Origin of the sequence: Agarivorans aestuarii (genome assembly GCF_019670125.1) — a bacterium.
Lineage (GTDB): Bacteria > Pseudomonadota > Gammaproteobacteria > Enterobacterales > Celerinatantimonadaceae > Agarivorans > Agarivorans aestuarii.
In genome coordinates, this window is the sequence record NZ_AP023033.1 from 2,819,657 (window position 1) to 2,934,999 (window position 115,343).

A 115,343-nucleotide genomic window follows, 5' to 3' on the forward strand; every position below is an offset into this window, starting at 1 on the left:
TCCCCACCCCCAATCAGATCTATGCTTCACAGTGGCAGCATTTCGTCGGCTTTGTAACTAAAAAACATGAGCGCTCAGATCTGGGCGAAGAAGTCGAAGATTGGTTGATGATGCAGTAGTTGTGACCAAACAACAGCCAAGTAAGACTGATCTGGACAAGATTTGACTGAAGAAGAAAAGCTTGAGCTAGTTAGTTCTCGTTTTGAAAATATAGATTAACACGATTGATGAACAGTGACGAACTGTAGTAACCCATACTCGATCTTACACATCCGCTGGTTAGTCACGACTAGAGCGTACAGTCAACCTGCTGGTATCGTAACTCACAATTGGACAATGATTTACTGATTTTCGGTAAATGCTTCCGTAAAAAATATCTTCATAACTTAATCGAAAGGCATACGACGGCGTTAAAGTCTCAAACAGCCCGCAACCAAGGTGTGGCTTTAGACCATCATAACCAACTAAACACAATCAAGTTAAACCGACTTCCAACATGGAACTACAACCGTCCATATGCAAACCCACCTTTAGGTAGAGGTAAAACAGTTCTCTTAGTAGACGACATTTGTACTAAAGGCTGGTCACTGGACGCTGCTCGTAAGTACATCGAGAAGACCAACGCTAAAACAATAATGGTTACTTGGCTTAAAACTATTAATACAAACTACTGTCCGATTGGTGATTTAGGTAACTTCGACCCCTACGAAGCAAACCAATTTGCTAACGTTCCAATGGCGCAAGAGTACAATTACCATAAGTACTTAGTGGATCACAACGCCTCAGAGGAGCTGGGTGAACAGTTGGAGCAATACTTAAACTGGGACTGGCCTCAATAACTTACAGATACAAAGAAAGAGAGGTTTCAAAACCTCTCTATTTTTTTAGATAAATATACAGTCCAGCTTGTCGGTAAATCACAACCGGTTATGGTCTTAGCGAATCAGGTAGTTGTTAACAACATATGGCCCTCCTTCTTAATCATAAATTCAATCAAATATGAATTGACACATGGCCATATATGATTATTATTGCAATTAGCCTAAGCCTTAGAGGTAATCATATGTCACGTAATATCCAATTCTCAGATGAAATATTCTCTCGCCTTGAGAAACTTGCCGTAGGCTTTGATACTCCGGAAGCTGTCATTGTTCGCCTGTTAGACCAAGTAGAGGGTAAGCCTGAATCAAAACCTTCACTTAGCTTTTATCCTGAAGATGAAGTTGAGTTCAAACAACAATTGTTAGATACCAAGGAAGCTGAGGTTGTAATCTATAAAGTTGATGGTTCTCGAGAGGTTAATCATTGGAAAGCAAGCCGCCTTTCGGACTCATCTAATTTGAGAGGTAATCTGTGGTCTGGTCCACTTAGAAACTGGAAAGATAAGGGGATCCAGAAAGTTGACCTATCTATCCTACCAAAGGGGTTGAATATACCGGATGATGAGACAGCAACAACCAAGGCTTTAGCTATGGAATTTCAACTTACCTATGATGAAATGGATTCTTTAACCTACGAAGTTGAAAGTAACTCAAGTGATGATGACTTGATTTATAACTACATTATTCAATTTGATGACAGTAATGACCAATCAATCCTAGCCAAGATTGATGGGCTGTCTGAACACCTGTGGATTGACGTAGATACATCTGTTCTAGACTAAAACAATCAAATACCAAAACGCTCTCAACCGATATCCGAGAGCATTTTAGTTTAACTGTCTAAAGCAAAATGGATTTGAGAACCTAGAAGGTGTCTAGGATTCTCAGGCCTTACCATTCAGACGAACAAACTGGCCCACTCCCGCGAAGCGGGCCAATCTCAAAAAGAAACCAACTAACCAGCCAATTCATCCTTGTTGATAGAAGTCGCTTTAACTTTAACTTCAGAGCGACTTGAGCCCGGCTCTTGATACAAACCGACATCCGGAATATCTAAGCTCTCTTCTTTCTTTGCCAGTTCAATCTTCCGCTCTAGCATTTCAATCATTTCATCTTGCGGAGAGGATTCAGGAAACTTCCCGTTTTTCGCTTTGTATGCAGTGCGATAAGTACGCTTCATAACACGAACATCTTTTAGCTGATACTCAAGCTGTTCAGCTTTTGTTTTTTTCATTAGTATCTCAGTGATTTCAATATTCGCTTTCTCAATCAGCTTTTCATAGTGTCTTATTTTTTGAGATTTAGTCATCCCTGGGCGACCTGACCCATCATGTTCTTTGCCGAACTCGCTTTCATCTTCTGCTTCAATTTTTTGAATAGTTGTTACTTGTCGACGAATGTATTTTTTCAAGCGCTCGATTTCATCAGCTTTCTTACGCCCTGCTTTGTCTTTAACTTTATAGCCGATGATGTCGCTTTCGTGCCAAGGCTCCACACTCTCTTTAGCTTCAACCTCGCGATATACTTCAAGTGATGTTTTGTATTTATCCAACGCTCTGCGTTGAAGGGTTGCCAGCTTTACAGGTGGCCTACCCATCCGTTTTTCTGACTCAGCAAACTGCAATTCTTTATCTCGCTGAAGCTGTTCGAACTCTTCAGTTAGCGTTTCTTGATAAAGCTTGTGATCACGCGAAGCACGACTTCTCGCTTTGTCGATTTCAGATGTTTTCTTTCTGCCGCGTGTTTCAACTTTCTCAGTCATGCTGCTCTCCAACTTTTTAATTCGACGCCGAGCATACTATTTTTATTCGCAAATATAAATATAGCAACCAACCAACAAATATCCAAAAACAGTCTAAAAAAACCAACCAATCAGCATCCAAAACCTAGAAGCCAAACCTTAAATTAAAAACGACTCCACCCCACTAAAAAAAAGCCTTTGCGAGCATAACTCACACCAGTGTGAGGGAAACTCACATGAATGGGTCTGTTTTAATTGACAAGCAATCTAATTGCCATTATTAAACGAAAAAGTATTGGTAGACAATTATTGTAACTTGGTATAATAAAACTATATTAAGAAATTCACTCTCTGTGAAAGCGAATGCAAAAGAGATGGTTTCAAAAATTTTAGGAGTATGTTCATAGCCAGCTATCTTTTTAGTACCTACTTTCTCCTTCACTCCGTGATTCAAATGTGTACTAAAAAATTGGATGCTCAAAGCTGAAGCTTCTGCGCAATGAACGATAAAAGGAAGTCCCAAAACAATACAACACAATAACTAGAAAGCGATATAGAGAGGTATCTATCATGAACGCTTCAAATACAAAACTCGGCGCACCAACTAAAGCTGACGAAGACAAACACAGCAGCTACATTAAGCTCTACTTAACAGCTGTTCAGAAAGACTGGATTAAACAGCAACAAAAAGCTGCCGGTGTTAAAAGCACTTCACGCTTTCTCTTTAAGCTACTCGCAGAAGCAAGCTTAAAGCGCCAAATCAGCTTCGCTGTAAACAAGCAAATTAACACCGACCTACAACTTCAACTTTCAAAGCTCGGCAACAATGTAAACCAAGCAATCGCATTTCTGCACTCAACGGGTGACACGCAATACATCGAGCAAACAAAGCGCGAACTAGAACTTGTGATGATGACTTTACAGCAAGTCTCAGCTGAAGTCAGAACGCATGCTGACAAGCAGCCAGCGCCTGAATTCCCACACTAAATTGAGCACAAACCTGGGGCTCTCAGAGTCCCAAAAAACCAATAACTAAAACTATAAATGGTGAACACTATGTCTGTATTCAAAGCAACAATAAGAAGATCTAAAGCCGAGCCAACTCTCGTTTACATGTATCGCGGTGACAAGCACGAACACGAGATAAACCTAATCCGTCACATCGGCGGCAACATCTTCTCGCCAGATCCAATCATTCGCGACGATATCACCGGCCTGCCGCTGGAAGTCGACTTAGAAATGATGATTAAAGAGTTTGAGTTTCATGCAGATCTGCATGATGGTAAAGGTGAGAAACTATACAAGCACTACATTGTCTCTCTCGCACCTGGCGAGACTCTTGAAGATCACGAATGGCTTGAGCACATCCAGCAAGACCTCATGCCATCCCTAGACTACGACGAATCAACCAAGTATGTGATCTGTAGACACAGTGATCGCGATAATGAGCACTGTCACATATTTGCTTGTTTAGTGAAAGGCGACGGCTCTCTTGTTAAAACAAACAACGATGTTTTCAAGGGCTTAGAATCTATGCGCAGACTAGAGAAGAAATACGGCCTGCGTGAACTTGAATCACCAGAAAACAACTGGGGTCACCATTACTCAAAAGCAAAGATGAAAGGCGCAAATAGCGACAGAGAGCTTGCTATAAAGCGCGATGATGCTGCAATCATCCGAGCTCGCTTTAAAGCCATCGAAAGCCAGAACGGTGGCAAGCTGCCAGGCACTATGACGAAGATGGTTTTCGCGCTAGCTCGTCGCGGTGTTGATGTTAAGTGCAGACAAGACGACAACGGCAATATTATTGGCATCTCATACTCAGCAGATGGCGGGTCTTTCATCAGTGGTTCTAAAGTAAAAGCAACAAGACTCAGCTTCAAAAACCTTCAGCTCAAAGAGCGCGTAAGCTACGTCCCGGAACTTGACAACACAGCCCTTCTGGGCGAGTGGAAAGACGCTAAAGAGTTCACTATTCAGCTTCAAATTACAGCTAGTCAATTCAAGCGAATCAAGGCAAAACGCCCGCCGAACCGCGCATACAAAATCAAGAATCGAGATTGGAACAGGTACTACGTTGATCTTAGCTTCTGTCGCTCAAATTACGAAAGAGACTTGGCACTACTCTTCGCTGAAATCGTCAAGCTCTTCGATGTACTATTTGGGTCTTTAAGCGACGCAGACTTTAACTTCATGATGAGACTTGAGCATCAGCGACAGTGGGAAGCATACAAAGCTGAGCTTGCTGAAATCTATGAACCGGCACAAGAAAAAGTCTATGACGCTGAAGAGTGCTTTGGCCTTACTATCGAACTCGATGAAGACACAGAATGGCGATACGAATCTCAAGATACGACTTTCGATTCCAAATTTACCGCCTGTTTCTAAAAGACAATAATAATGAAAAAGACCATAAACTTTAAAGAACACAGCACCGAAGCAGCATCTTTTGTTGCATTTACAGCGTACTTACAGCGCGATTCTAAAATGGCAGCAAAAGTTTCTACATTAAGGATGCTTAAAACTGTTTGTCGAATAAACTTTGTTGACTACAAAAAAATCGAAAATAACGAATACGAGTTTTTCTCAGACTGGATTGAGCGATATGGTTTATACGTACATCATCTCTACGAAGAGATCATTGCTATTCGTGATATAACTGTGTCACTTCATCAACCCAAAGAGCGTTTCCTAGCTCAAGCTGAGCGGATATTTTCGGCCGTGCTCAATCATGCTGGACGAGACAACTTCGACGACAACATAGGTAATCTAGATCTAGCACTTGCTAGACTGCATTACGAAGTTCTCAAAACAGCTGAAAACGAAGAACTAGAATTTCTCGATAAACCAGTTATTGACTCGTCAAATAGAGAAATTAACTTGTGTGATTCGTTAGCCTAAAGAAAGTCAACGCCCCAGTGTTATAGGTGGAACGACGGGTTTAGGCTAAGATGCTTTTGTATTGGCTAACCTTGGCTGTGAAGTCATTATGCTGGAGCGCTCCTCCTAGGTTGCCGCCTTAATGGCTGATGGACTACGGCGGGCTAAAACCGATGCCGATATTGGCCAATGGGCTGGCCAACGTATGCGCCTAATTTATGCCAACAATATTGACATTCTCGCACAACAGAACTTGCAAGCAGATTTAGTCTACCTAGACCCAATGTATCCGCATCGTAAAAAATAGGCTCAATTAAAAAATAGAAATGCGGGGTTTTCTGTTATTGGTTGGAGCCTACTTAGATGCTGACTTGCTTTTAGAACAAGGTTTAAAGGTTGCCCAAAACAAGTAGTGGTTACAAGACCCTGTTATGCAGAGCCGTTAGCGGAGAAAGTCGCCTACATCATTTAAATACTAAAACCCACCGCTTCGATATTTATTCACTAATTTAGTCGCTCAAGTAAGTGATAAAGCCACTTGAACAATTGTTTTAGGCCTTGTAATTACTCAAATTTTGGCGCCTATTTGTCGAGGGTTTTGGGCCGATGATTATTGGAAGTCATTAGATATTCGTGATAAAGGACGGTAGCTTGTAACACCATTATGGCTGAAAGCGCCATTTCTTTGATCCAGATCGCGGTTGGCTTTAGTTTAAGTGAGTTCGATCTGGTTTCTTATGATTGACTGGAAAAATGCTTGCATCAAGAAAACGCTATCATTACTCTAACTTCATCGTTCCAAGGATTGGCACGATATCGAAAGAAATAAAATCTGACCTTTGTTGACCGACAGAAAAATAGGAGATGCCATTGCTTCTCCTTTTTTTTCGCTCGAAATTTATGGGAAGGAATTTTATACCATTCAAAGTTCGAGGGATACGCCCTTGTAAATCCAATGAGCGGAATAATTCATTACTCTAAAGTTGGATTCAGAGCTAAAAGCTTGCAGATTAACAAGACCTAAGTTTTCGTCATATTTTCTATTTCAAAGGTAACAGTCTTTTTATTCAAGCAGCAATAATTCATGGCTACACCTAAGCCATTACAGCCTTTGAACATTGCACCAAATGATCAAATGTATCATCTTTAATCTTAGACTGATCCGCATGATAATTAATCATATCTAGAACCCAGCGAATATCTATGCTTGGAATACTCGATAAGTTCGAAACAAAATGTTCTAAAACATTAACGAAGTACAAATTAACACCTTGCTGACTCCACAATTGGGTTAACTCTGCCCAACTACTCCCCCTTAGTGATCCTCTTGGCCCTACAGCAAAGACAAGAGACTTACTTCCTGACATAACTGCTTTATTAATTGCGTGCTGAACATCTTCTGGTGTGAATTCTTTGTCTTTAACTTCGATAGTGTGGATTAGCATTCCATTTTCATATACATCGACATCAGACACTTCTTTAGATGACGAACCAGCTTGGTTCACTTTATGAACCTTGACATCAAAGCTTCTTGATTGAGCAAGCCCCATGACATTATATGTAGCACCAACGAGAAGAGCGCACGTTTCACCTTCAAAAGACTGACTTAACAATCCATCAGCAAAGCGAATTAATGAAGTTTGTTGTAATGAAGAATCAGTAGAGATTAGATAATCAGATAAGTTTCGAGATTTGCGTTGAAGTATGTAGTAAACGCAATCTTTTAAACACTGATAGGCATGTTCTGAAGAAGTAAGACTACTCAATACACCGATGGTAGTTTCTAGTAAGCGAGCGTCATTACCTCTTCTTACTGCGTTTAAAGTTGAAAGCTCTGGATAACGCGCAGGCTTATTCAAAAAAGGCTCATTTGACTCACCTAGCCTTCCTCCGAGCAACTCTCGCTCTATAGGTACTAAAACACCATGACAAATCGAGCGTGCATCATAAGCGCCTTGAAGACTTGAACCAGCTTGTAGAGTTATTGCATTACAACTCTCGTTGGTTGCCTTTGCAATTAACCCTGTTGTTAATATATAACGATACGTAAGATGTGTCCCAAGAATTACATCTTCAATTTGCTTAGATTGGAGGCTATTTGGTGTCCAACTATTTTGGTTTACATCAGTAATTGCTGACCTGAGAAGCTTATTTGCTTGACTTGCATTGACGGTGACACTCATTGATTTTCTTCCATGTTTGGTTGACGAAGTCACTGTCTTTACCAGAGATAACCTCAAGAAAGTCTAAGTATTCAATGATGTCTAATCTTCGCTCCAATCTTTCAATCTTTGAAATGTCAGGTTGTGTAAACCCCAACTTTTGAGCAAGCTCTAGCTGTGAAAGGCCCTTTTCTTTGCGAGCTTGTACTAAAAGATCAATAATTCTGCGGTATCTGGAATCATGAATGGTAGATGTTCTATGAGGCTGCATATCGTAAGTATCGATAGTGATTGAAAAAATGTAATAGGCGTCAATTCAATGCCAAACAATCAAATATTCCAAAATCGAATATTTGATTGTTTAGATAAAGAAATATCATTCCAATTCAAGGTAAATAAAGCCGTGGCTTTATGATTAGGGAGGTGGTCTTTCAAAGTGCTGAATTCAGATCTAATTCTAAAAAAGCAACCACTAAATGCTTCAACCTTTCATTGTGTTGAACTCGGTAAACTTTTAAAATCAGCTTTAACTCATAAATATCAACTCGCCTTTCGGCTGTCTCTATCTTTGATATTTCGGACTGAGTCATTCCAAGCTGTTGTGCAACTTCAAGTTGAGATAACCCCAGCCGCTTGCGTTCCTCACATAAGCACTGTATAAAAGAACAGTAATCTTGACTGTAAATGGTCTTAGTTCTACTCATAGTTTAGACACTATGCTATCATTTACAGAATATTCGAAAATCTAATATTTTGGAGTGACCGTGCCAACTGCAATTTCAATGTTTGCAGGTGCAGGAGGAATGGATGTTGGTGTTGTTAACGCAGGCTTTACTGTTATCGCAGCATCCGAACTAGACCCACATGCATCAAATACATATCGTCATAATCATCCTGACACCACCTTAATTGAAGGTGATATTAATGATGAAAAAAACTTCGAAAAGTTAGTAGCTTACGAAGATATCGATCTTGTTGTAGGCGGTCCTCCATGCCAAGGTTTTTCTGTTGCAGGAAAGATGGACAAAGATGATCCTCGCTCACAACTGGTGTTTTCATATTGCTCTGTTGTTGAACGAGTAAAGCCAAAGGCTTTTATCATGGAGAATGTTAAAGCTCTAGGTTCGTTAGCTAAATTTGAAGACGTTCGCGAAGAAATATTTAAGCGAATGAATAAGGCTGGCTACAACGTTACCATGAACATACTAAATGCGAAGGAATTCGGAGTGCCTCAATCTCGAGAGCGTGTGTTTTTCATAGGTACTAAAATCGAATTTCCCGCAGTCGAAATGGCAGCTTTTAATAAGTATAGAGCAGATGCAATTTCACTTAGAGAGGCAATCATACATTTAGGTCGCGCTGGCACGACAACAAACCCCAATTTAACAAAAGCAAAGATTACATTGGCCGCTAATCCTATTCTAAGAAAATCTCCGTATGCAGGAATGCTATTTAATGGTCAGGGCAGACCACTAAACCCTGATGCTTGGTCAAGTACACTTCCAGCTAGCATGGGGGGAAACAGAACACCAATTATTGATGAAGATCACTTGTACGATGGCAAGGAATCTTGGGTTGAAGAACATCATCACAATCTAATAGCTGGCAATCTTGATCCTGAATATAAGCAAGCACCACCTCGATTAAGGCGATTAACTATTGATGAAGCTGCAATTTTGCAAACGTTCCCCGAAAACTATAGTTTTTTAGGCCCCCAGTCTAAAGTATTTAGTCAAATTGGTAACGCTGTACCATGTAAACTTGCTGAGGTCGTAGCTCGAGTAGTTCTCGATAGCATTGATAAGTGCACCACCACCAATGAGTGCTCTAAGCTTGAAAATTTAGAATTAGATCTAACCATCTAAATAATATATTCAATCAAGCTGCTCCAATGGACATTAACTAGATGTACTAAGTCCAAAAGCACCTGACGGTGCTTTTTACGAGTATTTTTATATGTAACTTCAACAACCGACTGTAGTTGTAAAGTGCATTGATTGGCACCAAGGAGCACCGACAGGATTAAAGCATTCGCCGAGACGTTTATTTAAGGGTTTCATTAATCCCCTCCCCTCTAAAAAGCAGGGGCAATTGCGCCCCAGTTGTCAACAAATTCGAATAATCAACCTTGATACATCTGGATTCCTCGAACGATTTCCTTGGCAATAATAGTAACAATCGCTTTCGCCTTTTTTTGCTTTTCAGCCATAAATCTATTGCAGTTTGAATAGGTCAGAGGCACGATAGGTTCGTCTTCCAGCGATGTTGCCTCACCAATATTCCGTAATTTAGAGCACCCACTGATACCGACGAGCCTTGTTTAGTCAGCTATTCAGCTTCAAACCCACAAACTAATCGCTAACTTTTCTATCGTTGTTTCTCAGCACTCTCAACCATTTCATCATACTTTTGAGCAAGCCTTGCAGCTCTGTATGCAACTAAATCTTTCTGCTTTACCCCCAGCCCCAAATTTTATAATATACGGCAAAGTATATTTTATCTTAACAAGATTACACTTTGATATCTGATGTTCTTTGACTTCGATTTTTGATTTTCACCTCGCTTCGCGAGAAGTCTATCCAGTTTTTTTTCGTAGGTTTAGGATATGAGTACAAGTCTTGAATTTACCTTATATATAAGAAACACTCTTGTACTCATGCACTCAACTTCAGAAGAGCAAAGCACGCTGGCTATTCTACTGGCGAAGCCAGGCCAATCACAAAAAGAAGCTAAGAAAACAATTCTCTAACCCTGTCTATATACAAAAACAGCCAGCACAACCCACTGACAATAAAAAATTTTCCAATATAAGGAAATAATTTAAACATAACAAATCAGACACTTAACCATAAAATATTAGACACTGATAATATTTAATATATGGCAAAGTATTAACAAGAAGGCCTGATGTTGTTAAAATAAATACATAAGAAATTGAGAGTCGAAGTGACTCATGCGCATCGACCAAATTAGCGTATATCTCAATAACTAAACCAAACTAGGTAGAGCACAATGTCGAACCACCTACAGCTCTCTCGCGTAGCTAAAATCGCGACTTCAAAATCCAGAATTCAAGAAACTAAACATCTTCATATAGAGATCTCAAACGCATATGAAAGTGGCTTGAAAGCATCTCAGATCGAAATTCACACTAATAAAGCAAACGCATTCGAAGATGCTAAGTTAGCGCTACAGAAGAAAGTGAAGCTGTTCATTGATAGAGAAAACCAAAAGCTCAGCGCAAAGAAAAACAGCTTCGATAAAGCGCTATACCTCTACACCCTAGCGATGACGTCTGAGCAAGAAAAAGAAGCGATAGAGAAGATTAAATTCGCATCGCTGCTGCAAGTTCCACGTCGCATGAGCGCTGAAATGCTTGCTGATGAAATACGCAAAGTGCTTTCTGAAGATAAAGCTAAAGCAATGATCAAGGTATGCTCTCTGTTCATCGAGCACATGAAGAACAAAGTACGCAAATTTCACTCAATCGATGAAAATGACCCCGACATAACTGTTATCGAGCAAGATTACTCAGATCTGGGCGACATCTGCGAAAACAACAACAGAAACGAGCTACACCTAATCACTGGCCCTACTGGCTCAGGCAAAACCGTAAACACGCTTCTTCCAACTTTTGAAGGCGCTTGCTACGACGATAAAATGCCACTCTTCATTAATGGTTCAAGAGCTCTAGCTGCCGCAATGCTTAACCCTGACGACCCGCGCTACTATAAATGGGCTCACATTGAGGCAACAAAAGGCGTACTGGGCGTAGTCTATAAAATGATGCTTGATGAAGCATACGGAGACCATCGAAAAAACAGCAATGTTCTCATCATTGATGAAATCGAAGATGTGCTAGACCTTTGCACACAAACAATTGCCGGTGATGGCTCTCTAGATGCATTGAAGCTTCTTAACGAGCGTCTGGATGCTCAGATTCACAAAACCCCTCTAGTAGTGGTTTCTGACGCAATGATGAGTCAAAACACCTTCGAGCGACTAAAGATAATCGCCAAGGCATCGGGCAAGAAAATCTTCGTTCACAGACCAAAAGTGAAGCCAAAAAACACGAATGTTACTGTGATGACTGAAGCTCAATGCACCAGCAAAATCAACGAAGCATCAAAGAAATTACAGAACGTATTTGTTTACAACGATGGCTCTCAAGACGGCAAAGAGTCTAAGTTCAATGCTAGATATAATTCTCTGAAAGCAGATAACAAAGTTCAAGTAAACGCAGCATTCATGCACTCTATTCGAGCTCATGAGCTAAGCAACCCTGCCTCTTTCGCTGATAAGCACCAGGTTATTTTCGCGTCACCGACAGCCAAGTGCGGGCTTTCAATTCCTAATCAAAGCTACAAAACATCTGCAATCTATGGCTACGGCACAAGTGCTCCAAATGACCTTCTTCAAGCGGCTCACAGAGCTCGCTGCACTGAAGAAGTATTTCTTGCTTTGAACATCAAAGGCAACTACTGCTCAGCAAATGAAGATAGAGTCCTAATTGACATGATTCTGAAAGATCAAAAAGAGGACTTATCTAAAGCATCGTTCAACGAAATGATGAAAGACGAGACTTTGAAGATGATTGCTGAGCGCATTGCATTTAAAAACGAAGCGCGTAAGTACTTCGAGTTCACAACTATCACAATGTTCGAGCAAAATGGCTACAAGATCGAATACTTGAACGAGGATAGAATAAGCAAGAACAGTCATCAAAAACAAGGTTCCAAGGCCAATGAAGAAGGCGCTGTAATCGAGAAAGAAGAGCGCTACGCAGGCATTATCAATGCTGAGTTAATTGCTGAAGAGGTTGCTATGCAGCGCAGAGCTGACGGCGATATAAACACTCAACAACGCAAATTCGAGCTTGAGAACTACGATCTTCGCAAGTTCTACAATACTGAAAAAGTGGACACTCTTCTGCTTGATTTCGACTATTCAGGCCGAGGTCGCAAACAAGTGCGTAACCACATGATGAGCAGAGGCCACGTTTACGGAACTTCACTCAAAGATCAGTTCAACGCACTTACGGTTAAGACATTCTTCGAAATGGTTAGCACTAGAGACGACTTCAAATTCACTTCAGAAGACCAAGGCGCAAAAATCAAGGCTTGGGTAGAAGCTGGAACTCTTAAAACTGGCGAGCACACAGAGCTTGTTAAAGATTACTTCTTCCGTGTTTTTCCAAACGCTAGATTTGGCAACTCAACTCTGACAACGCTAAAAGACATTTTGGATACAGAGTTCGGCATGACGCTAAAATCATGCAAAGACCAAGCATATAAGCTTGATGCAAAAGGGAATAAAATCGAAAATAAAAGCGGCAAGGGATATCAGCGCTACTGTCACAGAGCATTCACTGCAACAATGCACGAAGTAATAGAATTCTTCTTAGCGGCTCATGCTGGAGAGCTAACAGTGCTTAGTTTTACAGAGCGCACTCAGAAAGACGCATGCGAAGTCATAGAAGTAACTCAAACGAGCAAGACTTCAGATGAAGAGCTCAAAGAGGCAAAGGCAAAATCAGACTCTATTGAGAAAGCCATTCAAAATCTTGTCGCATAAATTGAGCACAAAAAAAGAGCACTCGACCAAAAGTGCTCTTTTTCACAAACCAAAGGTTCAATGTCAGAAGTCTTTCAACTTCTAATTACATTATAGCACTACAGCAGATTATTGCACCATTTTTCCGCAACAATAAGCACTCATTATTGCGATTTTTGCAATCAAATTCAGTAGTCAATAATTACGATTAAGACTAAAAGCTGAAGTTTTTGTTGGTTCATATTAATGCCCCGCTTCAGTAAAAATCCCGAATCTCGCATACGGTAAAATGAAACATAACTTCAACAAGAAATGCAGATCATCACGAACATGATTCACGTACTCAGAGCTAAAGCTGAAATAACAAATCTGGAAACTGTAAGCTCCATCTTCCTGAACTTGGTCGTAATACTGCTCTGGGCCGCACATTTCGAACCATTCTAAAAATTCGACTAGCAGCTCGAATTGCAGATGGCACATGAGCAAACCGACTGTCATTACAATAAGCATGCAACCTCCTTTGCGTTAGATCGGCCCATTAGGGCCGAAGACACACGTTCTAAAGATTTTGTAGCTGGGTTGAGTAGTCCAGGCGATAGTCGCTTAGCTCATAACCGCAATCATAAGTACATGATACTGGCGTCAGGGCGTTGAGTGATTCAACAAATGATTTATGACCAAAGGTGTAACCGTGTGGATGCTCGCTATTGTTGCGAATATCAAACAAGAAGCCAATACCTTCATTTTGTCCAAATTTACCCAAGAACCAGTTGTACGCTTGTCCATAATCAGCGTACTCATTTGGGTTTGCGAAGCCGTACACTGTGCCAGATTCAGGGAAACCAATTACATCCAGTGTTTGGCGACCATGACCTTTATCGCTAGTTACCGTCATTCCCGATAGCTTCACCGCTTGACCTTCGCTGTACCAACGCTCTAAGGCAATATCTCCGTCAAGAGGCGCAGTAATCGTGATCTGAAGATGGTGAATAACTTCATGCGTACCGATAGTCAAGTCATCCGAACGCTGTGTCGCTGATTTTGCAGCCACTTCAAAGCCTGTCTTTGTACCCATGCCCCACTCAGAATTTGAGCGACTTGAGCTAAGGCAAACAACCACCTTCTCGATTGAGTCAAAAACATCGGCAGGTGTTGCATCAGTGTAAGCGCCATTTGTATCAAACTCAGCCTTTAAATCTGCATATAGATCAGCCTGCTCTTGATGAGTCATTCTTTGAAGCTCAACTTCGAATAGGCGGATAGCCCACGCTCCGCCAGGCAGTTCATTGCCAACGATGTAAGTGCTAATATCTCGCCAATCAGATACTGGCTGCGCATCATAAAGACCAGATCGCGTTGCACCATCAAAATAACGATCTAGAACCTCATCGTCATATAGATCGATGCTTAGTTCTGGATCTCCGGTGTACTCATTCGCATAATCAATTCCAGTAAGCATTGTGGTAATTCGGCCTGCTATTTCGGTAGATACGCCTGGCTTAAGAGACAAGTACTGCTCATAAGATAGACCCACTGCTGCAAGTGCTCGATCAAGAGAACGCTCACCCAAGGTCGCCCCCCAACGATAATCATCATCAGACATGCCGCCTTCACCAACAACGATTACGCGATCTGACTCAAAGTAGCGACCATCAGAATTCTGTGCACATTCCCAACCCAAATCAGTCTGATTTGGATAAAGCAAGTGATTAAAGTTAGTGGCATTGGCATCTTTAAATGAGCCCGCCACATAACTATCTGACGAGATACTAGTATTCCCTAGACCGCCGCCACCGCCGCTACTATCGCCATCGCCACCTTCACCGCCGCAAGCAGTAAGTAGAACTGAAGACATAACTATCCCTACGCTGATAATCAAGTTGCGCATATTTACTCCTAATTGTGTATTAGATTGGTGTCAAAATGGTAGCGATTTACTGTCGTCAAATCGCATTTCAAACTCTTGAACTGTTTGTAAAATTCTTGGCGCTTTGCGCCATAAAATTTGCTTGCTCATATGCTCCCATCGCGGATTCGGCGCATACTGCTGTGACTTAATTAGCCCAGACATGCAAGCAAGGGTATCAGTATCGCCACCCACAAATTGGCAAGCACGGATAGCTGTTTCAACGTTGTGAGACTGAAACAGAGCAATAAAGATTGCTAAAGGTACAGTGGTCACAGCGCTAGCATCAGAAGTCACAGCTTCGCTTCGCATCTTTGCTAGATTATGCGAGTGAGTCTGATCAACGTAGTAGTTCCACTTCTGATACAGTTCTTCGCAAATCTCTTGCGCTGATATACGTTTGCGCATCGCCCACGTTGCCCAAGCCACTGCCTGAGCCCCGTCTATCGCTTCTTGATGACTGTGCGTAGCCTCTGCCGATTTTTTCGCGAGCCTGAGCACTTCGTCTTCGTTCTCAAGATAACCAAGTACTCCAGCACGAGCAGCAGGGCCGTTTGTGTAGCTACTATCTGATGGTTTTCCTGTTCTTATCCAGTGCGAAAAGCTTGGCCCATACTTGCAATCACTGAACTCGTTAGCATAGTGCTGATAGTACGTTGCGAAATCGTCTCTATCATCAAGCATTGCATGAGCTGTTGCAGCAAGAAGCACACTGTCATCTGTCGGATGGGCTTTCGCGCAAAACATCTTTGCTTCGCTCAAGTTGTACGTTCGCAGCTGAGCTACCTCGAGAAGTGAGCCAGCAATGTCACCAATAATTCCACCTATCAATAGTTACTCCTACTTGTAAGACTCGCAGCTTTCAGCTGTCACCGTTACTCTAAACTCAATACCTGAAAAATCTCGAACCGGTAGACCTTGCATGCTTGTCAGTCGCTTATTTCTGTACATTTGCACATGCCAGAACAGCACGAAGCTGTAATAAGGAATGCAACCAACTTGGAACACATCAAGATCATAATGCGGCTTTCGAAAGTAGATTTCGTCGCTCAGCATGTCGCGTATGTCACTCTCTTTATAAAGAGACTGATTTCTCAGATAGTTGCATACTTTGAGTCGCACCCTTGCTCCGCAAAGCTGTTCCATCGGCTCGCTATCCCTGTCCCGAAATAGCGAGTAAACAACTGCTCGATTGACATCTCTAAGTGTCTCAGTGATCAGCAATCTGGTTTCTGACTCAGTTAGATTTCGCACATCTAACTCAAGTCGCTCTGCTGCTTGCTCAAGAAACATATCAACCTCCCAATTTGTCGAACTCTTCTAGATCATCCAAATCGATATTATCTAAGTCATCCCAGTCTAAAGTTGACTCAACGACCGAAGCAGGCAAACCATCAGGCGGCAAATTCGGCAACTGATTATCAGTCGATTGTAAAAGCGTATCGATAATGCCGAATTCGTCGTCTTCTTCTTGAGTACAGATGTAAACGATGAACGTATCGAGCTCTGCGCTCAGCTTCGTTTGATAAGCGCACATGTAGAACTGTACTGACTTTCTATCGCTCACTTGCACTTTGAAGAAGCTTCTCAAGTCGCTAGCAATTGGGGCGTAAGGAAGCACTTTCAGAAACTTGTCTACATCCACTGCATTATGATTTTTGATGAATTTATCGACTGCTGGCGACAGCTGGATTACGAGCGCTTCCATTCGCTCTAAGGTATCCCGCATGCCCGCCTGAGTCGTAGCGACTTCAATTAGTCGCTCGTACTTTTTGCGATCAAATGCGGGTTTAGTCATTCAGTTTTCCTTCAAGCAGTTCATCAATCTTGCCGCCGCTCAGGCTTACGCGCTTGTCGGGATTGTCGATAAAGACAGTTACTTGAAACTTGTTTTCTGCATGCGAGCTGACGCAGAACATCAGTTTGATGTCGTTGTGCTCAAAAGTTTGTAGCGGATGAGTTCGAGTGTATTCAATCGCGTGAATAGAGCTGTGTAGCTCTTTGATTTGAATTGTTTCTTCATCGATGAGCTTCTGCACTTCAGACGAGTACAGGTAGTTCACATGCTCCATATCTTCAGAGAACTGACGAGTAGACTCGATGCAAAGAAGAGTTGAGAAGTCGTTATAGCGTTTTAGTTGTGCTGTATTTAGCATAGTTCAAAGCACCTTTATTTAGGTTGAGTAAAGCTCTACGCAAGACGCGCATGTTGAGCAGTTTTTTTTGGTTTTGAACTATTAAAAAGAAGTGCGACTTAAAGTGTCGTCTAAATAAAAACTGTCTTCAGACAGGGTAAAGCTAGTTGTTTCTCCTGCTTAGTTAGCTACAAAAATTGCGTAATCAACAATGAGTAACGCTGCGACAAATAAAGCAATGTATCTGAAAGACATAAATCTAAACATTTAAATGTACCTCTCGCCGACGGGTTAGCACTTTATCATAATTATTAGTTGACGTCAAGTTTATTTTGTGAGTGACCTGCTGCACAGAATAGAAGCCAGCTGTTATCTGGTTGTATTATATACAGATTCCATTCTAGACATTGGCGATTGTCTGGCAATGGTATACAATGTGCGCCTGCATTTAGGTCCCCTTAGTTTAATGGATAAAACAAGAACCTCCTAAGTTTTAGATGCAAGTTCGATTCTTGCAGGGGACGCCACTCTTCGTATACCAAATACCCTCGTTTGCCCAGAATTAGCGTCTGTTAATATTTTCAGTCAACAAATTGCGCTATGAAAAAAGATATGGAAAATTCAAATACTCACAAATAATTGTATTAAAAGAATTATTTTTATTAATGCACACTAATAACGATACCCTCCTAAGTCTTAGACACAGGTTCGAATCCTGTAGGGGACGCCAGTATCTGCGTAACAAAGTATGCTCTAACCCTCATTTATGTGCATCACACCTTACTGCGCCATAATTGATTTACAGCACACTTGGCTTATTTCTATTGATATAGCTACGCAGCCTCCTTCGCACACTCACTTTCCGCAGCTTTGCGGGCGGCGATAGCCTCTTCCCGCTTCTTAAAACACCCTAAATGCTTGCGTTTCCCTTCGACAATTATATGAGCCATCCATAGTGCATCTCGTTTGTGAAAACTTACACCCTTCATGTTCTTACCTCGTCAATCTACATTATGCGTGCCTTGAAAGTGAAACTAGCTCACTAAGTTGATTACAGCGTTTTATAAGCCATTAGTAACGGGCAAATACTTAGTAGCCACACACTTGTTAGCAATGCATTTCACTTATTTGACGCTAAAGTCACCCACAGAAAATGAGCTAAAGCTGTTACCGTAGTTCCTTCACTGTTGGCTGCTAGTTACAATTTTCTTTTGGACACAAAAAAGCCGCCCTGGGGCGACTTCCTATCTAGATATTTTCATCAGACTATCCTTCTGACAACACAGATATTACCACGCAGCCCTTTGCTCAACTATGTATAGTTCATATACGCTAGGTGAATCGCATAATGCAATGATATCAAACACCTAGCGGGAATCGTTACAGCCAACCGCCTCTCTACTCACCCGCTGATTATTACAGTGCCCACCTTTTTACTTCTAGAAAACAAAATTTTACTCCCGTCACTCGTCAACATTTGGCGTAGCTAGAAACAAAAAAGCCTCGAACAAGTCGAGACTTTTGCACTAGCACTTAGGTACTAAATAGCGCCTGCTCCTGGCATTGCCTTACACACATAAATGCTTTCTTTTAACCCTGTAAGCGCTTGATATTTCTTCTCCACAGCTTGGCATACATCATCCACAAGCGCCGGTGACATAAGCGCGACAATACAGCCACCAAAACCGCCACCAGTCATCCTAACGCCACCTTCCGCACCAATGACTTGTTTTACGATATCTACCAGCCCATCAACTTCTGGAACGGTAATTTCAAAATCATCACGCATAGAGGCATGAGATTGCTCCATAAGTACACTCAGCTTGGCCATATCATTAGCTTTTAGTGCTTCTGCGGCTGCTAAAGTACGAGCGTTTTCGGTTATCACATGACGAGCGCGTTTAGCCACAATAGGGTCGAGACTGGCCGATTTTTCTGCAAATACCAACTCGCTAACATCTCGTAAAGATTCAAAGCCTAAACCTTTGGCCGCCGCTTCACATTGTTCGCGGCGAGTATTGTATTCACTGTCTACCAGACCACGTTTTTTGTTGCTGTTAATAATAACAACCGCCATTTCTTCTGGCATTGCCACAGCTTTAGTATCTAGAGAGCGACAATCGATTAGCAAGGCATGGTTTTCTTCGCCTTCAGCAGATATTAGCTGGTCCATGATGCCGCAATTACACCCTACAAAGTTGTTTTCAGCTTCTTGGCCTATCAGCGCCAGTTGCTGCTGCGATACATCTAAGTTATATAAGGTTTTAAACGTTTGGCCGATCACAACTTCTAAAGCTGCGGAAGAGCTTAAACCGGCGCCTTGGGGCACGTTTCCGCTAACGGCGATATCGGCGCCAGCAAAGCTAAAACCTTGTTCAAGCAATACTGAAATAACCCCTCGAATGTAGTTAACCCACATCAGATCTTGGTCAAATTCCAAAGGCTGGCTTATATCAAACTGGTTAACTTGATTGCCGTAATCTACTGATACCACCCGCACAATACTGTCTGTACGTGGAGACGCAGCCACTACTGCTTGGTAATCAATAGCACAAGGTAAAACAAAGCCATCGTTGTAGTCGGTGTGTTCACCAATTAGGTTAACTCGACCAGGTGCTTGAATCAGTTTTTCTGGCGCCTGACCGGTCATTTCAGTAAAGGCACTCGAAACCTTATCAATTAGTTGTTGTTGGCGATTAGTCATTAACGGCTCCTTTACTGATTTTGTTCTTTATAATGTACGTCGCTTAAGTTACGTAGCTTTTCGGCTGCTTGTTCGGCAGTTAAGTCACGTTGGCTTTCGGCTAACATTTCATAGCCCACCATAAACTTCCGTACACTGGCACTGCGTAATAGCGGTGGGTAAAACAGTGCATGTAACTGCCAATGCTCTATAGAGGTATCCCCCTCTTTAAAGAATGGTGCATAGTGCCAGCCCATTGAATACGGGAATGAGCACTTAAATAAATTGTCGTAACGGCTAGTTAGCTTTTTGATGGCTAATGACAAATCATCGCGCTGTTCATCACTTAGCTCGCTCATACGGCGAATATGCGCTTTTGGCAATAACATGGTTTCGAACGGCCAAGCGGCCCAATAGGGAACCACCGCTAACCAGTGTTCGGTTTCAACCACGGTGCGCACACCGTCGGCTTGCTCCTTGGTCGCATAATCAACCAGTAAGTTGCTGCCATATTGCTGGTAGTAATCACGTAAGTGTTTATCCTTACGTTCTATCTCATTAGGCAAAAAGCTATTGGCCCATATTTGGCCATGCGGGTGTGGCTGAGAGCAGCCCATAGTTTCACCCTTATTTTCGAAAGCCTGAACCCATAGGTAGTCTTGCCCCAGTTCTTCAATCTGCTCATTCCACGTATCAATCACACCACGAATAGCTGGTATCGAAAGCTCTGGCAGGGTTTTACTGTGATCAGGTGAGAAGCAAATCACTCGGCTCAGCCCGCGTGCTTCCATGCTAGTAAACAAAGGATCGGCAGATTTTGGCACATCTGGCGAGTCGGTCATTAGCGCTGCAAAATCATTCCCAAATACATAGGTGCCCTGGTAATCTGGATTAACATCGCCAGAAATTCGGGTATTACCAGCACACAAAAAACAGCCTTCGTCGTAGCGAGGAAGCTCGGCGGTAGACGGCGTTTCGTCTTGGCCACTCCAAGGTCGCTTAGCACGATGCGGAGATACCAAAATCCACTGCCCGGTTAAAGGGTTGTAGCGGCGATGCGGATGCTCTGTTGGGTCAAATTTAGTGTCTAACATGAGATTTTCTTACTCCATCAAAAGCACCCATTGGGTGCTCCTTATTTCTAAACAATTACTGTTCGTAGCCCTTGGGATTATTTGACTGCCAGTTCCAGGTATCGGCGGTCATATCATCAATGCTACGCGTGGCTTTCCAGCCTAAAACTTTTTCTGCCTTATCGGTTGCAGCCCAGCACTCTGCAATATCACCATTGCGACGAGGACAAATTTGGTAAGCGATCTCTTTACCACTGGCTTGGCTAAAGGCTTTTACCATTTCCAGAACCGAGCTACCCTTGCCAGTGCCTAAGTTGAAAATATGTAGCCCTGCTTGTTCGCCAATTTTGGTTAAGGCAGCAACATGTCCATCGGCGAGATCCATCACGTGAATGTAATCGCGCACGCCAGTGCCATCAGGGGTAGGATAATCATCACCAAATACCGATAAGCTATCTCTACGCCCAACCGCAACTTGAGCAATAAATGGCATTAGGTTATTAGGAATACCTTGAGGATCTTCGCCCATTAAGCCGCTAGGGTGAGCGCCTACAGGGTTAAAGTAGCGCAGTAAGGTAACGCTTAAGTCTGGTGCGGCTAATTGAATATCGCGATAGCACTCTTCAACCATAAATTTACTGCGGCCATAAGGATTAGTTACATCACCGGTTGGGGTGTTTTCATCAATCGGCATAACACTCGGCTCGCCATACACCGTTGCCGAAGAGCTAAACACTATGCTCTTTACACCTGCTTTTCGCATCACATCGATAAGTACTAAGGAGCCATTAACGTTGTTGTCGTAGTATTCATAGGGTTTCTCAACCGACTCACCCACCGCTTTTAATCCCGCGAAGTGAATCACTGAATCAATCTGATGCTCGCTAAAAATCTTTTCTAGCACTGCACGGTCTCTAACATCCCCCTCGTAAAAGGCGGGCTGCTGCTTGCTTAAGGTTTCGATGCGCGACAATACTTCGCGCTTACTGTTGCACAGGTTGTCTAAAATAATGGGCGTTAAACCAGCATTAATCAGTTGTACACAGGTATGGCTGCCAATGTAGCCCATACCGCCTGTAACCAAGACCTTATTCATTACCTTCTCCAAAATCTGTGCAATTAAAGATGCACCCAGTTCTCTTACAAACTGCTTTCACAGCCTCGAATAAGTATATTGAAGCACGAAAGGGTAAACGTTTCCACTTTTAAATATAAAGTAATTGAGCTATTAGCTATTTTTGCGGATCCGCTCAATTTTTAAAATCGTTTAGCGCTACTGTAAACTCCAACTATCATGGCCTTAAGCAACTAGAGGCAACTACTCACCAAGCCATGTAATAACTACCATTCATGGTTACTAATGAAATAATAAAACTGACCCTCCAAATGCAGACATTCCATTTTAGGGGGAAAACTTTCCCTAAACCATTTCCATTCACCAAATGAGACAACGTTTACCCAACAATAAGGCTAGCAGTAAATCCCATAAGGGGATCATGTTTCCTTGAGATATTCGAACAAACGGATGTTTTTGTACATAATTCGGACATATCCAGAGTTAACCCTGCATTTATTTGCTAAGCACCAGCATTTAGCTGCCAATTACCAAAGAATATTTCAAAACTGTTTAGCTTACACTTGTACGCTAAAATAAAACTCCCTAAAATAGCCGCCTTATTTTGGCTATTCGCCCTCATCCTCATAAAGGTAGAAACATGCAGCACATCGTTAACATGCTAAGCCAACAAGCTCAGCAGCAGTTAGATCAGGTGGCGCTAAAAATTTGGCGCAATCAAGCATGGCAGTGTTTTACATGGAAGGATTTTTCTCAGCAATGGACGCTAGTAGCAAAAGGCTTAATTAGTCTTGGTCATACCGAGCAACAAGCCGTAGCTATAATGTCTCCCAACATGCCAGAGTGGACTATTGCAGATCTAGGCATACTAGCTGCACGGGGCTGTGTGGTGCCTATCTACCCCACTAATACGCTAGAGCAGAGCCAATACATTATAGAAGACGCTAACTGCCAGATCTTATTCGTAGGGCAAGAAGAACAAATTCACATTGGTTTAGAACTTCTAAATGCAGGGCGAATAAACACACTAATATGTTTTGAAGATAGCCAGCACACAGAGCTTGAGAACGTACTCAGTTGGCAGCAGCTGCTGGAGCTGGGTGAGCAACAAGATAAGCTAATACTTGAGCAGCGCAGTGAGCGCATAACAATGAGCGATCTCGCAACCCTAATTTACACCTCTGGCACTACCGGTGAACCCAAAGGTGTAATGCTTGATCACGCTAACTTTGCAGCAGCTTTTGCCATGCATGACCAGCGTTTAGATGTAAGGCCTGAGGATGTATCACTAAGCTTCTTACCGCTAAGCCATGTTTTTGAGCGAGCATGGACCTATTACATCTTGTACCGCGGCGCGAGCAATATCTATTTGGAAGACCCAGCACAAATTCAAGAAGCATTGCCACGCAGCCAAGCGACTTTAATGTGCAGCGTTCCACGCCTGTATGAAAAAATCCACGCCGCTATCTTGCAAAAAGTAGCCGCTGCGCCAAAAACCAAGCAAGTATTGTTTAACTGGGCTTTGAATATCGCTCAGCAACGTTTGTCATTTAAACAAGCAAACAAAGCGCCAAATGCACTGTTTAATTTGCGCTTTGCCTTAGCCAACAAACTAGTGCTCAAAAAACTACGGGCAATATTTGGTCCGGCCCGTTTGTTGCCCTGCTCAGGCGCTCGACTAGCCGATGACATCAACAGTTTTTTCCAAAGCTTAGACATCCCTATTAATTATGGATACGGCATGACCGAGTCTACTGCGACCGTCTCTTGCTACAGTGAGAAGCAAAAGACCATTGGCAGTATTGGGCAACCTTTAGAGGCCTTACAAATTAAAATCTCAGAACAAGGAGAGATTTTAATTAAAGGTGACACGGTGATGCGCGGTTACTTTAACAAACCAAAAGCCACTGCAGAAACCATTGTTGATGGCTGGTTACATACTGGTGATGCAGGAAAGTTAGATACAGAAGGTAACTTGGTATTAACCGAGCGAATTAAGGAGCTAATGAAAACCTCCGGCGGTAAGTATATTGCACCGCAACGTGTCGAAGGCGCCTTGATTAGAGAGCCCTTATTTGAACAGGTGGCAATTATTGCCGATGCGCGCCACTTTGTGTCTGCGCTTATTGTGCCGGCATTTGAAGCCTTAGAAATGCATGCAAAACAACTCGGAATAAAATGGCAGCATCGTAACGAACTGCTAGAAAATGCCGAAATAAAAAGCCTTATTCAGGCTAGGCTTAAGCAAGTTCAAACCAACTTAGCCAGATTTGAGCAGGTAAAACAATTTACCCTATTGCCACGTGAATTTTGCATGAAGCAAGGTGAGCTTACTCCAACGTTAAAACTTCGACGAGCCGTGATTGAAAGCCGCTTTGCCGAGCAGATTAGCGCGATGTACGCAGAGCCAAAAACAGCTTAAACAATAAATGAAAAAGGCGCTTTAAGCGCCTTTTTTATTGCTGACTAATCTTCCCAATTAGCCCGCATACTTTCGATAGTCTCTTGGCTTACCCCATGAATATTGGGATAAACTGCGCTACATACTCGCACCTCTAGCTTTGCTTGGTACTTATCAGCCAGCTCTCTGTAGACCTGCATTTCCCATTGCTTAACAAAGGTATTGGCTACCACTACATTGCTACCTTTAGCTAGGTGGTATTCGGTTTGTTGCTGGCACCATTGATGTGCCAGCCCAATATCTTCGGCGCAATAATTATATGTGCCTTGTTTATCAACAAAGTACATATCAGCTTCTAGATGAACAGCATCTAAAGTGGCGGCTAAGGTAGACTTGCCGCTACCGGGCAAACCTCGAATCAGAGTTAGCCTTAACGGCTGCTTATTCAACTACGAAACAGCCTTAAGTAATGGTGTCTCTTGCTCTTGGCAATACGCTAATGGCGCTTGTTTTAATAATGCGATCACCGCTTGCTCGTCCATCGCTTCGCACGCTTGGTTTAGCTCATCAAACAAAGCCATCAACTCTGCCCAAGGCATAAAGCTCTCATTGGCTGTAAGAATACGAGGGTGATCGGTTGGTCGCTCATCATCGCCCACCAGCAACTCTTCATACAGCTTCTCGCCAGGGCGCAATCCAGTATATTTAAGCTCAATATCACCATCAGGATTGGCTTCATCCCTTACTTCCAACCCAGAAAGATGAACCATGCGTTTAGCAAGCTCAGCAATTTTCACTGGTTCGCCCATGTCCAAAACAAACACTTCTCCGCCCGTAGCCATAGACCCAGCTTGAATCACTAACTGAGCGGCTTCCGGAATGGTCATAAAATAACGAATAATATCGGGATGGGTAATGGTTAAATCTTCGCCTTTACGAATTTGCTCTTTAAACAGGGGGATTACTGAGCCAGAAGACCCCAGAACATTACCAAAGCGAACCATGCTAATAGTGGTCTCGGATTGGTGATCGGCCAAGCTTTGCATCACTAATTCGGCTAAGCGTTTCGTAGCGCCCATTACATTGGTCGGTCGCACCGCTTTGTCCGTTGAAACCAATACAAAGGTGCTTACCTTGGCTTTAATTGCCGCCTGAGCAATATTGTATGAGCCAAACACATTATTACATACGCCCTCAACAACATTTTGTTCCACCAATGGCACATGCTTGTAGGCCGCGGCATGGTATACCGTGTCTACCTTATTTGCTTTCATCATCGCGCTTAAGCGCGGTAAATGCTGAACCGAGATCATTAAGGGGACTAGTTCAACATTAAGCGCTAACGCTTCACAGCGTTTAATAAGTTCACGTTCAATTTCATACAAAGCAACCTCAGAGCGCTCAACCAACAACAAACGCTTAGGCCTAAACTGAACAATTTGGCGACAAAGCTCAGAGCCAATAGAACCACCAGCACCACTTACCAATACAGTTTTATGGCGAATAGAGCTGTCCATTAAGTGGCTATCAGGGCTGACAGCTTCACGTCCTAATAAATCTTCAATATCCACTTCTTTAATTTGGTCAACCTTAGCTTCTCCGGTCACCAAGTCGTTTAAGCGAGGTACGGTGAGCACCTCAATATTCAAATCAGCTAGAGAGCTAAGAATCTCAGAGCGGCGTTTTTTACCGGCGTTGGGGATCGCCAATAATACTTTGTCCACATGAAAACGACGGATTAGCATAGGAAGTTGCTGAGGAGGATAAACGGTTAAACCGTGAATCAGTGAATGCCGCAATTCCTTTTTATCATCAATAAATGCGAGCGCTTGAAAATCATCCCCTTGGCCAATGGCTTGCAGTAGCTGGCGACCACTATCACCAGCACCAAAAATAATCACATTTTGTTTAGTGCTATTTTCTAACCAAACAAACAAGTAACGAACCGCAAAACGCACACCACCACACATAATCACGCCAAAGGCTAAATAGATAAATGGTGCAGTTCTTGGGATAACCGCTTGAAAATAAAATGAGGTAACAATCATTAAAAGGGTGGCAAGGGCAAAACTAAACAAGATTGCTTGTAGGTTTTTTTCGTTAATATATCGTAGCACCGCCCGGTAAAGACCAAAGTACCAAAAGCCTGCCAAGGTTGTAAAAATCACCGAGCCAAAGGTTATCCAGGTTGGCGTATCAGAAAAATAATGATGGCTTTCAAAGCGCACCCACAGTGCGCCCCAAAAAGCTAAGCTTAAAAAGACTATGTCGAGCGAAAAAATAAGCGCAACTTTTTGTCGGCGACTTGGCCGCTCGAATAAACTCATCAAATTAAATTGCGGTAACATCTAAATTCCTTTTTAGACAAATATCGTCAAACAAGCATTTCTGCGGACATGCGGCTTAAACAATCCTGAACAAGCTCGCAAACATGCTGCATGTCTTGGGTGGTGATTGTTGGGTGCACCATAAACATAATGGCACTGTCACTTAAGTGCTTGGCATTAGCTAATGGCAGCTTCGGTCGAACATCTAAACCATCGAAGGCCTTTTCCAAGTAAACTTCACCGCAACTGCCTTGCATACAAGGTACACCTGCAGCATTTAAACTGTCGATAATTTGGTCGCGACTTATGCTGTTTTGGCCTTTATCAACAAAGGCATAAAACTTATAAAAAGCATGTTGAATATGCTCGGGTACTTGAGGAACAGTAATAAAAGGGAATAGCGCTAAACAACTAGCCAGTTGCTGAGCATTGGCTTGTCGCTGTTGCTGCCATTCAGTCATGCGAGTTAGCTGAATTCGGCCAATAGCTGCTTGCATCTCAGTCATCCGCCAATTGCTACCAATACTCTCGTGTAACCAACGAAATCCTGGCGGGTGCGCTTTATTAAACACGGTATCGTAAGACTTACCATGGTCTTTATACGACCACATTTTTTCCCACAAAGCCTTATCATTGGTGGTCACCATGCCACCCTCACCACCAGTGGTCATAATCTTGTCTTGGCAAAATGACCAAGCAGCGACATCGCCCAATCCACCTACTGGCTTACCACGATAAAGGGCGCCATGAGCTTGGGCGCAGTCTTCAATCACAAACAGCTTATGTTGTTGGGCTAGCTGATTAATCGCATCCATATCGCAAGGCCAACCAGCGAGGTGCACACAAATAATCGCTTTGGTTTTATTGCTAAAAACGGCTTGAATAGTTCCTGGGGTGATATTTTGGCTAGAGAGATCAACATCGGCAAAAACAGGTTTAGCACCAACATTAACGATAGCGCTGGCCGAAGCAATAAAAGTGCGCGAGGTAACCACAACTTCATCACCAGCGGCAATGCCTAAGGCCCGGAGAGCTAACTCTAACGCTAAGGTGCCATTTGCAACAGCAACTGCAAAATTGGTTTCTGCCCAAGCAGCAAATTCTTTCTCAAAGGTTTTGCCTTGGGTACCGGTCCAGTAGTTAACTTTATTTGATAGCAGTACATCACTTACAGCTTGAGCTTCCTGCTCTGTAAAGCTTGGCCAAGAAGGTAAATCTCGCATTTTTACTTTTTTTAGTCCTTTAAAACACCTTCCTTATATTGCTGTAAAACTACTCAATCTACAACTTTAGTAGTGTGAATTAAGGTGTTTTAGCTGGGTTACCGAACACTTTTTCAGCAGACTTCACATCTTTTACCACTACCGCCCCAGCCCCTACCAACACTCGCTCCTTAATGACAATTCCCTGAATAACACAACAGCCAATTCCTAACATACTTTCGTCTCCTACACTCACCTCTCCGGCTAGGTGAACACCTGGGCAAACATGCACACAATCACCTAACTGAGCATCGTGATCAACTGAGCTATTATGATTTATAATATTACCGATACCTAAACTAGCCCCTACACTTATTGTTGAGTTAGCCATTACTACACTCCCCTCACCAAGTCGCGCCGAGGCACACACATGGGCTTTAGGGTGAATCAGTATCGGTAGTTTGAGGCCTAACTGCAGAAGCTGCTGTAAACGGCTAAAGCGTGTCGAATTATTGCCAATAGCAACGTGCACATCGTAATCGGTATTAGTGGTGAAAAAATTGAGCATCTCAGTCCAACCGCCAATCACTTGGCAACCTTCGGTTTCGCCAAGCTCTTGCCAGCGCTCATCAAACAAACAAATAGTTTGATAACCTAGCTGCTTAGCTAGCTCCACAACAACTTTGGCGTGTCCTCCGGCACCATAAATAGCTAATTTCATGATCCACTGTTCCCAGTAAATTTGCTCATGGTTGCCTCGCCCTCTGCACTCACACCGTCTTTCACAAACACCTTTTTCACGGTAAGTATCAGTATTTTGATATCCAAGATAAGCGAGCGATTATTAACGTACCAAACGTCCAGCTCAAATTTCTCCTGCCAGCTTAATGCGTTACGACCATTAATTTGCGCCCAACCGGTTATCCCAGGTTTAACATCATGCCGCTTTGCTTGCTCAACCGAGTACAGGGGTAAATACTCCATAAGCAATGGGCGTGGCCCCACAAAACTCATTTCACCTTTTACAATATTCCACAATTCTGGCAGTTCATCAGCGCTACTTGCTCGAAGTGCACGGCCAAATGAGCCTAGTCGTTCTGCGTCGGAGAGTAAGTTACCTTGAGCATCTTTATCATCGCGCATGCTGCGAAACTTAATCATATTAAACGCTTTACCGTGTAAACCAGGGCGCAGCTGAGTGAAAAAAATGGGTTTACCAAGCTTTGAGGCTACCTGCCAGCAGAGTAATAAAAATAAAGGAGACAATAACACCAACAAAATTGCCGCAGTGATCCGTTCAAAAAAGTAAAACACCTTGTCCTTAAACAACTAACTCTCTCCATCCATGTATTGCAAGATTTGTTGATTAACCAAACGAACGTCGTAACGCTGCTCTGCTAGCTGACGGCTTTCAGCGGCTTGTTGAGTAAGCAGCTCAGGTTGCTCAAAATAACGTTTTAGAGCCTCAACTAATGAATCGACACTTTGCGGCTGCACGAGATAACCATTCACCCCATCCGTCACGGTTTCTCTGCAGCCTGGCGCATCGGTGGTAACAATTGCTCGGCCGCAACTCATTGCTTCCAAAACCGTTCGAGGCGTCCCCTCACGGTAAGATGGCAGAACATAAACATGGCATTGAGCAATTAAGCCTGCCACATCCTCTATTCGACCGTGATACTTAACAGTACCTTCTTCAACCCAAGTATCTAAATCTGCTTGAGCAATCGCGCTTGGGTTATCATCAATCCAACCAGCCAAATGAAAAACACATTGGTAACCTTGCTGTTTAAGCTTTTGGGCAGCAGCGGCGTACTCTTCAACACCTTTATCTTTAAGCAGCCGAGCAATCAACAAAAAGTGTATTTGGGGATGTTGGCTATCTATTACTGGTAATTTTAGCAACGGGAAACGCGCTAAATTAATCCCAGAGCCGTTAATTAGCTTGGTTTTTTTATCTGGAACTAAGCCTTTATCAACAAACAGTTTGCGATCATCGGGGTTTTGAAAAAACACCCCGTTTGAGCAGGCTAAGCCTGATTTATACATAAGATTAACTAGGATATGCAGCACTTTTTGTTTAGTTGTATTCTGCTGAGTAAATACGTAACCCAAACCGGTAATCATCGAGTAAACACTTTTTACACCAGCCAATCGCGCGGAAAGCGCTCCATAGATGACCGGCTTTATGGTATAAGCAAGCGTTTGCTGAGGTTGTAGGCTTCGAATTAAACGATAAAGTGACCACACACTGGCAGCATCTTTTAGTGGATTTAAACCAGTACGTTGTAAGGCATAAACATGCGGTGTAATGCCCAATTCAAGCAGGGCTTTTTTCTGCTCTAGAGAAAAGTCAGGCGCTGCAATATGCACTTCTTTACCCTGCTGCCGCATCGCTTTAAGCAAATCACCACGAAAGCTTAAAATGGAATCAGCAAAGCTGGCGATGACCAGAACTCGCTTCACCCTTGTATCCCCGCCTGCTGGTAAACCTTCAAATAGCGCTGACTAATATCGCCTATCGAAAACTCTGCTAATACTCTACCCTGATTATCATTGGCAATAGTTTGTCGCACAGTTTGGTGAACATTAATCATCCTCTCAATCGCGGTTTGTAAGTCTTTAGGGCTCTGAGGAGCTACTACCCACTCTGGTTTGCTCAATATATACGCCGCATCACCTACGTCAGTAGTGATGCATGGCAGCGCATAGCTCATGGCTTCTACCAATACATTAGGAAAGCCTTCTGTTTTGGACGGCAAGACAAAAACATCGATACCTTGATAGAAACTTTCCATATCACTTACTTCATCAAGCAACATGCATTGTTCTTTAGGAAATTCATAGCGTTTAAGCAATGCCATTAGCTCTACGTTTTGAGTATTAACATCGCGGCCCGCGATCTTTAAACAGAGCGCAGAATTAGCCTTACAAATAGGCGCAAGTGCAGCAATTAAATTCGCATAGTCTTTGGCGGGATGCCAACGCCCCGCCGCGCCAATAACGCGAGCAAATTGACGCTGTTCTCTTAATAAGACAATCTGTTCGAACTGATAGCCATTAGCAATAAAATGCATCTTATCTGCAGGGTAGCCATAGGCAATATGCTGCTTAACACTCCGCTGGCTACAGCAGATTATCTGCTGTGTTTTATGGGCTACTAACTTCCCTAACCACAGCGCTAGACGCGTACTCATCTTTTCATCTTGGTATTTATCAAGCGAGTGATGAACCCCCATAAACAAGGGGAGTTTGCTGGCAAAGAGCAATTTATATAAGCCAGCTATCGCATTAGCGTGATACATCCAGCTTTGAATTAGAGATACATCGCGTTGTTTAACCAAACGGCGTAGCTTAAACACAGCCAGCAACATACTCACCGGCCCTTTAGCATTTAAGCTAATAAACTCCACCTCACTATCAGGCTTAATTAGCGAACGATTTTTTGGCGAGGCCTGCATCAACGCGATTATGACATGTTTGTGTTGCGGCTGATTATTAACTAAATTCGCTAACATCTTTTCCGCGCCACCAGTAAGTGCAAAATTGGTGATGAAATGAAATATTGTCACAGTATACTCTCAAAAAATGGCACAAAACCTTGTGTATCGATTAACTGGCTCTGACTATTGCTTGGCGGGTTAAGGATAAGCTTAGCGAGTGCTTTCGGATCTCCAACAGGGAAATAGTTCTGCTCAGGCAACAACTCGCTTGCCCCTCCTGGGCAGTCACTGGATATACAAGGCGCGCCTAAAAACTGGGCCTGAACCAAGGCATTAGGCATACCCTCAACCAATGAACTTAATACAAATGACTGACAATGCTTCATATAGCAAAATGGATTGCTTGCGAATCCTGTTAGCGATACGACTTCGCTTAACTCTAAGTCTTGAACCAAAGCCGTAAGCTTTTCGCGCAAAAGGCCTTCTCCCAATATAATTAAGCGAGTGACTTGCTGCTTTTGGCACAGGGCAATGGCCTTAATTAAAGTCTCATAATCTTTTTCGGGTACTAAGCGCCCCACCGCTAAAACAAAAGGCTGTTCATCTGTCACCCATGGGTGCTCACAAGGTGCTAGGGCTTGCTCATTCACCATGTCTTTATCTAGTGGGTTGGCCAATACTTGAATTGTCCTATCCAAGTCAAAGTAATTGCTAACATCTGCGGCTACATACTTAGCTGGAGCAACCAGGTAGTCAGCTCGCCGATAAGCATACTTAGCACTCTTTTTTACCCAAGTACGTTTTAATAATGACGATATGCCTAGTAGGTTGATAGAAGGGCAAGACGCTTCTCTGGCAACCAATTTACATGGAAGCCCGCTCAAGCGAATCGCCAATAGCATAGAAAAAGCCAAGTGGCTCTGAGAGCAAAACACTACTTTAGGTTTTATTCTTTTAAGCTGTTTAACTAGCTTAGGAATAGCTTTTAAAGACGATGACTGCTCCACAATGCTGCAAGTTAGGCTATCGTCGAGCTCTTGCCTAAAAGGGCCTTGTCCATTTAGTGAAAGAAATTCAACAGACCAATTTGATACCAATAAATTTGCTAAAGTCACCGCCAAGCGCTCCGCCCCCCCCTGGTGAAAGCTAGAGCTAAATATAAGAATATCGCACCCACTAACTGGTGACTTTAAAAGCGGAGTCATTGTTGTTCATTCCTTTGGTATTGGTGCATAGCGGCAGCAACCATAACTGCTATAAACATTAACCAACTACGGCTATACCAAACGTTCGAAGTAGAAAAAACCACACCTATATGCACTAACATCAAACAGCACCAAAGGCTTAGAGGAAAAATTCGAGTAAGATTAGCAATACTGAATAACACAAGCAGTAAACCCAAGGCTGCTAATAAACCCGCTTCAGCACCAATATTAAGTAAGGTATTGTGAGCATTCACTTCGCGTTGCGCATTGCCCTCTCGACCGATTCCTAAAGGGTTAGTCGCAATTATCTCGAGATACTCAAACACCACATCTAAACGCGAGGAGTCTTTACTGACCAGTTCTTGTTGACTAGAAAGAGATAAGCGATCTAGTGCTCTTGAGTTTATGCTGTCACCTAGGTTTGCTTGAAAGGTAACTATTACAAATAACACTCCAGATATAACAAAGCCTAATTTGGCTCGAAATGAGATCATTGAATAGAACCCCAAAATAACTAGGGTATATAGCAATAGGCCACTTCGAGAAGCAGTGGCCAGCACGGTCAATAAGGTAAACAAAACAGCGGCGGACTCTTGCCAAGTAAAGCCACTGCGACTATTTCGACATAATAGTACTCCAGCTAATGAAAACACCAAGGCTCTAGCGCCATCATTGGCATCCCCAGCAAATCCAGCTGCGCGATAATCCAAATTAGAAAACATCCCTGGATTAACGACATCTCCCCATATTGACGCGCAAACAAGCGTTAACGACAACCAACATGCACGCTGTACCGTTGCCAAAGAAACAGTACTAAACCAATTGAATAACACCATCAACCAGATTAGATGAAACCAAGGGAAGGCCGCATTAGACAAATTTACCGGTGGGCTAGCGATAAATGACAAACCATAGCAAGAGTTCACTAACAACATACTAAGTAACAGCCATTGCGTTTTGGGAAACACTTGGAAGCGTTTATCAAATAAAGCAAAAAGAACCGATACCCCTAGCATGCCAAGCAATGCCACGTATGAAAAACCGGGAATTAAGCGAGTTAAATACAAATCGAGCGCAGACAAGTGCATGGCAAACACAAGCATTGATAGCCAATTGAGAGCTTGCCTAAAGCTCACTTTGTTATCCCCTTAAATAACAGGCTTTCCCATTTACCGTAAATAATATCCGGGTGATACCGTTTGTTAGCTAAGTAAGCGGCTTGCTCTCCCCAAGCCTGTAACTCATTGTCAGGCATCTCAAATACTCGCATCAGCGCTTCACTTAACGCTTTCACATCCTTAAGAGGGACTAATAAACCCGTAGCTTCATGCTCAATAATATCTTCTGGGCCAAATAAGGTTTTATAACTTACCACCGGCAAGCCCATTGCCTGCGCCTCAAGCAGCGCCACTGGGAAACCCTCTCTGTAAGAGCTCATAACAAATACGCTAGCTTGTTGCAGCTTCTCTTTAACTTTATTGGTTGGCCCTTGCATGGTAACGCTAGACTCTAAACCTAACGTGACAATCAATTCAGATAACTGCTGTTGGTTCTCACCCGAACCGTATATATCAAAAGGCCAACGCTTTTCTTCAGGAATAAGCGCAAGTGCTTGCAAGGTATCTTGTAAACCTTTTTCCGGTGTTAAGCGACCAATAAACACCAGCTTTTTGGTATTTTCTTGTGCTGTAGCTTGAACGCCTGAAGTAGCAATTGCAGTACTGTTGCCAATAACTTGGTAACCTTGTGGCCGCCAATCTACTAAAGCTTTTTTAATAGTGTTCGTTTGCAACACCACCTCGTCAAAGCGGGCATAACAATAGCGAGTTAGCCTTTGCCACATCCGGCCATGCCTTTCAATTAAAGGATTACTCACTTCACCGCAATAAACTTCTACTGCAGTCCCTTTAGTTGCCAATAAAGCTAAACACGCCAAACGGTGGGTGAATACCATTAACCGCTCTACGCCATGGGATAATACATACCGCCTAATAGCCTTCATCGTAAGTAAATTCTCAATCAAACCAGCACCTTTGAAGTGAAAGCGTTGCTGATAACGTAGTTTGTGAATAGCTAACTTAGGGCTTACTTCAAAAACAGGAGAACCAGTAAATAAAGTAGCTAGCGCGACATCATGATTATTATCGGCAAATTGAGAGGCCAGTTCACAAGCAATTCTTTCCGCCCCACCCTGAGCTAAGCCAGGAACCAAAATAGTGAATTTAGCCAAAGCGTCCTGTCCTCACTTTACGAATAGAAGAGGGTAGCAATACGTCTCGCAGTAACAAGGTCAATAAGATAACTGACACCAAATAAATGATTGATGTGGTTAAGGCAATGCCACTAAGCCCAAACCAACGACTCATTAAGTAATCCAGCATAATGTTTAGAAAAAATGCCGTAAGATTGATTAACAACATCATTCTCGCCTTGCCTAAGCTCACAACACATCGAGATAACACCATTCCAAGCAAATACAAAGGCACCAAAAAGGTATAAAGCTGAGCAACATTCACCAGCTCAGTAGACGTTATAATATCTACTTCGCTACCTTGAAACATATACGGAATAATAAGAGGAAGGATGATATACATCGCAACAGCCACACCAATACCTAAACCAGCAGCCATCAGAGTAGCTTTAGTGAGCCTCGCTTTAAGCAAGTCTTTATCTTCGATCCATTCAGCCATGTGTGGGATCAACATACTGCCTATGCTCATTGCTAATACACTTTGAGCAACGGCAACGAATTTATAGGCGTTACCCAATACACTCACTTTCCCCTCACCAAGCTGGCTAGCAAACCCCAAATCAATCAAGGGTAATGTTGCGAGTAAGCTCGAACTTAACACCAACCAAAAAAATTCTTTAAACAATGGTTTAGTGCTGAATTTGGCCGTTGTAGAGTAGCCTTCACCCGCAAGTCTACTCAAACGCCGATGCTTATAGGCTAAGATCGAGAAATGCACTAGATAGGCAATTAAGAGGGCTGAGGCAATGTAGGAAATAGTGAGAGTTTTACCTGCTAGCATAACAACAATAACTACTGCTAGGCCTAAACCCGGCATGATCAGTTGAGACGCCCCCAAAAAAGCTAATTGTTTTTTAGCGGTAAGCGATGCGATTAAAGGTGCCTGCATTAAACCGACCGCGACAACCCCCACAAAGCAAAAGTAAACCAAAGGCTCAACTTGAGAAGGCTCATAAATAAACCGAGGTAAAATATACACAGACAGAAAAGCAAACAGTATGCTTAGTGTTAGCGAAAACAGGGAAAACTGACGGTAAAAACGTTTAAAATTAAATTGATGACGCTTTAGAAAAGAAGCCAGTAAACTATTTAATGCTCCGGTTATAATACTGATAACAAACATCGCGACAGCAAATAATAATAAATAGCTATCTAATTGGGCATTAAAACCAACTTCTCGGGCAAACAAAATGTCCCGTATAAAAGCCAAAGCTTTACCAAACACCGACAACATCGATAAAAGTAAGCCCGTTAGCAATAACCTCTTAAACACGTAACTCTTCCATTACAGCAGCACTAACCTATATAGTTAGCCTAACTAAAATCCTTTTAGTTAATAGCGCCTTAGTACATCAATACTGCTACACTAACACTGATTGTTTTCGCGCCCAAAGCAAAAAGTGGTTAAATACAGGTTAAAGCCTCAAGTCGTGAAGCGACTACCAAAACGATGTTTTAACACCTGAGCTAGGCATTAAAACCAGCATTCAGACTACAAAGCTCTGCAACAACCAAAACGCGCCGTTTTGGTGTTAAGTCTATACACATTCAATAATCAAGGAAGATTAATGACTAAATTCTTCACCCTCTCAACTCAATTCAAACAAACTATTATTGCTAGCATGATTTGTATCGGCTCCCTTAACCTGAGCGGCTGCGCAAACACAGCAGAAGGCGCCGGAACAGGCGCTTTGGCAGGCGCTGCTGGCGGTTTAGTCTCAGGCTTAATTTGGGGCGGCGATCCTTTGGAATCGGCCGCGAGAGGCGCAGCGGTAGGTGCAGCATCAGGCGCTGCAGTAGGGGCAGTGCAAGATGCTAAACAAAGCTCTTCGGAGGAAGCACCACAACAAGCTAGTGAAAACAGCTCCAATCAACTACCAAGTAAAGAACAGCTTATTGCCGCTATTGGCGAACCAGCTGTTGACGGCATAGTTGCATTAGCTAAATGTGATTACTCTAGCGCTTTAAGTAAAGCTAAGTTATCCAAGGCCGCCAGCGAGCCGCATTACCAAGAGGCAGGTGTATGGCTTGAAGCCCTAAGCTACGCAGAGACTGGGGATGTTGATAAACTAAATGCTAGCTACGCAGAAATTATCAAGCTGGATAAGCAAGTAAGTAATGTACTTGAAGCCCAAACCGAGTTGTCGGAAAGCTTAGGTAAACTGAAACAGATTAGAGTTGAGCACAACCTGCCAGAAAGCTGCTCGTAGTTTCAACAGGTACTTTAACAATCTGAAAAAATAGCTCTAAAAGGGATAACTATGTAGCTAGCGCTTCAAGCCTAAAGCTAATTATAAACAAGAAAGCAGTCGAAGATTAAGTTCGATAAAGCACTTTAACAACATGCCAGCCGTGCTTAGTTTTTACTAGGTGCGGCACAAGTATTTCGCCACTAAAGCATACCTTATCAAACTGCGGCACCATTTGCCCGCGCCGAAACTCACCTAAGTCACCGCCCTTTTTTCCTGAAGGACAAGTAGAGTACTTTTTAGCTAAGGTTTGAAATTTCGCGCCCTTCTTAAGCTGCTTGATGATATCTTCAGCTTGCTCTTTATGTTTAACCAAAATATGTAAAGCTGCTGCCGTTCTAGCCAAAATAATACTCTCTTTAAAAAACCAACAATGTACCTAAATTCCCTTCGTCGATAAACCTTAATATAGCCAATTAAGCATGATTGCCATGCCTAACTTCGGTCACAAAACAAACAAGCGAGCTGGAAACACGATACGATGCTTTCAGCATAAAAGCTCTAATGATAAGCTGTAACTCACTAACTATCCTAGGCAATGGAAATGCGCTTAAGTAAATTATTATTACTAGTCTTTTTAGCTCTTCAAATTCTCGGCTGCACCCAAGACTATAAGAGCGGTAAAGAGCTCATCGACATCGCCATTAACGGCCTTCCCGACTCTCACTTAACAGAAGAAGAACGCCTTTCCTTAGGTTTTGCAGCAATATACGTTAAGTATGGTCAGCACCCCAAAACCTATATTGCGTTAGCTAAAGCAATTAAAGATGAAAGAATATGGGCAGCAAGTGATGGTATAACCATCGTTACCCGTTATGGTCAGATCGTACGTACCGATGGACTACCCTTCTCCAGCAGCGGTGTTTACTTCACCCAAGAAAACCCGTTTGAAATTGGTCTACTGTCAGTAAGCCAAGATACGGTTTATTCTGCAAAACGAGACTTTATTAGTGAAGGCATGTTTGGCGTAACTAGTCATTCGCGCTTCTCCATCGAAGAGTCATCCAGCCACTTTGTTGCTGGAAAAGAGCGACAGCTACAAAAAGTCACCGAATATATACACATCCCCGACTTAGAATTTCAGGCTGAAAACCACTATTGGGTAGAACAAAACAACAATAAGCAAATCGTTTGGCGCTCCGAGCAACAATTAGGCCCCGCCCAACCCAGATTGCTTTTAGAAAGCTTATTACCTTACTTCGATGACATTTAGTAAATAATGCGAACAACCAAGGAAGATCTAACCATGCGCATAAAGCGTAACGCCGCTTCAAAAAGTATTCTCCGATCTAGCAGCAAACTGTTTAGTCAAAGAGCTTTTGGCATCTGGTGCCTAATATTATTCGCAAGTTCCAGCTTGGCCAACGAAGCACAAGTAGCGGACAAACCAACCATTTCTGTCGTTGTTGAACAAGGTCATTTGCCAAGTAAAAGTTACTCCCTTGAGCAAGGAGCCCGCTTAAGTAACCTGCTTACACAGATAAACCTGAGCAAAAATGATTACTGGTATGCGACTGCGTGGTTAAGAAAAAACAACAAGCTTAATTATCAACATAAGAAAACCGAGCTTACAGCACTCATATCAGAACAGATTAGGCTCAAGAATAAACACCAACAGCAATGGCAGCAGGTACTAGAAAATGTATCGGCGATTAAACCCAGTGACCGCTTCGTCACACCGGTTCACCCAGATAGAGTGTTTGCCGACAAACAGTCAAACTTTCTGCTGCAAAACGGCGATACTTTGCTCATACCCTCTCGCCCTAACTTCGTGGCTATTGTTGGATTTACCGAACAAACCCAGCAGCCTCATAATGCCACTCAAGATCTTTTGCAGTATCTTGAAAACAGCTCAGCGCTATCATTAGCAGATAACAGTTATGTTTGGCTTATTAAGCCCGATACAAGCATTGAAAAATTGCCTATAGCGTATTGGAATAAACGAGAGCCTAGGTTTATTGCCCCTGGCAGCACACTTTATGTGCCAGCAAAAGAACAAACATTTAGCAACGATTACCAAGCCATTAACCAGCTCTACCTTGAGCTCTTACAAAACCAGATAATAGGATCAAGCCAAGGTGAGTAAACCATTACTAAATAGTCGAGCACTCAGCCAGCTAACACTTGCAGTGATCAGTGCTTTATATTCTCAAAACCTTTTAGCTGCGCCTACCCAGTCTGACTACGGCGGAGTAGGCTTAATGCAAATGCCTACCGCGCGTATGAGTCCAGAAGGTGAGTTCGCCTTTAATGTAAATTACGTAGACCCTTATATTCGTGGCGCGATTGCAGTAACCCCCGTTCCTTGGTTCGAAGGCGTTATTCGCTATACAGCCGTTGAAAACCGATTGTATAGCCCCTACCCCGGCTACAGCGGTGATCAAAGTTATAAAGATAAAGGCTTCGACGCCAAGTTTCGTTTATGGGAAGAGTCTTACTACGTTCCAGAGCTCGCAGTGGGTTTTCGTGATATAGGCGGTACCGGGCTATTCTCTAGCGAATACTTTACTGCAAGCAAACGCTGGGGGGATTTCGATTTCACTTTAGGTATGGGCTGGGGTTACTTAGCTAATGGCAGCAGCACTAAAAACCCTTTTTGTGCGGTAAAAGAAGGTGCGTGCAATCGCCCAGGTTGGACACCAAGCGATAGTGATAGAGGCGGAAAAGTAGGCTTTGAGAACTTCTTCCGCGGCGAGTATGTGGGCTTGTTTGGCGGTGTGGAGTATCAAACGCCAATTGAAGGTTTAAGCTTAAAGCTGGAATATGATTCCAACAATTATCAAAACGAAGCTTTAAATAATCAATTTACCCAAAGCTTACCGATTAATGTTGGCGCTGTATACGCATGGGGAGACTACGTAAACCTCAATCTCGGCTACGAGCGGGGTAACACCTTAATGGCAGGCATTACCATTCGGACCAACTTCCAAACGGTGCCTAACCAAATCAAGCTAGACGCGCCACCCGAGGCAATAGAACAAGCAACTAACGAGAATTCAGAGTACATCCCCGACGAACTCGCCGTTGCCTTATCAGATAGTGCAGGATTAGATGCCAGCCAAATTGTAGTTAGCGAACAGTCGGTCACGGTAACAGGCCAACAAAGTAAATATAGAGATAGAAAAGACGCCGATGATCGAATAGCTAGAGTGTTGCATAATCGATTACCCGAGTCAGTGAATGAGTTTACGGTAATAGAAACCAATGAAAGCATACCGCTCTACCAAACAAGCCTTGACCGAAAAGCCTTTCTTCTTGAAGCGAACAACCAACTTGAGCCTGGTGAGAATACCGAGTTTGTAAACTCAGGCCCAGTTACAGAACAAAAATTACAGGGAGAAGTTAGCACAACGGATATAGAGCCCACACCCTATAACGTTTCTCTCTATCCTGGTCTAACACAAAGCTTTGGTAGCCCAGAGACATTTTACTTTTATGCCATTTCACTGCACTTAGCGGGTGAATATCAACTTAGCGATAAATTAAAGCTAGATGGTATTGCATCATGGACTGTAGCCAGTAACTACGACAAGTTTAATTATACGGTTGATGACACTACAGGTGCTATCCCACGTTCACGAACCTACATTAGAGAGTACTTAACAGCTAGTGACGTTGGTATATCTAACCTTCAGCTCACCTATTTTGATAACTATGGCAAAAACCTTTATGCCCAATATTACGGCGGTTATTTAGAGTTTATGTATGGCGGTGTGGGCGGTGAAGTACTCTACCGGCCATTTAATAGCTCAGTAGCGCTAGGCGTTGACTTAAACCGCGTAAAACAACGAGAGTTTGATAGAAAGTTTGGTTTTAGAGACTATGAGGTTACCACTGGCCATGCAGCTCTTTATTGGCAGAGCCCTTGGTATAACATCAATACACAGCTCTCTGCAGGCCAATACCTATCTGGCGATAGAGGCTTTACCGTAGACCTATCAAGAGAGTTTGATAACGGTACTATTGCCGGCATATTTTTCACCAAAACCAACGTGAGTGCTAAAGATTATGGTGAAGGCAGCTTTAACAAAGGGTTCTACATTAAAATTCCTTTCGACATGATGCTTACACGTTCTAGCACCAAGTATGCTGCGTTTAATTGGACCCCTCTCACCCGAGATGGCGGCCAAAAGCTAATACGTAAATACAGCCTTTACGACATAACAAAACCTAAGGGTAAAAATAGTGTATCCACTCACTTTGAGTAAATAGCTTTAAGCAACAAAAAAGGCGCTTGTAGTGGTCAACTAAATTTGGCCACCCCGTTATAAATTTTAAAGTATTGCAGCTCAGTTTTCGAAGGCGAAACTCCACCGTTATGCTGATGCGGTCTATGCCGATTGTAATAGCCAACGATGTATTGCGTTATTGAACTTGCTGCCTCAGTTAATTTCTTATATCCAACTCTGGGCATCCATTCTGTTTTGAAGCTCCGAAAGAATCTCTCCATGGGGCTATTATCCCAGCAATTGCCCCGTCGACTTAAGCTCTGGCGTATGCCATAACGCCAAAGTTGCTGCCTGAATGATTGACTCGTGTAGTGACAACCTTGGTCACTATGAAATAACAACTTACTTGGGCGTTGTCGGCTTTCAAATGCCATCCTCAATGCCTTTTTTGTTAGCTCACTATTGGGGCTGGAAGATGTGGCCCAGCCAACCACCTTACGAGCATATAAATCCAGTACGACTGCGAGATAAAGCCACTTTGAGCCCGTCCATACATACGTGACATCACCGCACCATATTTGGTTGGGGGCGTCTGGAGCAAATTGACGCCCCAATACGTTAGGAATACTCAGGTGCGCTCTCTCAGCCTTAGCATATTTGTGAGTAGGTAATTGTCGACTCACAAGTCCTTCTTGTTTCATCAACTTGTTGACCAACCATCGGCTCACTTTAAAGCCTGAAGTTGCCAATAACGACACTAAGGTTCGTTCACCCGCTGAACCATGGCTAATACCAAACCAGCGCTTTAATTCAGCAATCAGTTTCACACGCTGAGGTTGGAGTGTTGGTGGGTGCTTGTGCCAATATTTGTAGCTACTGCGATGAACGCTAAACAGACGACATAACCGTGCTACACCCCAGCTCTCTTGAAGGTTGCTAATCAGCGAATACCTTTGATGGAGTCCTGCATCAAGAGAGCTGATGCCTTTTTTAGAATTAAGTTATCCTCTTCAAGTCGTTTTAGCTTGCGCTCAAGTTCACGGATTTTCAGTTGGTCTGGTGTCAGAGGGGTTGCTGATGAAAGTTTTCCGTTGCGTTCTTCCCGTAGCTGGCGAGCCCATTTATCAACGGTAGACTTACCCAGTCCTAAGTTGTCAGCGACATCTCGAATGGTACGCCCTTCATCTACAATTTGTTGAGCAACTTCTAGTCGAAACTCAGGTGAGTATGTTGGTCTTGTACGTTTTGTCATAAATTTTCCTACCTAATGATGGTGATGATATCACCTCTAATTAGGTGGCCAAATTCACTATGCCACTACACTACTGCGCCTTTTTTGGTTTATTCACTGGCAACGATACTAATCGCTACCAAATAGATCGCGGGTATATACTTTATCAGCTACATCTTTAATATCATCAACCATGCGGTTAGCGATAATTACATCACAACTTTGTTTGAATTCTTCTAAATCGCGATACACCTTTGAGTGGAAAAACTCATCTTCTTCCATCACTGGCTCATAAATCACAACTTCAATACCCTTAGCTTTAATGCGCTTCATAATGCCTTGAATACTCGAGGCTCGAAAATTATCGGAGCCGGACTTCATAATTAGGCGATACACCCCTACTCGCGTTGGATTGCGCTTCACAATGGATTCGGCGATAAAATCTTTGCGGGTAGTATTAGCATCTACAATCGCACCAATAATGTTGTTTGGTACTTCTTTATAATTTGCCAGCAACTGTTTAGTGTCTTTAGGCAGGCAGTAACCGCCATAACCAAAAGAAGGGTTGTTATAGTGATTGCCAATGCGCGGGTCTAAACCTACCCCTTCAATAATGTGGCGGCTGTCTAAACCATGGGTTTCGGCGTAAGTATCTAACTCGTTAAAGTAAGCTACGCGCAGCGCTAAATAGGTATTAGCAAATAATTTTATTGCTTCTGCCTCGGTGGAGTCGGTTAGCAGTACGTCGATGTTTTCTTTTACGGCGCCCTCTACCAACAAATCAGCAAACACTTGCGCACGTTCAGACTCTTCACCCACCACAATACGAGAAGGATGCAAGTTATCGTGCAAGGCTCGGCCTTCACGTAAAAACTCCGGAGAGAAAATAATATTATCTACACCAAACTTTTCACGTACAGATTTAGTGTATCCCACCGGCACGGTTGATTTAATCACCATCACCGCTTGCGGGTTTATCTCTAACACATCACTAATTACCGCTTCTACAGACTTTGTATTAAAGTAATTAGTCTCTGGGTCGTAATCGGTAGGCGTCGAAATAATCACATAATCCGCACCGGCATAAGCCTGCTGCTTATCGAGCGTAGCGGTAAAGTTAAGCGTTTTGTTGGCTAAAAAAACTTCAATTTCAACATCAACAATCGGCGATTGTTTGTTGTTAAGCATGGCTACTTTTTCAGGGACAATATCCACAGCCACCACCTCGTGGTGCTGTGCAATCAACATAGAGTTGGACAAACCTACATAGCCGGTGCCGGCAACTGCAATTTTCATGGGTATTGTTCCAATAATAAATTATAAAAGAGTAATCACTTTAGTTAGGGCTGCACGCCAATCACTGGCTACTACACCCCAAGCTTTTTGCATAGTGCTACAATCCATTACCGAGTAACTAGGACGAGGGGCAGGCAATGGATAATCTTCAGTCTTAATGGCGTTTAACTTCGCCGCGCTGCCTAGCTTACCTTGAGCCAAGCCTTCGGCCAAAATCGCTCTGGTAAAACCATGCCAAGAGGTAGGTAAATCACCACAATGGTGGTAAGAGCCCCAAGCTGTTTTACCTGCGCTAATTTGTTCACAGCAGTGCAGAATTGCCGCCGCTAAATCACCCGCATAGGTAGGGCAGCCGTATTGATCGGCAATTACGCCCAGCTCTTCTCGCTCTGCCGCTATGCGCAGCATGGTTTTTACAAAATTATTGCCATACTCCGAGAATACCCAAGCGGTGCGAATAATTATATGTTCTGCCAATGTATTGCGTACCGCTTTTTCACCTTGCCATTTGGTTTCTCCATATACGCCTAGCGGTTTAGCGGGTTGATTAGGCAGATAAGGAGTCGTAGCTGTACCATCAAATACGTAATCGGTAGATACATGAATCATAGGAATAGCAGCATTTTTGGCTGATTTAGCCAGGTACTCTGGGCCTTTTGCATTAATGGCCGTTGCTAGTTCTGCTTCGCTTTGGGCTTTGTCAACCGCCGTGTGAGCAGCAGCATTTACAATAATATCCGGCTTAGTATTAGCAACAAAATCGATTACGGCTTGCTGGTTGGTAATATCCAAATCTTGGTAGTCGGTAGCAATTACTGTAAATAGCGAGCTGTTTTTGGCAAGATCTTGCAGACAAGAGCCTAGCTGCCCATTGGCACCAGTGAGTAATATTTTCATTATGAAAAAAGCTCCTTTAGGGCTAAACCCTGCTTGTCTTTATCCGACAACTTAACATCTGAGGTTGGCCATATTATACCTACATCGCTGTCATCCCAGGCTAGGCAAGCTTCGTCGCTAGGATCATAATAATCGGTACATTTGTACTCAAAATCTGCTACATCACTAGTTACTACAAAGCCATGAGCAAGCCCAGGTGGCACCCAAAACTGGCGCTTGTTGTCTTCACTTAACTCTACCCCTGCCCACTGCCCAAAGGTTGCAGAGTTCGGACGAATATCTACCGCTACGTCAAATACGCTACCACGCACTACCCGCACTAACTTGCCTTGCGGTTTGCTCTTTTGAAAATGTAAGCCGCGTAATACGCCCTTAGTAGAGCGAGAATGATTGTCTTGCACAAAATCTACATCAATATTCAGCGCCGTTTTATAACGCTCCGCTTGGAAGGCCTCTAAAAAAAAACCGCGGTGATCACCAAATACTTTAGGTTCAATAATCTTTACATCGGCTATACAGGTATCTATAACATTCACGTTTGGCGCCCTTAATCGAATGTTTGCTTAACAGTTAAGCTTGATGTTCATTTAACAAACGTTGTAAGTATTGGCCGTAACCGGTTTTTTTAAGCGAGGTAGCTTGTGCTTGCAGGCCCTGCTCACAAAGCCAGCCCTGGTTAAACGCAATCTCTTCTAAACACGCTACCTTTAAACCTTGACGGTGCTCAATAGTTTGCACGTATTGGCCTGCTTCTAACAGCGAATCATGGGTGCCGGTATCTAGCCACGCAAAACCGCGCCCCAGCAACTCAACCTCTAATTCACATTTAGCCAAATACGCCATATTTACATCTGTTATTTCTAACTCACCGCGCGGCGATGGCTTAATGGCTTTAGCAATCTCTACTACGCGGTTATCATAAAAATACAAACCGGTGACTGCGTAGTTTGATTTAGGCTGTGCTGGCTTCTCTTCAATGCTTAAAGCCTTGCCCTGTTTATCAAACTCCACCACACCAAAACGCTCTGGGTCGGTAACATGGTAACCAAATACGGTAGCGCCAGAGGCTTTACCAGTAGCCTTTAATAACTTATTACTAAAATGCTGGCCATAAAAAATATTATCACCCAAAATTAGTGCGACATTATCATCACCAATAAATTGCTCACCAATTATAAAGGCTTGGGCTAGGCCATCTGGGCTCGACTGCTCAGCATAACTCAAGTTAATACCAAATTGGCTACCATCGCCCAGCATTTTTTGATAATTGGGTAAATCTTCTGGAGTAGAAATAAGCAAAATATCTTTAATGCCAGAGAGCATTAATACCGAGATCGGGTAAAAAATCATCGGCTTATCGTAAATCGGCAATAACTGTTTAGAGGTACCCATAGTAATAGGATGCAAGCGGGTACCACTGCCGCCGGCCAATACAATCCCTTTGTAGGGTTTAGCACTGCTGTTATTCATAAATGGCTCCTAGCCCAATCGCTCTAAACGGTAATCACCACTTAGCACATCTTGCCACCATTGCTGATGATTTAAATACCACATAACCGTTTTACGAATGCCAGTTTCAAAGCTTTCTTCTGGCGTCCACCCTAGTTCTTTGGCAATTTTAGAGGCATCTATCGCGTAACGCGCATCATGCCCTGGGCGATCTTTAACAAAAGTAATTAGATCTTCAAACTTACTATGCCCTGCCGCAGCTAACTTAGCTTTAGCATCCTTAGGGGCTAGCTCTTCTAACAAGCTACAAATAGTGCGTACCACATCTATATTGGTTTTTTCATTGTGGCCGCCAATATTATAGGTTTCCCCTACTTCACCGGTAGTTACCACCTTATATAGTGCACGTGCGTGGTCTTCAACGTAGAGCCAATCACGTACTTGTAAACCATTCCCATAAATGGGCAACGCTTTAGCATCTAAGGCGTTTAAGATAACGTGAGGGATTAGCTTTTCTGGGAAGTGATAAGGCCCATAATTGTTAGAGCAATTAGTTATAACAACCGGCAAGCCGTAGGTACGATGCCAAGCACGCACCAAATGATCACTAGAAGCTTTTGAGGCTGAATATGGAGAACTAGGCGCATAAGGCGTGGTTTCTAAAAATAAATCGTTAGTGCCTTCTAAATCTCCATACACTTCATCGGTAGAGATATGATGGAAGCGAAAATTGGCTTTGGCTTCTCGCTCAAGCCCCATCCAATACTCGCGTGCAGCCTCTAACAAGTTGTAGGTGCCTACGATATTGGTTTGGATAAACTCGCCTGGGCCCTCTATAGAACGGTCTACATGACTTTCTGCCGCCAGGTGCATTACCGCTGTTGGCTTAAACTCGGCGAAGGCTTTAACCATTGCCGCTTTATCGCAAATATTCGACTGCAAAAATGTATAACGCTCATTATTTGCAACCGTATCTAACGACGCCACATTACCCGCATAAGTAAGTGCATCTACATTCAATACCGTATCATTGGTATTCTCAATTATGTGGCGCACCACCGCGCTGCCTATAAATCCGGCGCCGCCGGTTACTAGTAACTTATTCATTTAATCGATCACTTAACATTGAAAAGCGAATTATTGCGAAGCTACTGGATAATAGCAAATCATACGACTTTTAATAAATAGACTGAATAACTGATCTACTATTCTAATTTTCAAAAACATATCCCCCAGCATTTTACGCACCATAATTTAAATTCGAATGTTGTATAGAGTACTGGAGCGAAATCTGTAGTGTAGACGATAATATTGGCAGATGATCTCATCTGCCAATTTACCTAGCACTAGCCCTCATCAGTAAATGGTTACTTTTCGGCTACGTTCCATCGGACTCAATCAACGAAAAAACGCTCCTTTCCCGCTCGATACAAAAACAGAAAACCTAGCAATTACTCGTTGGTTCGACTATTAAAGTACCTAACCAACATGTTTTGCAAAAACTTTAACCAAATCAGCAGCCGTAGAATCTCTGTTGAACTTGGGCGCAGCCTCTATACTGCTAGTTCTAACCTGCTGATATAGGTCTTTATCTTTATGGAACCTCAAGATTGCGGCTGTAATTTGATCCACATTTTCGCTTTCAACAACCACCCCTGAATTGGTTTCGCGAATAATGGCTGTTGCTTCCCCTTCTGGCACGCTCATGATGGTTGGTATCCCCATCCCCATACATTCGAATATCTTAGACGGGATCACTGTTCTAAAAAGATCGCTGTTGACAAGAGGTACCAAAGATACATCACAAAGTGACCAAAGTTTTGGCATCATCTCTTTAGGCTGCCTATCAATTAGAACTACATTCTTTAGTTGCTTTTTCTCAACAAGGTCTACAACATTTTGCCTTGCCGCACCACCACCAGCAAACATCACTCGAATGTCATCATAAATTTGCAAACGTTCTGCTACATCAACAATATGCTCCAGACCATGCGCCATACCATGAGTACCAATGTAACCAGCTACGAACTTATTTTCTAAGCCATACTTAGTCGCAAAATCATGAGCTTTTGCATCTGATGGCTCGTACTTTGTCAAGTCAACACCGTTTAGGACGATATCAATTTTGTCACCGTCGATACCACGCTTAATCAACTCATCTTTAAAAGAATGAGTAACAGACACTATCGAATCAGCTCTTCGATACAAAAACAATTCAATCTTTTCGAGCATGCGAATTACGAAACTATCCTTCATCGCTCCAACAGCAGTGATTGATGCCGGCCAGATATCTCGAAGTTCGAACACAAATGGCTTTCGTTTGACGGCCGACAAAGCCCACCCAGCAATAGCACTGAAAAACTGAGGTGACGTCGCAACGATAACATCTGGCTTTTTCTGAAACAGACCAGCGATAAATCCAGTCACCATGAATGACATGAAATCCAAAATACGCTTAACAAAACCCTCATTTGCAGTGATGAAAGTTTTCACTCGAACTACATCGATACCGTCCAACTGATGCGTTTGATACCAAGCATTCTTGTAACCTTCAAATACCCTTCCTTCAGGAAAGTTTGGTGCGCAAGTAACGACAGTGACCTTGTGCCCAGCTTTAACCCAACGGATTGCATGTTCATAGGTTCTCGTTGCAGGAGCATTGCCTTCGGGCGGAAAATTATCAGTTAGGAAAATGATTTTCATACTTTAATTGACTTCTAATAGGTGCAAAAAGTCTTTAGATATTGCAGATGGTGAGTATTCTTCTAACACTAGTTTACTACCTAAACAGTTAGAAACCTCATTTAAGTCTATCGACCCCTTATGATTGGCAAATATTTGACAGCGATTAGATTCTTTTAAAAACTGATAAACTCTATCCTTTTCATCTTCAACTAGAGCTAATATAGGCTTATCTGTACCAAAGTAATCATAGAGCTTTCCAGGAATCTGTGTGGTACCAGACTTATTTCCTATATAAAGGAGTACATCCGCCTCTCGGTAAGCTCGGAAAACTTCGGAAAGTTGAACCTCTCCAAAGTAGCTCGCAAAATCACATGACTCTAAAGTGCTTAACTGGGCCTCCGATAATTTACCAAAGATTTTTAACCTATACTTAAGAGCACTAGACGTCTGATTAAACGAACTTATTGAGTCGAGCAATGGAGTAATACTTCTGCCTTTCAAGACACCGGTATAAACGATGTTTATGGTCAATTTAGATTTAAATGAAGGTGATGTTACGGAGCGCAGATAACTTCTAGGAATATAAAATGCTTTGCTTTTTATAGATGGGTATATATTTCGCATAAGCTCTAATGTTGGCAATGATACATAAAAAATTTTGTCAGCTTGTTCCAAAAACCTCTTTTCATAATAACTTGCTCTTAATCCATCAATAATCCCATTGGTATTAACATCACTTTGCCAGGGGTCTCCCCAAATCTGAGCCCATTTAACTGAGCAACTCTTAATGAGCTTTTCAGCAAGAAAATGAGAGGATTTTGTATCAGAAGAGCTAATTACATAATCAAAACTACCTGGGTCTATAGAGTGTTTACTCTTTAACCACAAAATATCTACCGAAGGGAAAAAAAACAACTTTTTAATATACTTTTTAAAGATATTTTGACTATTAACTACCCCTGATGAGCCACCCGTATAACTTGAAGGAACAAAGTCAGAAATCAGTTTAACATCACATTCAATGAGCTTTATTTTGGGATCTAAGTTTGCGACTAAGAAATCATCAAGTACTTTAGATGGATAACGTATAGTTAATACAGTAACATCATTACCTAACTCGGCTAGTCCATTAACTAGAGCCATATTTCTTATAGAGGCCGAACATGAACGCTTTCTAAAAAGACTAGTTATATATAGAATTTTCTTTCTCATTTTTCCATGACTCGCTGATAAAGCGCAAACAACTTGTGCTCTTCAGAGCTATGCCAATTATAAGTGTTACGCACAAAGTCTAAAGAATCTTGCTTAAAAGCATTATACTTATCTCGGTTAGTAAACAATTCTATAAGACTTTGAGCAAGAGAATCGAGCTCTTTGTTTACATCAAAAAAAACACCGAGCTCCCTATCGTCAAAGTAACTTTTCCAGACGTCGAAATCGGATGCTACAAATGGCACACCACAGGACAAGTACTCAAATATTTTATTGGGGCAAATATCTGCATAATCAGCTACATCATTGAACAAAATCAAACCCAAGTGTGATTGTTTTAAAATATCAAAGGCCCTCTCCTGTTCTAACACTCCTAGATATGACACAGCCCTATTTCCCACTAATTCTCTTTGTAAATCAGATACAGAAAGTCCATTAATAACAGGTCCAATTAATGTTAGCTTTGTGGGATGACGTCGATTCATTTTTTCGGTTAGCTTGAGCATGTTGCCCAATCCTCGATCTTCACTTATCCCACCAATAAATATCAGCTTGATGATTTTTGAATTATCATCTAAGGCTCTACTTGCGACCTTTTGAGTTGCAACCAAAGGGGCATTATCTATTAACGTAGATGAACAAAACTTCTTTTCTTGCGATTTTTGAGTCACGATAAACCCATCGCATACATTGTGCAAAAATAATTCTAAGCTACTCACTAAAAAAGACAATGGGCGACGTAAAGCTTGAGGAACCCATCCCCTAACTAAAACCTTCCTTGAAAAATCTTCATGAGTGTCGTATATCACCTTCTTGCGTAATAATTTAAGAACCATTGCAATAAAAATAGTATCAGGGTTGTGCAAGTGATATATATCTGCATTAAATCTTAAAATACGATACAAAATATAAGGTTGTAAAAGAAATCGCTGAAAGCGACTTTTGTATTTAAGTTCGAGCTTTTTCACTCTATCTAATAGGACTTCATTTTCCGGAGAAGAACTGGCTTGTCCAACCAAGAAAAAACTAGTATATGGAAATTCACTCAATAATGAGGAAAATTCTTTTCTATAAACTCTAATGTCTGTGAACTTATGAACAGGACTCAGAATACAAATTTTACGCATACTTACTTCGAACACCCCAATTAATTCTGAACAACAAATAGACAACAGGTAGCCAATATGAAGAGCGAGACAAAACGATTGACTTAATTTCTAAGGAATTGAAAACCCCCATAGCAAAAAAACCAAACCACACCAAAATTAAGCAATGAAAAACGGTACGAAATCTCATAAAGTAACAGTCTACTTTAGAGAAAATAAAGCCATAAACAAAACAACACATAATAACACCTGGAAGCCCCAATTGATAATAGCCATATGTCAATAGGTCGACAATAATCCCAGTACCTTCTGGAGGTTTGAAGTTTATCGTATTAATTTTTGTAGGGTTTACAGTATGCGGAAATAGATTCTTTTCCAATCCTCCTGGTAGTAACTCTAAAAGAGAAGATACTATATCTTGGAAATAAAGAATGCTAGAAGTACCACTTCCCAAGGTGAAACTATGTACTTTAAGGAGATTAACATAAACATGTGAAAATTCCTTAGCCAATAATAATAGAACTTTATCAATGTCTGTATTAAAGAAATAAGCTTCTCCAGCTAACATGGAAAAAAAATCATTGCCATACAGTGCTAACAACAAGCCAACAACAAGAAATGGAAGTAACCTTATCAAACTAAATCTATTTTTATATGATAAGTAACCTAATAATAAAGTTCCCAAAAATACAACTATATTTGCGCGGCCAGCATTAATCAAAAGAAACAAGAACGTGAAAGAAAAGAACAACAAAAACAAAATCAAGTCAATTTTTTTTCTTGTTACTAAGAATAGGCCGAAACTGAATATAGCAACTGGCTGAACCAATGGGTAGACGTAGCGCAACGCAGTATATGACGACACAGCTCCATCATGTCTTCTCACTAAACTAGCGCTTAATATTGTCTCCATTATCCCTCCAAAACTGTTAATATAAACTAACAATGCGACAGCAGAAATCGGACCAAAAATGAAGCAAAAAGCACGAGCCTTTTTTACGTATCGAAAACCTTCGTTGACAGATAACCCATTAAGGGTTGACCTATTTTTTCCAGACTTATATCCAACCAGAATTGAAATATAACCCAATAAGCAGATTATAGATGTTGAAAAAATAGAATCGCGCTGAAAATCTGTAATTGCTATGTGTGCGGGTATCCAGTACAACTCATTTACAAAGCGATCAAAGACAAATATATATATAAGTGGTATTAACCCCAAATACAATCCACAACAAGAATTAATTATAAAATAACAGCTAACCCTTTTAATTCTAACACCATAAAAAAACAATAAAGTAAATGAAAGAACGAAAATTAAACAATGTAACAACACACCGACTTCGAAATAATCCATACTAGTTATCAATGGCTCGAAAACTTGACAATAACGAAAGAACCTGAATTTTTTCTATACCGCCATAGTCATGAAAAAGCCTTGAAACATCATTTTTTAAATTTTCGTCTCTTACTAAATGAATATTCTCGTTATAATAGTTACCGACAAACTCAGATAGATATTTTTTTTCTGATAACCAATAGTCTATTGGATTCATATGATTTTTTGTATGCATCCCTCTGAATTGCACGCCAGCCATCTTATAAAGAAATATATTAATCCATTGTTTCAGTGTATAACTCTTGTTCTTAAAACTATATGTTCTTGTAGACAGACTACTACCTGTTTTCTCCCATATATAAGCAGCAGATTCAGGATGCTTAGTCATAATCCAATCTTTATACAACGAGTGGCCAAAGCGCAGCTCGGGTGGGATTTTCAGAGAGTTTTCTAAAAACTCTCGATTGTAAAAAGGAGAAAACGTTTCGGTACGCTGATTTATAGGTAACAAACCTTTGTTAATTCCAGAGAAACCTCGATTGTAAAAATTAAATATTTCTTGATTCGGGTATAGATCTGTGTCTAATTCTATGTGGTGAGAAAACTCGTCGCTAAAAGCACCATCCCCTTTAGATATATTCTTGGAGAAATTTCTGTCGTTGTAGTAGGTACCCAACACAACGTCGCCAAGTTGCCCTGTATGTAATAACCCAAAAGAATCAAAATCTAAAAGACGATAAAAGCTATGACCGTGAGCAAGCCCGAAAACGAGTACATTTCCACCCGAGAACGAGGTAACCTCATCTACATGTTTTAAAAAACTTCCATTATCAAGAGCTTTAAATATCCAGTCGTGGCCAAGGTCTGCCGCTATTTTCTTTGCGATGGTTTCATCCAAGTAGTCGCTTTGACTAAATGTAAAATTAGTCTGGTCCATGTAACCACGCTTATGAGCAACCATAGAGACCATTCTAGAGTCTAATCCACCACTGAGACCTACTAAGTGTTTTTTCCCCAAGCTTATATCATGCTCAAATTGTTGATCAATTGCTGCGCAAAAGTATTCATCAATAACTTCGATTGCATCTTCCCGACTTATAGAATAGTCGGGCTTGTTAGACAACTTGTAAAATACACACTCACTAACCGTCGAATTTCTTATCTTAAGTAAACACCCTGGATAAATAATATTCAAATTTTTGTAAATAGTTTCGCCGGCTAATGAATAGCCGTACGAAAGTAGGCTGTAAGCCCCTCTGTTTGATATTTCCAATAACCCAGCATCAGCATAACGATTAAACTCCCTAAGCATGCTAAAGCTATTGGAGGCAACAAAGCGCTTTTCGTCTCCTCCATAATAAACAGGCTTGGTTCCAATAAAATCGGAAAAAACAAACAATTCTTTATCATGTTTGTCAAAAACAAACCCACTAAAACTGCCACTGATTTCTGACAAATACTCAAAACCGTACTTACAATACATCTTTAAAAATTTACAGGAACCATTATATTTTTTGAATAACAGCTCACCATCGAACAATAAACCAGAAAAGAAAACATAGTATTTTTCATTTTCAAACTTATAATGACTAGTGTTGGCTTTTTTCTCGCCGATAAACACTCTATAATCAAAAAACCTCGCTGTTTCTTTCCAAAAACAATCAACAGTACTAAAGCGCTTACATCTAGTAATCAAAAAATCTGTCACTTTAGCTTCCTCATCAAAACAAAAAAAGATACTAAACTAGAGAAAAGAATAACTGCGCTAGTAGAAATACTAGCACCTACAATACCCAGTTTAGGAATAAGATAATAATTAAGAGCCAAATTTCCAATTCCAAATACAATCGAAACGATTACATTAACTGTAGCATAACCTTTCGCATTAAGTATGTTACCGATAGGCACTCTCAACAAATATGATGATGCAAGAGCGATAGTTAGAACTTTAAGTGAAACACTGCCAGATTGAGAGTCATATCCAAATAAAAATGTTAACATTTCTTCGGAAAAAAAGGCAATGGCCAAAATGGAGAATACCAATATAGGTGTAACCGACAATAAGTAACCTTTGTAATAACTAATAGTTTCTGACTTGCTTAATTTGGCGAGATGTACAAAATCAGAAGTCATGATAACTCCTGGTATAAAAAGTAGATTTGTAAATATTAAACTACAAACTCCATACACTGCTATTTCTTCTAGCGCTATATCCATTATCCCTAGCATGAACACGTCAGATACCAGAATCAACTGTGAAGCTAATGCTCCCAAAGATACATACACTCCGTACTGTATGTGCTTCTTTTGAGCAATAACGTTACTTAAACTTATATCTAAAGTTAACGTCTTTTTATTTTCAAAAAGTTTAATACTGAGTACAATAGTTATAGCACCGGCATAAATCTGCCCCCAATAGTAACCGTTTACTGTCGGTTCAAAAACCAATACTACGGGAATTAAAAGTAAAGATAATATAGGGAAAGCTATACTCAGCAATGCGTATGCTTTATTTTCACCGCAGCTACGTTTGTAATTACCATAGCAATTTACAATAAAAAATAGGAAACAGTAACCAAAAGCTACGTTTAATAAATGGGTATTACTGGGGGAACCTTGAACAAGAGCTATTATATAAAAAGAAATCAGATAAGTAATAGGCAATGTCAAAAAACTAGTAATAACACACTTAACGAATAGTTCTTTTTGATCCCCCTCGACTGCACCATAATATAATATAGCATGATTTAGTCCGAGACCAACAATCGGTGTAAGAATAACAAATATGTTTTTATATAGCGTAAGTAAGCCGTAATCTTCAATGGTAAGCAGTCTAACTACGATAAGAGACACCAAAAAGCCTATAACTTTCCCACACAATGAAGAAGAAAATATAAGGTGGCCGCCTCGACTAAAAAAGCCAGCGAAGAAAGTTTTAAAGCTACTTCTTAACATGCTTTTCAGCAAGAGAATTGAATTTTTCCACTGAATCTATAGAAATTGGTATATTATCAAATTGACAAAAAAATGATTCTGGCGGAGCCATCAAACATTTTTTACGCTCACATTTTTTAATATACTCATCAACTGTACATATTGATCTCGCAGGGTTTCCTGCAACTACAACATTAGCTTCAACGCTTTGCGATACAACTGCTCCAGCTCCTATTATGACATTATCACCTATCTTTACCCCAGGTAAAATAATTGAGTTTGCGCCTAAAAAAACATTATCACCTATTTCGGTCTGTTCAACCCTGTATTTACCACAATGAATAAACGTACTGGCATCATGCGATAAAACCATAGAGCCAGGGCCTGAAACAAAATTATTGCCAATGTTAACGCAAGAAGGAGATAAGCTATCAATGAGACTATTGTGGAATTTTTTGTTTCCAATATTATAGCCAACGTTGGTAGAAAGCTTACTATAACGGCGTATTAATCTTCTAATCATATTAATCATGAAAAACTCTGTCCCAAGCCTCTATAGCCACTAACCAAGAACTAATAGAATATATTTTTTTTGCATTTCTCTTATCATAGAACACACCGACAGTTTTGATGCTTCTTGCTAGTTCTGAGATACTACTGATAGTTTCTACAGTAATACCGTTAGACTTAATGTCTGGGTATTCTAGCCATTCGCCACAGATCACTCGTGAACCTGCATATATATGCTCTTGCATTGCTCCTGAAAACATATCGGTCGGTTGCACATTGACGAATATGTCGCTACAAATTCTTAAATTAGCCATTTCATGGTCACTCAAGAAATCATCTATAAACAACGAATTCAAATTGTGGTTGGAACAGTGTTTTTTTAGGGCAGAAATATGATTCTCATTTCTTCCATAGGAAATAGGAAATATTAAAGTAATATCATTAAGCTCATTGGTATCAAATCCTTTTAATAGAGAATCTACACATTCGATGTGCTTTTGCCTACTTGAACCATTATAACCAATAGCGATTGTCAATGTAGATGGCGAAATACCAAACTCCCTCTTAGCATCAGCTTTCTTTAGTGTAGAAGCTCGAATATTTTCCAGCGGCTGCAATCCATATTTTATTATGCAAACCTTAGTTTTAGTCAGACGCTCTACTCTAAGTTTTACGACATCGGTCGCGCAGGTAATTTTGTGTGAACTGTCTAATATATAGTTTATATTCGAGAGAGGAGTTTCACTTTCTAGAATGTCGCTTCCCCAAATTGATATGACGAACTTTCTCTTATTTATAAATGGGAGCTTTAGTAGATAAAAAAATACATTTCTGACAAATTGAATTGAAATATAATCATAATACCTCTGAAAAAAAAGAATATTCATATACATCATTATCAACAAAAAAAACTTGTTAAGATTTGCTAATTTAGAATAGTAGATATTGTCGTAATGATGAGCACTATTCTTTTTTGGTTTTGAAAAGGAGTAAATAGCTACCTCATAAGATAGCTCACTTTTCAAATACTTTGAAAGATAGTAATTAAACTGGTGATTTGCATCACCTACTAAAAGTATTTTTTTTGTCATTACAGGCCCTGAAATTCATTCCCTTCGGCTGAATGTTTACGCACAGTTTTTATATACTCAGGCCATTCACCGATATCACTCCACGAGCGTTCGCTAATAGGAAAAACGCCAACTCGCCCCCCCCTAAGTCTCACTTTTTCTATTAAGTCTGTTATGTGAAAAAACTCATCGTCCGGGATCTCCGTAAGAACTCCTGGTTCTAACATATAGATGCCAGCATTAATTTTAAATGTCAGCTCAGGTTTTTCTTCCATTGCCTCTATCAATCCATCCTTACCAGATTTTATAACTCCGTAAGGGACTGATATTACCTTAATCACTGCGACAAGAGTGATTTCGTTTGAGTTATCTAAATGATATTGATATATCTCATTCAAATCTTGGTCGATTAATATATCGCAATTAGTAACATAAAAGGTTTCATTTAACCGTCCTTTAAGCAAGGATAATGAGCCAGCGGTTCCGAGTGGCTTATCCTCGGAAAAGTAATCAATAAGTTGTTCATCATAAAGGTTATCTAAATAATACTTTATCATTTCTTTTTTATAATTCACCGAAATGTGAAACTTATTAGAACCAGCTTGTTTGAATCTGTCGATTATTTCTTCGATGATAGTTTTATCACCAACAGGAATCAACGGTTTCGGTAGCACATTTGATATAGGTTTTAATCTCGTCCCTTTCCCCCCGGCCATGATTACAACCGGAATATCATTTTTCTTGTTCAGATAGGTATGTTTACTTTTAGAAATATCGCTCCAAAATATGACGCGTTCTAGCCTGGAAAAGTCATCTAAAACCGGCATAAAATCGCAACGCATTTCTATCATCATTTTTTTTATCTCTGCGTTGCTATTACGAGTAGTCGCTGTTACTTTTTCCTCAATTTCAATAATATTCAAAATTTCACTTACAGGGTGGCCTTTGATAATTGCACGCTGTATATCTCCAATAGAAACTAGACTCTCATATCCTCCTTCGCTATCTAGTGTAATTAACAACTTAACTCTATTTTCATCCATTGCTCTCAATGCTTCAAGTATCGTGGCATTAGAACAAATAGTAATACTTTTATAAGATGCATCCATGCTAACTAAGCCTAGTGCCTATTCTAAATTTTGGAATAGTCCTTTCAATTTCATCTGCCTTTGAAATACAGGTCAGTAATATAGTCGTGTCTTGAGTTTTCACAACTACTCCATTTTCGTTACGACCAACTACTTCTCCTATTGTGGATATATATTGAGGAGCGTTAGTTATCATTTCGGAACCCCACACAATGTACTCGTCACCATCTATACAAAACCTCGCCCCAGGCCCTGGAAAAGTAATAGCACGAATAAAATTGAATACTTCCAGAGAAGTCTTATCAAAGCGCAAACGCTCATCACCGACCTTCCTAACACCAAAATATGTTCCTACCGGATGAACAGTATCTTGTTTTATAGGTTTCAAATTGTGATAGTTTGATAGAGCATTAAACAATATGTGCCCGCACTCAACTATCGCTTTATCCAATAAAGTACCATAATTATCTAAAGGTGTAATTTCGAAAGTTTTCTGTAAGAGAATATCACCTGTGTCTATCCCTAAGTCTACTTTATGTACAGTAATACCAAATTTCTCTTCACCATTAATCAGAACCCAATTCAACGGGTTTCGCCCTCTATAAAAAGGTAACGCGCCCGCATGGCAATTAATAAAACCAAATCTTGGAATATTTATTATTCTTTTTCTTAATATTTGGTTAAAAGACATTGACACAAACAAATCTGCTTCAAATACCTCTACTCGGTCGCAAAACTCATCCGAATTAACATCGGAACAGGCAATATAAGGTATATTGAGCTTATCAGCCCAATTTTTTAAAATAGGGTCCTGAGTATCATATCTAGGCACAATAAAGAGTATTTCCACATTTTTTCCACTAACTATCAGCTCAATAGCTTTATGAGACCAAGGTCCATCTGCGAAATACCCAATCTTCAATTTTTTCATAATGACTCTGTTATAATTAGCTTTGGTGTACTAGGTAAGTTAATCAAATGCCCCTCAATCCAGTTAGAATATTTTAGATCACCAACCAAACAGTTTTTAAACATTGGCAATTTATTCATCAATTTCCACACTGGCCGAGTCATAACACCCATGCGATTTGTTTCGGAAATAATTTCATTTCTAACACTCTGATTGGGGCAAATAATAGCGTTCAACCAATAGTTTGATTGCGCATATTCAGGTTCTTTTACAAACTGAAGATCAGTACCTTTGAAGAGCTCGTCGTATTTTTCTGCTAGCACTCTTTTCTCTCTAATAAAGGTATCAATAGTTTCAATTTGAGCACAACCAAGAGCTGCGTTAAGATTAGGCATCCGATAATTAAAACCTGGCTCATCATGGAAAAACTCATAAGGATGTGGAATTTTCGCAGTAGTTGTGATGTGTTTAGTTCTTATTCCAATTTCTGATGACTTACAAAGAACCATGCCTCCGCCGCCAGTAGTAATTATCTTATTTCCATTGAAACTAACTGCACCAAAATTTCCTATAGTACCAGTGTGTTTACCTTTGTAGAACGATCCTAGACTCTCAGCCGCGTCTTCAACGATGACAATGTTCCATTTTTGGCAAACACTTACAAGATGGTCGAGATCTACAGGATGGCCGAACGTATGCATAGGGACCACAGCTTTAATTGTTCGGCCAGTTTTTTTGTGGATACAACCCGTTTCTGTTACTTCTGCATGCTCATCTAAAAATAACTCGACTGCTTTAGGGCAAATACCTAAGCTTACAGGCGAGATGTCGACAAAAATAGGCTCGGCGCCCATGTGATAAAGAGCATTACAGGTAGCAACGAAAGTCAAAGCTTGTGTGATCACAAAGTCTCCTCGCTGAACACCTGCCATATACAAAGCTGTATGCAAAGCCGCAGTACCATTTACCGTAGCTACAGCTTTAGGCGTTCCGGTATAGGCTTCAACTTTATGTTCAAATTCATCAACAAACTTACCGACGCTGGAGACAAACGAGCTTTCAATCGTTTCCATTACATATGCTTTTTCGTTACCATCAAACATTGGCGCGTGCAAGGGAATAAATTCGTCAGTTTTGTATGTATCTCTCACAAATTCAACAATAGATGTCGCTTTCATTAAATACTCCACTTACATCTTGCTATCGAGGTATTTACCCGTTTCTTTATGCCCAAAATCAGGGATCATGGTAAAGAACAATTTTACAATTTGTTCTTTACTCCAAGTACGCTCAGCTTTCATTGCAGAAATGCTGTTTTCAAACCATATAAGAAGCTCTTGCTTGTAAAGAGGGTCGTTTTTGATGATGCCGAGGTGTTCGAATTGAGACATATCCAATTTTTCTTTATCGGTGAAAAATTCTTCGAAGTCTTTTTCACCGGTTGTATCGCTTGCAGTAAACAAACATGGCCATTTCCCCTCCTCTGGAAGCGTATGTGCAAGTTGGCGAGCTTCTTCTTCTGTTTCACATAAGTAAGGTTCATAACCAAGATGCTCAAGATGTTTAACTGCAATATCTGCAAACGAAATAAGATGCAGAGCTTCACTAAGTTTCGGGAAGAAAATGTCACGGTTTTCACCGAAGATACAAGACATCAAACATAGTTCACCTGACTCTTGAGGGGTAACAAAGTAACGTTTAATATCGTGCGGGGCCACGATAGGTTGTCGTTTTTGAATGCGTTGGTTAAAACCGTGTAGCAACGAGCCATCTGAGAATGCGACATTTGCAAAGCGAGCGGTTGAGATGGCCATTTGCTCACTTTTACGCATCAGAAACATTTCCATAATACGCTTTGACGCCCCCATCATATTGACTGGGTTTGCAGCTTTATCAGTTGAAACACAGAAGTACTTTTTTGCACCAGCATCGATAGACTGTTGAATCGTTTTATCTGTATTAAAAACGTTAACATCAATCATGCGCATCAATGTATAAGGATCTTTTTCACTCCTCACATGCTTTAGTGCTGATAAGTTCAACACGTAATCAAACTTGCCATCAGCCAGGATCAGCGCATCATACTCTGGAGAACCTATGTCTAAGGAAAATGTTTGAAAGTCTCCATCAATATATCCAAATGAGCTACGAATATCTCGAACTAACTCAACCAAGTTGTTTTCACTAATATCAACAACATGTAGTTTTTTGGGATGCCGTTTAAAAATTTCTTTTGTTACCGCTTGACCAATTGAGCCAGCCCCCCCTAAAACTAGAAAACGTGAATTTGAAACGATACTCGAGAGCTCATCTTCATGACGTTGAATATCTTCTGTAAACAAAGCTTCGGCACGACCAATCAACGGTAATATAGACTTCATTACCAAATTCCTTTTGTATCGATAATAAATGCATCGTTTAATTTCATTTTCTTAAATTGCCGATGATCTACTAGCATTACGTGGATATCAGTTTTAGAAAGAGACTCTTCAAGAGATACCAGCTCAATATTATCAATCTCAATAGATGTGATATTGGGCTCTATCGCTAACACCTTTCCAACATGATTTTTTGCTATTGATTTGGTGATATCTAACGCTGGACTTTCACGCAAATCGTCGATGTCAGGTTTGAATGCTAGACCATAGCACGCTATGGTTACATCTTTTGCGGTTTTCTTAGGGTTTAAGTTAAGGAAATCAGTAACAGCAACATTAACCTTATTGATTACCCACTCTGGTTTATGATCATTGACGCTTCTTGCAGTGTGAATGATTTTTGCGGTTTCTGGTGTTTTTGACACGATAAACCAAGGGTCAACAGCAATACAATGGCCGCCAACACCTGGACCAGGCTGAAGAATATTAACTCGCGGGTGACGATTTGCCAACGCGATCAACTCCCAAACATCAATATCTAATTCATCACAGATCATCGAGAGTTCATTCGCAAAGGCAATTTGCACATCACGTGATGAATTCTCCGTCAATTTCGCCATTTCTGCAGTGCGGGCATTAGTAATAACGCACTCTCCCATTACAAACGTTTTATAAAGCTCTACACACCGCTCAGAGCAACGCTTGCTCATACCACCTATCACACGGTCATTTTGAACTAATTCTGTTACCACTTTACCGGGCAATACACGCTCAGGGCAATGTGCAACATTAATATCAGCCTGCTCTCCTGCAGCTTGTGGAAAGCTCAAGTCTTGGCGAGCTTCTGCAAGCCAAGCTGCCATTTGCTCGGTTGCACCCACAGGGGAGGTTGACTCAAGAATAACCAAATCACCTTTTTTTAAAACCGGGGCAATAGCCATCGCTGCAGATTCGATATACGACAAGTCTGGCTCTGGGATAACCACCTCTTCACATGATTTAAAAGGTGTTGGTACTGCAATCAAGAAAGCATCCGCTGGCTCAGGAGTCGTCACCGCTTTTAAATATTCCTGTTGAACGGCTGCACTCACCAACATATCTAGGTCCGGTTCAACAATGTGAATCTCACCTCGATTTATGGTATCTACTGCATGTTGATTAACATCCACGCCTATTACTTTTTTCTTGCGAGATGCGAACATTGCCGCAGTAGGTAACCCAATATAGCCGAGACCGACAACTGAAATTGTTTCAAATGACATAATTAATCTAACCTCAAAAACTTAATCTACTAATTCGTTCAAAATTCTTTCACAGGCTTTACCGTCACCGTATGGGTTATGGGCAAAACTCATCGTTTGATAAGCTGTCTCGTTTGACAGTAATTCATTTAAATTACTAACGATTGCGTCTACATCCGTTCCAACCAACTTAACAGTACCAGCCTCGACCGCCTCTGGGCGCTCTGTAGTATCCCGCATAACCAGCACAGGTTTGCCAAGCGACGGAGCTTCTTCTTGTATACCGCCTGAGTCGGTGAGAATAATGTCCGCACGGCTCATTAAGTAAACAAACGGTAAGTACTGTTGAGGCTCAATAAGGTAGATATTCTCAATACCCACTAAAATACGATTTACTGGCTCGCGTACATTTGGGTTTAGGTGCATAGGGTACAGTATTTGAGTTTCAGGATGCGCTTTTGCTGTGATTGCTAATGCTTCACAAATTCGCTCGAACCCTCCGCCAAAGCTCTCTCTGCGATGCCCCGTGACTAAGATTAATTTCTTCCTGTCATCTAAAAATGGAAACTGAGCGGCTAATGCCGCATTCAAATCATTGTCTGATTTGATTTTGTCTTTCACCATGAATAGCGCATCAATAACGGTGTTTCCTGTTACGTGAATATCGTCCGGCGTAAAGTTTTCACACAACAGATTCTCTTTAGATATTTCGGTTGGTGCAAAGTGGTACTTGGCCAACACCCCCGTCAAACGACGGTTTGCTTCTTCTGGCCATGGAGAATAAATATCACCTGTCCTCAGTCCTGCTTCTACATGCCCCACTTCAATTTGCTCATAGTAAGCAGCCAAACTCGCTGCAAAAGTTGTTGCTGTGTCGCCATGAACTAGAACAGCATCAGGTTTAAATTCTTGTAATACTGGTTTTAGTTCTTGAATAACACGCGCGGTCACATCATTGAGTGTTTGGCCCGCTTTCATGAGATTGAGGTCAAAATCCGGTGTAATGTCGAATAACTCTAAGACCTGGTCTAGCATTTCTCTGTGCTGTGCGGTTACACAGCATTTTGCTTCGAAGCGTTCATCTGATGCGAGAGCGTGAACTAGAGGCGCCATCTTGATCGCTTCTGGGCGCGTGCCAAAAACTGTGAGAATTTTTTTTTGAGTCATTTTACTGAATATCCAACTACTAGATGAAATTTATGATATTGATTTTTTCTTTGTCTAGACATTTTTCATAGCTAGAGACGCTATTCATTTTGATACAGCAAATTTTCACTATCATAATGTAATAGCTGAATTTACTATTGAAAACTCGCCACCATTAAACTGTATTACTAAAATATCTTCAACATTCCTTTCCTAAGCACCTTCTATTTCGTTCTAGAAAGTTTTCGTTGATTAACTCGTCGCACCCGTCTATAAACTGTAACCCGCCTGAATGCTTTTAGTAAGCGCCATACATGCTTTAGCGCCATTAAATACCCGCTAAACACCACTAAAAATAAACCGAATGACAACCAATCAGGTGCATTTACGCAGTTTAATAACACGCCAACCATTGAGATACTAAAGCTGAGTAGGGTTATACAAATAAGCGTTTGCCTTGATGTAAAGCCTGCGCGCATAAAAATGTGGTGCAAGTGGTCGCGGTCTGGCTTAAAAGGTGATTGCCCCTTGCGCTTGCGCCTAATCATTACCCCTGCCATATCCATTAGCGGTATAGCAATAACCCATAAGGCTGTTACTGGTTTAAAGGCTGGGGCTTCGCCTTGCGAGCCTATAGCTAGTAACCAAACCACGCTTAAACCTACAAACATTGAGCCTGCGTCGCCCATAAATATTTTGCTGCGTTTGGGGTTATCCGCTCTGGTTAAGTTAAAAATAAGGTAAGGGATTAGCGCTACCACAAGGCAAAGCGCTATCCAAGATTCCAGCACAAAGCCTTCTAGTATAAACAGCAGTGATAAAGACAACATACTAGTAAAGGTAACCCCGCCCACAAGGCCATCTATGCCATCAACCATGTTGTAAGCATTAATCGCGCCCATAATTGCCAAGTAAGTGAACGGTACAGCAGCCCAGCCTAGGTGAATATCGCCCATTACCAATAAGTTGCCCAGGTTTTCTATACGGTCGCCGCTAGCAAACATCATTACGCTGGCCGCAACTATTTGGCAGAACATTCTTAGGCGAACACTAAGGTCGTATTTGTCGTCTAGCATGCCTACTAACAATATGCCGCCAGAGGCTAATAAAAAGTACTTAAACGAAATGTCGTAGCCTTGGGCTATAACCAATAAAGACAATACAAAGCCCACATAAACAGCTAGCCCACCAATTAGCGGTATTGCGCCTACGTGCAGCTTTCGCTCGTTGGGTTTGTCTACTAACTCGTGCTTAATCGCAATTGGCTTTAGTACTTTAATCGCGCTGTAGGTACCTAAAAAAGCAACCATTAAAGACAAAATAAAGGTACTCATAAAAAGCTGCCTTTTTTAATGATTAGCGCTGAATTACTACTCGGCATTATCGCCTCCTTTAGCAAAATGCCGAACCAACACAATCATCACTCCTAACATCCCACCCAGTAAGGTTCCCAACATACAAATAAGTGCGCGTTTAGGTTTTACTTTCTGCTCTGCTACTACTGCGGGATCAACTATTTTAAATACAAAGTCATCATTGGCTTCTGCTAGCATTAAGGTTTTAGTTTGCTCTTCTATAAGTTGGTAAAACACTGTTTGCATTTGCGCTACAGAGGTTTTTTCTAATTGCTCTTTTAAATAGTTGATATTGGCTAATGTCTCTTGCTGGCTTCGTTGCTGCATTACCTGGTTAATATCTTTAACCAGCCAATTTACCCATTGCTGTGCAACCTTCGGTGAAATGTGTTCTGCTGCAATAGTCACTAAACCTGTTTCTTTATTCGTTGTTACACTCAACACTTTAGCAAATACTTTATGGCTCTCTTGCATAGAGGGCTCAGCTTGTTTAGGGGCTTTAACCTCACGCTTCCATAGATTGGCTTGAGCATCATAAACCTCTGGGTTATAGCTCAACTCTCCGCTTACCGGGTTCCAATCTTGCGCAGCCATTAAATCGGCTTTTATTTGGTACTTGTCTAAAAACTCTTTAAAAAACTGTCGAGACTTTAGCACTTCAATCGCCAAGGTAGTTTGATCGGTTCCCCCGCCCGCATTTAAGTTAATCCCCGCTAAAGAGGCTAAACCACCAAACTGAGACGCCATACCACTAAGTTTGTTGCTCTCTTGATTAGATGCAGCTAGTAATGCATTTGCTCGGTAGATATTTGGTTGGTTTATCGCAAATATCACCGCGCCAATCGCAAACACAGCAGTACAAGCAATAATTAGCCATTTGCCGCGCCAAATAACTGCGAACAGTTCGCGCAGATCAATTTCATCTTCTGCGGCTTGTTCGAAATAAGCCGGTGGATATGCTTGATGTTGTTGCACTTGTTGAGTCATAAATCTCTAAATATTCTATTAATCTAATCTTATATAGACCAAGCTTACAGCAGAGTCGGTTACTTATTGATGGCGTTAACCGCTACACCAATTTGATACATAATTTGGGTTACTGCTGTCCAAGTGCTCAGCGCATCTCGGTAATCGGTGTCAATTGGCACAACAATGGTGTCGCCTGGCTGCAATGGCTGCTTATTATTTTTAAACCAAAAGCCAGATTCTGGCTTGTACACAGAACCATTAGCGCGCACTACAAACACTCTATCCTCGTCGGCTTGCTTTTTAGCCCCGCCTGCAAAATTAATGTAGTCTTTAAAGCTGTATTGTTCGTCGAGAAGGTAAGAGGTAGATATTTGTACCTCGCCCATAATCGTTACTGTATTACGGTATTGAGGCACGTAGAGCATGTCTTGATCTTCTAGCATGAAATCTTTCGATGAGTCAGCTAAAAGGATAGAAGGGAGGTCTACAACCATTCTACCTAGTGCTTTAGTGCCACTCATTTCTTGAATTAAGTCTAACTGCTCCGATGGGCTAGAAGTGGAAGAAAAGCTACCGGGACCAGATTGACGAAGGCTCTTTTTAGCGACCTCTTGGCGAATACTTTCTGCATAGGAATCTATTTGCATTTGCTCACGCACACGAAGCGCTTCTCGGGTGAATACTGCACCATCTTGGTGGGCATACTCGGTTAAACCGCCTGCCCTATTGATTAAATCGCCAAGGGTTTCGCCGCGCTTAATAACATAAGTACCAGGGAACCTTACTTCTCCTTGTAAACTCACGGTACGTTGCTTACGTAAGTTAGGAATAGCAAGAACATTAAGCCGATCTCTGGCTTGCAGTACCAAGTTCTGGTCTGGATTGCCTTGTAAAACATCATTTAGATCTAAACGTAGCAAGGTAACGTCGGCGTTAGCGTCTTGAACAATAGTTCGAGTTAATTCGCTATGAAGGGCATAAGCGCCATTTTTGAGACCACCCGCAGCATCAATTAGGTCTTTAACTTTGTTCTTATTTGTAATTGGGTAAACGCCTGGAAATTTAACTTCGCCAAACACTTCTACAATGTTTAATTCGCGTCCGGAATTAGACTGTTCTTGCAACATAATGAGAATAGGCGCTAATAACTTTTCTCGTGTTGATGAAAGTACTTTTTTAACTTCGCCTTCCGAAATGTCGGCAATTTTTGCAATGCGCTTTAAGTCATCTTCACCAAACTCTTGCACTTTTGATGTAGCTTGTGGGTTACTGCCGTCTTCTGATTGACCAATCGTTTGATTAGCTAAGTGCTCTGCATTTTCTAGCTTTGAGTTTAAAGCTGCCGCATCGGCACTGAGTAAATCTTTTTCCTTAGAACCAATTTGAAATGCTTCACTAAACAGCTCTAAATCATATTTAGTGAATACCAAAATTTCATCTTCTGGCTTAAGCAAGATATTGTCGGCCGAGTGTTTTTCGGTAATCGCTTTCTCTAGGTTTATCTGAAGAACAGAAATAGTACGGTCGCTGCTCTTACGTATAACCAAGCTATAATTTAGATCACTACTGTTATTTAAGCTTCGTTGTAAATTGGGCAGTATATCTGAAACTCGCAAACCTTTACGCCATTGGTATCTGCCGTCTCTAGCTACGTTACCTTTTAAAGATACATAGTTGGGTGAACGCTTATCTACTTGCTCAATAGTTAAAAAGTCACCATTTCGTAGTTTCATCTTTAGATCTGTCTTGGATTTAAGATCCAAAGTAACTAGATCGATTAGGCCTTCGTTAGTAATTCGCTCTAATCTAGCGGATTTTTTAAACGCTTTAGTTGTATAGCCGCCAGCAGTTCGTATTAAGCCAGCAATAGATTCTTCACCATTAATCTCATAAATGGCAGGGCGAACCACTTCACCTTCAACACTTACGGTATCGCCTAGTGGGCCAACAAAAACTACGTCTCCGCTGCGTAACTGGAGGTCGTTGCTGGTATTTCCACTTAACAGCAAATCATACAAATCAAAACGGCTAACTAATTGGCCATCTCGTAGCAAACGAATATCTCGTAAACTACCTTGTTGGTTTACACCACCACTGGCATACAAAGCATGGGTAATAGTAGATAACGAGCTAACTAAATACTTACCTGGCTGAAATGCGTCTCCTAATACAAATACTTCTACTGTACGCAGCTCACCCATAGTGATATTGCTTCGTACACCAATTTTTTTCTCTTGTATTTGCTGAGTAATAAGTTCTCGAACCTGGTTAAATGTTAATCCAGAAACATTAACTGGGCCCAATTCCGGAAAGCTAATACTGCCATGGCGATTAACCTTAAACTCAAAAGTGCCATTCTCTTTACCGAACAATTGCACGTTTAGCGTATCACCGGGGCCAAGTCGGTAGTTGTCGGTTACAGGGATATTATTAAGCGGGGCAAAAGTTGTTGGCTGAGTAGCAAAAACATCCAAACCAAAACGTTGTAATTCTGCAGTCTCACCAGCGCTATTTTTATCAGCCAATGCTTGCTCTTCGGCTTGTACATCTCTTTTTTGAGGTAACTGTGCTTGCTGGTCAACATTAGTTTGCGAGGGGGCTGAATTTGATTGTGAAAATTGAGATATATCTACGCCATACTGTTTAGCTAGAGCGGCTTGTTGATCTGCAGGTAGGCTTTTTAGTTGCTGAATTTGATCTGGGCTAAGATTCATAGCTAGGACTAAATTGGATACAGTTAACATCCAAACAACAATGAGACTTCTAAGTCCAAATTTCATTCTGTATTCTTCTCTTTCTCAATCAACAAATTTAGCGGTGAAAACACAATTAACAACGAGCTCGATAATACTTCAATTTACTTCTTTACGTAAACTTACATTTGTCGTTTTAGCCAGATAAAGCTTTAACTAACAACCAATGTTTATTACTTAAGCATTTTTTATATTTAGTTAGCTCGAGCTTTAATCAAGCCTTAGAAGCGATATTGAAAGGCCAAGTTTACACCACCAATTCTTGCTTTATCGGTATTCAAGCTATTTAAGTATTCAAGGGTAAGTGCTGTTTGTTTACCTAGGGCATAGTGAGCCCCCAAGCCAAAGCTCATACCTGTTTCGGTACTACTACCTTTGTTTTGCTGGTCTAGTTTGGCACTAGAACCACCGACAAGTGCATAAATGGCCGTTTGATCGGTAATAGGTACATTACCCTTTACCAATAACGAGGCTAATCCGTCTACTGATATACCACCAGATCGACCAGTCGACACACCGTAGCGTCCTTCAAGGGCAACGTAGTCGTTAAAGTAATGACCTATTTGAGCTTGAAACAATAGAGGGCGGCCACTTTCTGCTGATGTGCCGTCAATGTTATATTCGGTTGATGTATAAGAAAAGATTGCGCCAGCGTAAGTATTGGCTTGCGCGCTAGCGCTAGCGCTAGCTAATAGAAAGAAGAGAAAACTGAAAGAACTTTTCAAGCGATTCGACACTACCACGAAGCGATTCCCTGCACGATATAATAATGGGTCGCAAGTATAACACAGCAATTTTGTGGATAAACACCCATGCCAATTCAAAGGCTTGATATTGCAGCGCTTTACTAAAACAACAATACTATTAATTGGTTTAAAAACAGCGCTCTAGAAAACAGAAAAGGCTTTCAATTAATTGTGCTCATTTTGACTATATTTGTAGCAGCACAACCATAACAACTGAGAATAGGTCAAATAACCAGCGATAAATTCATAAAAACTAACTATAGTACGTTTCTATATCGCTAATGAGCTGGTTAAGTAGTTCAATATTTAATTGGTTTATCCCAGCTGCTGCTTCGCGCCCTCCGCCCGATTTATACTTACTACAAATTTCCCCTGCGCCGTGTTTATGAGCAAGAGGAGCGCGCAAGCTAACTACTGCTGTTTGACTATCAATTTCAGTTAAGACCAAATGGGCCAGTGAGGGGTGTTGGTTTGCTTGTTGATTACCAAAAACGCCACTTATCCGTCTAGCCCAAGCCGCGTTAGGTAAGATAGTGACTTTTACAATGGAGCTTTGGTAGTGAGCTTTTATGCTGTTGGCAAGATTCATATCTTCTTGATAAGCATTTTTTAGCTGATGATAGGCAGATTGGCTATCGGCAACAGCTTCAAATGGGGAAGTATATTCAAGCAACTGTTTAAATAGCGTGGCAGGCTCATAATGAAGATCGGCTAGCGCAGCACCATACCCGTTGTAATTAACTAAAGTGCCTAGCTCTTTCAACTGTTTGCTTTGCAATTCACTTAATTGAGCTTGCTGACACAAAGCATCAGCTTTCGCGATTAGGTTATCACCATAAGCAGCAGCAATTGCCCAATGGTGATATTTTCCCTTTAGCTTCTCATCTACCAACAGTGCAGTACAAACATTCGCATCGGTATTAATATCTGCTAGCAGATTTGGGTGCGTTGGTATTTCACCAGGACGATGATGGTCAACATAATGCACATTGGCACCAACATCTAAGGCTCGCAGTAATCCCTCTTGGTTTTTTTCCATAGAAATATCGAGAACAGTGACTTGATCATCTGGCTGAAACTCAAAATCGTTCATCAACTGATTTTCACGCTTAACCCCTGTAAGCAAAATACTGTCTCGGGGCTCGTTTAAACGAAGCTGAATCAGAGAAATAATGCCGTCAGCATCACCGTTAAAGATATCTATGTGTCGCAAAGAGAACCTCGTTACTAAGCCTTAACAATACCAGCACTAATAAGTGCATTTACCACGAACTCTGCACACTGTTCGACCGACTTACCATCGGTTTGCACGTGTACATCTGCTTTTTCGGGCGCCTCGTAGGCAGAGCTAATACCGGTGAAGTTTTTAATCTCGCCGCTACGTGCCTTTTTGTACAAGCCTTTTGGATCACGCTGCTCACACACTTCTAAGGGTGTATCAATAAACACTTCAAAAAATTCACCATCACTAAGTTGATTGCGAACTAAAGAACGATCCGCTTTAAAGGGGGAAATAAAAGCGGTAGAGACCACTAAACCAGCATCAACAAACAGCTTGGCTACTTCACCAATACGGCGAATGTTTTCTACTCGGTCAGTGTCTGAAAAACCTAAATCACCGTTTAGCCCATGGCGAACATTGTCACCATCCAGAACATAAGTATGAACACCACGTTGATACAGTAAGTAATCAACTGCGTTAGCAATAGTAGACTTGCCCGAGCCACTCAAACCAGTAAACCAAAGTACGCAGGGTTTGTGGCCTTTTTTCATAGTGCGTAATTCTCGATTAACACTATGATTATGCCAAACAACATTCTCGCTCTTTTTATCCATAACTCGCCTACTCTGCTATCTAAATAAAATCACTATAAAGGAAAAACTATTGGTACCAATATTAAAACCACTAAGCCATAAACCAAGGCTACCGGTAAACCTAATTTAACAAAGTCTCGTAAACTATAGCGACCGGCGTTATACACCATTAAATTAGTTTGATATCCATAGGGGCTTACAAAGCTAGCACTCGCTGCAAAAGCTACCGTCATAACAAAGGTCATCGGGTTAGCTCCTAATGCGTTAGCCAGGCCATAAGCTAAAGGAAACATTAAGGCTGCCGCCGCGTTGTTGGTAACCAACTCGGTAAATATCCAAGTTAGTAGGTACACTGCCACTAAACTCAGCATAAACCATTGGCCACTTAAGCCGCCGTTAAACAAGCCCTCGAGTAACTCCACTAAACCTGCATTATGCATGGCCTGCGACAAGGCCAAAGCTGAGGCTACTATTAACCAAATTTCTTTAGGAAAACGGCGTACTAATTGACTGGGTGTTAAGCACCTGAAAAAGATTAAACCACCTAACAACACAACCATTGCTTTAAATAGGCTAACCAAGCCAATCGCTGCTGCACCCACGGCTAGAACAAAGCCGCCAATTGCAATAAGCTCTGAAGCACCATTTAGACGGGTATCGGGCTCAACCCCACTTACCACGATAAAGTTTTTGCTTAGGTTAGTACGCGACTTAAAATCGGCGCCAACAGCCAATACTAAAAAGTCTCCGGCCTGCAGGGTTATTTCGCCTAGCTTCCCTGATACTCTTTCACCATCTCGCTTAATGGCCACAACCGCTGCATCAAATCGGGCACGAAATCCGGCGCCTTTTAAGCTTTTCCCCACTAACATGCTTTCTGGGCGAATAACTACTTCGGTAAGGTTAGAGCCCAATAAGCCATTTGAATCTGCAAAGGTTTGTAGTCCAGAGAACTGATTGAGTTGCATAACTTTTGTAACGTCGCCGCTAAAAATAAGCCGGTCGCTTTGCTGCATCACTTCGGTGGGAGCTACCGGGCTAATCAGTTTTCCATCTCGAACAATTTCTACAAGGAACAGTGACTCTAAGTGGCGTAGCCCGTTTTCTTCAACACTCTTACCAATTAAGGCTGAATCCGCTTGGATCTTGGCGTCAATAAAGTAGCGATGATAATGATTCTCTTCACGCTTGTGATCAGGTAAATAGCGTGAAAAAAACGCCAAAGTAAAACCACAAGCCACCACAGCAACCAAGCCTATTAAAGTGAAATCAAAAAAGCCCAAACTTTCACCAGTGCTCTCAAGCAACAAGCTGTTTACGATGAGGTTGGTAGAAGTGCCAATTAAGGTAAGCGTTCCGCCCAAAATAGCCGCGTAAGATAAGGGCAATAATAAGCGGCTAGCGCTGTGATAAGGATTATTACGAATTGGTGCTAATAAGGTGGCAACTACCGCAGTATTATTTAAGGCAGCAGAAGACAACACCGTGGTGGAATACAATCGAAGCCAAGTTGAGCGAAACGATGGTTTAATGATGGAGGCCGCCAGCACTCGCAATAGTCGTGTTTTTTCCAAGGCTATCGAGCATAACATTAACAGAACTAAGGTCATTAAACCCTGGTTCGATACACTAGCCAACAGCTGTTCGCTGCTAACAAGATCAAGCACGAACAGCAGTAGCATTACCCCACCAAATATTTTGGCAGGATACTGCTGATAACGAATTAAAGACGCAATGGTGCCAATAAAAATCACTAGCACCAATATGGCCTGTATGCTCATTACTTTAGTAGTTCGCTTAAGTCTTTCGCATCCCAATGCGGGAAGTGCTTGCGAACAAGCGCATTAAGTTCTAACTCAAATGCAGAGAACTCTTGCTGCTGCCCGGCTTCTTCTAAACTGCCCTTTGCGGTAATAATACCGGCACCTACAGTTACATTAGAAATACGGTCAATAATAATAAATGAACCAGTGCCTTTGGCTTTGTTATAAGCATCGAAAGCAACTTGCTGGCTAAACTGAACTTGGCAAGAACCAATCTCGTTTAAGCCTAGGCGAACAGCTTCTTGCTCTTCTAAGGTATTCACATCTATTTGGTGCTCGATCTTAGCGATAGAGCCTGAAGTGGTCTTAGAAGCTAGTTTAAAGTCGTATTGTTTGTTAGCAATCATTGGCTCTTCGGCCATCCAAACAATGGTCGCTTCTGCACTGCTGCCTACCCAAGGTTTATTGTTGCTATGTACCAGCATATTGCCGCGACTGGCATCAATTTCATCTTCTAAGGTAAGTGTTACCGCCATAGGCGCGTAAGCTTCATCAATTTCACCATCAAAAGTTACAATGCTTTTCACTTTCGAGGTTTTGCCTGAAGGTAACGACGTTACTTCATCGCCTTTGCGCACAACGCCAGAGCTAATCGTGCCGCAGAAGCCACGGAAATCTAGGTTTGGACGATTAACGTATTGAACAGGGAAACGGAAGTCATCAAAATTTTGTCCAGCACTAATTGGCGCACTTTCTAGCATCCCCATCAAGGTTTCACCGTAATACCAAGCGCTTTGTTCACTGCGCTCTACCACGTTGTCACCATTTAACGCAGAAATTGGCACAAACTTGATGCTATCAATATTCAAATTCTCAGCAAACTTTTGATAGTCTGCTTTGATCTCTTCAAAGCGAGCTTTGGAAAACTCGACCAAATCCATTTTGTTAATGGCTACAATTACTTGCTTAATACCCAATGTTGATACGATAAAGCTGTGGCGGCGAGTTTGTACTTGCACACCATAGCGGGCATCAATCATTACAATAGCTAAATCACAGTTCGATGCGCCAGTTGCCATGTTACGGGTGTATTGTTCATGACCTGGAGTGTCGGCAATAATAAACTTACGCTTTTCTGTAGAGAAATAACGGTAAGCAACATCAATGGTAATGCCTTGCTCACGTTCCGACTGTAAACCGTCAACCAATAGCGCTAAGTCAAACTCACCATCTGTGGTATTAAAACGTTTTGAATCATTTTTGATGGTTGCTAACTGATCTTCAAAAATCATTTTTGAATCATGCAATAAGCGACCAATTAAGGTGCTTTTACCATCATCAACGCTACCACAGGTTAGTAAACGTAGTAGCTGTTTCTGTTCATGTTGTTGTAAGTACTCTTCGATATCTGAAGCAATCAATGTTGATTGATGAGACATGGTATCCTCGCTTTCCTAGCTTTCGCCAGCGTCAAAATTCTTGTTCTGTCCCCACCCAATAACTTGAGCAGGTAAATACTGTTTAGAAGCCTGTTATTCCCTTTAGAAATAACCTTCCATTTTCTTCTTCTCCATTGACCCTGCGCTATCGTGGTCAATCACTCGACCTTGTCGTTCAGAGGTTTTCGTCAACAGCATTTCTTGAATCACTTCAGGTAGAGTGGTGGCTTCCGACTCTACGGCTCCGGTAAGTGGGTAACAACCTAAAGTACGAAAACGTACCATTTTGTGTTGAATTTCCCCTTCTTCAACTGGCATACGCTCATCATCTACCATAATTAAAGTACCATCACGCTCAACGACTGGGCGCTCTTGAGACAAGTAAAGAGGAACAATTTCTATGTTTTCTAGGTAGATATATTGCCAAATATCTAACTCGGTCCAGTTAGATAGCGGGAATACTCGAATGCTTTCGCCTTTGTTTACTTTAGAGTTATAAGTGTTCCAAAGTTCAGGGCGTTGTGATTTTGGATCCCAACGGTGGTTCTTATCACGGAATGAATAAACTCGCTCTTTAGCTCGAGATTTCTCTTCATCACGACGCGCGCCACCAAAGGCAGCATCAAACTGATATTTGTTTAATGCTTGCTTTAAGCCTTGAGTTTTCATCACATCAGTGTGCACTGCACTACCGTGAGTGAAAGGGCCAATACCCATTTCAAGCCCTTCAGGATTCTTATGCACTAGCAATTCGAAATCGTACTTTTCTGCCATGCGGTCACGGAACTGGATCATTTCTTTAAATTTCCAGTCGGTATCTACGTGCAGTAATGGGAAAGGAATTTTTCCTGGGTAGAAAGCTTTACGCGCTAAATGAAGCATTACCGCGGAGTCTTTACCCACAGAGTACAGCATTACCGGGTTGTCGAATTCAGCCGCTACTTCGCGGATGATATGGATACTCTCGGCTTCTAATGCTTTAAGATGAGTTAAGTTATAATTTTCCATTTAGTCTTCAGCTCTTAATTCGTTATATCGTTATAGAATATAAAACAAGCTCAGACTAACTGATAAAGCTGACTACTACTAGTAACCGCGCTATAACATTATGCTACTTTTAATAACTTTGGATTCTAAGAATAAAGGGAAAGCAGCGTAGATTAGCGATGAGCGACTTCTGTAACACCTTTAAGTAGCACTTAAAGACGTTATATAGGTTGGTCACTAGTTTACCGGGAAGAGTTTTAGGTTAATGCGATCGTCAGCCAAGTTTTTGAAGCGCAAACTAAAGCCTATGTCTGAAAGCTTGCCAATGCTTTCTAAGTAATGAGCATCGGCGTTAAGACCTAAAGGCATTCCAGGATGAGCTGCATCAAAAGGAGTTGGCGCATCTAACAAACCGGCATTGGCAAACAATACTTGGTCGTGCTCTATCACACCATACAAACAGGCAACCGGTGCCCGTAAGTCTGCCGCTTTAATAATACGGTTAAGCGTACTAAGCGCTTCGCTGGGTTGAAGCGCTGTCGGGTCATTAACCAAAAAGCGATTCCACATATCTTGGAAAAAGCCATTTATAATGACTGCAGCAACCACTCCTTCATCACCTAATAAGCAAATATCAACCACCAAAAAACCTACATGATGCTCGTCAATTTGCTTAATAATCGGAAATAGAGATTGCCCTTTCAATCGATAATGACAAAAGAACCCGATGACTTCTTGGGTATTCTCTGGAAGGATTTCATTCAATACCATGCTCGCTTGAGCATCATTGGCTTTAAAGTGGGCTTTATGCTCATCAAACTCAGCAAATTCCATTTGCAGGTTGTGCTCGTTAGCCATTGAAAGGTTAGCAAGAATGGTGTCAGTTAACTCATTAAAATCGGTAAGCGGTTTAACTAAAAAGTCACTAGCACCGAGCTGCAATACCTTACGTAAATCGGCCATGGTGCTTTTACCAGAAATAACCACAACACTGCCGGGGAAGCTGTCTAAGCGTTGCAGCAGTTCTACCCCATTCATGCGCGGCATGATGAGATCCATTAAAATAATATCGTAGTGTTGTTGATTAATAGCATTAAGGGCTTCTTGTCCATCTCCTACAGCCCCAACCATTGCGCCTTGTTGAGTTAGAAACGCGAGCAACTGCTGACGAAACACCACTTCATCTTCTACAACTAAAATTGAGATCCCGTATAAAGGGTTATCGTCGCGCTCCAGCACTCTCTCCAAATATCCTTATTAATTAATACGTTAATAGCATTTAGGTGGTCTAATGTGTTGATAATATAAGCAAAGTAACAGCAACGCCAGCAAGCGTGTATAAAATTTACACCACACAAAGGTATGCAAAAAACCAAATTAAACTTGGCAGCGCTAACACTAGCAGCGGAGGCCTTTAGGTGAGCTGAACTATACTACTTACAAGCATAGTTCAGCTTAATTAATAATCTTCTAACTCGTCTAAATAATCTTCTAAAGCTGAATCAATATCTTGTTTTGAAGACGTAGGTGGCTTGCCATTATAGAAGCGATATAAGCGATATTGTAGGTAGGCATCTTTAACGAAGGTATAGCTGTCTAGCGAGTTATCTAATAACGGTTCTTGCTCAATAACTGATGCACGTTTATACAGGCCATCTAAGCCCCACTTAATTACCTGCTCGGTAAAAGTTAAGTTAGTTAGCGGTGAGGCAAAAGCATCTACCCAGTCACCGACTTCTTTACGAACAGTGGTTGGCCCAAGTACTGGCAACATTACATAAGGCCCTTCTGGCACCCCATAAAATCCCATTACATCGCCAAACTCTTCAATGTCTCGCTGTACACCGGAGCGTCCCATTAGGTCGAAAATGCCAAAAATACCAAAGCTGGAGTTAAACAAAAATCGAACTAGGTTATTAGAAGCACGCTCTACCTTGCCTTGCAGGAGGTGGTTAGCAAAACTAGCAGGCTCTTCCAAGTTACGAATAACGTTGTTCATGGCTTCGCGAATGCCAAAGGGTAAGTACTCGGCATACACATGTGTTACCGGACGATAAAGAGGTTTATCCAAATAATTATAGTTGAAGTTCCACATGCTTCGATTGAAGCCCTCGAAGGGATCGGAAAAATCTTGATAAGGCTCATCAAAAGCCTCTACTTCATTAGCCATTGTGGTAGATGCAGTAGACAACATAACAGCAAACATCAAAAAAGCTGTAACTACTTTACGCACTCAGACCCCCTTCCTTGGTCGGATACCTATCGCAAATCAACTCACCAAATAATTTGCGAACACAAATAAAAAAAGGTTGCTAAGCAACCTCTTTTTATTATGGCATCTATGTTAAGAGCTGAATAGTAAAAACTATTAACACTTACAATATTAATACATAATTACAGGGGAGTATCGATAAGCAAACTTATTGCTTGTTCTTCGCCCTGAGAGATAGCAGAAGATTGCCCTTCCCAATCACCTTCAATGGTTTGCACGTTGTTATCGTAAGATAAGCGAGCGGTAATATAAAAATCACCTTGCTGAGAAAGCTTTAGACCTTCCATCATGCTATCACTGTCCGACAAATTCACCGTTACGGGAAAACGTGGGTGTGCGACTTTTTTGGCAGCTAAAGGCATTGGCGGCCCATTCACAGACTTAGCGAACACAAACAAGAAGCTTGAGCCTGGCACATCTAGCCCTTCTTTCACATCTACGGTAATACTGTAGCTAGGACCACTTGCTGGATTGTTTTCAACCACCGCTTGCTCAACAGCCGGGGTTTGCTCCGCAGCTGGCGTTTGCTGTTGAGCAATTTGCGCTTCGGCAAATTCAATACTTTGTTGCAACATTTGATAGCGCTCAGAATCAGCGTCAACCAAACTTAGCATTCTCTGCCAGCGATCAATAGCCAACTGAAACTGCTGTTGCTCAAGTGCCATAAAAGCATACAAGGACCAAAGCTCTAATTGACTAGAGTCTTGCTGTAGGGCTAATACTAATAGTCGCTCAGCGCGCGCTTGTTCACTAGGCTCGCCACTGTAGAACAAAGATTGAGCATAAACAGCTATAATATTGGCACTTTTTGAATCGCGCATATAAGCCTGCTCTGCGGCATCGGTCATAATGTCTAAACGATTTAGAGCTTGGCCAACTTTAGCTAATAAAAACCAGCCGCGTGTATCACTTGGGTCATTATGTAACTTGGTACGCAAGCCTAAAGCGAACTCATTTAAGTCTTGTTCACTTACCTCACCACCTTGACCAAGCAGCACCTTGTTACTCAGCTCTGGCATTTTTTGCACAATCGCCTGCCAGTCTTGAACCTTTTCAGCACTGCCTAGTTTGATATACATGCCAATGGAAATAGCCACCACAAAAACCACACCGGGAAGCGCAACCCAAGGGGAAATGGCACTGCGTTTGGCATTTGTTTCTTCGGGAATATCATCCAACAAGTTATGCTGAAGTTCGCTCACTAACACTGAGCTGTCTTCAGCTAAGCCTTGCGCATTCTCTTGTTCAATTTCAATTAATCTATCTTTGTAGAGAGTTTTATTAAGCTCTGTTTGAGTCACCGAGCGACTGTCTCGTTGTCGCCACAAAGGCAATACAACAACCGCCACAGCCAACAGGGTTAAAACGGCAGCAGCCAACCAAAATACTGTCATTATTTTTCTTGCTCCGTTTGTTTAATTAGCTGCTCAAGGCGTTCTTGTTCAGCCACATCTAGCGCAGGTTTTGCGTCTTTTCTTCTTCGGGCTAGTCGCCACACAGTAAATCCACCAATCAATATAATTAAAACCGGCGCTATCCACAGGGTAAGTACGGCTGGAGTAAGTGGTGGGTCGTAGCGAACAAAGTTGCCATAGCGCGCTACCATATAATCCAATACTTCTTGTTTATCACTACCCGACTTCACCATTTGGTAGGTTTTCTCGCGTAAGTCTTGAGCAAGCCCTGCGTTAGAATCTGAGATGTTATTGTTTTGACATTTAGGACAACGTAACTCACGTGTTAACTCTCGAAACAGCTCTTCCTGTTCTGGATTATCAAACTCGTGAGCTGAAATCGCAGCGTTCGCCATTATAGGAAGGCTAAGTAACAGCACCGCTAAAAAGCGTTGAAAAGTTTTCATCATGATTAATCCAAACCAGCAAATATTGGCGCAAGCTCTGCTTGCCAATTACGCGCGTTTACATCACCCACATGGCGATAACGAATTACGCCTTGGCTATCGATAAAATAGGTTTCTGGAGCTCCATACACACCAAGGTCTAATGCCAACAGGCCCTTACCATCATACAAGTTCACTTGATAAGGGTTACCCAGTTGCTCCAACCACTTTATTGCTTTAACTCGATCGTCTTTGTAATTTAGACCAACAATCTTAACGCCCTGTTCAGCCAATGAATTTAGAAAGGTATGTTCTGCGCGACAGGTAGGACACCAGGTAGCCCAAACATTTAGCAACAAGGGCTCACCCTTAAATATCGCAGCATCGTGCTGCTTATCTTGCTGATAAATATCTTGCAAAGTGAATTGCGGAACCGGCTTGCCTATTAATACCGACTCAAGCTCGGTAGCGTCGCTGTACAAACCGCGATACAAAAACACCGCCATAAACAAGAAGGCGATAAGAGGCAGTAAAAAATAAAAAATACGTTTATTCATTTAAGCCTCCTCTACCAAATCAGTGCTTTTACTACTCGCACTTTTTACAGGTGGCTTGCCACTTAACTGTTCTTGTTTAATTTTGAAACGATAGCGTTTATCCGACATGGCAAATATGCCGCCAATTGCCATAATAATTGAGCCTAGCCAAATCCAACGAATGAAGGGTTTGTAATATAGGCGCACTGCCCATGCTCCACCGGGAAGCTGCTCACCCATTGCTGCGTATAAGTCACGCCATAAGCCTGCATCAATGGCAGCTTCTGTCATCATGTTTCGTTGCACCCGATAGAAGCGTTTTTCTGCGCGCAAGGTTGTTGCTAAGTGCTCGTCTTTATATACGTCTATCACCCCAACATGGCCTTCGTAGTTTGGGCCAACTAAAGGCTCAACCTGTTTGAAGTGAAAAGAGTAAGCAGCAAAGGTGACCGAATCACCTGGCTCTAAACGCAAGTCACGTTCAATACTGTAATGGCTAGTCAATGCCACGCCAATTACCGTTACCGCTAGGCCTAAATGGCCAAGTACCATTGCCCAATGAGAACGACTAAGTACTTTTAAACCTTTGGTGAAACTGTGACGGTGAGTGGCACGCAAATATACTTCTAAAGCTGTACAGCTAATCACCCAAAACGATAAGGCAAGCGCCATGTAGGCCAAGGCGTAAAACTTCGGTGCTAGCATTGCTAACAATGCAGCTGGCACCAACAAACTAAATGCTGCTAAAGCCAGCAACCAGCCTTTAAGCGGGCGAATATCTTGGCGCTTCCACCGCAGCAGCGGACCAATACCTAAAGCAATAGCAAAAGGCACAATCATCCAGCTAAACATTCGGTTAAAGAAGGCCTCACCAATTGAGATGCTGCCAAGGCCGATTTCCTTGTGAATAAGCGGCAATAAAGTACCCAGTAATACCACCACTAAGGCAGCCACTAGTAAGATGTTGTTGATTAACAAGAAGGTCTCGCGAGAAAACAAACTATAAGTTCCGCGACTTTTCACCTGTGAGCCACGAATAGCAAACAGCAATAAGGAGCCACCAATCACCACCAACAAGAAGCCTAGAATAAACAAACCACGAGCGGGGTCGCTAGCAAAGGCATGCACCGAGACCAATACGCCGGAGCGAACCAAAAAGGTTCCTAATAGGCTAAGAGAAAACGCCGATATAGCCAGCAACACAGTCCAGGATTTAAACACCCCTCGCTTTTCGGTTACCGCCAATGAATGCAGCAGCGCAGTACCTACTAACCACGGCATGAATGAGGCATTTTCTACCGGATCCCAAAACCACCAACCGCCCCAACCTAGTTCGTAGTATGCCCACCAGCTTCCTAGAGAAATACCTAAGGTAAGGAAAATCCAAGCCGCCATTGTCCAAGGGCGAGACCAACGGGCCCAAGTGGAATCTAAACGCCCGGCCATTAGTGCAGCGATAGCAAAAGCAAAAGCCACCGAGAAGCCAACGTAGCCCATGTATAAAAGAGGTGGGTGGAAGATCAAACCAACGTCTTGCAGCAATGGATTTAAATCTTGTCCATCGACCGGGAAAAACGGCAAGGTTCTATCGAAGGGGTTTGAAGTAAGCAAGATGAACAGGTAAAAACCTACACATATCATGCCCATTACGGCCACTACCCTCGCAACAGCGTCGAGCGGTAAGCCGCGACTAAACATTGCTACTGCAGCGCCCCACCCCGACAAAATCATTGCCCACAGCAATAATGAACCTTCGTGCGCTCCCCAAACAGCTGATAAACGGTAGTAAACCGGTAACTGGCTGTTCGAGTTATTAGCCACATAAGCCACCGAGAAATCATTTATAGCAAATGAGTAGCTCAAGACCACAAAAGACAATGTGACGAAGGCAAACTGCGCTAGCGCTAAAGGTCGAGCAAGCTTCATTAAAGAAACACTATTTTTGCTAGCGCCCCATAGCGGGTACACACTTTGTAAAATAGCTAACGCACAAGAAAGAATTAGTGCGTAATGTCCAAGTTCCGGGATCATAATTACCGTCTCTAGTGTCCAGAGCCTTTAAGCTGGGCTTCTGTATATTCTGGTTTAAAGTGTTCCATACCTTCTAGTGCTTCAGCCACTTCCTGTGGCATGTATTCTTCGTCATGTTTAGCTAATACTTCAAAAGCATTTACGGTTGTTGCATTGGCCAGCTCGCCTTGCGCTACAATGCCTTGCCCTTCGCGAAATAAATCGGGCAGAATGCCTTCGTAGTTAATGGTCACAATACCACCACCGGCGTCGCTAAGCTTAAAACTTACCATTAAACTAGTTTGCGAGCGCTCAACCGTGCCCGGTAATACTAAGCCACCAATTCTTAAACGTTGGCCTACTTCCGGTTTAATCTCATCCTTTCCTTTACCGTTCACCAGCTCGGTGGGTGTGTAAAACAAGTCGATATTCTGTTGTAACGCATACAGTAACAAGCCAATAGAAGCCCCCAAACCAATTACAATTGCTAGAACAATCGTTAAGCGTTTTTTACGTCTTGGGTTCATAAGCGTTCAGTTACCTCTTTTGCTGCTTCAACTCGTTGCTGTCGCGCAGATTGGCGCGCAACAGATTTAAAAATGGCATTTCGTTTAACAATACTGTCTATCACTATACCTACCATGGCTAGAGCGCTTACCCCAAACGAAAGCCACACATAAAAACCATAACCACCCATAGCAAAAAAATCTGCGACTGATTCAAATTGCATCATGCTACCCCTTTGCTTGAATATGGCGTTGAATAAGTTGTTGTACCCATGGTCTACGTTGCTCGCGGCGCAACAGTTCAGTTCTAAAGCGAACCAAGCTCACCGCGCCAAGGAAAAATCCAAAAGCTAGAATATTAAGCAGTAAAGGCCATAGCATTCGGGAATCGATAGAGGGTTTATCAAACTTGGTAATGGTTGCGCCCTGATGCAGGGTATTCCACCACTCTACCGAGTAATGAATAATAGGTAAATTAATCACACCAACAATGCTGAGAATGCCCGCAGCGCGACCAGCCATGGTTTTATCAGAAAAAGCATTATAAAGGGCAATAACCCCCAAATATAAAAACAGCAGTATTAACTCTGAAGTAAGGCGCGCATCCCATACCCACCATGCTCCCCACATTGGTTTACCCCAAGCAGCGCCGGTAAATAAGGCAATAAAAGTAAACACTGCGCCAACTGGCGCAACAGCTGCTACATACATATCGGCTTGTTTAATTTGCCAAACTAAACCAATAAAAGCCGCAATGGCCATTGATGAATATGCGCCCATCGACATAATCGCTGAAGGCACATGAATATAGATAATTCTAAAGCTGTCGCCTTGTTGGTAATCGGCAGGTGCAAATAAAAGGCCCCACACTAAGCCTACAGAAAAACACACAATGGCAAAAACACTAAACCAAGGCACAAATTTTCCTGCTAGGGTGTAACTCGCCTCAGGTTTTGCGTATGGATGTAACCATTTCCACATAATGGTATTTACTCTCTCGGTCTTATTCTAAATTTAGTTAATGCTTACTCTTAGCGCTGCAGCCGTAGCAAAAGGAGCCAAGGTGAGAGCAAGTAAGCTTATGGCGCCCATGATCGCTAAATGCCCAGCATAGGGCAAGCTTAATGACGCAGCTTCAATCGCAGATGTCGCAAAAATCAACACTGGAATATACAAAGGCAAAACTAACAAGCTAAGTAAAACGCCGCCTTTGCGTAAACCAACGGTTAAGGCGACCCCTACAGAACCAATCAAACTCAATACTGGGGTCCCTAGCACTAAGGTGTAAAAGGTAGCTTGGAAACTTTGCCATTCTAAAGACAGTAGCACTGCCAAAAGAGGCGAAAGCAATAAGATAGGCACACCTGTTATCAGCCAATGGGCCACGATTTTAGCCAAGGCTATCAAGGCTAGCGATGAGCCACTCATCAGCATCTGTTCTAAAGACCCATCTGCAAAATCATCTCGAAATAAACGCTCCAAAGACAATAACGAAGATAACAGCGCTGCCACCCACAAAATGCCCGGCGCTATTTTGGCCAATAACAAGGGCTCTGACCCTACCGCGATGGGGAATAAGGTAATAACGATGAGAATAAACCACAGCGGATTAAGCACATCTGACTTTTGCCGAAAAGCGGCTAGAAGCTCACGCTTAACAACAGTAGTAAACGCATGCATTACAGCGCTTCCTCAAAGGCCGGCTTAATCTCTAAGATTCGATAGTCAGAAGTAGGAATATTTAACTCTTGATGAGTCGTTAACAATACCATTCCCCCTGCTTGAGCATGAGACAAAATAACTTGTTCCAAGTACGCGACGCCTTGCTTGTCTATCGCAGTAAATGGTTCATCAAGGATCCACAATTTGCGCGCAACCAGCCACAACCTAGCCAGCCCTACTCTGCGCTGTTGTCCTGCTGAAAGATGAGCAACAGCTTCTTCTTCTAATCCTGCTAAACCTACGCGGGTTAACAAAGCATAGAGCTGTTCTTGCTCCATGCTTTGGCCAGCCAATCCTAGATAAAAACGTAAGTTTTCTACTGCGCTAAGTTCGGCCTTTACCCCAGCATGATGGCCTAGATAGAGACACTGTTGATGGTATTGCTCAGCCTGTTGAGAAATAGCTTCTTCTTGCCACAAAATCTCACCGCTTTCGGGGCGTGACAAGCCGGAAATTAATCGTAACAAACTGGTTTTACCGGCGCCATTTGGCCCAGCAACTTGCAAAATTTCACCCGGTGATAATGTGAAAGACAAGTCGTCGAACAATACTCGCTCTTCACGTACACAACACAGTCCATTAACCTTTAACATTCAACTATTTTCTTACCCAACACAGAGGCTAGGATGTTAACACAGCTAAGCCTAAAAACTAGATTGAGCTTAAGGATTAACGCCATGTTTACAGAGCTTTGCAATACAAGTAACAAAAACATAGCCTAGTTGTATATTGGGGTATTTCAGTTGAGCGCTAACATGCGCTCGCAATTAATTTAAATTAATAAAGCCATAATAGAAATGTAAAGGAAGCGAGGAAAAACCAAGAATTTAAATCGGGTTAATGAGGTTAAATCATTGAGTGTAAACACGGAAAGCTAAGCAAAAGCATTCTCTCGTTATAACCAGCTTAACTCACTTGGCCTTTCATTTTATTGCGCAAACTTAGCAGCAATTCAGCTTCAGCTTTTGGCAGCTCACACTCGCGCATTACTTCATCTAAATCTGCACCTAGCTCAACCAGCTTTACCGCTCGAGTATACAATTTGCTGTCGGGATCTTGCGATTGGATTTGAGAGGTACGAAGGAAAGCTTGCTCAACTTGTTCACTTTGACGCTCTAACTCGCCCACCAGAGAAACATTGGCTTGATGAATTTCTTGTAGTTGCTTTTCAACCACGCGATGTGACTGAAGAAGATTTTTGGTGACCACCTCTAAGCTTTGCATTTTTTGCTCATTGGCTTTCAATTGCTGTTGCGCCTTGTTGCTGAACCAAATAGCACCAACAAGGCAAACAACGGTAGCCACTAGGGCAATCAGATTAATCCAATCCATTTATAGTGAGCTTACTTCGTCCCACTCTTCATCAGAAAGCAGTTTATTTAGATCAACTAAGATGAGTAATTGTCCATCTCGATTACTCACACCTTGGATAAACTTAGCGCTTTCTTCAGTGCCCACATTTGGCGCCATATCAATCTCAGACGAGCGCAAGTAAACCACTTCGGCAACGCTATCTACTAGGATACCAATCACTTGAGATTCAGCTTCAATAATAACAATTCGTGAATTCTCAGTGATATCTGAAGAAGGCAAACCAAAACGTGAACGGGTATCAATAACCGTAACCACATTACCGCGCAAGTTAATAATACCTAGTACATAGTTTGGCGCACCTGGTACTGGGGCAATTTCGGTATAACGCAATACTTCTTGTACCTGCATTACGTTGATGCCGTAGGTTTCACTTTCTAGCTGAAAAGTCACCCATTGTAATACTTCATCTTCGGCAATATTTTCTGCGATGTTACGCTGCTCGCTCATCTGCGTGTCCTTTTTAGTATTCGTGAGTCCTATCGGATCTCGCAACTCATATTATTCAGTATATATCATATGTTATAAAACTAAATGGCAGATTTTCCTACCTTTTCAAACTGAGAAGCCTATCGGGCTCTCAGATTTTTAATGTCCTTCGATATCTACGCCATCTGCGAGCATTTGTTGTAGTTCTTCTACATGCAACAAAGCACACATTTTTTGTTTTACCATTCCGGCTAACCAAGGCCTTTGACCTGGCGTTGAACGCCATTTTACGTCATCTCGGTTTAATCGTTCTGTGCCAAATAGTTTCTCACAGCTTAAACCCCAGGCACTTTCGCCCAACATCACTAAGTATTTATACTCTGGCTCAAAGGGCTGATTTGGCATCACCCATTTAGCGGTATCAACAACACTTAGCTTTTCTTCGCGCTCAATCATAATGCCGGAAAACCAAGGTGGCTTACCAAACAAGGGGCTCACTTCGGAAATTCTGTGAATACCTCCAAGCTGAGTAAGAGGCACGCCGAATGTAACGCCTGCCACTTCAAAAAATAGCACCTGAAAGTCGTTATCCGTGTCAATATTTTGCCATTCTGCGGCAGTTGGTTCTTCTTGCGGAGCAAGGGATATTTCGGTTTCAACCGCAATGTCTTGCTCTGCTACCTGCTGCTCTAGTTCTTCAATCTTCTCTTCAACTTGAATCTCGGGTGCTTGTTCCGGCAACTCTTTAATCGGCAGCAATACCGGTTGCGCTTCTGCGACTGCAGCCACGCGCTGTTCAGCTTCAGCAAACAGCTCAGCTAAAGGCTTGGTTTGAGGTGCTAAACCTTGTTCGGCATTTGTTTGAGGTTCTGGTTTTAACTGAGGTAGTTTTTCTGGCTCTGGAGCCGGTTCACTTAATAATGAATCAAAGTAATCACCAAGGGCCTGTTCCATTAATTTGTCACTGTTCATAATAGCCCCTGCTCATCAGTCATTTGCTGCAAGTGTGCTAATAATGTTTGGTAAGCAAAAACACCGCGACAGTTCTTAATATGATAAGAAGGCGGAGTATGACGAAGACTGGCATCGCGAAACTTAGTGTCGATGGGGATAACTGAATTCCAAATATTTTTAGGGTAGGTTTCTTGTAGTTCTTTAAGCGCTGCCAATGACGCTCTGGTGCGCTTATCATACATAGTTGGAACCACGGTATAGCGCAAGGGAGCGGGACAAGAACGCTGCATAATAGCTAAGGTTTTAACCATGCGCTCCAAACCTTTAATCGCTAAAAACTCGGTTTGCACCGGCACTAACACTCTGTCACTGGCAGCTAAAGCGTTTACCATCATTACCCCCAGCACAGGTGGGCAATCAATCAGCACATAGTCATATTTATCTTCTACGCGAGATAAAATGCGTTTGAGTATTAGGCCCATTCCTTCACGTTGACCCAACACTTTATCTAAAGTCGCTAAAGCCATACTGGCCGGGATCAGGTCTAAATTGTCAAATGCTGTGGCTTGGATACTATGAGTAACCATCGCATCATCAATTTGGCTGTTTTGATAAAGCTCGTATAGGGTGCCTTGCACACTATCAACATCAAAACCCAAATAACTGGTTAACGAAGCATGCGGATCGGTATCTAACAACAGTACGCGTTTACCCTGCTGTGCCAACAAACCGGCAAGCGAAATTACCGTAGTGGTTTTACCTACGCCGCCTTTTTGATTGGCTACTGTCCAAACTTTCACTATTCTTCCTGCCTTGTTGTAAAACGTACCCCGCCGCCTTCTAAGGGCACAGCTAACATGGTTTCACTGTCTGGTTGTTTTGTAGGTTCATCTTCCGCTTTAACCGGTATTTCAGAGCTTACTTCTACCTTTGGCTGCCATAAAGTTTTTGCTAAGGCGATGACTACTCTACGGTTTTTTCGATTACTCATACTGGTTTCATCAGGAGCAAACTCCGCATAAGCTTCTAATGCCATTCTAGCAGGTGGTACTCCCCTAGTTTGCAGCTCTCTTAAGACACGTGTTGCTCGCGCCGCAGATAACTCCCAATTGCTAGGGTAAAGCTCACTATCAATACTGTTTTCATCAGTGTAACCACGAACTCGAATATAGTTATCAATTTGACTTAACTTTTCTGCTAACACATCAATAACCTGAGTTGCAGGTTTGAGTAAGTACGCACTGCCACTAGCAAAAAACAGTCGGCTATCCAGCTCTATAGTGAGCCACTGTTCATCATAACTTATTACTATATCGTCAGTTTTTAGAAAATCTTTAAACTCTGTTGCCAGTTGTTCAGCAAGCTGAATAAATCCTTCATTGTCACCATTACTTTGATCATGGCTAGTTGCTGGAGTAACTTCGACACGTTTAAAGACTTCCCCATCTAATATAGATTGCCCACCGAATAATATGCCCGCTTCTGATGAACCTTCAGACTCGATGGCAACAATAGCTTGATTTGAGACTTTATCGGTTTCGAAAAGTGAAATAGCGTGCTGCAAACTGGCTTGTAATTCGGGATACTCATTTTCATTAGCAATGGCCATAGCGTATAAAACGACAAACAAGGCAAACATCAGCGTCATATAATCAGCATAAGACACCAACCAGCGTTCGGTACTTGCGTTACGCTTTGCCTGCGTGGCGTAGCGATGGCGCATATTAGTGAAGTTCCGTATTAAAGCTATGCAAGCGCCTTTGCACTTCCATACTACTGGCGCCGTCGGCAATAGAAACTAAGCCGGCGAGAGTCATCTCTTGGTATATTGCTCGCTCTCCTGCTAGGGCACGGAGCTTATTGGCAATCGGCAAAAATACAAAGTTGGCAAAGCCCACCCCGTAAATGGTGGCAACAAATGCCACGGCAATTCCCTGACCTAATTGCTCGGGACTAGTTAAAAAGTCCATGGCTTGAATTAGCCCTAGTACCGCCCCGAGGATACCAACGGTTGGGCAATACCCTCCCATCGCTTCAAACACCCCAGCTTGTTTTTCTAAGCGGTTTTGCTCAAGATCAATTATGTCTTCTAATGACTGTTTTAACTGTTCGGTCTCGGCTCCGTCGATCAACATTTCTAAGCCCAATACACTAAAGGCATCGGCTTGTTGTCGGTGTTTTTCTAATACTAGGTAACCATCTTTACGAACGGTGTGAGACCAACTTAAAATTAATTGAGTTTGTTTTTTTACGTCAAGCTGTTGGTTTTGCCAAACTCGTGGAATGGATTTTATCGCTTGGACAAATTGAGAAGCGGGTGTTTGTAGCATAACAGCGCCAACCGTACCGCCTATAACGATGATAAAGGCGTGCAAATTAACTAGGTCTGAAAAGCTACCACCCGCTAAAGAATGACCAAAACCAACAGCAGAGAAGGCGATAAACACGCCAGCAATGCTTAGTTTATCCATTCCCTATTTCCGCTACAATCGCCTCACAAAAGCGATCAAGAGGGAGTTGCTCAGACGCCAAACCTGCACTAGCTACCGCTTGAGGCATACCGTACACCACACAACTAGCTTCATCTTGCGCCCAAATGGTAGAACCTTGTTCTTTCAGTAAACGCGCTCCGTCTCTGCCGTCGGCGCCCATACCAGTAAGAATCATCGCCAATACGTTAGACTGGTGACTCTTCGCTAATGAAGCAAAGGTAATATCAACACAAGGTTTGTAGTTTACTTTGTCGTTACCATCTATCACACGTAAACGACCGTAAGAGCCACGGCCTTCAACCAACATTTGCTTACCACCTGGCGCCAAATATGCGCAACCAGGACGTAATTCGTCGCCATCCTCAGCTTGTTTAACATTGATTCTCGACAAGCTATTTAATCGCTGAGCAAAGGCAGCAGTAAAGGTAGCCGGCATATGCTGAATTAATAAAATAGGTTTTGAAAAACCGGCTGGTATTTGGGTAAGAATAGTTTGTAACGCAACTGGGCCACCTGTTGATGTACCAATAGCCACCAACTTATAGCGCTTACCAGAAGGCTTAAAACGCGCAGCAGTGCGCTCTTTCGGCTGGGAAGCAGAAGCACTTGTAGAAGTTTTTACTGCAGGTCTTGTAGCAGAACCAGGTCGAACAGGAGCACTTGCTGTCGGGGCGCTAACACTTCTTCGTGCGCTAACGCGGCGGCGAGCAATTGCCTTTACTCGTTGCTGAAGCAGGCTAACGGCTTCTTCTCTATCTCGAGCAATGTCTTCAAACTTTTTAGGAATGAAATCTAGAGCACCGGCTTCTAGAGCATCAAGGGTGGCCTTTGCCCCTTCATGAGTTAGCGATGAGAACATAAGCACCGGAGTGGGATTCTTCGCCATAATTTCGCGAACGGCTGTAATACCGTCCATTACCGGCATTTCGATATCCATGGTCACTACATCGGGTTTAAGACGAGCGACCATGTCGATGGCTTCACGGCCATTTTTTGCGGTATCGACCACTTCTAATGAAGGGTCTGCGTTGATGATCTCGCTTACCCGGCGACGGAAAAAGCTCGAATCATCAACTACAAGTACTTTTATTGCCATGTTAGATTCTTCTTAAAGGCTAGGCTTACATCTTACGGGCGTAGCGTTTCAACAGGCTTGGGATATCAAGAATTAAAGCAATACGGCCATCACTAGTGATTGTGGCACCAGCCATACCTGGAGTACCTTGCAATAATTGGTCTAAGGCTTTGATCACCACTTCTTCTTGGCCAATCAGGTTATCAACCACAAAACCGACTTGTTGTGGGCCAATTTGTACGATAACCACGTGCCCTTGAGAGCTGCGCTCTCCAGATTGGCCATTTCTAATCAACCAGTCTTGCAAATAAAACAGCGGAATAGCCTTGTCGCGAACAATCACGGTTTCTTGACCATCAACTACGTTAGTTTTGGTAAGGTCAAGATGGAAGATTTCATTCACGCTAGTCAGTGGTAAAGCAAAAGTCTGCTTGCCAACGTCAACCATCAAGGTTGGCAAAATAGCCAAGGTTAGCGGTACTTTAATTTGTAGTGTAGTGCCCTGCCCCAATTGTGAGTCAATATCAACTGAACCATTTAGTTGGGTAATGCTGGTTTTCACCACATCCATGCCCACACCTCGACCAGAGATGTCTGAAATCTCTGTCTTGGTAGAGAAACCAGGGGCGAAAATAAGGCTATAAGCATCTTTATCTGGCATACGCGCAGCAGCATCTGCATCAAGCACACCGCGCTCGATCGCTATAGATTTTAGCTTATCGGCATTCATACCGGCGCCATCATCCTCGATTTTAAGCAAGATGTGATCACCTTCTTGTGAGGCTGATAAGCGAATAACACCAGTACGCGGTTTACCCGAAGCAACGCGATCGTCTGGCATTTCTATACCGTGATCAACCGAGTTTCGTACTAAGTGAACCAATGGATCAGCGAGAGCTTCAACTAAGTTTTTATCTAAGTCTGTATCTTCACCCACCAACTCAAGGTTAATGTCTTTCTTCAAGCTTCGGGCTAAATCTCGAACCACTCGAGGGAAACGGCCAAACACTTTTTTGATTGGCTGCATGCGGGTTTTCATTACCGCACCTTGCAGATCCGCAGTCACCACATCCAAGTTAGCGGTGGCTTTAGACATATCTTCATCGTTGCTATTAAGGCCCAAGCTTACTAAGCGGTTTCGCACCAGTACCAGCTCACCAACCATATTCATAATATCGTCAAGCGTGCGGGTATCTACGCGAACTGTCGTTTCACCTTGAGGCACAGCTTGCTTGGCTGGCGCTTTTGCAGGCTCTTGTTTGGCAGGAGCAGCCTTAGCAGCAGGCTTGGCCGGTGCTGCTGGTTTAGCAGGCACTTTGGGGCTAGCTTCAATTTTAGCGGCAGGCTTAGGTGTTGCTTTTGCCGGTGTCACCTTCGCGTCTGGGGCTTTACCAGCACCATGTAATTGGTCTAGCAGCTTCTCAAATTCGTCGTCGCCAATTTCATCACCGTTTGAGCTAGGTTTCGCTGCTGGGGCGACTGGCGCTGCAGGTTTACTAGCACTTGGAGCTTTTGAACCATGAAGTTCATCCAACAGTTTTTCAAATTCATCATCTGAAATATCACCATCGCTAGCGGCTTTTTGCACTGGTGCTGCGGGCGCAGGTTTTGGTGCGGCGTCAGGAGAAGGAGCCGCTGAGCCATGCAGCTCATCGAGCAAACGCTCAAACTCATCATCGGAAATTTCGTCAATATTGCCGGCATCGGCACTTGGCGCTGCAGTAACAGGCTCTGGCTCTGGCTCTGGCTCTGGCTCTGGCTCTGGCTCTGCAGCCACTTCGTCGGCGGACTCTGGTTGAGACAATTGATGCAAGCTGTCAATCAACTCAGGAGACGCAGGTGTTAAAGGCTCACGCGCCTGAACTTGAGCAAACATATCATTAACAGAATCTAGCGCTTCGAGAATTACATCCATTAGCTCAGGCGATACACCTCTTCCGCCATTGCGCAGGGTATCAAAAATATTCTCCGCACCATGACAAACATCAACCAACTCGGTTAATGACAAAAAGCCTGCCCCACCCTTAACGGTATGGAAGCCACGGAATATGGCATTTAACAAGTCACTGTCATCTGGACGTTTTTCTAAATCAACCAGCTGTTCAGACAGCTGCTCAAGGATCTCCGCCGCTTCTACGAGAAAGTCTTGTAAGATGTCTTCATCTACATCAAACGACATGCGCTACTCCCTTAAAATCCTAAACTAGACAATAAGTCATCAACATCATCTTGATCGTTAACAACGTCGTCCCTTTGCTCTTTATTTAATATTGGCCCTTCGGCTTCAATAGCAGATTTAGTCACTTTATTATTTTCTACTACTTCGACGTTTTCATTTCCAAACAAGGTAAGCATTTCAACCAAGCTTTCTTCCACCTCTTGCACCAAGGTGATTACCTTACGAATCATCTGACCGGTTAAATCTTGGAAATCTTGAGCCATCAATATTTCGGTTAACATGCTACGTAGTTTATCGGCATTTGCTGAAGAACTATTAAGGAAAATATCGATTTGGTGACATAGCGCCTTAAATTGGCCGATTTCAATTCTTCGTTCCATCAAACTTTGCCATATAGGCATGATACTGTTGATTTCGTTAGTTAATTGATCGGCAATTGGAAGGCCAGACTCTACTGCGTCCATGGTTTTATTGGCTGCTTGATCGGTCATCTCTATCACATAGTTTAACCGCTCTTTAGCGTCTGGTATTTCTTGATTAGCTAACTCGTTAATTCGAATATCGAGTTTAAATTCATTTAAAGAGTCATGAAGCTGACGAGTGAGCTGCCCAACCTTATCAAATAGCAGATTAGCTTTTGGAGCACAAAGCTCACTAACAAGTTGATTCGCCTCGGCGACATTTCCTTCTTCAAGTAGCGCAACCAAAGATTTGGCGTCGGCTAATGAAATAATCGGAGTATCTGTGCTCACGCATCTTCCTTTCTTATTGTAGTCTTTCGAAAATCTTATCTAGCTTCTCTTTTAGCGTGGCTGCAGTGAAAGGTTTAACAATATATCCATTTACGCCGGCTTGAGCAGCTTCAATGATCTGTTCACGTTTTGCTTCGGCAGTTACCATTAAAACAGGTAGGTGAGACAAACTTTCGTCGGCACGAATATTTTTCAATAGATCAATGCCTTCCATTCCAGGCATGTTCCAATCAGTTACCACAAATTCGAAATCGCCGCCTTTAAGCATAGGTAATGCGGTATTTCCGTCATCGGCTTCATGAGTATTGTTGAAACCAAGATCTCTAAGTAGGTTTTTAATAATCCTTCTCATCGTTGAAAAATCATCAACAACCAGAATTTTCATATTTTTATCCAAGGTACGTCCCCCAACAGGATGTTTTACAAGCCACTAATTAGGCCAAAAATTTATGTAATATAGATATTATGCCTTAATAAACACAATTTTAGTCCATCTTTTACAAGAAATGTAAGGATGAATTTCTCTATTGTGTCCAATCTCGCATTCGAGTTTTAACTCGAGCAAGCGCTTGACTATGAATTTGACTGACTCGGGACTCGCTTACGCTCAATACTTCACCAATTTCTTTTAGGTTAAGTTCTTCATCATAATAGAGGGACAAAACCAGTGCCTCTCTCTCTGGAAGGCCTTTAATGCACTCGGCAAGAGATTGCTGAAAGCGTTGGTTAGCAAAACCTTCAAAGGGTCGGTTTAGCTCTCGGCTTTCTTCACTTGATATAACGTCTTCACTGACACCTAGGTCGTCGATACCTAAAATGCGTCCGCAATTTACATCAGACAACATTGAATGGTATTCGCTCAGGCTTACCCCAAGCTTTGCTGCAACCTCGGCGTCTTTTGCGTCACCGTTTTTTTCTTTCTCAACCTCAGCGATTGCGTCACTGATGGCGCGGCTGTTTTTGTGCACCGAACGCGGCACCCAATCGCCTCGACGAATTTCGTCAAGCATAGAGCCACGAATGCGAATGCCGGCGTAGGTTTCGAAGCTGGCGCCTTTTGAACCATCAAAGTTACGCGCGGCTTCGATTAAGCCAATCATTCCTGATTGGATCAAGTCATCAACAATCACGCTAGCCGGAAGCCTAGCCATTAGGTGATGGGCTATCCGTTTGACCAAGTTTGCATGGCGCTCCACCAAAACATTAGTGTCATTAGCGCTGGCATAAGCGGCAACTTTATTCACTAAGCTGTTCTCTATTTTTACGTTGTCCAAATTCGAGAAGGTTCTCGATGAAAAATTCTAAATGTCCACCTGCTTGTTCAGGAATAGGCCAAGTAGAACCCTTGCTTGCTAACGAGCGAAACGCCAAAGATGCAGGAGACTTTGGATAGGCCTCTACCACTACTCGCTGCTTTCTCACGGCTAAGCGCACGTTATTGTCATAAGGAATACAAGATACTAGTTCGAGTGTAGCATCCAAGAAACGATCGGTTACTCGCGTAAGCTTAGCAAACAGCTCTTGGCCTTCGCGTAAACTTCGCACCATGTTTGCTACCACTTTAAATTTGTATACACCGTGCTGGTTTGAAAGCAGCTTTATTAGCGCATAAGCATCGGTAATAGAGGTTGGCTCATCACACACCACCACTAGAATGTCTTGAGAGGCTTTGGCAAAGCTTAACACCATGTCGGAGATACCCGCTGCGGTGTCAACCAGCAATACATCAATGGGTGTTTTCATGCTGCTAAAAGCACGAATAAGCCCAGCGTGTTCCGCAGGACTGAGCTCCACCATTGATTGAGTACCAGAAGTAGCCGGCGCGATTAAAATCCCATTAGGCCCTTTAACTAATACTTCATCTAAGGTGCACTCGCCGGACAAAACATGAGATAAGTTTTTGGTCACACGTAAACCAAGCAGCACATCTACATTTGCTAGGCCTAAGTCGGCATCTAGCACCATTACGCGCTTACCTTGCGCAGCCATGGCTATGCCCATGTTAAGAGTAACGTTAGTTTTACCTACGCCCCCTTTGCCGCCCGTTACAGCGATGACTTTTACATTGTTTTTTTGTTGCATCATTCTTAAGCCGCTAGCTTGGTCAAATTCATTGTCTTTAGAATACATCTGAAACCTTTTGTTGTTCGGTTTCACTAAACCAGAAATGTTGCTGGCTTTGCTTATCGATAACCGATAATGCTTGTTCAATTAGTTGGGTAGGCGCAGCTACCGCAATATCTTCAGGCACTTGTTGGCCGTGAGTAACGTAACTTATTGGTAAGGCATGGCGCAAGGTTACATTTAACACTTCGCCTAATGCCAAGCTTTCATCTAATTTGGTAAGTATGGTACCAGCTAAAGGAATTCGCTGAAATTGGTTCACAGTTTCTTCAATTACCCGACGCTGCGCATTGGCCGACATTACCAAGTAGTTGCGAATATTCACCCGGCTGTTTTTTACTAACTTATCTAATTGCTCGTGTAAGCGAAGATCACGTTGGCTCATGCCTGCGGTATCAATAAGCACTAATTTTTTGTCTTTAAACTGATAAAGCAACTGTGAAAGCTCTTCTTCATCGTTGGCGACTCGAACTGCACAGCCCATGATTTTGCCATAAGTGGCAAGTTGCTCATGGGCGCCAATACGGTAGGTGTCGGTAGTAATCATCGCCACACTTTCGGCGCCATGGCGCATCGCAAACTGTGCGGCTAACTTAGCAATGGTGGTAGTTTTGCCTACGCCTGTTGGGCCAAGCAAGGCAATTGCTCCACCCTTTAATAAAATCTCGTCCTGGCCAACCGGCAGTTGATTAACTAATAGTTCACGTAAATGCTGCCAACCTTCTTGAACACCCAGTTCTTCAGGGATATATCCAGCGATTTGGTCTGCCATATCTTCATCAAAACCAACTAGTTGCAATTGTTTAATTAACATCGCTCGCACCGGCTCTTGACGTTCAACTTCCTGCCACATTAATCCAGAGACTTGATGCTCAAGCAGTTTACGCATCGCAGCCATTTCTTTCTTAAGCTCGCCGACTTCGTTACCTGCTGCAGCGGATGCAGGGCTTGCTGGCTGGCCGCCAAGTGAGGTATTACTTGGTTTGCTGGATAAAGAGCCTTGCTGCGCCCAACCTTGTTGTTGAGCTAAAGAGCGTGGAGCTTGAACAGTGCGAGGTCGCTGTTGTTGCTGTTTTTGCTGAGACTGTTGCAAGTTTTCTTTCTGACGCTTTTGATGGCGCTGCATAAAGTTGGTTAGGTTATCTTTCAAACTGGCATTTTCGTCAAAATCATGACTAGGGTGCTGTTTTGTTGGCGCCTTTTTGGCTGTGCCAGCATTCATAGACGACAATTTGACGCTGTCTTCAGGCAATTCTCTATCGCTTTTAGACACAGCTTGTTTAGTACTGGAAGGTTCGACCGCAGCAACAATTTCTATGCCACCAGTCACCTTTTTGTTGGACATGATAACCGCATCACTGCCTAGTGTTTCCTTCACTTCGGCTAGTGCTGTTCGCATATCTTTTGCAAAAAAGCGTTTCATTTTCACTGTTCACCTTCCTTTTGCTAATCCGCTGAGGCTACTGCCCTACTGAACTCACAATTCGTATTTGTTTATCTTCTGGCACTTCTTGGTAAGACAGAACCCTTAATGCAGGCATTGCTGTTTTAACAAATCGAGACATACTTGAACGCAGTATGCCCGAGGTTAATAAGATAGCGGGTTGACCAGCCATTTCTTGGTTTTGACACGCCTCCGTTAATGATACTTGGAGTTTCTCTGCCAAACCTGGCTCCATACCTGCGCCATCGTTTCCTGCCGCTTGCATAGACTGATGCAATATCTGCTCCAAGTCTGGAGACAAGGTTATTACTGGTAGTTCGGCTTCGCTGCCAATCAACTCTTGAACGATCAAACGTTTTAAGGAAATACGACAGGCGGCGGTAAGAATATCGGGATCTTGGCTCTTAGGTCCATATTCAACCAAGGTTTGAACAATACTGCGAACGTCACGAATCGGCACGCCCTCATTCAATAGGTTTTGCAGTACCTTAACCACCGTAGACAGGGTCATCGTATCAGGCACTAAGCCTTCAACCAGTTTCGGTAGATTACCGCCTAGCATATCAAGTAGGTTTTGAACTTCTTCGTGACCCAGTAGGCTTGAGGCATTGTTAGTAAGAAGCTGACTTAAGTGGGTCGCTACAACCGTGGCCGAGTCAACAACGGTATAACCTAGGGTTTGCGCATGTTCACGCTGCTCAGTAGCCACCCAAGCGGCTTCTAGGCCAAAGGCTGGATCGGTAGTAGCTTGGCCTTCAATTTTACCAAATACCTGACCAGGGTTAATCGCCATTTCTCGATCGTGGAATACTTCCGACTCACCGTAAGTCACGCCCATTAAGGTTATCCGATACTGGTTAGGACCTAAATCTAGGTTATCTCGAATATGCACGGCAGGCACAAGAAAACCTAAATCTTGAGATAGCTTCTTACGTACGCCTTTAATACGCGCCAATAATTCGCCACCTTGAGATTTATCCACCAATGGGATTAGACGATAGCCCACTTCAAGACCAATCACATCAACCGGTTGAACATCATCCCAACCTAACTCTTTTGGCTCACTGCTTACATTAGAACTCGAGGAAGCTGGCTGTAATGCTGTCTCGGAAGCTTTTTTAGCATCGCCTTTATGGCGCATCCACGCAGCGCCTAAACATACCGCTGCACAGGTCAAAAAGGCCAAATGAGGCATACCAGGAACAATGCCCATAATGAAAAGAATCGAGCCACAAATAATCATTACCCGTGGATCTTTGAACATTTGCATGCTCACTTGCTCGCCCATATCCGCTTCGGTATTTTGGCGAGTAACCACTAAGGCAGCTGCAATAGACAACAGTAAAGACGGGATTTGCGCTACGAGGCCGTCACCAATGGTTAATAGGGTGTACACCTCTGCAGCTTGGGCGAAGCTTAAGTCATGCTGCGCCACACCAATAATAAAACCACCCAAAATGTTGATGAAAAGAATTAAAATACCAGCTATGGCATCACCTTTCACGAACTTACTGGCACCGTCCATTGAACCGTAAAAGTCAGCTTCATTGGTTACGTCGGCGCGGCGCTCTCGGGCTTGTTCTTGATCGATAATGCCAGCATTTAAATCTGCATCAATCGCCATTTGCTTACCTGGCATAGCATCTAAGGTAAAACGGGCACTTACTTCTGCGATACGGCCAGCACCTTTTGTTACCACTACAAAGTTGATAATCATTAAAATCAGGAATACCACCAAACCAACAGCATAGTTCCCGCCAATAACCACCGAACCAAAAGCTTCAATGACATTACCTGCAGCATTTCCACCATTATGTCCTTCTAATAAAACGACACGGGTAGAGGCAACATTTAAGGCTAAGCGTAATAAAGTAGCAATTAGCAGCACGGTAGGAAATACCGCGAAATCCAGCGGACGTTTGGTATAAACAGCAACCAACAACACCACTAAAGCAAGCGAGATATTGAAAGCAAACAGAATATCCAATAGCCATGCGGCCATCGGCAACACCACCATGCCTAAAGTAGCTAGCACTACCATAGGCGTGCCAAAGCCCTTTATAACGTTGATATCAACTTTTTTTAGATCTTGAAGCTTAAAGCTGGTGAGGCGATTGATGATTTCCATAAATGACGAAATACTGACTTCCTAACAACTGATGGAACAAGAAAAGCAATAACTGAGCCAACCACATGAAACGCACTAATGAAGTGCTGAAACTGAGTCTAATATCTCAAGTCATCTGGAATAGGAAGATCATCAACAACCGGTTTAGGACGTTTACCTTTACCTTTGCGGTATTGCTCAAGCTGGAAAACAAAGGCAAGTACTTGGGCCACTGCGACGTACAGCCCCTCTGGAATATCGTGGCCAAGCTTAGTGGTGTGATACAAGGAACGAGTTAACGCAGGCGCTTGCATCAGGGGAACATCATAGTGACGCGCAATTTCGCGAATTTTCATGGCTACTTCATCTACCCCTTTAGCCACTACTTTTGGCGCCCCACTGCCGTTACTGTCATATTTTAGCGCAACTGAAAAGTGTGTCGGGTTAGTAACAACTACATCGGCCTGAGGCACGTCGGCCATCATCCGGCGAGCAGCCATTTCCATTTGTAAACGGCGGATGCGCCCTTTTACTTCAGGGCTACCCTCCATGTTCTTGTGCTCGTCTTTCACTTCCTGCTTAGACATTTTAAGCTGCTTGTTGTGATTCCAGATTTGGTAAGGCACATCAATAATCACAATAATAATTAAGCTACAAACTAAGGCTAACAACATCCATTGCAACATATCCAAAGCATTAACAATAGAGCCAGGAATAGACTGCATGCTAAGCGTAAGAATCTCAGCAAACTTCCATTGAAGTACAAACCACACTACTCCAGCAATAACCGCCACTTTGGCAATGCTTTTAATAAACTCAACAAAAGCTTGAAGGCCTAGCATCCGTTTGAAGCCTTGAATGGGTGACATTTTACTGGCTTTTGGCCTTGCCGCTTCCCAGCTAAATGGCATGCCTCCTAATAGGGTATTGCCAATCAGCGCAGCTAAAGTAATAAACCCCATGATCCATATAAGTGGTTTAAACAATAGCCAGCCCATAATGCCTAAGTTTTTTAGCATGAGGTTTACGTCAAAAACTTCGTCTCGACTCATCACAAAAGCGGTTTGGAAAACCTTGACCATCGATTCAGCCAGCATTCCGCCAAATGCCATGATGGCTAAGGCTGCACTTATGAGTACTGCAGCGGTGCCTAACTCTTTAGAACGGGCTACTTGCCCTTTATTACGGGCGTCTTCGAGTTTTTTCCCTGTGGGGTCTTCGGTTTTTTCTTGATCGTCGTCTGCCATAGTAAATAGGCCCTTGGTTTAACAACCAATCAGCAGCATGTCACATGCCAAGCTGCGGCCAACCTCCCACTGACGTTGAAAATGCGCCAAAAACCCACCAATGGTGAGCCAAAGAATGAATAAACCAAACAACATACTTACCGCAAAACCAATACTAAAAATATTTAGCTGTGGAGCTGCTCGCGTCATAATACCGAAAGAAAAGTTTACCAGTAACATTGCAACCACAGAGGATATAGATAGCGCTAAAGCAGCCAAAAATAACTGCGAATACCACCCGGCCAGCAATTGATAATCTAAGCTACTTAAGCCGTTCATCCCCACCGGTAGCGTTTCAAAACTCATGGCGATTAAGGTAATTAACTGTAAATGGCCGTCGATGGCTAAGAACAATAAGGTTGCTAAGAGTAAATAGAATTGACCAACAACCGGAGTACTTTGGCCGTTATTTGGATCAACCATGGACGCAAAACCTAAGCTGGTTTGCATCGCAATAATTTGTCCTCCTACCACAAACGTTTGCATCAACAGTTGTGAAATAAACCCAATGGCAGCGCCAATTAGTACCTGCTGCAAAATGACGATAATGGCTTGAAAAGAGAAAACTTCTATTCCTGTTACTTCCGGCAGAATAGGTACTAATGCAAAAGTGATGGCCAAAGCGAGTAACAACCTCACTCGGGTTGGAACTGATTTACCACCAAAACTCGCCAACACCATTAACATGGCCGCGACTCGGGTTAAGGCCCATAAATATTGGCCAATCCAAGCAATAACCACATTGGCGGGAAACTCCATTAGCCAACAACCTGAGGAATCATGTCCACCATAATGAAGAACAGTTCCATTAGTTTCTCGGTAAACCAATGGCCAGCTACGATTAAAGAACCAAGAGTAACTAATAGGCGGGGCAAAAAGCTTAAAGTTTGTTCGTTAATTGAGGTTGCGGCTTGAAAAATAGCGACCATTAAGCCAACTAATAAACTAGGAATAATTGCAGCCGACACCAACAGCATCACTTGGCCTAAGGCAAGGCGAAATACATCCACAAAGACTTCCGGTTCCATCTATAGGCTCCTACGTCTATATGCCAAAACTATTTGCAAGTGTGCCCATCACCAAGCTCCAACCGTCTACTAACACAAACAGCATTAGCTTAAATGGCAAAGATACAATCATTGGTGACAACATCATCATACCCATTGCCATTAAGATACTGGCAACCACTAAGTCGATAACCAAGAAGGGAATGAACAACATGAAGCCAATTTGGAAAGCGGTTTTAAGCTCAGAGGTAATAAAGGCGGGAATAAGTACATTAAAAGGTACCTCTTCCGGCGACCCCACTTCCACTTTGGCAATTTTAACAAAAGTTTCCAAATCCGTTAATCGGGTTTGCGCCAACATAAACTCTTTGAGCGGCTCTTTGGCTTTTTCGAAAGCCTGCATCGAAGTAAGGTCTTCACTTAAATATGGCTGAACTGCCTGAGTGTTCACTTCATCGATTACCGGCGACATAATGAAAAAGGTCAAGAATAAGGCAATGCCAATAATCACTTGATTTGATGGGCTTTGTTGTAAGCCCATGGCTTGCCTTAAGATAGACATCACCACCACAATTCGGGTGAAGGATGTCATCATAATCACCAGAGCAGGCAAAAATGACAGTGCCGTCATCAAGGCCAATACTTGCAAGGTGACCGAATACTCTTGTCCACCATCTGGGTTGGTGGTCATGGTGATAGCCGGCAAAATACCTTCTTGAGCAAAACTTGGTGCAACAACCCCAAGTAACAAACTTAGGCAAATAAACAGCTTACTTTTCATTTTTAGCCAACAATCCTTGTAACTGTTTGGTGAATGAGCCGCTCATCTTATTTGGCTTGGCAACAATAGGTTTATCCAGCTTATCCAAAAGATTTATTGATTGAGCAGTAACGCCAATTAAGTATTGCTGTTCACCAATTTCTACCACCATCACACGCTCTCGTGTACCTAAAGCTAAGTTAGTTACCACTTTAGATTGACCGCCAGCAAACTGACTAAGCCGAGTCTTCTTTAGTACCCACGCACAAACAAAAATAGTCACTAAGACTAGGGCTAAAGACATCACCCACGAAAGCAGTTCAACTTGGCTATTGGGAGGAGAAGTAGTTTCTTGTTCAGCTAAAACTGGCAAACTGATGCCAGCTGCAATGATTAATGCAAGGAGTCGTTGCATTACTTGAGCTTTTTAATGCGTTCGGTTTGGCTAATAACGTCAGTAAGGCGAATACCAAACTTATCGTTTACTACTACCACTTCACCGTGCGCAATCAAAGTTCCGTTTACCAGTACATCTAATGGCTCACCGGCAACCCTATCTAGTTCTACCACCGAACCTTGGTTAAGTTGTAACAGGTTGCGAATGCTAATATTGCTGCGGCCTACTTCCATGGAAATAGTCACAGGAATGTCCATAATCGAATCAAGCTTACGCTGCTCTTCTTCCGAGATAGGCTTTGATTCGTCTACGAAGTCTTCAAGTGGCGCTGGCTCAGCTTCGGCCATTGCTGCTGCCCACTCATCAGCCATATCATCTTGATCACTCATACTTTTTCCTTATTTCTTACTCTTCGCCCGGAATCGTACGGCGGCTGCTCACCACCATTTCGAGGTCACTTTTCACAGTGTCTGGGCGCTTCAACTGAGTATCAATTTTCAGTGCCATTTTTTCATTTTGTCTACCGAGTTTAACTCGGTAACTCGGTAAATCTTCTACATATAACATAGCAGTTTCAGGCATCTCGACCGGTATAATATCACCCGCCTTTAGATCCATTAACTGACGCAAAGTAACATCAGTTTCTAACAATTTGGTATGCAGACCTACTGGCACATCCATGATTTCATCACTCAGTGCAGAACTCCAACGCTGATCGGTGTCTTGTTTATCACTTTGTACACCGGCATCTAATAGCTCTCGAATCGGCTCCAACATTGAATACGGCATAGATATGTGGAAATCACCACCGCCGCCATCCAGCTCAATATGAAATGAACTAACAACAATCACTTCTGTGGGGCTCACGATATTGGCCATTGCAGGGTTTACTTCTGAGTCCAAATAATCAAAGCCTACATCCATCACTGGTGCCCAAGCTTCTACATAGTCTTCAAAAATAATCTTAAGCAGCATTTGAATAATGCGGCGCTCGGTAGGTGTAAACTCGCGACCTTCAATTTTAGCATGGTAGCGACCGTCTCCACCGAAGAAGTTCTCAACCAAAATGAACACCAAACGCGCTTCCATGGTCACTAAGGCAGTACCTTTTAAAGGTCGAAAACGAACCATGTTTAAACTGGTAGGAACAAATAGCGTGTGAACATATTCGCCAAATTTAATCATTTGCACGCCGTTAATCGAGACTTCCGCCGTGCGGCGCATCATATTAAATAGGCTAATTCGCATATGCCTAGCAAATCGCTCATTAACCAACTCAAGGGTTGGCATTCGTCCACGAACGATTCGATCTTGAGAAGAGAAGTCAAACTCCACAACACTGCCAGACATTTCCGGCTCTATGATGTCCTCTTCTATGTCATCAACACCATGTAATAGCGCATCGATTTCGTCTTGGCTTAATAAATCGCTCACGTTGGTCCTTTATTGCATTACAAAGCCGGTGAATAGAATTTTTTCTACCACTACTTTACCGGTTATCTCTTTTAATGCTTTTTGTGTCTCAATTAGCGAGTTTTCGCGAATTTTGTCTTTGCCTTCTTGAGTGGATAAGTCTTCTACAGTTGCAGAGCTAAATACACTCAATAAGGTCCCTTCAATCAATGGAATATGCAGCTTTGCGGCTTCTTCATTGACAGTACCACGAACCAATAATTGTACTTTAATTTGTACTAAGCGATCTCGGTGGTCGCCCACAATATTAAATACAAATGGTCTTGGCATGCCTACATATAAGGCAGTATGAGTGACTGAAGAAGTTGCTTCTTCTGCTGGTTCGGCTGCTGCCGGTGCTTCATCAGAACCGCTACCCATTAACAAAAAGCCAACTACACCACCAATCACCAATACGGCTACAATAGCGATGATGATAATCAGCTTCTTTTTACTGCCACCTTCATCATCTTCTACTTTTAATTCTGATTCTTCAGCCATCTACGCTTCCATGAAATTATCGCTAAACTGCTTTTATTATTACATAGTTAAGAGGCGCTTCAATAGCACCTCATAGAAATAAACTAGGCATAAAAGTCAATGCCATCACTGTTTGCTTGATTCACCAGCAATCCGCTCATGTCTTGCTCAGTAGTATCATCAGCAAGCTCGGCGTTAGTAGATTGTCCGCCAGCCATTGTTTGCCCTCTACCTTGTTGAGAAGCGCTGCCTTGATTCTGCTGACTAACCTGATTTTGTCCCAGTTCGATACCCTGTTGCTGAAGCATTTCACGTAGGCGCGGCATAGTTTGTTCCAAAGCTTCACGCGCTTGCGGGTTCTGCACTTGAATTTGTACCGACACTTGCTGGTCTGGATTCATTTGCAAGCGAATTTGCATGCTTCCTAACTCAGCAGGATCTAAACGGATTTCAGCCTTCTGCATGCCTTGGCTTAACATATATTGCACCCGTTGGTTTAACTCAGCCGGTGCTTGGTATTGCGCAGGGTTCAAACGTTCATTGAACTGTGTCGCCTTGTCATTAACTTGCTGAGCTTGTTTAAGAGCAACTTCATTATTCCCCTGCTCTGCCCGAGCTACCACGTCTGCGCCGGAAGCTGCCCTAAAAATACTGTGGTGCTCTTGTGGGCGAGTCGCCTCGGCTTGGTTAGGTAATACCTGTTGTTGAGGTTGTGATGGCTGTTGCTCTTGATGCTCGGCACCACTTTCGTTGCCCGATTGCTGGCTACTGGCAGCAGCAACACTCGCACTAGCGAGTTTTTCGCTTTGCTGGGCAAAGTCTGCAGCGCTAACTTTACCATTAGCATTGGTATTTACGCTCTGCTGAACAACCACGCCTGCTTTGGGCTCGTCGCTTAGTTTATTAGTTTGCTGAGCAAGCACTGCTTCGCCACTTAGTTTAGCATTGAGTTCTTTGGCCTTCACTTCATCTTGGTCTACTTGAGATTTAGCCGCTGAATGATTAGCTTGGACTTCACCTTGTTGTTTTAGGCGATTTTGCTCTGCTAAAGATAAAGGCTTTTCAAAAGCTTTGTCTTGAACGACGTTTAAGGGTTTATCCACGGGAGCTTTTTCTGTTTTGCTAGAAACTATGGCCTCCGACTCTTTAGCCTTAGCCGCTTTCTGCTCATCACTTTGACTAACAGTAGAAACAACTTTGTCTAATGGCACTTTTTCATTAGCGCTTGAAGTTAAACGCTCACCCTCTTTAGCACTTAAGGTTTTGTTATGGTCACCCGCTAAAGCTGTTGCATTTTCTTTGGTAATTCGCTCATTGCTTGGGTCAAGTATTGGGTCTTTGTTAGCAACTTTTTTGGGGTCCACGGGTTCACCAGCGAGCTGTTGTTTATTGCTGATTTGCTCTTGGCTAGCGGTGGTTTTATCAATTGTTTTTGTCTTAGTAGAGCTCTGAGCTTCTACTACGGCTTCTTTTGAGTTAGCTGTTTGAGCATTTTGTGAACCAGCAGTTGTTGCGATATCTACTTTAACGGGCTTAGCTGCAGCATCTTTTCCATCGCTCACTTGGCTATTGTCTTTAGCATCGCTCGAAAGCGCTTTGGTTGCTTCTGCTTGAGTAGGCGGCAACTCTCTGCCGCTTTGTGATGTTTGATTAACTAGCGTTTGCTTGTCGGCCGCGGACTTTTCATCGCTAGCTGCTGCCTTAACATCTTTTAAAGCTGACTCACTATCGACAAGTGATTGTTTTTCTGGGGTTTTACTAACAGCTTCAGTTTCAATTGATTCACCTTCACTAGACTCATCACCAGTAGTGTTTTCTGTATTACCAGGGGTTTTACTGCCATTAGCCAGTTCTGTTTCAACAGCTTTTATAGTTTCGCCTTGGTTTTTCTCAATACCATCGGCAGCTTGTTTGGCATTATCCAATTGCTTTAATAGATCGCTAAGGCTTTGAGCTTTACCAGTTTTAGTCTCATCACTTGATTTGCTTGTCGAGCCAGAAAGCTGCTGCTCAACCGCTTGTTTTACTGGACTATCGGCTTTTGGAAGGTTCTCTAACTCTTTGACTAGCTTAACAAAGTCCTCACCTTGCTCGGAGGGACTAAGCGCTGCACTTCCTAGTGAAGAAAACTGTTTAGCGTTGGCTGTATCGGTTAACAGTAATTCCATATATTTGCTTACCCTTGCGATAAAATATTTGTTGCGCGCCCCACTCATTAAAGGCGCGCTAGCATTATCTAAAAATCAAAGCATTAAACGTGCCGATTAGCTCACTTGACCTCGAAGATGTGCATATAGCGCATATTCATCTAATAGCTTTTGCTCTTCACGTGCTTGCTTATGCTGTTGTTGTTTTACTTGTTTATCAATCAGTAGTTCCAAGGCTTTACGTTTAGCTTGCAAATCAAGCCATTGCTTTCGCTTTAGTAACACGTTCTTTTTCACTTGCTCAATGCTTTTTCCTTGCTGAACGCTGGCTTGTTCAAGCTTTTGAATAAACAATTGATATTGATGAAAGCTGTCCGCATAAAAACCGTCAACTCCCTTGGCTAAGGCTTGCTCGAGATAGGAACGTCGGTAGTCTTCGAGATGCGCAAGTTGAGCTTCAAATTCGCTAAGTTGCTGTTGTGCTTCGGCCATTTCTCGGGCGGCGTCTTGCTCTTGATCTTGCAAGCGTTCCACCATTAAATATAGAGCTCGCCTTGCCATACCCATCTCCTACTCAACTAAATCTTAGTTGCCTATAATGGGCCTTGCGCGTTAATGTTAGCCATTTGCATGGTGCGTTCCATCCGCGTCAGACTTTCGTCATAAGCTACTACTTCTTTCATCTCTTGTTGCAAGAACTGGTCCATGTGTGGTTTCATGGCGATGGCTAAATCAATGCGTTTGTCTGCGCCGCGTTGGTAGGCACCTATAGCAATAAGGTCTTGGTTTTGCTGGTAAGAAGCATTGAGCGATTTTAGCTGGCGAGCCAGTTGCTGATGCCCTTCACTCGTTACCGCAGGCATTACTCGACTGATTGACTTTTCAATATCAACCGCGGGGTAATGGCCAGAGTCGGCTAATTCCCGCGACAATACAATATGCCCATCAAGAATAGCTCGGGCGGCATCGGCAATCGGATCCTGTAGATCGTCACCTTCGGTAAGCACCGTAAAAAAGGCGGTGATAGAACCTTGCCCTTCTCCGCCATTACCGGCGCGCTCTACCAGACGAGGTAGCTTGGCAAAAACTGATGGTGGATAACCTTTGGTAGCTGGCGGCTCACCAATGGCTAATGCTATTTCACGTTGGGCTTGGGCGTAGCGGGTTAAAGAGTCCATTAGCAGTAAAACATTTAAGCCTTGATCGCGAAAGTACTCGGCAATGGTTAAAGTAGTGTCGCACCCCTTCAAACGCATAAGCGGTGAAGCATCGGCAGGCGCAGCGACTACAACTGCCCGTTGGCGGCCTTCTTCCCCTAAAATATCATCAATAAATTCTTTTACTTCTCGGCCACGTTCACCGATCAAACCCACTACCACGACATCGGCAGTCGTTCCTCGAGTCATCATGCCCATGAGTACACTTTTACCCACACCAGAGCCGGCAAATAGGCCCATTCGCTGACCCTGGCCTACGGTAAGTACCGAATTAATCGAACGAACTCCAACATCCAATGGTTGTTTAATTGGCTTTCTTGCCATGGGGTTTAAACGCGCGGAGCTAAGGTTGGTGGTTTGCTTGCAATTAATATCACCCAAACCATCAAGTGGTTTGCCTACGCCGTCAATTACTCGGCCAAGTAACTCCATACCTACTGGTATACCGTGGTGTTCATGCATTGGAATAACCCGTGCGCCAGGCAGCACCCCGGTAAGCTGTTCACTGGGCATGAGGAAAAGTTTATCGCCAGAAAAACCAACCACTTCAGCTTCTAAAAAACCGTCAAGCGTTTCTACTGAACAAAGCGAGCCTACTGGCGCGCGACAGCCAACGGCTTCTAAGGTTAAGCCAACCACCCGAGTCAATTTACCCGCAACCGTTGGTGCGTTACGAACATGCTCAGTGTTATAAGCTTTAAGTCGTTGGCTCAGCGTCATCGTCTTGACCATTTTGGCGAATAAAAGACTGTAGGCTTTGTTTAATCACTTCATTCATATCTACGGATACCGAAGAAAGATCGTTTTCAATTAAACAGTCACCTTGCGTTAGGCTACCATCTGCTAATAATTGCCAATTTTTCTTTGCTTGGGTTTCTGGAGGAAATACAGCTTGAATCACCGCCATATCTTCTGGGTGTAGATGAATGCGAATATGTTGTTTTTGCAAGGGCAGCGCAGCTACTGCTTGCTTAACGGTTTTGGCGATTATGCTCGGGTTAGTCACCAGCTCTACTTGGACTATTTCTGCCGCAAGTTTAGTGGCTAGCTCTACCACTTGTTGCTCAACCTCTTCATCAATCTGTTTATTGGGCTGATGAAGCTGGTCGATAAGCCCTTGCCAACGGCTGCTTAACTGATCAATTTGTTGCTGCCCTTCGCTCAAACCTTGGCTTAAGCCCTCTTGATAGCCTTGTGCCTTACCTTGTTCCAAGCCTTCTTCGTGGCCGGTTAGCAAACCTTCTTTGTGACCTTCCACTTTACCTTCAGCTTTACCCTCTTCATAAGCAGACTGTCGAAGCGCTTCAAGCTCTTCAATTGTCATCGGCTCAAACTGAATTTCAGGCTCTTCTTCAACGGGCTCTTCGTTAAACCACGCAGGCTTCATATTGAATACGTTGCTAGTAGGCTCTTCTTCGACATGGTGGGGATCGGTGAAGTCAGGGAGAGGCCACGCTATATCGTCTTCTGGCTCAGAGTCAGCCTGTTCATTACTTGGCAGTTCATTGGCTGGCTGCTCAGCCGCTATATTTTGCTGTTCTGCTGCATCGGCTAACATCGCGTCAATCGCCGCTTGTTCGTCGCTTACATCGCTACTTTGTTCTTCTACTGCTGGCGCTTCACCGACTGGTGAAGCATCATTTTGCTCTAAAAGCGCGGCTATCTCGTCTTCGTCCATCATCTCGCTGGACGTTTCAAGTGGAACACTTTGCTCTAGCTCTTCACTCTGTTGTTCTGCAGCAGGCGCTTCACTGGCTAGTGAAGCATCATTTTGCTCTAAAAGCGCGGCTATCTCGTCTTCGTCCATCATCTCGCTAGACGTTTCAAGTGGAGCACTTTGCTCTAGCTCTTCGCTCTTTTGTTGTGGCGTTTTATCTTGCTCGCTCATGTTTATAAGAACTCATCTCCACCGCCGCCGCCAATCATAATTTCACCAGCTTCAGAGAGGCGTCGAGCAATCGACAGAATTTCTTTCTGGGCAGTTTCAACTTCACTAACCTTGATTGGTCCCATGGCTTCAAGGTCATCTTTAAGCATTTCTGCAGCACGTTTAGACATGTTATTGAAGATCTTGTCTTTCAGTGAATCATCGGCACCTTTAAGCGCTTTTTGCAGTAACTCACCCGGAACATCACGCAGCAAGGTTTGAATACCACGGTCGTCGATATCCACCAAGTTTTCGAATACAAACATAAGGTCCTGAATTTGTTGAGCCATCTCTTCGTCGCTTTCGCGAATCGAGTCCATCAACATGCCTTCCATATTGGTATCTAAGAAGTTCATGATGTTTGCAGCAGCTTTCAGGCCGCCCATCTTGGCAGCTTGAGCACCGGCTTGACCAGCAAACTGCTTCTCCATGATTTCGTTCAATTCGGTTAGTGCCGCTGGCTGAACTTCTTCAAGGTTGGCAATACGCATCATTAAGTCTAAACGCACTTTATCTTGGAACTGCGACATGATCTCAGCAGATTGCTCAGCTTCTAAGTAAGACAATACAATAGTTTGAATTTGCGGGTGTTCGTTTTGAATAATGTTGGCCACTTGGCGAGCATCCATCCATTTCAATGAATCAAGGCCTTTAGCGCCACTACCCATGATAATTTGGTCAACCAAGCTAGACGCACGATCTTCACCCAATGCCGCGGTTAAGGCATTACGTACGAAGTCTTGACTACCAATACCAATATTGGTGTATTTTTGGATGTCATCAATAAACAAGCGATGAACCGCTACCACTCGGTCGTGAGAAAAGTCTTCTAAGGACGCCATCGCCATACCTAAACGCTGAACCTGCTTTGGCTCAAGGTGGCGGAAAATGGTAGCGGCATCGTCTTCATTGAGGCTCAGCATTAAAATCGCTGCGCGCTCAATACCACTCATATCACCGAGGACTTCCTCTGGATTTACTTCATCTTCATTTGGCATCGTTAATTACCCAATCTTTAATCACCATCGCGGCTAGGTCTGGCTCATTCGCAACTAGCGCACGTACCGCTTTTAGCATGTCTTCATCTTTATGTAAGTCTGGCAGTTTAAGTTGACCATCGCGAATACCAAAGTCTATTTCAGTATTATCTGCCGAGATAAGCTGTAAATCATCATCATTTTCGTAAGCAGCTAATGCTGCATCTAAATCAGTTTCAGCCTGCTCGTCTTCTTCACCGCTAGACAGAATGCGATTCAGCATTGGACGAACCACAGCAACAATCAATACAATTAATACCAGTACGCTGCCTGCTATTCGCATGGCTCGCCAGAACCATGCTTGCTCCCAAACCGGTAAATCAGCTTCGGTGAACATTTCAGGGCGAGAGAACGGCACGCTTACTACCTCTAACGCATCGCCTCGGCTTAGGTTAAAACCTACACCGCCTTGCAGTAAACGGCGAATACTGGCGATCTGCTCAGCAGAACGTGGTTCGCGGGTTGTTTCGCCGGTGTCAGAAACTTGACTGTTGTAGTCCAGCGCCACCGATACACTCAAGCGTCTCAGGGTTCCCACTTGAGAACGAGTATGACTGATAGTGGTATCCAATTCATAATTACGGGTAGATTCTTTATGACTGCTACCAGATTGAACTTGGTTATTGGCGGCTCCCGCTTGCTCTGGAATTTCAGCGGGTAATGGCGGTTGATTGGTTAACGCACCAGGGATGCCGATGGCGCCCGCACCAACATTATTATCTTCAATGGTGTATTCACTGCGCACTGCAGGTAAATCTGGGTTAAAGCGTTTTTGAGTTTGTTCAACAGCTGTAAAATCAAGTGTTACATCTACTTCAGCGGTGTAATTACCCACGCCCACGATTGGGATCATGATCGCGTCAATTTTGTCTTTATATTCTTCTTCACGCTTACGCTCCATCTCAAACTCTTTGCGGGTGCGTGAAGATAGCGGATCTTGGCTACCGGAGTTTAATAAACGTCCGTTTTGGTCGGTCACCGTAACGCGAGTAGGCACTAAGCCTTGAACTGCGGAGGCAACAATATCAACGATGGAATCAATTTCTTCTTGCTTAAGGCCATTTCCGCCACGCAAGTTAACCACCACGGTAGCTGAAGGCTTTTGCTCACGACGAGCAAATACATTGCTTTTAGGAATAGCGAGCAGTACTTGTGCTTTATTCACCGATTTCATTTGTTCGATGGCGGTGGCTAACTGACGCTCACGGCTCAGCTTTAGTCGCTCACCTTCTAAACGTTGGCTCACACCAAAGCCCATATCGTTTAACAGAATTTGCTCGCCAGCAGGGGCTGCTTCGGTAAGTCCAGAACGGCGTAGCTGAAGTTTAATACTTTGATATTGCTCGGCATTCACTAATACAGTGTTGCCTTCAATAGTGTAAGGAATTTTTTGGGCGTCTAAAAAGTCGAGCGTCTCAACCAATTCGCTAGTATTCATAGTGCCAAGCGGGCGCATCTCTGGCTCTTTGGCCCACATCAATAGGAATACAGCCATTGCCAAACAAATAGCCAAAGCCAAAATCATGATGATTTGACGCAGTACGTCACCATTGCTTAAAAATGATAAGGCAGAGCTTTGCTGCTCGGTAGCCTCTAGGCTATCACCTTCGCTATCTGAACCTAGTAGTGCCGGTTCTTGACTCATTGCGTTACTTCCTTCGCTAGCCACAATATTCTCCTAGCCACACTAAACTGGCATGGACATGATTTCTTTATAAGCATCAACTAGCTTATTTCTTACTTGAACCGTTGCATCAAAGGCGATGCTAGACTTTTGCGCGGCAATCATTACGTCACCGATGCCCACGCTGCGGTCGCCTAAATCAAAGCGGGTTCGCAAGTCATTGGCATTGGATTGCAAGCCATTTACATTATTTATCGCGTCTTTTAACAGATTACCAAAATCGCTGTTTACCGAGGAGGTAGTTAACTGGCTGCTTGGCGTAGCAATGTCGTTGGCGATGCCGCCTGTTTTCATTTCGCCAGCCATTGATTGCAGTTCGCTAAATAGGTTTGCCGAATCTACTCTCATGATTTCCCTCTACCGCCAGATAAATGGCATTATTCTTAAGTTATACAGGGAAAAGCAAAAGCCGCGCCAAGATTAATTGACCACTAACCGAAGGTTCTCTTTTGAAGATGTTTTAGCTAGATAATTCTTCACAAAATCAGCCTCCGGCTGAGGCCTCGCAAAGAAATAGCCTTGTGCTTGTTCACACCCCAATACCGAAGCAAGGTTGGCTTGAACTTGAGTTTCAATACCCTCGATGAGTACTTGATACTTCATACTACGGGCGATCATCACCATGGCTTTAACAATGTGTTGATCTGATAAATTGTCTTCTAGGCCACTAACAAAAGCGCGATCGATTTTAAGCACTGTTACTGGTAAGTGCTTTAAATAGGCCATTGATGAATAACCGGTGCCAAAGTCGTCAATGGCAATGCCAAAACCTGCATCACGCATCCTCTGAATACTGGCCTTTGCTTCGGTAGGTTGTTCCATCATCGCAGACTCGGTAATTTCAATACAGACTCGCTGAGGATTAACCTGCCATTGCTTGGCATAGTTGATCGCAATTTTCTCTGCGTGACCTAGTGATACCGTAGCAGCTGAAAAGTTAACCGATAACTTAAAGCCTTCAGGCAATTGGCTAGAATAACGCGCCATAAAGCGCATCGCGTTTTGAAATACCCACTTATCTAACTGCAATACCAAACCGGTTTCTTCGGCAACAGGTACAAACTCATCAGGTGAGATGGCGCCGTCTTCAGTAAACCAGCGTAGCAATACTTCAGCACCAATCATTGTGTTAGTTCTTAAACAGTATTGTGGCTGAAAGAATAAATCTAATTCGTTATTACCAATGGCCCGACGCAACTTAGATTCTAAGGTGAGCTTTACCAAGCCCGCTTGGCTTAGATCTGGTCGGTAGCGGCAAACACTTACACCAGTTTTAACTGCATGATTTAAGGCGGTAAAGGTATTAGCTAATAAAGTATCGCTATGTAAAGCCTCACGCCTTGGATGATAGCTGCAGTAACCCACATGACAGCGAGTAAGTAATTGAAGCTGCTCTAAACGCAACCAACCGCGACAGCTTTGAACAATTTGCTTGGCGATTTCGATAACTTCTTTGTCTTTATTCACATTGGGCACAACCACTACAAAGTAATGGTGATACCAATAGGCTAATTGTGCTTCGGGGTAATGTTTACGTAGGCTTTTTTGTACTCGCTTGGCATAGGCTTCTTTAGTGACTTCGCCTAAGCGCTGACCGAAGTTCTCGAACACTTCATTTTGTCTTGGGAAATCAAACATCAGCACCGACAAGGGCGTTGCATCGTCTAACCAGCTAGTCAGTAAACGAGTAATGTGCCGACGATTCGGCAGGCTGGTTACTTCATCATGGTTTTTCCAATAATCAAGTTGCTCGCGCAGCTGCAAGGTTTTGTTATTGGCTTTTTTAAGATGTTGCCTCATTAACACGATGGCCAACGCCACTATCGCAAGTAAAAGCAATAAACCAACAAACCACCAGTAAGAAAGCTGCCCTGTTTGACCATTGTTGGCAGCATAGGCCTGCCAGCGTCGATAAGTTTGTTCGCTATAGTCTGCTTCAAAGGACAAAATGCCGCGATTCATTAAATCCACCAAGGGCTGCCAATCTTCGCGAATCGCGAAGCGGTGGAGCATGCCATGTTCAAGTTGAAACGCTTGCTGTAAGCGCCATTGAGGATGGGCACGTAAGTTAGCGGCCACTTCATCGCTACCCGCAAGCAAAGCAACACTTTGTTGCTGCACTACTGACTGCAAGGCATCAACCAAGTTTGCATATACAATGATCTTTACATCTGGGTATTTGCTTAATAAGGCCTCATGAGCACTGCTTCCAGCAACAGCGGCAACGTTTTTGCCTGCCAACTGTTTCATATTGGCAATGCGAGCTTGCTCCAAGGGATGAAATAACGCTAGCGGTTGAACCCAAGAGGTTAGAGTGTAATGAACAAAAGGACTAAGGCGGCGATGCGAACTGGCGCTGCTAAGCATGTCCACTTGGCCATGTTGTAAGGCCATTATCGCATCGGAGATGTTTGGGTAAGCGGTGTACTTAAGTTTTAAACGGGTTTGAAAAGCTAGTTGATTTAGCGTTTCTACTGCATA

General features: G+C 42.7%; 108 protein-coding genes and 1 tRNA gene (2 of these 109 running past the window's edge). 15 read left to right on the forward strand and 94 right to left on the reverse strand.

The features are described 5' to 3' along the window. From K5609_RS13105 to K5609_RS13115, 3 genes are all read left to right on the forward strand, one after another. Positions 1-119, forward strand: partial view of a tyrosine-type recombinase/integrase gene (locus tag K5609_RS13105; RefSeq protein WP_221074044.1) — the 3' portion only. 1,543 nt of this gene lie to the left of the window's left edge; 119 of the gene's 1,662 nt are visible here — the last part of the coding sequence; its start codon lies beyond the left edge, outside the window; it ends in the stop codon at positions 117-119. 321 nt (positions 120-440) lie between these two features. Then, on the forward strand, positions 441-839 hold the full coding sequence (locus K5609_RS13110) for a phosphoribosyltransferase (protein ID WP_221074045.1): 399 nt from the start codon (positions 441-443) through the stop codon (positions 837-839). A 224-nt stretch (positions 840-1,063) separates the two neighbouring features. After that, positions 1,064-1,663: a hypothetical protein gene (locus tag K5609_RS13115; protein ID WP_221074046.1), complete on the forward strand. Its 600-nt coding sequence runs from the start codon at positions 1,064-1,066 to the stop codon at positions 1,661-1,663. Between the two features lie 173 nt (positions 1,664-1,836). Here K5609_RS13115 and K5609_RS13120 read toward each other — a convergent pair whose 3' ends face one another. Further along, positions 1,837-2,643 (reverse strand): hypothetical protein, encoded by an 807-nt coding sequence (locus tag K5609_RS13120; RefSeq protein ID WP_221074047.1) that lies wholly within the window; start codon positions 2,641-2,643, stop codon positions 1,837-1,839. Positions 2,644-3,192: 549 nt separating this feature from the next. Here K5609_RS13120 and K5609_RS13125 point away from each other — a divergent pair. The 4 genes from K5609_RS13125 (at position 3,193) to K5609_RS21775 (ending at position 5,809) form a co-directional block, all read left to right on the forward strand. Then, complete coding sequence (locus K5609_RS13125) at positions 3,193-3,609, forward strand: hypothetical protein (protein ID WP_221074048.1); 417 nt, start codon at positions 3,193-3,195, stop codon at positions 3,607-3,609. A gap of 69 nt (positions 3,610-3,678) precedes the next feature. Beyond that, positions 3,679-5,010: a relaxase/mobilization nuclease domain-containing protein gene (locus K5609_RS13130; protein ID WP_221074049.1), complete on the forward strand. Its 1,332-nt coding sequence runs from the start codon at positions 3,679-3,681 to the stop codon at positions 5,008-5,010. Between the two features lie 12 nt (positions 5,011-5,022). Then, positions 5,023-5,523, forward strand: a complete 501-nt coding sequence (locus K5609_RS13135) for a hypothetical protein (protein WP_221074050.1) — start codon at positions 5,023-5,025, stop codon at positions 5,521-5,523. A 121-nt stretch (positions 5,524-5,644) separates the two neighbouring features. Continuing rightward, complete coding sequence (locus tag K5609_RS21775; RefSeq protein ID WP_246611851.1) at positions 5,645-5,809, forward strand: class I SAM-dependent methyltransferase; 165 nt, start codon at positions 5,645-5,647, stop codon at positions 5,807-5,809. 787 nt (positions 5,810-6,596) lie between these two features. Here the strand turns inward: K5609_RS21775 and K5609_RS13145 are convergent. The 3 genes from K5609_RS13145 to K5609_RS21920 form a co-directional block, all read right to left on the reverse strand. After that, the gene (locus tag K5609_RS13145) at positions 6,597-7,685 is read right to left on the reverse strand and encodes a restriction endonuclease, SacI family (RefSeq protein ID WP_221074051.1); all 1,089 of its coding nucleotides are present in this window, start codon (positions 7,683-7,685) and stop codon (positions 6,597-6,599) included. After that, the gene (locus K5609_RS21915; RefSeq protein WP_221074052.1) at positions 7,651-7,935 is read right to left on the reverse strand and encodes a helix-turn-helix domain-containing protein; all 285 of its coding nucleotides are present in this window, start codon (positions 7,933-7,935) and stop codon (positions 7,651-7,653) included. Before K5609_RS21915 ends, K5609_RS13145 begins: the two co-directional genes overlap by 35 nt. 160 nt (positions 7,936-8,095) lie before the next feature. Then, a complete protein-coding gene (locus K5609_RS21920) occupies positions 8,096-8,368 on the reverse strand; it encodes a helix-turn-helix domain-containing protein (protein ID WP_221074053.1) in 273 nt (90 codons plus the stop codon). Between the two features lie 60 nt (positions 8,369-8,428). On the opposite strand from K5609_RS21920, the gene K5609_RS13160 reads away from it, so the two are divergent. After that, a complete protein-coding gene (locus K5609_RS13160) occupies positions 8,429-9,529 on the forward strand; it encodes a DNA cytosine methyltransferase (RefSeq protein WP_221074054.1) in 1,101 nt (366 codons plus the stop codon). Between the two features lie 1,147 nt (positions 9,530-10,676). Further along, positions 10,677-13,238, forward strand: coding sequence for a hypothetical protein (locus tag K5609_RS13165; protein ID WP_221074055.1), 2,562 nt, complete (start codon positions 10,677-10,679; stop codon positions 13,236-13,238). Positions 13,239-13,776: 538 nt separating this feature from the next. On the opposite strand, the gene K5609_RS13170 is transcribed toward K5609_RS13165, so the two are convergent. Genes K5609_RS13170 through K5609_RS13190 form a run of 5 tightly spaced genes read right to left on the reverse strand, consistent with a single transcriptional unit; the run spans position 13,777 to position 17,279 of the window. Next, a complete protein-coding gene (locus tag K5609_RS13170) occupies positions 13,777-15,105 on the reverse strand; it encodes a hypothetical protein (RefSeq protein ID WP_221074056.1) in 1,329 nt (442 codons plus the stop codon). A gap of 30 nt (positions 15,106-15,135) precedes the next feature. Then, positions 15,136-15,954 carry an ADP-ribosylglycohydrolase family protein gene (locus tag K5609_RS13175; protein WP_221074057.1) on the reverse strand — a complete coding sequence of 273 codons (819 nt, stop codon included), beginning with the start codon at positions 15,952-15,954 and terminating at the stop codon, positions 15,136-15,138. A 9-nt stretch (positions 15,955-15,963) separates the two neighbouring features. Then, entirely contained in the window at positions 15,964-16,416 is a 453-nt protein-coding gene (locus K5609_RS13180; RefSeq protein WP_221074058.1) for a hypothetical protein, read from the reverse strand. A 1-nt stretch (position 16,417) separates the two neighbouring features. Then, a complete protein-coding gene (locus tag K5609_RS13185; protein WP_221074059.1) occupies positions 16,418-16,921 on the reverse strand; it encodes a hypothetical protein in 504 nt (167 codons plus the stop codon). Beyond that, positions 16,914-17,279 carry a hypothetical protein gene (locus K5609_RS13190; RefSeq protein ID WP_221074060.1) on the reverse strand — a complete coding sequence of 122 codons (366 nt, stop codon included), beginning with the start codon at positions 17,277-17,279 and terminating at the stop codon, positions 16,914-16,916. Before K5609_RS13190 ends, K5609_RS13185 begins: the two co-directional genes overlap by 8 nt. Positions 17,280-17,710: 431 nt before the next feature. Here K5609_RS13190 and K5609_RS13195 point away from each other — a divergent pair. Then, a tRNA-Arg gene (locus K5609_RS13195) sits at positions 17,711-17,785 on the forward strand. 1,013 nt (positions 17,786-18,798) lie between these two features. On the opposite strand, the gene galK is transcribed toward K5609_RS13195, so the two are convergent. From galK to galE, 3 genes are read right to left on the reverse strand one after another with little or no spacing between them, the layout of a single operon-like run. Then, on the reverse strand, positions 18,799-19,962 hold the full coding sequence (gene galK / locus K5609_RS13205; RefSeq protein ID WP_221074062.1) for a galactokinase: 1,164 nt from the start codon (positions 19,960-19,962) through the stop codon (positions 18,799-18,801). An 11-nt stretch (positions 19,963-19,973) separates the two neighbouring features. Beyond that, positions 19,974-21,035: a UDP-glucose--hexose-1-phosphate uridylyltransferase gene (locus K5609_RS13210; protein WP_221074063.1), complete on the reverse strand. Its 1,062-nt coding sequence runs from the start codon at positions 21,033-21,035 to the stop codon at positions 19,974-19,976. A 55-nt stretch (positions 21,036-21,090) separates the two neighbouring features. After that, entirely contained in the window at positions 21,091-22,110 is a 1,020-nt protein-coding gene (gene galE / locus K5609_RS13215) for a UDP-glucose 4-epimerase GalE (RefSeq protein WP_221074064.1), read from the reverse strand. Between the two features lie 619 nt (positions 22,111-22,729). On the opposite strand from galE, the gene K5609_RS13220 reads away from it, so the two are divergent. Beyond that, positions 22,730-24,511 (forward strand): AMP-dependent synthetase/ligase, encoded by a 1,782-nt coding sequence (locus K5609_RS13220; protein WP_221074065.1) that lies wholly within the window; start codon positions 22,730-22,732, stop codon positions 24,509-24,511. A gap of 44 nt (positions 24,512-24,555) precedes the next feature. Here K5609_RS13220 and K5609_RS13225 read toward each other — a convergent pair whose 3' ends face one another. The 11 genes from K5609_RS13225 to K5609_RS13275 all read right to left on the reverse strand — a co-directional run bounded on the left by K5609_RS13225 (position 24,556) and on the right by K5609_RS13275 (position 36,191). Next, positions 24,556-24,939, reverse strand: coding sequence for an ATP-binding protein (locus K5609_RS13225; protein ID WP_221074066.1), 384 nt, complete (start codon positions 24,937-24,939; stop codon positions 24,556-24,558). Further along, positions 24,940-26,838, reverse strand: a complete 1,899-nt coding sequence (locus K5609_RS13230; protein WP_221074067.1) for a nucleoside-diphosphate sugar epimerase/dehydratase — start codon at positions 26,836-26,838, stop codon at positions 24,940-24,942. 26 nt (positions 26,839-26,864) lie between these two features. Beyond that, a complete protein-coding gene (locus tag K5609_RS13235) occupies positions 26,865-28,040 on the reverse strand; it encodes a DegT/DnrJ/EryC1/StrS family aminotransferase (protein WP_221074068.1) in 1,176 nt (391 codons plus the stop codon). 79 nt (positions 28,041-28,119) lie between these two features. Next, complete coding sequence (locus K5609_RS13240) at positions 28,120-28,740, reverse strand: NeuD/PglB/VioB family sugar acetyltransferase (RefSeq protein ID WP_221074069.1); 621 nt, start codon at positions 28,738-28,740, stop codon at positions 28,120-28,122. Further along, on the reverse strand, positions 28,737-29,348 hold the full coding sequence (locus K5609_RS13245) for a sugar transferase (protein ID WP_221074070.1): 612 nt from the start codon (positions 29,346-29,348) through the stop codon (positions 28,737-28,739). The genes K5609_RS13240 and K5609_RS13245 overlap by 4 nt, the downstream gene beginning before the upstream one ends. Beyond that, on the reverse strand, positions 29,349-30,485 hold the full coding sequence (locus K5609_RS13250) for a glycosyltransferase family 4 protein (RefSeq protein WP_221074071.1): 1,137 nt from the start codon (positions 30,483-30,485) through the stop codon (positions 29,349-29,351). It lies immediately after the preceding gene. Next, positions 30,482-31,591 (reverse strand): glycosyltransferase, encoded by a 1,110-nt coding sequence (locus K5609_RS13255; protein ID WP_221074072.1) that lies wholly within the window; start codon positions 31,589-31,591, stop codon positions 30,482-30,484. The genes K5609_RS13250 and K5609_RS13255 overlap by 4 nt, the downstream gene beginning before the upstream one ends. Further along, positions 31,588-32,667: a glycosyltransferase gene (locus K5609_RS13260; protein ID WP_221074073.1), complete on the reverse strand. Its 1,080-nt coding sequence runs from the start codon at positions 32,665-32,667 to the stop codon at positions 31,588-31,590. The genes K5609_RS13255 and K5609_RS13260 overlap by 4 nt, the downstream gene beginning before the upstream one ends. Further along, complete coding sequence (locus K5609_RS13265) at positions 32,664-33,803, reverse strand: O-antigen ligase family protein (RefSeq protein WP_221074074.1); 1,140 nt, start codon at positions 33,801-33,803, stop codon at positions 32,664-32,666. Before K5609_RS13265 ends, K5609_RS13260 begins: the two co-directional genes overlap by 4 nt. Beyond that, entirely contained in the window at positions 33,800-34,897 is a 1,098-nt protein-coding gene (locus tag K5609_RS13270) for a glycosyltransferase (RefSeq protein WP_221074075.1), read from the reverse strand. Before K5609_RS13270 ends, K5609_RS13265 begins: the two co-directional genes overlap by 4 nt. Further along, entirely contained in the window at positions 34,890-36,191 is a 1,302-nt protein-coding gene (locus K5609_RS13275) for a lipid II flippase MurJ (RefSeq protein ID WP_221074076.1), read from the reverse strand. Before K5609_RS13275 ends, K5609_RS13270 begins: the two co-directional genes overlap by 8 nt. Positions 36,192-36,486: 295 nt before the next feature. Between K5609_RS13275 and K5609_RS13280 the strand changes: the two genes are divergently transcribed. Beyond that, entirely contained in the window at positions 36,487-37,128 is a 642-nt protein-coding gene (locus K5609_RS13280) for a glycine zipper family protein (protein ID WP_221074077.1), read from the forward strand. Between the two features lie 106 nt (positions 37,129-37,234). On the opposite strand, the gene ppiC is transcribed toward K5609_RS13280, so the two are convergent. Next, positions 37,235-37,513, reverse strand: coding sequence for a peptidylprolyl isomerase PpiC (ppiC, locus tag K5609_RS13285; protein WP_152781237.1), 279 nt, complete (start codon positions 37,511-37,513; stop codon positions 37,235-37,237). A 198-nt stretch (positions 37,514-37,711) separates the two neighbouring features. On the opposite strand from ppiC, the gene K5609_RS13290 reads away from it, so the two are divergent. From K5609_RS13290 to K5609_RS13300, 3 genes are all read left to right on the forward strand, one after another. Further along, positions 37,712-38,380, forward strand: coding sequence for a YjbF family lipoprotein (locus tag K5609_RS13290; protein ID WP_221074078.1), 669 nt, complete (start codon positions 37,712-37,714; stop codon positions 38,378-38,380). A gap of 144 nt (positions 38,381-38,524) precedes the next feature. Further along, entirely contained in the window at positions 38,525-39,253 is a 729-nt protein-coding gene (locus K5609_RS13295) for a capsule biosynthesis GfcC family protein (protein WP_221074079.1), read from the forward strand. Continuing rightward, on the forward strand, positions 39,246-41,375 hold the full coding sequence (locus K5609_RS13300) for a YjbH domain-containing protein (RefSeq protein WP_221074080.1): 2,130 nt from the start codon (positions 39,246-39,248) through the stop codon (positions 41,373-41,375). Before K5609_RS13295 ends, K5609_RS13300 begins: the two co-directional genes overlap by 8 nt. Positions 41,376-41,410: 35 nt before the next feature. Here the strand turns inward: K5609_RS13300 and K5609_RS13305 are convergent. The 70 genes from K5609_RS13305 to K5609_RS13650 form a co-directional block, all read right to left on the reverse strand. Next, positions 41,411-42,588 (reverse strand): IS3 family transposase gene (locus K5609_RS13305; protein WP_425514823.1). Its coding sequence is split into 2 segments (ribosomal slippage): positions 41,411-42,318 and positions 42,318-42,588, totalling 1,179 coding nucleotides; the frame shifts between segments, so codons are not numbered across the junction. A 108-nt stretch (positions 42,589-42,696) separates the two neighbouring features. Then, entirely contained in the window at positions 42,697-43,863 is a 1,167-nt protein-coding gene (locus K5609_RS13310; protein WP_221074082.1) for a nucleotide sugar dehydrogenase, read from the reverse strand. A 21-nt stretch (positions 43,864-43,884) separates the two neighbouring features. Then, positions 43,885-44,760, reverse strand: coding sequence for a dTDP-4-dehydrorhamnose reductase (gene rfbD / locus K5609_RS13315; protein WP_221074083.1), 876 nt, complete (start codon positions 44,758-44,760; stop codon positions 43,885-43,887). Further along, on the reverse strand, positions 44,760-45,296 hold the full coding sequence (rfbC, locus tag K5609_RS13320; RefSeq protein WP_221074084.1) for a dTDP-4-dehydrorhamnose 3,5-epimerase: 537 nt from the start codon (positions 45,294-45,296) through the stop codon (positions 44,760-44,762). Before rfbC ends, rfbD begins: the two co-directional genes overlap by 1 nt. Positions 45,297-45,330: 34 nt before the next feature. Next, positions 45,331-46,230 (reverse strand): glucose-1-phosphate thymidylyltransferase RfbA, encoded by a 900-nt coding sequence (rfbA, locus tag K5609_RS13325; RefSeq protein WP_221074085.1) that lies wholly within the window; start codon positions 46,228-46,230, stop codon positions 45,331-45,333. 9 nt (positions 46,231-46,239) lie between these two features. Next, the gene (gene rfbB / locus K5609_RS13330) at positions 46,240-47,316 is read right to left on the reverse strand and encodes a dTDP-glucose 4,6-dehydratase (protein WP_221074086.1); all 1,077 of its coding nucleotides are present in this window, start codon (positions 47,314-47,316) and stop codon (positions 46,240-46,242) included. A gap of 372 nt (positions 47,317-47,688) precedes the next feature. Next, positions 47,689-48,912 (reverse strand): glycosyltransferase family 4 protein, encoded by a 1,224-nt coding sequence (locus tag K5609_RS13335; protein WP_221074087.1) that lies wholly within the window; start codon positions 48,910-48,912, stop codon positions 47,689-47,691. A gap of 3 nt (positions 48,913-48,915) precedes the next feature. Then, positions 48,916-50,106, reverse strand: coding sequence for a glycosyltransferase family protein (locus K5609_RS13340; RefSeq protein WP_221074088.1), 1,191 nt, complete (start codon positions 50,104-50,106; stop codon positions 48,916-48,918). Further along, on the reverse strand, positions 50,103-51,155 hold the full coding sequence (locus K5609_RS13345) for a glycosyltransferase (protein WP_221074089.1): 1,053 nt from the start codon (positions 51,153-51,155) through the stop codon (positions 50,103-50,105). Before K5609_RS13345 ends, K5609_RS13340 begins: the two co-directional genes overlap by 4 nt. A gap of 70 nt (positions 51,156-51,225) precedes the next feature. After that, positions 51,226-52,569 carry an O-antigen polymerase gene (locus K5609_RS13350; RefSeq protein WP_221074090.1) on the reverse strand — a complete coding sequence of 448 codons (1,344 nt, stop codon included), beginning with the start codon at positions 52,567-52,569 and terminating at the stop codon, positions 51,226-51,228. A gap of 1 nt (position 52,570) precedes the next feature. Continuing rightward, complete coding sequence (locus tag K5609_RS13355) at positions 52,571-54,259, reverse strand: asparagine synthase-related protein (RefSeq protein ID WP_221074091.1); 1,689 nt, start codon at positions 54,257-54,259, stop codon at positions 52,571-52,573. Further along, complete coding sequence (locus tag K5609_RS13360; RefSeq protein WP_221074092.1) at positions 54,256-55,506, reverse strand: oligosaccharide flippase family protein; 1,251 nt, start codon at positions 55,504-55,506, stop codon at positions 54,256-54,258. The genes K5609_RS13355 and K5609_RS13360 overlap by 4 nt, the downstream gene beginning before the upstream one ends. Further along, positions 55,493-56,017: an acyltransferase gene (locus tag K5609_RS13365; RefSeq protein ID WP_221074093.1), complete on the reverse strand. Its 525-nt coding sequence runs from the start codon at positions 56,015-56,017 to the stop codon at positions 55,493-55,495. Before K5609_RS13365 ends, K5609_RS13360 begins: the two co-directional genes overlap by 14 nt. After that, on the reverse strand, positions 56,010-57,086 hold the full coding sequence (locus K5609_RS13370; protein ID WP_221074094.1) for a glycosyltransferase: 1,077 nt from the start codon (positions 57,084-57,086) through the stop codon (positions 56,010-56,012). Before K5609_RS13370 ends, K5609_RS13365 begins: the two co-directional genes overlap by 8 nt. Next, complete coding sequence (locus K5609_RS13375; protein ID WP_221074095.1) at positions 57,086-58,174, reverse strand: sugar phosphate nucleotidyltransferase; 1,089 nt, start codon at positions 58,172-58,174, stop codon at positions 57,086-57,088. The genes K5609_RS13370 and K5609_RS13375 overlap by 1 nt, the downstream gene beginning before the upstream one ends. A 1-nt stretch (position 58,175) precedes the next feature. Continuing rightward, positions 58,176-59,084: a methionyl-tRNA formyltransferase gene (locus tag K5609_RS13380; protein ID WP_246611853.1), complete on the reverse strand. Its 909-nt coding sequence runs from the start codon at positions 59,082-59,084 to the stop codon at positions 58,176-58,178. Then, entirely contained in the window at positions 59,081-60,241 is a 1,161-nt protein-coding gene (locus K5609_RS13385; protein WP_221074096.1) for a LegC family aminotransferase, read from the reverse strand. The genes K5609_RS13380 and K5609_RS13385 overlap by 4 nt, the downstream gene beginning before the upstream one ends. Before the next feature lie 12 nt (positions 60,242-60,253). After that, positions 60,254-61,444, reverse strand: coding sequence for a UDP-N-acetylglucosamine 4,6-dehydratase (locus tag K5609_RS13390; RefSeq protein WP_221074097.1), 1,191 nt, complete (start codon positions 61,442-61,444; stop codon positions 60,254-60,256). Further along, positions 61,444-62,703, reverse strand: a complete 1,260-nt coding sequence (gene wecC, locus K5609_RS13395; protein WP_221074098.1) for a UDP-N-acetyl-D-mannosamine dehydrogenase — start codon at positions 62,701-62,703, stop codon at positions 61,444-61,446. Before wecC ends, K5609_RS13390 begins: the two co-directional genes overlap by 1 nt. Before the next feature lie 21 nt (positions 62,704-62,724). Then, complete coding sequence (wecB, locus tag K5609_RS13400; protein ID WP_221074099.1) at positions 62,725-63,849, reverse strand: non-hydrolyzing UDP-N-acetylglucosamine 2-epimerase; 1,125 nt, start codon at positions 63,847-63,849, stop codon at positions 62,725-62,727. Positions 63,850-64,052: 203 nt separating this feature from the next. Continuing rightward, a complete protein-coding gene (gene wecA / locus K5609_RS13405) occupies positions 64,053-65,162 on the reverse strand; it encodes a UDP-N-acetylglucosamine--undecaprenyl-phosphate N-acetylglucosaminephosphotransferase (RefSeq protein ID WP_221074100.1) in 1,110 nt (369 codons plus the stop codon). Between the two features lie 36 nt (positions 65,163-65,198). Continuing rightward, positions 65,199-66,170 (reverse strand): Wzz/FepE/Etk N-terminal domain-containing protein, encoded by a 972-nt coding sequence (locus K5609_RS13410; protein WP_221074101.1) that lies wholly within the window; start codon positions 66,168-66,170, stop codon positions 65,199-65,201. A gap of 59 nt (positions 66,171-66,229) precedes the next feature. Further along, the gene (locus tag K5609_RS13415; RefSeq protein WP_221074102.1) at positions 66,230-68,866 is read right to left on the reverse strand and encodes a polysaccharide biosynthesis/export family protein; all 2,637 of its coding nucleotides are present in this window, start codon (positions 68,864-68,866) and stop codon (positions 66,230-66,232) included. 260 nt (positions 68,867-69,126) lie between these two features. Continuing rightward, positions 69,127-69,648 (reverse strand): outer membrane beta-barrel protein, encoded by a 522-nt coding sequence (locus K5609_RS13420; protein WP_221074103.1) that lies wholly within the window; start codon positions 69,646-69,648, stop codon positions 69,127-69,129. Positions 69,649-69,904: 256 nt separating this feature from the next. Beyond that, positions 69,905-70,864, reverse strand: coding sequence for a DHH family phosphoesterase (locus K5609_RS13425; protein WP_221074104.1), 960 nt, complete (start codon positions 70,862-70,864; stop codon positions 69,905-69,907). Between the two features lie 14 nt (positions 70,865-70,878). After that, positions 70,879-71,487: an adenylyl-sulfate kinase gene (gene cysC / locus K5609_RS13430; protein ID WP_221074105.1), complete on the reverse strand. Its 609-nt coding sequence runs from the start codon at positions 71,485-71,487 to the stop codon at positions 70,879-70,881. A 32-nt stretch (positions 71,488-71,519) separates the two neighbouring features. After that, positions 71,520-73,247 carry an SLC13 family permease gene (locus K5609_RS13435; protein ID WP_221074106.1) on the reverse strand — a complete coding sequence of 576 codons (1,728 nt, stop codon included), beginning with the start codon at positions 73,245-73,247 and terminating at the stop codon, positions 71,520-71,522. Beyond that, entirely contained in the window at positions 73,247-74,668 is a 1,422-nt protein-coding gene (gene cysN / locus K5609_RS13440; protein WP_221074107.1) for a sulfate adenylyltransferase subunit CysN, read from the reverse strand. Before cysN ends, K5609_RS13435 begins: the two co-directional genes overlap by 1 nt. Positions 74,669-74,770: 102 nt before the next feature. Next, positions 74,771-75,676 (reverse strand): sulfate adenylyltransferase subunit CysD, encoded by a 906-nt coding sequence (gene cysD, locus K5609_RS13445; RefSeq protein ID WP_016401676.1) that lies wholly within the window; start codon positions 75,674-75,676, stop codon positions 74,771-74,773. Between the two features lie 216 nt (positions 75,677-75,892). Beyond that, complete coding sequence (locus tag K5609_RS13450) at positions 75,893-76,894, reverse strand: response regulator (protein ID WP_221074108.1); 1,002 nt, start codon at positions 76,892-76,894, stop codon at positions 75,893-75,895. A 220-nt stretch (positions 76,895-77,114) separates the two neighbouring features. Further along, complete coding sequence (locus K5609_RS13455) at positions 77,115-77,888, reverse strand: MlaA family lipoprotein (RefSeq protein ID WP_221074109.1); 774 nt, start codon at positions 77,886-77,888, stop codon at positions 77,115-77,117. Positions 77,889-78,049: 161 nt separating this feature from the next. Further along, on the reverse strand, positions 78,050-79,321 hold the full coding sequence (gene ccmI / locus K5609_RS13460) for a c-type cytochrome biogenesis protein CcmI (RefSeq protein ID WP_221074110.1): 1,272 nt from the start codon (positions 79,319-79,321) through the stop codon (positions 78,050-78,052). Beyond that, positions 79,321-79,791: a cytochrome c-type biogenesis protein gene (locus K5609_RS13465; protein WP_221074111.1), complete on the reverse strand. Its 471-nt coding sequence runs from the start codon at positions 79,789-79,791 to the stop codon at positions 79,321-79,323. The genes ccmI and K5609_RS13465 overlap by 1 nt, the downstream gene beginning before the upstream one ends. Positions 79,792-79,793: 2 nt before the next feature. Further along, positions 79,794-80,324 (reverse strand): DsbE family thiol:disulfide interchange protein, encoded by a 531-nt coding sequence (locus tag K5609_RS13470; RefSeq protein ID WP_221074112.1) that lies wholly within the window; start codon positions 80,322-80,324, stop codon positions 79,794-79,796. After that, positions 80,325-82,334, reverse strand: a complete 2,010-nt coding sequence (locus K5609_RS13475; RefSeq protein ID WP_221074113.1) for a heme lyase CcmF/NrfE family subunit — start codon at positions 82,332-82,334, stop codon at positions 80,325-80,327. A gap of 11 nt (positions 82,335-82,345) precedes the next feature. Then, on the reverse strand, positions 82,346-82,840 hold the full coding sequence (gene ccmE, locus K5609_RS13480; RefSeq protein WP_221074114.1) for a cytochrome c maturation protein CcmE: 495 nt from the start codon (positions 82,838-82,840) through the stop codon (positions 82,346-82,348). Next, on the reverse strand, positions 82,837-83,043 hold the full coding sequence (gene ccmD, locus K5609_RS13485; RefSeq protein WP_221077262.1) for a heme exporter protein CcmD: 207 nt from the start codon (positions 83,041-83,043) through the stop codon (positions 82,837-82,839). The genes ccmE and ccmD overlap by 4 nt, the downstream gene beginning before the upstream one ends. 4 nt (positions 83,044-83,047) lie before the next feature. Then, entirely contained in the window at positions 83,048-83,800 is a 753-nt protein-coding gene (locus K5609_RS13490) for a heme ABC transporter permease (protein WP_221074115.1), read from the reverse strand. A gap of 33 nt (positions 83,801-83,833) precedes the next feature. Beyond that, on the reverse strand, positions 83,834-84,499 hold the full coding sequence (gene ccmB, locus K5609_RS13495; RefSeq protein WP_221074116.1) for a heme exporter protein CcmB: 666 nt from the start codon (positions 84,497-84,499) through the stop codon (positions 83,834-83,836). Further along, a complete protein-coding gene (gene ccmA / locus K5609_RS13500) occupies positions 84,499-85,134 on the reverse strand; it encodes a cytochrome c biogenesis heme-transporting ATPase CcmA (protein WP_221074117.1) in 636 nt (211 codons plus the stop codon). Before ccmA ends, ccmB begins: the two co-directional genes overlap by 1 nt. A gap of 313 nt (positions 85,135-85,447) precedes the next feature. Next, positions 85,448-85,873: a DUF2802 domain-containing protein gene (locus tag K5609_RS13505; RefSeq protein WP_221074118.1), complete on the reverse strand. Its 426-nt coding sequence runs from the start codon at positions 85,871-85,873 to the stop codon at positions 85,448-85,450. Then, on the reverse strand, positions 85,874-86,362 hold the full coding sequence (locus tag K5609_RS13510) for a chemotaxis protein CheW (RefSeq protein ID WP_221074119.1): 489 nt from the start codon (positions 86,360-86,362) through the stop codon (positions 85,874-85,876). 138 nt (positions 86,363-86,500) lie between these two features. Beyond that, positions 86,501-87,313, reverse strand: a complete 813-nt coding sequence (locus tag K5609_RS13515; RefSeq protein ID WP_221074120.1) for a chemotaxis protein CheW — start codon at positions 87,311-87,313, stop codon at positions 86,501-86,503. Next, positions 87,310-88,095, reverse strand: a complete 786-nt coding sequence (locus tag K5609_RS13520) for a ParA family protein (RefSeq protein WP_221074121.1) — start codon at positions 88,093-88,095, stop codon at positions 87,310-87,312. The genes K5609_RS13515 and K5609_RS13520 overlap by 4 nt, the downstream gene beginning before the upstream one ends. Continuing rightward, positions 88,095-89,018 (reverse strand): flagellar motor protein MotB, encoded by a 924-nt coding sequence (locus K5609_RS13525; protein ID WP_221074122.1) that lies wholly within the window; start codon positions 89,016-89,018, stop codon positions 88,095-88,097. The genes K5609_RS13520 and K5609_RS13525 overlap by 1 nt, the downstream gene beginning before the upstream one ends. Position 89,019: 1 nt before the next feature. After that, entirely contained in the window at positions 89,020-89,766 is a 747-nt protein-coding gene (locus K5609_RS13530) for a flagellar motor protein (RefSeq protein ID WP_221074123.1), read from the reverse strand. After that, on the reverse strand, positions 89,759-90,883 hold the full coding sequence (locus tag K5609_RS13535) for a protein-glutamate methylesterase/protein-glutamine glutaminase (protein ID WP_221074124.1): 1,125 nt from the start codon (positions 90,881-90,883) through the stop codon (positions 89,759-89,761). Before K5609_RS13535 ends, K5609_RS13530 begins: the two co-directional genes overlap by 8 nt. A 25-nt stretch (positions 90,884-90,908) precedes the next feature. After that, positions 90,909-93,041: a chemotaxis protein CheA gene (locus K5609_RS13540; RefSeq protein WP_221074125.1), complete on the reverse strand. Its 2,133-nt coding sequence runs from the start codon at positions 93,039-93,041 to the stop codon at positions 90,909-90,911. Between the two features lie 11 nt (positions 93,042-93,052). Then, a complete protein-coding gene (locus K5609_RS13545) occupies positions 93,053-93,793 on the reverse strand; it encodes a protein phosphatase CheZ (RefSeq protein ID WP_221074126.1) in 741 nt (246 codons plus the stop codon). A 13-nt stretch (positions 93,794-93,806) separates the two neighbouring features. Beyond that, positions 93,807-94,190: a chemotaxis response regulator CheY gene (gene cheY / locus K5609_RS13550; protein ID WP_084681816.1), complete on the reverse strand. Its 384-nt coding sequence runs from the start codon at positions 94,188-94,190 to the stop codon at positions 93,807-93,809. 127 nt (positions 94,191-94,317) lie between these two features. After that, positions 94,318-95,037 carry an RNA polymerase sigma factor FliA gene (locus tag K5609_RS13555; RefSeq protein ID WP_016401698.1) on the reverse strand — a complete coding sequence of 240 codons (720 nt, stop codon included), beginning with the start codon at positions 95,035-95,037 and terminating at the stop codon, positions 94,318-94,320. Further along, positions 95,030-95,923: a MinD/ParA family protein gene (locus K5609_RS13560; RefSeq protein ID WP_281423322.1), complete on the reverse strand. Its 894-nt coding sequence runs from the start codon at positions 95,921-95,923 to the stop codon at positions 95,030-95,032. Before K5609_RS13560 ends, K5609_RS13555 begins: the two co-directional genes overlap by 8 nt. Next, positions 95,913-97,340 carry a flagellar biosynthesis GTPase FlhF gene (flhF, locus tag K5609_RS13565; protein ID WP_246611854.1) on the reverse strand — a complete coding sequence of 476 codons (1,428 nt, stop codon included), beginning with the start codon at positions 97,338-97,340 and terminating at the stop codon, positions 95,913-95,915. Before flhF ends, K5609_RS13560 begins: the two co-directional genes overlap by 11 nt. A 37-nt stretch (positions 97,341-97,377) precedes the next feature. Further along, a complete protein-coding gene (gene flhA, locus K5609_RS13570) occupies positions 97,378-99,489 on the reverse strand; it encodes a flagellar biosynthesis protein FlhA (protein WP_221074128.1) in 2,112 nt (703 codons plus the stop codon). Between the two features lie 98 nt (positions 99,490-99,587). Beyond that, positions 99,588-100,715 (reverse strand): flagellar biosynthesis protein FlhB, encoded by a 1,128-nt coding sequence (gene flhB / locus K5609_RS13575; RefSeq protein ID WP_221074129.1) that lies wholly within the window; start codon positions 100,713-100,715, stop codon positions 99,588-99,590. An 18-nt stretch (positions 100,716-100,733) separates the two neighbouring features. Beyond that, the gene (gene fliR, locus K5609_RS13580) at positions 100,734-101,513 is read right to left on the reverse strand and encodes a flagellar biosynthetic protein FliR (RefSeq protein WP_221074130.1); all 780 of its coding nucleotides are present in this window, start codon (positions 101,511-101,513) and stop codon (positions 100,734-100,736) included. Then, positions 101,513-101,782, reverse strand: coding sequence for a flagellar biosynthetic protein FliQ (locus tag K5609_RS13585; RefSeq protein ID WP_221074131.1), 270 nt, complete (start codon positions 101,780-101,782; stop codon positions 101,513-101,515). Before K5609_RS13585 ends, fliR begins: the two co-directional genes overlap by 1 nt. Before the next feature lie 16 nt (positions 101,783-101,798). Beyond that, positions 101,799-102,542 carry a flagellar type III secretion system pore protein FliP gene (gene fliP, locus K5609_RS13590; RefSeq protein ID WP_221074132.1) on the reverse strand — a complete coding sequence of 248 codons (744 nt, stop codon included), beginning with the start codon at positions 102,540-102,542 and terminating at the stop codon, positions 101,799-101,801. Beyond that, on the reverse strand, positions 102,532-102,936 hold the full coding sequence (fliO, locus tag K5609_RS13595) for a flagellar biosynthetic protein FliO (protein WP_221074133.1): 405 nt from the start codon (positions 102,934-102,936) through the stop codon (positions 102,532-102,534). Before fliO ends, fliP begins: the two co-directional genes overlap by 11 nt. After that, entirely contained in the window at positions 102,936-103,307 is a 372-nt protein-coding gene (gene fliN / locus K5609_RS13600; protein WP_221074134.1) for a flagellar motor switch protein FliN, read from the reverse strand. Before fliN ends, fliO begins: the two co-directional genes overlap by 1 nt. Before the next feature lie 16 nt (positions 103,308-103,323). Then, positions 103,324-104,352: a flagellar motor switch protein FliM gene (gene fliM, locus K5609_RS13605; protein ID WP_221074135.1), complete on the reverse strand. Its 1,029-nt coding sequence runs from the start codon at positions 104,350-104,352 to the stop codon at positions 103,324-103,326. Positions 104,353-104,361: 9 nt separating this feature from the next. Continuing rightward, positions 104,362-104,871 (reverse strand): flagellar basal body-associated protein FliL, encoded by a 510-nt coding sequence (fliL, locus tag K5609_RS13610; RefSeq protein ID WP_221074136.1) that lies wholly within the window; start codon positions 104,869-104,871, stop codon positions 104,362-104,364. 83 nt (positions 104,872-104,954) lie between these two features. Then, the gene (locus K5609_RS13615; RefSeq protein ID WP_221074137.1) at positions 104,955-107,018 is read right to left on the reverse strand and encodes a flagellar hook-length control protein FliK; all 2,064 of its coding nucleotides are present in this window, start codon (positions 107,016-107,018) and stop codon (positions 104,955-104,957) included. A gap of 96 nt (positions 107,019-107,114) precedes the next feature. After that, on the reverse strand, positions 107,115-107,558 hold the full coding sequence (gene fliJ, locus K5609_RS13620; protein ID WP_221074138.1) for a flagellar export protein FliJ: 444 nt from the start codon (positions 107,556-107,558) through the stop codon (positions 107,115-107,117). A gap of 32 nt (positions 107,559-107,590) precedes the next feature. Then, entirely contained in the window at positions 107,591-108,934 is a 1,344-nt protein-coding gene (fliI, locus tag K5609_RS13625) for a flagellar protein export ATPase FliI (RefSeq protein ID WP_016401712.1), read from the reverse strand. Then, positions 108,912-110,102, reverse strand: coding sequence for a flagellar assembly protein FliH (gene fliH, locus K5609_RS13630; RefSeq protein WP_221074139.1), 1,191 nt, complete (start codon positions 110,100-110,102; stop codon positions 108,912-108,914). Before fliH ends, fliI begins: the two co-directional genes overlap by 23 nt. Positions 110,103-110,104: 2 nt before the next feature. Then, positions 110,105-111,139 (reverse strand): flagellar motor switch protein FliG, encoded by a 1,035-nt coding sequence (fliG, locus tag K5609_RS13635; protein WP_040307146.1) that lies wholly within the window; start codon positions 111,137-111,139, stop codon positions 110,105-110,107. Beyond that, entirely contained in the window at positions 111,129-112,823 is a 1,695-nt protein-coding gene (gene fliF / locus K5609_RS13640; protein ID WP_221074140.1) for a flagellar basal-body MS-ring/collar protein FliF, read from the reverse strand. Before fliF ends, fliG begins: the two co-directional genes overlap by 11 nt. A gap of 42 nt (positions 112,824-112,865) precedes the next feature. After that, positions 112,866-113,210, reverse strand: coding sequence for a flagellar hook-basal body complex protein FliE (gene fliE / locus K5609_RS13645; RefSeq protein ID WP_152781332.1), 345 nt, complete (start codon positions 113,208-113,210; stop codon positions 112,866-112,868). Between the two features lie 72 nt (positions 113,211-113,282). After that, positions 113,283-115,343 carry the 3' portion of a putative bifunctional diguanylate cyclase/phosphodiesterase gene (locus K5609_RS13650; RefSeq protein ID WP_281423347.1) on the reverse strand. Its footprint extends 153 nt past the window's final position, so only the last 2,061 of its 2,214 coding nucleotides appear in the window; its start codon lies off the right edge, out of view — the gene reads right to left on this strand; it ends in the stop codon at positions 113,283-113,285.

Excerpts from the sequence above, each read along its gene's own strand:
- K5609_RS13125 (WP_221074048.1), top strand. The coding sequence starts at position 3,193 with ATGAACGCTTCAAATACAAAACTCGGCGCACCAACTAAAGCTGACGAA.
- fliE (WP_152781332.1), bottom strand. The coding sequence starts at position 113,210 with ATGAGAGTAGATTCGGCAAACCTATTTAGCGAACTGCAATCAATGGCT.
- K5609_RS13540 (WP_221074125.1), bottom strand. The coding sequence starts at position 93,041 with ATGTCGTTTGATGTAGATGAAGACATCTTACAAGACTTTCTCGTAGAA.
- K5609_RS13185 (WP_221074059.1), bottom strand. The coding sequence starts at position 16,921 with ATGACTAAACCCGCATTTGATCGCAAAAAGTACGAGCGACTAATTGAA.
- ccmI (WP_221074110.1), bottom strand. The coding sequence starts at position 79,321 with ATGACAGTATTTTGGTTGGCTGCTGCCGTTTTAACCCTGTTGGCTGTG.
- rfbA (WP_221074085.1), bottom strand. The coding sequence starts at position 46,230 with ATGAATAACAGCAGTGCTAAACCCTACAAAGGGATTGTATTGGCCGGC.
- K5609_RS13135 (WP_221074050.1), top strand. The coding sequence starts at position 5,023 with ATGAAAAAGACCATAAACTTTAAAGAACACAGCACCGAAGCAGCATCT.
- K5609_RS13240 (WP_221074069.1), bottom strand. The coding sequence starts at position 28,740 with ATGAAATTAGCTATTTATGGTGCCGGAGGACACGCCAAAGTTGTTGTG.
- fliN (WP_221074134.1), bottom strand. The coding sequence starts at position 103,307 with ATGAGTGATCAAGATGATATGGCTGATGAGTGGGCAGCAGCAATGGCC.
- K5609_RS13370 (WP_221074094.1), bottom strand. The coding sequence starts at position 57,086 with ATGACAAAAAAAATACTTTTAGTAGGTGATGCAAATCACCAGTTTAAT.
- K5609_RS13130 (WP_221074049.1), top strand. The coding sequence starts at position 3,679 with ATGTCTGTATTCAAAGCAACAATAAGAAGATCTAAAGCCGAGCCAACT.
- galK (WP_221074062.1), bottom strand. The coding sequence starts at position 19,962 with ATGACTAATCGCCAACAACAACTAATTGATAAGGTTTCGAGTGCCTTT.
- cysN (WP_221074107.1), bottom strand. The coding sequence starts at position 74,668 with ATGTCTCATCAATCAACATTGATTGCTTCAGATATCGAAGAGTACTTA.
- rfbB (WP_221074086.1), bottom strand. The coding sequence starts at position 47,316 with ATGAATAAGTTACTAGTAACCGGCGGCGCCGGATTTATAGGCAGCGCG.
- K5609_RS13220 (WP_221074065.1), top strand. The coding sequence starts at position 22,730 with ATGCAGCACATCGTTAACATGCTAAGCCAACAAGCTCAGCAGCAGTTA.
- K5609_RS13510 (WP_221074119.1), bottom strand. The coding sequence starts at position 86,362 with ATGAGCGAGCAGCGTAACATCGCAGAAAATATTGCCGAAGATGAAGTA.
- K5609_RS13385 (WP_221074096.1), bottom strand. The coding sequence starts at position 60,241 with ATGAAAGCGACATCTATTGTTGAATTTGTGAGAGATACATACAAAACT.
- K5609_RS21920 (WP_221074053.1), bottom strand. The coding sequence starts at position 8,368 with ATGAGTAGAACTAAGACCATTTACAGTCAAGATTACTGTTCTTTTATA.
- rfbD (WP_221074083.1), bottom strand. The coding sequence starts at position 44,760 with ATGAAAATATTACTCACTGGTGCCAATGGGCAGCTAGGCTCTTGTCTG.
- K5609_RS13350 (WP_221074090.1), bottom strand. The coding sequence starts at position 52,569 with ATGGATTATTTCGAAGTCGGTGTGTTGTTACATTGTTTAATTTTCGTT.
- K5609_RS13490 (WP_221074115.1), bottom strand. The coding sequence starts at position 83,800 with ATGTGGAAATGGTTACATCCATACGCAAAACCTGAGGCGAGTTACACC.
- K5609_RS13615 (WP_221074137.1), bottom strand. The coding sequence starts at position 107,018 with ATGGAATTACTGTTAACCGATACAGCCAACGCTAAACAGTTTTCTTCA.
- ccmD (WP_221077262.1), bottom strand. The coding sequence starts at position 83,043 with ATGCAATTTGAATCAGTCGCAGATTTTTTTGCTATGGGTGGTTATGGT.
- K5609_RS13235 (WP_221074068.1), bottom strand. The coding sequence starts at position 28,040 with ATGCGAGATTTACCTTCTTGGCCAAGCTTTACAGAGCAGGAAGCTCAA.
- fliI (WP_016401712.1), bottom strand. The coding sequence starts at position 108,934 with ATGACGCTGAGCCAACGACTTAAAGCTTATAACACTGAGCATGTTCGT.
- wecA (WP_221074100.1), bottom strand. The coding sequence starts at position 65,162 with ATGAGTACCTTTATTTTGTCTTTAATGGTTGCTTTTTTAGGTACCTAC.
- K5609_RS13505 (WP_221074118.1), bottom strand. The coding sequence starts at position 85,873 with ATGGATTGGATTAATCTGATTGCCCTAGTGGCTACCGTTGTTTGCCTT.
- fliF (WP_221074140.1), bottom strand. The coding sequence starts at position 112,823 with ATGAGTCAAGAACCGGCACTACTAGGTTCAGATAGCGAAGGTGATAGC.
- cysD (WP_016401676.1), bottom strand. The coding sequence starts at position 75,676 with ATGGAAAATTATAACTTAACTCATCTTAAAGCATTAGAAGCCGAGAGT.
- K5609_RS13280 (WP_221074077.1), top strand. The coding sequence starts at position 36,487 with ATGACTAAATTCTTCACCCTCTCAACTCAATTCAAACAAACTATTATT.
- K5609_RS13380 (WP_246611853.1), bottom strand. The coding sequence starts at position 59,084 with ATGAAAAAATTGAAGATTGGGTATTTCGCAGATGGACCTTGGTCTCAT.
- K5609_RS13515 (WP_221074120.1), bottom strand. The coding sequence starts at position 87,313 with ATGAACAGTGACAAATTAATGGAACAGGCCCTTGGTGATTACTTTGAT.
- K5609_RS13365 (WP_221074093.1), bottom strand. The coding sequence starts at position 56,017 with ATGATTAATATGATTAGAAGATTAATACGCCGTTATAGTAAGCTTTCT.
- K5609_RS13120 (WP_221074047.1), bottom strand. The coding sequence starts at position 2,643 with ATGACTGAGAAAGTTGAAACACGCGGCAGAAAGAAAACATCTGAAATC.
- K5609_RS13190 (WP_221074060.1), bottom strand. The coding sequence starts at position 17,279 with ATGCTAAATACAGCACAACTAAAACGCTATAACGACTTCTCAACTCTT.
- K5609_RS13210 (WP_221074063.1), bottom strand. The coding sequence starts at position 21,035 with ATGTTAGACACTAAATTTGACCCAACAGAGCATCCGCATCGCCGCTAC.
- K5609_RS13170 (WP_221074056.1), bottom strand. The coding sequence starts at position 15,105 with ATGCGCAACTTGATTATCAGCGTAGGGATAGTTATGTCTTCAGTTCTA.
- flhA (WP_221074128.1), bottom strand. The coding sequence starts at position 99,489 with ATGGAAATCATCAATCGCCTCACCAGCTTTAAGCTTCAAGATCTAAAA.
- fliJ (WP_221074138.1), bottom strand. The coding sequence starts at position 107,558 with ATGGCAAGGCGAGCTCTATATTTAATGGTGGAACGCTTGCAAGATCAA.
- K5609_RS13260 (WP_221074073.1), bottom strand. The coding sequence starts at position 32,667 with ATGACTCCGCTTTTAAAGTCACCAGTTAGTGGGTGCGATATTCTTATA.
- flhB (WP_221074129.1), bottom strand. The coding sequence starts at position 100,715 with ATGGCAGACGACGATCAAGAAAAAACCGAAGACCCCACAGGGAAAAAA.
- ccmB (WP_221074116.1), bottom strand. The coding sequence starts at position 84,499 with ATGCATGCGTTTACTACTGTTGTTAAGCGTGAGCTTCTAGCCGCTTTT.
- K5609_RS13475 (WP_221074113.1), bottom strand. The coding sequence starts at position 82,334 with ATGATCCCGGAACTTGGACATTACGCACTAATTCTTTCTTGTGCGTTA.
- K5609_RS13525 (WP_221074122.1), bottom strand. The coding sequence starts at position 89,018 with ATGCGCCATCGCTACGCCACGCAGGCAAAGCGTAACGCAAGTACCGAA.
- K5609_RS13435 (WP_221074106.1), bottom strand. The coding sequence starts at position 73,247 with ATGAGCATACAGGCCATATTGGTGCTAGTGATTTTTATTGGCACCATT.
- wecB (WP_221074099.1), bottom strand. The coding sequence starts at position 63,849 with ATGACTCAAAAAAAAATTCTCACAGTTTTTGGCACGCGCCCAGAAGCG.
- K5609_RS21775 (WP_246611851.1), top strand. The coding sequence starts at position 5,645 with ATGGCTGATGGACTACGGCGGGCTAAAACCGATGCCGATATTGGCCAA.
- fliG (WP_040307146.1), bottom strand. The coding sequence starts at position 111,139 with ATGCCAAATGAAGATGAAGTAAATCCAGAGGAAGTCCTCGGTGATATG.
- K5609_RS13585 (WP_221074131.1), bottom strand. The coding sequence starts at position 101,782 with ATGGAACCGGAAGTCTTTGTGGATGTATTTCGCCTTGCCTTAGGCCAA.
- flhF (WP_246611854.1), bottom strand. The coding sequence starts at position 97,340 with ATGAAACGCTTTTTTGCAAAAGATATGCGAACAGCACTAGCCGAAGTG.
- K5609_RS13290 (WP_221074078.1), top strand. The coding sequence starts at position 37,712 with ATGCGCTTAAGTAAATTATTATTACTAGTCTTTTTAGCTCTTCAAATT.
- K5609_RS13415 (WP_221074102.1), bottom strand. The coding sequence starts at position 68,866 with ATGAATCTTAGCCCAGATCAAATTCAGCAACTAAAAAGCCTACCTGCA.
- fliL (WP_221074136.1), bottom strand. The coding sequence starts at position 104,871 with ATGGCTGAAGAATCAGAATTAAAAGTAGAAGATGATGAAGGTGGCAGT.
- K5609_RS13180 (WP_221074058.1), bottom strand. The coding sequence starts at position 16,416 with ATGTTTCTTGAGCAAGCAGCAGAGCGACTTGAGTTAGATGTGCGAAAT.
- K5609_RS21915 (WP_221074052.1), bottom strand. The coding sequence starts at position 7,935 with ATGCAGCCTCATAGAACATCTACCATTCATGATTCCAGATACCGCAGA.
- K5609_RS13340 (WP_221074088.1), bottom strand. The coding sequence starts at position 50,106 with ATGAGAAAGAAAATTCTATATATAACTAGTCTTTTTAGAAAGCGTTCA.
- K5609_RS13115 (WP_221074046.1), top strand. The coding sequence starts at position 1,064 with ATGTCACGTAATATCCAATTCTCAGATGAAATATTCTCTCGCCTTGAG.
- K5609_RS13390 (WP_221074097.1), bottom strand. The coding sequence starts at position 61,444 with ATGAAGTCTATATTACCGTTGATTGGTCGTGCCGAAGCTTTGTTTACA.
- K5609_RS13530 (WP_221074123.1), bottom strand. The coding sequence starts at position 89,766 with ATGGATAAACTAAGCATTGCTGGCGTGTTTATCGCCTTCTCTGCTGTT.
- wecC (WP_221074098.1), bottom strand. The coding sequence starts at position 62,703 with ATGTCATTTGAAACAATTTCAGTTGTCGGTCTCGGCTATATTGGGTTA.
- galE (WP_221074064.1), bottom strand. The coding sequence starts at position 22,110 with ATGAATAAGGTCTTGGTTACAGGCGGTATGGGCTACATTGGCAGCCAT.
- fliR (WP_221074130.1), bottom strand. The coding sequence starts at position 101,513 with ATGGAGTTTCCCGCCAATGTGGTTATTGCTTGGATTGGCCAATATTTA.
- K5609_RS13165 (WP_221074055.1), top strand. The coding sequence starts at position 10,677 with ATGTCGAACCACCTACAGCTCTCTCGCGTAGCTAAAATCGCGACTTCA.
- ccmE (WP_221074114.1), bottom strand. The coding sequence starts at position 82,840 with ATGAACCCAAGACGTAAAAAACGCTTAACGATTGTTCTAGCAATTGTA.
- cysC (WP_221074105.1), bottom strand. The coding sequence starts at position 71,487 with ATGGATAAAAAGAGCGAGAATGTTGTTTGGCATAATCATAGTGTTAAT.
- K5609_RS13335 (WP_221074087.1), bottom strand. The coding sequence starts at position 48,912 with ATGAAAATCATTTTCCTAACTGATAATTTTCCGCCCGAAGGCAATGCT.
- fliO (WP_221074133.1), bottom strand. The coding sequence starts at position 102,936 with ATGCAACGACTCCTTGCATTAATCATTGCAGCTGGCATCAGTTTGCCA.
- fliP (WP_221074132.1), bottom strand. The coding sequence starts at position 102,542 with ATGAAAAGTAAGCTGTTTATTTGCCTAAGTTTGTTACTTGGGGTTGTT.
- K5609_RS13535 (WP_221074124.1), bottom strand. The coding sequence starts at position 90,883 with ATGGCAATAAAAGTACTTGTAGTTGATGATTCGAGCTTTTTCCGTCGC.
- ccmA (WP_221074117.1), bottom strand. The coding sequence starts at position 85,134 with ATGTTAAAGGTTAATGGACTGTGTTGTGTACGTGAAGAGCGAGTATTG.
- K5609_RS13145 (WP_221074051.1), bottom strand. The coding sequence starts at position 7,685 with ATGAGTGTCACCGTCAATGCAAGTCAAGCAAATAAGCTTCTCAGGTCA.
- K5609_RS13465 (WP_221074111.1), bottom strand. The coding sequence starts at position 79,791 with ATGATGAAAACTTTTCAACGCTTTTTAGCGGTGCTGTTACTTAGCCTT.
- K5609_RS13410 (WP_221074101.1), bottom strand. The coding sequence starts at position 66,170 with ATGACTCAACAAGTGCAACAACATCAAGCATATCCACCGGCTTATTTC.
- K5609_RS13375 (WP_221074095.1), bottom strand. The coding sequence starts at position 58,174 with ATGGATGCATCTTATAAAAGTATTACTATTTGTTCTAATGCCACGATA.
- K5609_RS13360 (WP_221074092.1), bottom strand. The coding sequence starts at position 55,506 with ATGTTAAGAAGTAGCTTTAAAACTTTCTTCGCTGGCTTTTTTAGTCGA.
- K5609_RS13470 (WP_221074112.1), bottom strand. The coding sequence starts at position 80,324 with ATGAATAAACGTATTTTTTATTTTTTACTGCCTCTTATCGCCTTCTTG.
- K5609_RS13310 (WP_221074082.1), bottom strand. The coding sequence starts at position 43,863 with ATGAAAATTGCAGTTGCCGGCACCGGCTATGTAGGTTTGTCCAACTCT.
- K5609_RS13560 (WP_281423322.1), bottom strand. The coding sequence starts at position 95,923 with ATGTATTCTAAAGACAATGAATTTGACCAAGCTAGCGGCTTAAGAATG.
- fliH (WP_221074139.1), bottom strand. The coding sequence starts at position 110,102 with ATGAGCGAGCAAGATAAAACGCCACAACAAAAGAGCGAAGAGCTAGAG.
- K5609_RS13230 (WP_221074067.1), bottom strand. The coding sequence starts at position 26,838 with ATGTTACCGCAATTTAATTTGATGAGTTTATTCGAGCGGCCAAGTCGC.